We start from the raw sequence: 112,936 nt of genomic DNA, 5'->3' as shown, positions 1-112,936 counted from the left end.
GTCCGGCCGGCGCCGATCTCGTGGGCGACGGCAGCGGCGACCTCGGCGGCGAAGCGGATGCGGCCCTCGACGGAGCCGCCGTAGCGGTCGGTGCGTTCATTGGCGTTGGTGGACAGGAACTGGTGGACGAGGTAGCCGTTGGCGCCGTGGATCTCCACGCCGTCCGCGCCGGCCTCGACGGCGCCCGCGGCGGCACGGCGGAAGTCCTCGACCGTCGTGGCGATCTCACGGGTGGACAGGGCCCGGGGCCGGGGCATCTCCTTGGGCCCGGAGGCGGTGAACATCGTGCCGGCCGGGCGCACCGGGGAGGGCGCCACCGGCTGCCGCCCGTGCGGGGTGTTGTCGGGGTGCGCGATCCGCCCGACGTGCATCAGTTGCACCACGATGCGCCCGCCGGCCGCGTGCACGGCGTCGGTGACCTTGCGCCACCCGGCCACCTGCTCGGCGGTGTGGACGCCGGGTGTCAGCAGGTAGCCCTGCCCGTCGGCGGAGGGCTGGGTGCCCTCGGTGACGATGAGCGCCATCGACGCCCGCTGGGCGTAGTACTCGGCGTTCAGTTCGGTGGGCACGCCCTGAGCGGTGCTGCGGTTGCGTGTCATCGGGGCCATGGCGAGCCGGTGCGGCAGGTGGATGTCCCCGGCGCGGGCGGGCTGCCACAGGGCGTTCAGGTCGGTGGCGGACACGAGGGCCTTCCTTCGGTACGGAGCGGGACGCGGAGAGGGTCGTGCGGGTGCGGCAGGCCGGAAGAGGGCGAGCCTGCAGACCCGGCCCCGGTTCTGTGCGGCCCTGCGCGCGGAATCGGGGCGGGCCTGCAGGAGGATCGTCCGATGGTGGGCCGGCGGGTCAGCCGACGGTGAGGACGAGCTTTCCCCGGCTGTGGCCGGCGTCGCTGGCCTGCTGCGCCGTGGCCGCGTCGGCGAGCGGGTGGACCGCGCCGACCGTCGTCACCAGCTCGCCGGCGGCGGCCAGCCGGGCGAGTTCGGCCAGGCGGGCGGCAGAACGCCGCTGCGGGCCCTCGGCGAAGACGACGCCGAGTTCACCGGCCCGGAAGTCGGCGGTGGTGACGATCCGGTCGGTGCCGCCGCGCAGCGTGATGGAGTCCTCGAGCGCGCCCTTTCCCGCGGCGTCGAACACGGCGTCCACGCCCTCCGGTGCGACAGCGCGCACCCGCTCGACCAGACCCTCGCCGTAGACCAGTGCGGTGGCTCCGAGGGAGGTGACGTGATCCTGGTTGGCCGGTCCGGCGGTGCCGATGACGCGGGCGCCGCGGGCGACCGCCAGTTGCACGGCGATGGTGCCGAGCGCGCCGGAAGCGCCGTGGATCAGCAGCGTCTCGCCGGCCTTGACGTCGAGCAGGTCCAGGACCCGCTCGGCGCCGTCGCTCGCCACGGGCAGCGCGGCGGCGTGCGTCCAGTCGAGACCGGCCGGCTTGGGGGCGAGGACGGCCGCGGTGGCCAGCGCGTACTGGGCGTAGGCGCCGGTGTCCGACCAGCCCAGTACCTCGTCACCCACCTTGAGCCGGTCGACGCCCTCACCGAGGGCGTCGACGACCCCCGCGATCTCCCCGCCGGGGATGGCGGGCAGCGTGGTGGGGAAGATGGCCTCCATGATCCCGGAGCGGATCTTGCCGTCCACCGGGTTGACGCCGACCGCCCGGACGCGGACGCGAACCTGGCCGGGGCCCGGCTCGGGGATCTCGGCGTCCACCTCGTGCAGGACCTCGGTACCGCCGAACGTGTCGAAAACGATGGCCTTCATGACTGCTGTCTCCCTCGGTGAACCGATCCGACGACCCGTTATGTGGCCGACCACGTAAACGTAGCACGCATTAGGTGGCTAGCCAAGTATTGGAGTCGGGTGCGCCCGGCAGGGACACCCGGCCGACCCCGGCCGACCGTCGCCGCCCATGACTCCCGCATACACACAGGGGTCCCGGCCAATGAGGGCGACAGAGGCAGGGGGCGACAGCCGGGACTACGTCGCCGGCCGCCCCGCGGAGGCCGGCGACGCGTCCTTCATCCCGCGACTGCGGCCTCGTCGAGCAGGGCGGTGGCCATCGAGACCGCCAAGCCGTCCAGGGGGCGCCCCTGTACGACGCTGAAGGAGTTCGCCCCGTCGAAGACGACCGTGAGGCGCTGGGCCAGCGACGCGGGATCGGACGCTCCGCCGGCCTCGGCCTCACGCCGGAAGTAGGCGGTCAGCGCGTCCTTGTGACGGCGGGCGGCCCGGCTCGCCGGGTGATCGGGGGACTTGAGTTCCACGGCGGCGGCGACGAACGGGCAGCCGTGGAAGCCCACGCCCGCGGACAGCGCCTCAAGACGCCGGAAGACGTGGAGGATCCGCTCCCGGGGCGGCCGGCCGTCGTCGGCGTCCGGCAGCAGGGCCGCGCGGTGGGTGGCGGCCGAGCGCTCCAGACTCGCGGCGATGACTTCGTCCTTGGTCCCGAACAGCTGGTACATCGAACGCTTGGACACCCCCGCCGCGCGGCACAGCGCCTCGACTCCGGCGTGCACCCCTTCCCGGTAGAAGAGTTCCGCCGCGGCGTCGAGGAGCCGGTCACGAGTGGAAGGCACTGCCGCAGCCGCGGTGGGGGCGGGGGTCGCTTCGGTCATGCGCCCAGCCTACGGCTCCGTTTGCCACACGGAAAACGATCGGTTTACAGTTACTGGAAACCGATCGGTTTCCTCCAGCTCTCCAGAACGGTCTCCCGACATGACTGACATCAAGGACTCGGTGGCCCTCGTCACCGGCGGCAGCCGCGGCATCGGCAAGGAGCTGGTGGAACAGCTCTACGAGCGCGGCGCGAGCAAGGTCTACGCCACGGCCCGCGACCCGCGCACCGTGACCCACCCCGACGCCGTGCCGCTGGCACTGGAGGTCACCGACCCGGCTTCCGTGGCCGCCGCGGCCGAGCAGGCGCAGGACGTCACCATCCTGATCAACAATGCCGGTGCTTCGGTCGGCGGCTCGCTCCTGGAGACTCCCCTGGCGGACGTGCGTCGCGACTTCGAGATCAACTTCTTCGGTCCCCTCCTGGTCACCAGAGCCCTCGCACCAGCCATCGAGCGCAACGGCGGCGGCCACATCCTCAACATCCACTCCGTACTGTCCTGGATCGGTCTCACCGGCTCCTACAGCGCCTCCAAGGCCGCGCTGTGGCAGCAGAGCAACTCCCTGCGCCTTGAACTGCGGCCGCGAGGCATCACGGTCACCGGTCTGCACGTCGGCTACGTCGACACCGAACTGGCCGCGGACGTGGACGCACCGAAGACCAGCCCGCGCGATGTCGCCGTACAGGCGCTCGACGGTATCGAGCAGGGCGCCTTCGAGGTCCTCGCCGACGACATCACCCGACAGGTCAAGGCCGGACTGGCAGCGGACCCGGCCGAGCTGTACCGCCAGTTCATGGCGGCCTGACCGCCCCCGCAGGCGTCCGACCCCCGCCGCTGCCGCAGACCGCTTCCGGGAAACCGAGGTGCCCGGGCGGGTGCCGGCCGGGTAGCGTGCGGGCCATGTCGAGTCCTGAGTCGGACAGGGTGGGGGCTTTCGGTCACGCCGTCAGCCCCCTGAACCACTGAGTTCGTAGCCCCGCCGTCGCGCCGCGTTCCACGACCGGACGAGGGCGCCCTGGGGCTGGCCGCGGTGACGAGATGACCTTCTCGTGCTTCTCCTCACCTCGGAGCCACTCGATGCCTCTCTCCCTATACCTGCTTGCCGTGGCGGTCTTCGCCATGGGCACCTCGGAGTTCATGCTCGCCGGCCTCTTGCCGGACATCGCGTCAGATCTGCACGTCACGGTCGGGACAGCCGGCGCTCTCACGTCGGCCTTCGCGATCGGCATGGTGGCCGGGGCCCCGCTCATGGCGGTACTCGCCCGCCACTGGCCTGCCCGGTCGAGCCTGCTCGGGTTCGTCCTCGTGTTCCTGGCAGCCCACACCGCGGGCGCTGCCACGTCGAGCTTCGCGGTCCTGTCCGCGACCAGGGCCGTCGCAGCACTCGCGAACGCCGGATTCCTCGCCGTGGCCCTGACGACCGCCGCCGCGCTCGTCCCGCCCGGCAGGAAGGGACGGGCGCTGGCCGTGCTGCTGTCGGGTACCACGGTGGCCACGATCGCCGGGGTCCCGGGCGGAGCGGTCCTCGGCACGCTGCTCGGCTGGCGGGCCACGTTCTGGGCCGTCGCCGCCCTTTGCCTGCCCGCGGCCGTCGGCGTCCTCACTGGGATCCCAGCGTCTCGTGTGAAGCCGGACGATCGCGACGGGCCGACCTTGCGCACCGAGCTGGCACAGCTCAGGAGGCCGCGGCTGCTCCTGGTGATGCTGCTGGGCGCGCTGGTGAACGCGGCCACCTTCGCGAGCTTCACCTTCTTCGCACCCGTGGTGACCGGCACCGCCGGGCTGGGCGAGCTGTGGGTCTCCGTGGCTCTGGTCCTGTTCGGCGGCGGTTCGTTCGTCGGCATGAGCGCTGCCGGCCGGCTGTCCGACCAGCGCCCCGGACTGGTTCTGGTGGTCGGCGGCCCGCTGCTGCTCGCCGGCTGGCCGGCCCTGGCGCTGCTGGCCGACGAGCCGGTCGCTCTGCTTGCCCTGGTGTTCGTGCAGGGGGCCTTGTCGTTCGCGCTGGGCGGCACGCTGATCACGAGGGTCCTGTACGAGGCGGCGGACGCCCCCACGATGGCCGGCGCCTACGCGACCGCCGCACTCAACGTCGGCGCGGCCCTCGGACCACTCGTCGCCGCGACCACCCTGCGCACCGCCTTCGGGGACCTCGGGCCGCTCTGGACGAGCGGGCTCCTGGTCGCATTCGCACTGCTGGTCGCGTTCCCCCTGCGCACCGTGGTCGCGGACGGCCGGAGTACCGAGACGGTGCGGTGACACGCGTGCTGACGCGGGCACGCCCGGGACGCCTCCGCACTCAGGCCGGGTCGGCGGCCAGTGCGGAGTACGGGTGCACCTCGATGCGCATGGGCGGTCGGCGAGGAGTCCGATGATCTCGTCGCGCAACTCGTCCGCGGGAGGGCTGTTCTCGCAGGCGTCCTTGGCCTCGTGGCTGCGGACGGGCATCACGCGCAGCGCCCACATCGAGACCGTGGTGCAGGCGTGGAAGCAGTCGAGCGATGAGTTTCCGGACGGCCGGAAGTCTGTCGTCAGGAGACAGCATCACACCCGCGCCGGTTCGGAAGAGGCCCGCTGATGAGCGATCTGCACAACAGCCTGCGACGGCACGTCGACCACGGGACGGTTCCCGGGGCCGTGGGGCTGGTGGCACGGGGGGACGACGTCGAGGTGGTGGCCGTCGGGTCGGTGGACGCCGACGGCTCCGCGCCGATGACCCGTGAGTCCCTCTTCCGCATCGCCTCGATCACCAAGCCGATCGTCGCCGCCGCTCTGCTCACGCTGGTGGAGGACGGCGCCGTCGGCCTGGCCGATCCGGTGGCCGAGTGGCTGCCCGAACTGGAGAAACCGGTGGTGGTGCGCACGCCCGGCGGACCGGTGGACGACGTGGTCCCGGCCGTCCGCCCCATCACCGTCGAGGACGTGCTGAGCTCGCGGCCGGGCTGGGGCTTCCCCGCCGACTTCACGCTCCCCGCCGTCCGCGCGCTCTTCGAGGTGCAGAGGGACGGCCGCGCCCCGCAGTCCATGCCCGACCAGGACACCTGGCTGGCGGCCCTGTCCCGGGTCCCGCTGCTGCACCAGCCCGGAGAGGCCTGGCTGTACAACACGGCCTCCGACCTGCAGGGGGTGCTGATCGCCCGGGTCTCCGGCCGCCCCCTGCCCGACTACCTGACGGAACGGCTGCTGGAGCCGCTGGGGATGGCGGACACCGGCTTCATGGTGCCGCCGGAGAAGCGGGACCGCTTCACGTCCGCCTACCGCCCCGACGGCGCGGGCGCGCTGGTGCGGACGGACACCCCGGACGGCGTGTTCGCGAGCGCGCCGCGCTTCGCGTCCGGCGCGGGCGGACTGGTGTCCACGGCCGACGACTGGCTGGCGTTCGCCCGGATGCTGCTGAACGGCGGCGAGGCGAACGGCCGCCGTCTGCTCACGTCCGCCTCCGTGGACCGGATGACCACCGACCACCTCACCGCGGCCCAGCGCGACGCGGGCACGCTCTTCCTGGAGGGCCAGGGCTGGGGCTACGGCGGCCAGGTCGACGTCACATCCTCCGCGCCCTGGAACGTCCCCGGCCGCTACGGCTGGGTCGGCGGCACCGGCACGGCGGCCCATCTGATCCCTTCCACCGGGACGGTGACGATCCTGCTGACCCAGGTGGCCATGGAGAGCCCCACCCCGCCCCGGTTGATGCGGGACTTCTGGCGCTCCACGGCGGGGGCCTGAAGCGCCGCGGGTGCCGCAGGACAGGGGCCGCCGGCATCGCGAGCATCGGGGTGTTCTGACACACGGGCGTCCGGGTAGACGTGCGTGGCCTGCCGACGTGGTGAGCAAGCGGGGTCGACGCGACACCGGTCCGCTCGGGCGCGGCGCACCCCGGCCGGCCGGCATCTCGCGGTCCTCCAGGAATCCATCAGCCGATGGGGACCGTGGGGTTGGCAAACCCTGTTGATGCGTCAATCATCTTGTCATGAACCTGCGGTCTGTCGGACGGGTCGCGCCTGCAAGGCCGCGGGCGCTTTCAGCGCGGTACGACCAGGACCGGGGAAGCACGGAAAGGGACGTGGGATGGCGGGCATGAACGCAGCGGGCAGCACGGACGGCGGCATCGGGCGTCGCACCCTCCTGCGCGGCGCGGCAGGCTGGTCGGCGGCTGCCGGGATGGCACTCGCCGTCGGCGCGGGGACGGCGGGCACGGCGTCGGCGTACGGCTGGACGCGCACGCTCCAGCAGGGCATGAGCGGTGCCGACGTGACGGAACTGCAGGTGCGCGTCGGCGGCTGGGCCGCACCCAGCGCCCAGCAGACGTACGTCGCCTGGGACGGCGCCTTCGGACCGGGCACCGAGAGCGCGGTCCGACGGTTCCAGTCCGCGTACGGCCTGACGGCGGACGGTGTCGTCGGACCGCAGACGCAGAGCGTGCTGAACAGCCTGGAAAGCGGCGACGGTTCCTCCGCGCACTTCGACTGGAGCGAGTTCTACTCCAATGACGGCTCGGGGTTCAGCGGCGGCAAGGTGAGTGCCACGCAGGTCAAGGAGAACGTGCGCCGCCTGATGTACAAGCTGGAGGCGGTGCGCAAGAAGGCCGGCAACACCTCGATCACCATCAACTCCGGCTTCCGCAGCATCGCCCACAACTCATCGGTGGGCGGCGCCTCGAACAGCATGCACGTCTACGGGGTCGCCGCGGACATCGTGGTCGCGGGTCACACCACACTTCAGGTGTACAAGATCGCCGAGACCTGCGGCTTCTCCGGTCTGGAGGCCTACAGCCACTCGTGGCAGCACGTGGACAGCCGGGTGCAGTACTCCTCGTACGGCTCCGGCTCCTGGTGGTGGGAAAGCGGCGTCGTGTGACCCTTTCGCGGCCCCTGCGTCGACGAGCGCGCACAGGGCGTCAGGGGCCGGCCGCCACAGGCGCGATCGGCCTCTGGGCCGTCACGGGTTGCCGGTCGTCGCCCAGGCGACGAGCTGGAGGATCACGCCGTTCGGGTCGGTGACCTGGAAGAGGCGCTCACCCCACGGCTCCTCGCGCAGCGACATGGTGATGGGGACGCCTTCACCCCGCAGTCGCTCGTACTCGGAGTCAAGATCAGCCACGGTGAACGCGATGATCACGCCCGCCGCACGCTGGTCCCTGAATCCGTCGGGCAGGACCTCGGTGCCGCGCCGCAGAAAGATCACATTGACGGCGTCCTCTCGGACCAGGGAGGCGAAGCCTTCGGCGGCCGCGGCCTGCTGGAAACCGAAGTGCCTGGCCAGGAAAGCGGCGGAGGCAGGAACGTCGTCGACGGTGAGGGAGACGGCGGTGGACGCGATCTTCATGGATTCCCCTGAGTCAGAGATCTATCTCCGTACGCTGTACTATATACAGCGTACGGGGAAAAGGAGGCGTGCGGAACCACCCCGCAGCCGCCAGGGGAACGGACAGGGCGCATGGCGAAGGAACGAAGCGGAACGGACGACCCAGCCCGCACCCTGGAACTGCTGTGGCGCGAGCCCGGGCAAGGCGGCCCCCGGCGCGGCCCCAAGCAGGGCCTGACGGTCGACGCCGTCGTCCGGGCGGCCACCGAGCTCGCCGACTCCGGCGGGCTGGACGTCCTGACCATGCGCAGCGTCGCCCAGCGGCTGGGCGTCACGCCAATGACGCTGTACACGTACGTCCCGGGCAAGGCGGAGCTGCTCGACCTCATGCTGGACGCCGCCTATCTGCAGATGCCGCGCACCGATCACACGGCCGTGCCGTGGCGTACGAGGGTGGAGGCCGTCGCGCACGAGAACCGCGACCTGTACAGGCGCCACCCCTGGGTGGCGGCCCTGCCCACCACGCGCCCGCCGCTCGGTCCCGGGCTCATGACCAAGTACGAGCACGAACTGGCGGCGTTCGACGGCCTCGGACTCGACGATGTCGAGATGGACGCGGCCCTCACCTTCCTGCTCGGCTTCGTCCAGTCCGTCGCCCGTGCCGAGCTCGACGCCCGGGCCGCCCGCGACAGCCCCATGTCCGACGAGCAGTGGTGGGCCGTCAACGCGCCACTGCTGGCCAGGGTCTTCGATCCCACCCGGTTCCCCCTCGCAGCCCGGGTCGGGAGCGCCGCGGGGGCAGCCCACCAGAGCGTGTACAGCCCTGAACACGCCTTCGACTTCGGGCTGCAACGCGTCCTGGACGGCCTCACCCGCCTCATCGTGGACAGGTCCCGGTAGCGGCCTGCGCCGTCGCTGGGCGCTGTTCTCACCACCGGGTGCACGGGCCCGCCGGGGCGAAGCGCTCCTGAGGAGTTCCTCGGGCCGTACGGCGCGCCCGTGTTCGCAGGGAACCCGGTCAGCTCTCCCCCGGCACCGCCATCTCACCGAGGCGCGACCAGTCGTCCTGAGGGACGGTCACATTGACGATGCGGGGTGTCTCCGCGAGGTGGCGTGGCAGAGTCGCGCAGGCCGTGCGGAAGTGGTCGGAGCCGACGTGCGCCGCGCCGGCGTCGTCGTCGCGGAACGCCTCGATCAGCACGTATTCCGTCGGGTCGTCGACGCTGCGGGACCACTCGAACCACAGGCAGCCCGGTTCGGCGCGGGTGGCCCGGGTGAACTCCCCGGTGATCTCGGGCCAGGCGTCGGCGTGCTCGGGCAGGACACGGAACTTCGCGGTGATGAAGATCATCGGTTCTCCTCACAGACGGTGTGTGTGCCCGGTGGCCCGGGCTCTTGCGGGGGCGCCGTTCAGGGGACGAGGATCGCGCGGCCCCGGACCCGGCCCGCGTCCAGGTCGGCCAGGGCGTCCTGGAAGCGGTCGAGCGGATAGCGGGTGGTGTGCAGGCGGACCCGCCCCTGGGCGACGAGAACCATCAGCTCGCGCAGGTCGTTGTAGGAGCCGACGAGGTTGCCGATGAAGTTGATCTCGCTGGAGACGATGTCGATGGTCGGCACGTCGATGTTCTCGCCGTACCCGACGACGTGGTAGTCGCCCGCGCGGCGCAGCATGCGCACCCCGTCCCGGGTGGCGCCGCCCTCGCCGACGAAGTCGATCACCACTTCCGCTCCCCCGCCGCCGGTCAGCTCCAGCACCTGCTCCACGTGTCCCCCGTCGGCGACGACGCCGTGGTCGGCGCCGATGGAGCCGGCCAGCTTCACCGCGTCGGGGTTGCGGTCGACGACCACGGTCTCGGCGGCCGTCAGTGCTTTGAGCACCTGCACGCCGATGTGCCCGAGCCCGCCCGCGCCGATGACCACGCAGCGGTCGCCGGGCCGCAGCTTCCGGGCCGCCTTGGCCACGGCGTGGTACGCGGTGAGGCCGGCGTCGGCGAGGGCGGCGACGTCGGCCGGCTCCAGGGATTCGTCGATGCGGATCACGCTGCGCGCGGAGGTCTTCAGGTACTCGGCATAGCCGCCGTCCGTGTCGATGCCGGGAAAGAGGCTCTGCTCGCAGTGGACGTCGTCACCGGACCGGCACGCCCGGCACAGTCCGCAGGTGATCAGCGGGTGGACGATGACCTTGTCGCTCTCCGCGACGTTGGTGACCGCGCTGCCCACCGCGTGCACCCAGCCGGCGTTCTCGTGCCCGATCGTGTACGGCAGCGTCACCCCGGACTTCTGCGCCCACTGCCCTTCCAGGATGTGCAGGTCGGTCCGGCAGACGCCGGCGCCGCCGATCCTGACGACCACGTCGTACGGGCCGGTGACCGAGGGCTCCGGCACGTCGGTCATCTCGGGGTCGCGGCCGTAGCCGACGACCTGGACTGCTTTCACGAGGCCTTCTCCTTGGGCGGCGCGGCGGGCCGCGGATCCGTGGCCCGGGGGGACTGGTCGGCGGCGGACTGCGGATAGCGGGTCCGCAGCAGACCGCGGCAGAAGTGGGCGTTGCCGTCGAGCGAGATGCGGATCGCGCGGGCGAACCGCACTCGCAGCGGGATCTCGTCCGGGGCGAAGGGGCGCCCGTCGTCGTCGACGAGGAGGGGCTCCGCAGGCGCCGTGCCGAGACCGAGGGCCGCGCGCCGGCGCAGCAGCGCCCTGGTCGCCGAGGTGTCGGGCAGGTCGCCGAGCACCACCTCGGGCAGATGCTCCTCGGTGAGTGAGGGATCTTGCCGCAGAAGCACGGTGAGGGCCCGCTCCATCGCCGCGGCGTGGGCCTTGCGCCGGAAGACGAGCCGCAGCTCCTCCAGGCTCTCCTCGGCCTCGGCGCCGAACGTGCCCCGGTACCCGGCGTCGGCCGCCAGGCCGCGGTTGATCAGGTCGGAGTCGTGATGGTCGTCGAGCAGGACCGTGACCCGGCCGGCGTCCGGCAGGGCGGCCAGGACGTCCTTGGCGTCCGAGGCCATGAGGTAGGCGAAGTTCGGGGAGCAGAAGGACGTGGGCAGCCGCAGGTGCACCGTCAGCCCGCGGCCGGGGCCAGCCTCGACCGAGCGGACGAAGCCGAGGTCGGTGATCGGTTCGTCCAGTTCCGGGTCGAGGACCGCGTGCAGTGCCTTCCTGGCCCGCTGCTCCAGCGTGCCGGCGGGCATGTCACACCTCCGTGGGCTGCGCCGCGACGGAGGCGGCCCCGGCCGCACCGGCGGCCTCGCCGGCGGCCGGGCCCGGGGCGGTGGGCGCCGCTTCGGCCTCGGCGGGCACCGGGATGCCGTACATGGCCGCCGCGTTCAGGCCGAGGATCTTCTTCTTCTGTCCGACGGTGATCGGGGCGTACTCGTCCTGCATGTCCTCGGGTATCTGGAAGTCGACGAACCGTTCGATCAGCCACCGGGGTGTCCACAGCGCGTAGTCGCTCGAGAACTGGATGCGGTTCTCGTCCAGCCAGTACAGCAGCTCCCCGATGATCTGCGCGAAGTAGCGGCGGCGGGTGTGGATGAACGGCATGGCGACCGCGAGTCCGGCGTGCACGTTGGGCTCCTGGGTGGCGATCCAGCAGAAGTCCTCCAGCCGGGGCAGCCCGCAGTGCTCGACGACGAAGTTCAGCTCGGGGAAGTCCGTCGCGGCCTTGTCGACGTCCGCGACGTCGAAGGCGTCCCGGTCCAGCGGGCGGATCGTCGGCCCTTTGTGGAGGTGGATGTTCTTGATGCCCAGTTCCTGGGCCAGCTCCAGGTAGCGGTAGGACCACGGGTCGTCCAGCTTGTAGCCGCGTGAGTCGCCGTGCCACTCCGCGGTGTAGAGCTTGGCCCCCTTGAGCTGGAACCGGTCGGCATCGCGCCGCAGCTGATCGAGGCCCCGCTCCTCGTACCGGGGGTCCCAGCAGTGGTTGTAGGTCAGCTTGTCGGGGTGCTGCCGGGTCAGCGCGAAGGCCTCTTCCGTCTGCCCGAAGCCGGTGCGGTAGAAAGCGCTGAGCAAGGCGGGCTGGAAGATCGCGTGGTCCACGTACCCGTCGGCGAAGAGGTCCTTCATCAGCCGCTGCCCGCCGTAGTAGAGGTACTCCTCGTACGGCCACACCTCCGACTCGGGGCTCAGGTTGCGGTGGTAGTCGTAGAAGCAGTCGATGAACTGCTTGCCGTGGATGTTGAGCTGGTTCTCTGGGCGTGCGTCCCACAGCGCGATGTGCGCGTCCACGATGAAGTACTTCTCGCCGTCCTTGCTGTACACGCCGGCCTCCCGTCCCTCCGAATGCCTCGTGCCACAAAAACGACGTTAGGCACACCGCAGGCAGCCGGCGAGTCGTCGGGCGTCGCGCCCGGGTACGGCCGGCCGCGAGCCCTGCTCCACCTCACTTGCCGGGTCCCTCGGTCGGGCGGCGGGAGATCTCTCCCCGCACCCTGCGCCACCGTGACCGGGCCTGCTCGACCACGTTGTCCCACTGCCGGCGGACCTCGCGCTCGGAAGGACGGTGGCCTTCACGGATCCGGCCCAGCTCCTCCCGTACTTCGCGTCCCGTCGCCGCAGACGCGACCAGGCAGAGCATCCCTGCGAAGAGTGCGGAGATCATCGCGAAGACCGCACCGACCACCCCGTAGCGTGTCGCGGAGGAGTCGAAGAGACGCGGCATGTAGATGGTCGCGCCGACCGAATAGGCCGCCGTGAGAGCGGCGCCGGTGACGCCGAAGGGAAGCAGGTCCGTCCATCCGATCCGCTTCGCGGACAGGATCCAGCCGCTCCAGACGAGGAAGGCCGCGGTCACCGGTACTTCACACGCCAGGGCGACCAGCCCCAGGGCGTATCCGCCGAGGAGCGCGGAGAGCAGTGCCATGACCGCGGCGTAGCCGCCGAGGCTGAGGATCCACCACAAGCCGTTGCGTGTGTTGCGCACGCTGAGGGGCTTGAGCTCCCATGTCTGTTCGAAGAGCCGCTGCGCGGCGCGCGTGAAACTCAGCACCGAGATCATCAGGAAGACGACGCCGAAGACGCCGAAGCTCGCGCTGGGCTCCCCGGAGGAGGAGAAGAGCGAGCTGACCGCCGCGGCGCCTGCCCCGGTGAGGCCGTAGCGTTTGATGATCCGTTCGGCGGCGTCGTAGTGCACGAAGACGGTGCCGAGGAGGATGGACAGCGGGACCAGGGCCGTCAGGGCGCTGGACGCCAGGGCCATCGAGCGGTCGAAGCCGAGGATCTTCTGGAACCGGTTGACGATCCGCAGCGCGAACGCGGGGCGCAGCCAGAATGTCAGCGTTCTGACCAGGCGCTCCCGGTTGGCCTGTGTCGTCCTACCTTCCATGGGCCGGCACGGTGGTGGAGTCGCGGCCCTCGGCCGGGTGCCGTCGCCGGGTCGCCCCGGTGGACGGCTCGCACGGCTTCGCGTTCACCGCCTGGCGACGGCGCCGCGCCGCCCGGCCCGCCCGGGAAGGAGCCGGGAACGACTCGGTCACCGCCCACGGCTCATCAGTCAGCTCATGACGAAGCACCACGAACCGGTCAACGAACGACCGGCATCGAGGACACGACCCGGCGAATCTTCGGTGATCTCGCTCGCGGCGGTCAGCAGTAGGGAGGCTGGTCGGTCAGGGAGGCCGCCACTCGCATCCAAACGCCGAACAGCCGGTAGAGGCTTGGCACGGTGCCCTCCGACTGAACGGTCCGTGCGTCTGTCGACCGGCTCGGCCTGCCCGCGGGCCCGGTACGCCTGCCCCTGCTGCCCGCCGGCCGGGAGACGGCCGGCGGGCTGCGGGAGGTGTACGAGCGGCTCGTCGCGGCCTGAATCAGCGTTCGGCGAAGACAGGCGTCCAGGGCTGCCGGAACATCTCGGCGGGCTGCTCTCGGACGCCGCTGAGCGGTACGGCGTTGTCGCTGCCGATGGTGACCAGCACCAGCCGGGGCCGGTAGCTGGTCGAGCCGGGCACCCTCTCCCAGGCGATCAGCCGCTTGTCGTCGACCCAGGCGAGCAGCTCGGCGCCCCGCACCTCGGCCAGGCGCCTGCCGGTCAGGGGGTCGCGGATCGCGGAGTACGAGGCGCCGTGCCGCTCCCTCACCAACCCCCAGGCGGCGAGCCTGCCGTCCGGGGACAGCCGCGCGCCGACGTCCGACCGCAGGTACCGCTCGTTCGCGGGCGCGGCGGCCTCCCGGCCCCGGAGATCGTAGAACTGCTCCATCCCGTCCCTCCCACCCACGATCATCGCGAACACGAGGGCGCCGTCGCGACTGAAGGCGAAGTCCTCACGGGAGTTCTCGACGCGGTCCGCGGACACACCAGCCCAGGAGCCCTTGCCGGAGGCCACGTCCACGACCTCGAAGCCGGTCCGAATCCGGACGCCGGAACGCGGGAACCACGTGCTGGTGCCAGGTTTGGGGCCGACGCGCCATTCGTACTGGTCGGGGCTGTCGTCGTAAGTCGTGGCGACCAGCTTGCGGCCGTCACTCGAGAACGCGAGCCCTCCGACGCCCCGGTCCACCGGGATCCACCGCTCGACCTCCCCCGTCGCGAGGTCGAGCAGCCCGATCCGGGCGGCGGGCAGCGTACGCTCCAGCACGGCGGCGGTGCGCAGACCGGGGGCGACGGCGACGTACGACCACCGGGTGTCCTTCTCGTACCTGCCGGTGCCCGGGTTCAGCAGCCAGTAGGTGCGCAGGCCGACCGCCCGCTCCGCGCTCCGCCTGACGATCCCCGTCGTGTAGTAGGCGGCCAACGCGCTCCGTCCGGCCGCGATCAGGTCCCGCGGCGGCGACTGGTCCGGGTGGGCCTTCACATCACCGGAGTTGAGCACGCCCGCGGGCCGTACGTCGTGCTTGCCGCCCTCGTCCAGCAGCGGCACCCCGGCGACCACGGCGACCACGGCGGCGGCGACCACGGCGGCGGACACCAGCCGACGGGCCCGGCGGCGGCGCCGGACCGCCAGCACCCGGTCGGCGAACCCCGGTGCGGGCGGCCCCTGTTCTGCGGCCTGTTCGCGCAGTGCCTCGCGCACGAGTTCCTCGGCGTTCACGGCTGCACCTCCACGGTCGAGAAGTCAGGGGACAGCCCCTGGCCGGTGCCGCCGAGCGAGGCGAGTTCGGGCGCGAGGGCGCGCAGCCGGGCCAGGGAGCGGTGGGTGGTGGACCGCACGGTGCCGACGGAGCAGCCCAACAGCCGGGCCACGTCGGCCTCCGGCAGGTCCTCGAAGTAGCGCAGCACCAGAACGGTGCGCTGGCGCGGGGTAAGCCGGGACAGAGCGGTCCGCAGCACGAGCCGCAGCTCGGCGGCGCCCGGGCCGTCCGCGGCCGCACCGGCCTCCGGCGGCTCGGCGACCACTACCTCCCGCCGGCGCCACGCCGACCGCCAGCGGCTGATCTGCTGCCGGTACAGGACGCGCCGGACATAGGCCTCCGGTTCGTCGATACGCGACCACCGCCCGGCCGCCTTGACCAGCGCGGTCTGCAGCAGGTCCTCGGCGGCGTGGCGGTCCCCGCCGGTCAGCAGGACGGCCGTCCTCAGCAGCGCCGTCGACCGCCCCGCCACGAACTCCCGGAAGCTCTCCTCCGCCTGGGCATCCATCGTCACCTTCCCCGTCCCCCGGGGCCGACCCGCTGTCCGCCCCCCTGTCACCCAAGTGACGCCCGGAGAGGCGGCCCGCTATGCCTGCCGCCGGAAAAAAGTTGCCGTCGCCGGCCGATGGCCGCTGCGGTGCTCACGCACGAGCTCCCTCCCCGGACCGGCCCGGGGGCCGCGGAAGGGCGCTCGACGGTGATCGACGCCGCTCCAGGGGGGCACATGAGGCAGCTGCCCCGAGCAGGCCCTCGTCGACGCCGGCGAAGGCTGGGCCTGGGCACTTGGCCTCCCCAAGCGTTCGCCGGCGCCCCATCCCTGTTTGACCATCTTCTTGAGCGCAAGCCCGGGCGTTTACGCCTGGGTTAGCTCATCTTGAGCCCGGAGCCGCGCAGCGGCGGAGCACGCTTCGTTCCGATGGCTCGACGGCCGGTTGTCAGTGGTGGGCCGTAGCCTTCAACTTGCCTGGCAGTGCGCTGACCCGGATTGCGGCGATCGTCCGCTGCCGGGACCGTGGGCGTCGGAAATCGGTGAGGGGGTGTGGCGATGTCCAAGAACATTGAGGCGGAGAAGAAGGTTCCGCGGGCGGTTGCCGCACGCCTCGCGTCGATGAAAGCGCGGAAGGATTCCGGCCTTGTCGGCCGTACCGCGATAGTTCCTGTCTGGCTGAACCGGGCAGACCATCTGCGAGTCCACGCGGCGTGCCATGCTGCCGCTGGATTGTGGAATCGCTCAGTGGTGTGGCTGCGCGGGCAGTGGGAGGCAGGTGAAACCCCTGGCAAGGAGGACGTGCGCAGGTTCGTCACCTCACTCCCAGCCGAGGACCGGCCCTTCCACGCCCATACGGCGCAGGCCGTCGCATACGACCTGTGGGATGCGGTCGCGACGTCGCGAGCAAACCGTGCTCTGAGGTTGAACGCGCGGGCGCCCTGGCGGGAGAAGAAGTACCGGCCGTTGTCGTTCACCGCGGGTTTCGGCTGGCGGGTCACTCCCGAAGGCCGGCTTGCGCTTTCTTTCGGCCGTGGCCGCGGCCGGATCGTGCTGTCGCTGCCCGAGGTCACCTCCCGCAGCGGCCATCCGGTCCCACCGAAGAACTGGGGTGAGATACGCCTGTGCTGGGACCGAAACGCCAGGTCGTGGTCGCTGCACATCTCCTACTCTGCCCCAGGTGAGGTCCTGCCCGCGCCTGCGGAGGGAAGGCCCACCGTCACCATCGCCATCGACGAGGGCATCATCAACCCGATGACCCTCGCCGCGAAGATGCCCGACGGCAGGGTGCAGGTTAAGGTCCTCAACGGCCGGCAGGGGCGTTCGGCGAAGCGGTACCGCAACAAGGTCGTGGCCCGGCTGACCTCCCGCATGTCCCGGTGCAAGAACGGCTCTCGGAAGCACCGGCGCCTGGTCGCGGCGAAGAAGAAGGTCGAAGCAAAGACGGAACGCCGGCTGCACGACTTTGACCACCAGGTGTCCGCGAAAGCCGAGAAGTTCACCCGTGAAGTCCACGCAACGTGGACCGAGCATCACAAGAAGGAGTCCGGCCCGGACACCGTCGTCGGTGTGCGCCTCGTCGCCGGCGACGTCCGCGGCATCGAGAAGAACACGAACAAGAAGCGGCGGGCATCAAGGTCGACGCGGCAGCAGCTGTCGCAGTGGTCCCGCGGCCGGCAGGAAGACTACCTGCAGTACAAGACCGGGCTGAAGCTCGAGCACATCAACGAAGCCCACTCCTCGCAGACGTGTCCGGAGTGCAACACGCGGACGAAGGTCCGCGGCCGCGAATACATCTGCAAGAACACGCGTTGCGGGTTCCGGTGCCATCGGGACGCCGTGGGCGGCGTAAACATCCTTACGCTCGCCGACAACGACGGGACGTACGTCCCGGATCCAGACCTCCGTGTGGAGGTCACGTATCGCCGGTCCCAGACCAGCTGGAGTCCACTCCAGCGGTCACTGCACGCCTACCACCAGCAAGTCCTCGCACGCTCTGGTGCGCAAGCGTGCAGGGAAGAACGGCGTAGCGCCCAGAACCGGGCCACCCGCACACGCACCACTGTGTCGGGTGTAGCTGTCGACCGCGCTGCCATTTCAGACGACACCACCACCCGTCAGGGTGCTGGCAGGGCCCCCGCCCGCGTCGCCTGAAGCGCACAAGACAGAAGCCCCGGCCTTCAGGCCGGGGAGGTTCACAGGCCCTGCCGGACCAGGGCGGCGACCTGGCACTCCGGGGTCAGCTCGGTGGCGGTGGTGGCATCGCGGCGACGGGCGGTCTCCCCGGAGGCGCGCAGCTGCTGCGCGGCCCGCTCGGCCCAGGGGGTGGCGCCGAGGTCCTCGAAGAGCGCCAGCGCGGTGCGCAGGTGCTCGCGGGCGTCGACCCGGTGGCGGGAGCGCCGCAGGTGCTCGCCGAAGGCCAGGTGGGTGCGGGCCCGGTGGGGCAGCCGACGTGAATCGGCGTGCGCGGCGAGTGCCCGCTGGAAGTGCGTCTCGGGTCGCCGTCGTCGGCGAGCAGGGCGCGGCCGTGCTCGCCGACCGTGGTCGCGGCCCTGGAAGTGCCCAGCGGCAAGGTGATCGTTTCACTGCACCGGCGGCACCGGGCCACCGAGTTCTAGAAGTTCCTGACCAAGCTCGACAAGGAAGTACCCGCGAACCTCGATGTGCATCTGATCCTGGACAACTACGCCACCCACAAGACGCCCGCCATCAAGAAGTGGCTGCTGGCACACCCCCGCTTCCATCTGCACTTCACACCGACCGGCTCATCGTGGCTGAACCTGGTGGAGCGATGGTTCGGCGAACTGACCAGCAAGAAGCTCCGCCGTGGCGTCGACCGCTCCGTCCAAGCCCTCGAACGCGACATCCGAACCTGGCTCGCCGACTGGAACGAACACCCCAGACCCTTCGTCTGGACGAAGACCGCCGACGAGATCCTCGGCAAAGTCGCCACCCACTGCCGACGAATCTCTGACTCAGATCACTAGCGGGGCGCCCACCACGGGCTCAGTCACAGCCCGGCAGCAGCCAGCCCCCTCAATGCCCACCTCTGGGTCGTTCGGTCCGCTCACGCTGTCGCATCCGTGACGGTGGCGGTACGGCGCCCGACCCCGGCGACCTTTCACATCGTCCCTTCCCTCGCGCCGGACTGGCCTACACCTCGATCTGCGAGCCCATGATGACGGTGCGGTCGCGGGGAAGGCCGAAGTACTCGGCGGCGTCAGCCGTGATGTAGGAGGTGGCGATGAACAGCCGCTTGCGCCAGGGCGCCATCGTCGGTGCCTTCCCGCGCCGGAGCTCGATCTTCGACAGGAAGTAGGACGCCTGGTCGAGCTGCAACGGTCCTTCGGTCTCGGCCGGGGTGAGCATCGCCAGGATGCCAGGCACGTCCGGTCTCTCCATGTAGCCGAACCGCGCGGTGACGTGGATGATCCCATCGTCGGCATAGCCGAGGTCGTCGACGACGATCCGCTGGCCGGCCAGGACGCGGGGCACGGGCTCGGTCTCGATACACAAGATCACGACCTGGTCATGTCGCACGTGGTTGTGCTCGACGTTGGCCCGCATGGCCAGTGGCACGGTCTGCTTGCCCCGGTTGAGGAAAACGGCCGTGCCCGGGATCCGGAGCGTCGCCACCTTCCCCGTACGGAGGTCGTCGACGAACTCGGGCAGCGGGCCTTCCTGACGCGCTCGCTCCGCAGTGACAAGCTCACGACCGCGCTGCCAGGTCGTCATCACGGTGAATACGGTGAGGCCGATCAGCAGCGGCAGCCACGCGCCGTGGACGAACTTGGTCAGGTTGGCCGCCACGAACAGCAGGTCCACGGAGAGCAGCACGGTTGCGCCGATGGTGACCAGCCATACGGGCGTGCCCCATTTCGCGCGGGCGATGTAGAAGAACAGCAGGGTGCTGATGGTGATGGTGCCAGTGACCGCCATACCGAACGCGTAGGCCAGCGCCGTGGAGCTGCGGAAGGCGAAGACCAGGGTGAGGACCGAGACCATCAGCAGCCAGTTGATCCAGGGGACGTAGATCTGGCCGATGGTGGATTCGGAGGTGTGCGCGATCCGCAGCCTCGGCAGGTAGCCGAGCTTGGCGGCCTGGGAGGCGACCGAGTAGGCGCCGGTGATCACCGCCTGCGAGGCGATCACAGTGGCGGCCGTGGCCAGCAGGATCAACGGCCAGCGTCCCCAGTCGGGCACGAGCAGGAAGAACGGGCTGCTGATGTTGTGCGGATCGGCGAGGATCAGCGCGCCCTGGCCGAGGTAGCTCAGGATGCAGGCGGGGAAGACGAGGAACATCCAGGCGCGGGTGATGGCCCGGCGGCCGAAGTGCCCCATGTCGGCGTAGAGCGCCTCGGCGCCGGTGACCGCGAGCACGACCGCGGCCAGGGCGTAGAAGGCGGTGCCGAAATGGCCGGCCAGAAAGCCCACGGCGTAGGTCGGCGACAGAGCCCTGAGGATGCCCGGGTGGTCGGCGATGCCGGCGACGCCGCATGCGCCGATGGCCACGAACCAGGCAATCATGACCGGACCGAACACCCGACCCACTGCCGCTGTTCCTCTGCGCTGCACCAGGAACAACAGCACGATGATCACCGCGGTGATGGGCACGACGGCGCTGGCCAGTGACGGCTCGACGACCTTGAGCCCCTCGACCGAGGACAGGACCGAGATCGCCGGGGTGATCATGCTGTCGCCGAAGAACAGCGACGCCCCGAAGATGCCCAGCGCGGCCAGTACGGCGGCGGCCCGCCGACCGCGCTGTGAGCTCCAGCGCCGCAGCAGGGTGATCAGCGCCATGATGCCGCCCTCGCCTTCGTTGTCGACGCGCATCGCCAGCAGCACATAGGTGACCGTAACGATGATCATTACCGACCAGAACACCAGCGACACCACCCCGTACACGTTCTGCGTGCTTACCGGGACGGGGTGCGGGTCACTCGGGTTGAACACGGTCTGGAGGGTGTAGATCGGGCTGGTCCCGATGTCGCCGAAGACCACCCCGAGGGCGCCGATCACCAGCGCGAGGCGCACCGTGTCCTGCGCGCTCGCACGACGACCGTCCGGCGGCCGCGCTGCGAATCCTTCACCCGACGCGGCCCCCTGTCGGCGATCAGCCATGGTGACTCTCCTCCTCGCGGGCTGGTGTGCTGCAGGCCCGGTGCATCGGGGCGGACATTGCAAATCGTCGGCGCGATCACCAGTGGGTGAGCGCCGCCTAGTCTCGAACGGCGCCCCCATGCTGTCGACTGTGCGGCTCGGCGACGCGGATCGCTCGCCGCCCGGTTCGGCCTTCACCTCCCTGGCGGCCACTCCACCGGAGCCACCGGGGGTAAGCGACTTTAAGAACCACACCCCACTCTTCCGGACCGCCAAACACCTTACGGAGCGGCTTTGGGCTGGAGTTTCAATGGGCAAATCAAGCGTGGTTGGCTGCGATCAGTAGTCGAAGAAGTGAAGGACCGGTCCCTGACCTGCGGCTGTGTGATTGATCAACACCGCGACCTGCGACTAGCTGTCAATGGTTGTCAGCCTTGGTCGTCGTTGAGCACCCCCGGATGGCCCAGAGACGGCCCAGGCGAGGGTGTCGCAGTGTCAAGCTGAGCCCACTTCGAGGTCGTTTTCGCCCGTTGTTTCATCGCGTGACGCGGGTTGGTCTGTTGATGTCGGGTCGCGCCAGGAAATGGTGTTCTCGCCGATGAGTCGGCGGGCCATGAGGTCGGACATGGCGATGTGAATCATGGCTTCGGAGCGCGCGGACAGGGTCTCGTAGTCGCGGGCGAGACGTCGGTGGAGCATGAGCCAGCCGTAGGTCCGTTCGACCGCCCACCGTTTCGGGATCGGCGTGAATCCCGGCGTGCTCGACGAGGTGCTGGCGGTAGCCGCCGTCGACCCACACCGCGTTTGCTGCTTGATTGCTGGTTTTGAGAGGGCTCTGCGACGGCCACCTGCGGATTCGTGAGCAGCACCGGCGTGTTCGCAGAACTCTCGCAACTGGTCATTTGTGAGAATCACGCAGCACCCGGCCGTAGCCGCTGCGCTCGGGTACGCGGGCCGAGCTGTTCCATGTACAGAAGCCCCGGCCGCGCCTGGCGGTTCAACCAGTGAGGGTGTTGAGCCAGCCGGTCAACAGACGGTTGATCTCCTCGGGGCGTTCCTGCTGGATCCAGTGGCCGCAGCCCTCTACGAGGTGGGAGGCGGTCAGGCCGGGGAGGGTGGTGGGGAAGGCGTCGATAGCGTCGGACATCCAGGTGGTGGAGGCGTCCAGGGCGCCGCCGATGAACAGGGACGGCTGCTTGATCGGGGCGCCGCGGTGGGGGGCGAGGTCCTCCCAGTCGCGGTCCACGTTGCGGTAGCGGTTGAGGGCGCCCGTCAGACCCGTGCGCTCGAACTCTCCGGCGTAAACGTCGAGGTCGTCCTCGGCCAGCCAGGCCGGGAGGATGCCGGCGGGAAAACGGTCCCGCAGTCGGCCGCCGTGGGCGACGAAGTGGGGGTCGGGCTCGCCCTGGGCGGGCATGGTGTCGGCGGACAGGGCGGCGTAGAAGCCCGCGAGCCAGCCCCGCACGTCAGGCTCGATCTCCGTCTCGGCGCGGCCGGGCTCCTGGAAGTAGGAGACGTAGAACTCATGCTCGGGGCCCCCGATCTGGCCGAAGATGTCGGTGGGGCGGGGGCCGCCGGGTGGCGCGTACGGGACGCTCAGCAGGGCGACGGCCCGGAAGACCTCGGGGTGGAGCAGGGCGGAGGCGGCGGCGATGTTGGAGCCCCAGTCGTGGCCGACGACCACCGCGTTCTCCTCGCCGAGGGCGTGCACGATGGCGACGTTGTCCTCCACCAGGTCCAGCATCCGGTAGGCATCGGTCTCCGCAGGCTTGGAGGAGCGGCCGTAGCCGCGCACGTCGATCGCCACCGCCCGGTAGCCGGCTGCGGCGAGGGCCGGGAGCTGGCGGCGCCAGGAGTACCAGGACTCGGGGAAGCCGTGCACGAGCAGGACCAGCGGGCCGGTGCCCTGCTCGACCAGGTGAAGGCGCCCGGCCGGGGCCTCGACGGTGCGGTGGCGGAGTGCGGCGGACTGCTCAGGCGGCATGGGGGCTTCTCCTCGGTTCGCGGGTGGACGCAGGTACGCCTCGATCATGCGGCGCAGCGACCGTGCACCGCGATTACCCTTGCCAATCTGGCAAACTTGCAGGACAGGATGGTGGAGCGGCACGTCCAGAGGGGGCAGAGCGGGTGACAGGCGATGACGTGGCCGACATGCTGGCGGCCATGGGCCCCCGGCTGCGGGCCGCACGCGAACACCGCGGCTCCACGCTCACCGCCGTCAGCCGCGTGACCGGCATCTCCCCGAGCACGCTGTCGCGGATCGAGACCAGCCGACGCAAGCCCACCCTGGAAGTGGTGCTGCAGTTGGCGAAGGAGTACGGCGTCTCCCTGGACGAGCTGGCCGGCACCGCTCCCGCCGCCGAGCCCCGCACCTCCGCGCTCCAGCGTTTCGGCGACGACAAGGCGGTGCTGCCGCTGACCCGGTACGTCGGGGGCCTGCACGCCCACAAACACGTCCTACCCGCCGTCCAGGAGCCGCCCGCGCGGCCCCGGCAGGTCTCCCACGACGGCTGGGAATGGCTGTGCGTCCTGTACGGGCGGCTGTGGCTCGCACTCGGCGACCAGGACCTTCTCCTGAGCGCCGGGGACGTCGCCGAGTTCGACACCCGCAATCCCCATGGGATCGCGAACGCCGGCCCCGCCGGCCCGGTCGAGTACCTGATCATGTTCGGGCCGCAGGGAGAGCGCCTGCGACCGCGCACCCCGCCCGCCCCCGGCCCCAGGGCGCGGTAGCAAGCAGCGAACGAACGGCCTGACGTCCGGGATACGCCCAGGATGCCAGGCCTCTTCCTCGTCGTCCTCAGCGGCGTCGGGGGCGCGGAAGGGGCGCAGGCCCTGGCCGGGGCCGCTGGCCTTGATGTTGAACAGGTAGCGGTCCAGGAAGTTGATGTGCCGCTCCCTGAGCGGGTGGACCAGGGTGCGGTCTCAGCTGTCCACCCCGGCTTCCCACTTACGTCGGCGCAGCACGCGGTCGCTGAAGAGGTGTCGGCTCCGGTCGAGCAGTCTGGCGCCAGGAGCACACCGAGCGCGACATCGACCCCTACGGCGTGGTCTTCCACACCGGCCGCTGGTACGTCGTCGGCCACGACCATCTCCGCGACAGCCTGCGTACCTTCCGCATCGACCGCATCACCTCCGTCACCTCCCGAGCCGACAACTTCACCGCACCGGACGGCTTCGACCCTGTCGCCCACCTCACCTCGACCCTGGCCCAGGGGCCCTACCGCTGGCAGGTCGAGGTGACGATCCATGGCCCCCTCGATGAGATCGCCCGCCGCCTGCCGCGTTCCGCCGTGACCCTCACCGCCCAACCCGCCAGCGTCCTGATGCAGGCACGGGCAGAACGGCTGGACGGCATGGCGCACCTGCTCGCCTCCCTGGAATGGCCCTTCACCATCCACCAGCCCGACGAACTACGGCAGGCGCTCAAGAATCTGGCCGACCAGCTCGCGCAAGCCGCAGAACGAGCACCGGGAGCAATACTGCAGTGACGGCAGCCGACCGCCATCAGGGAAGAGTCTTGTCCGCCGGAGATCATTATGGAGCTGTTGCCACTGCTGCGATCCGGTCGGCATACGGGCGACACGCCTTGCGGCCAGCCGGAGCGGAGCCACCGTCGGCGAGTGCGGCGCAATACTTCAGCGCGACTTGGTGGAACGCGAGCGGGGCGCTGACGCGCACCGAGTAGTGCTGCCCGCGGCGACGTACGCCGCCGACCCGCACGCTTTCCAAGTCTGTTGGTGCTCGGCGGCGGCTCGTGCGGGGCCGTTCGCCTGGGTTCATCGCGCTCGCCCCGGCGGCTCGTTGTCCCGGCTGAACGCCCCTGGGCCGGCCTGATGGTGAGAACCAACAACACCCCGTCGGCCTCGGTACGGCCAAGGCAGCCCTGTGCACGTGCCGAGTAACGGGTGTGACCGGTCACTCGATGAGCGCCTGGCGGAGGGTTTCGTGGCAGTCGATGACGGTGTCGATGCCGACGAGGTGCAGAACGCGTTGCACGGATTCGCAGGGTCGGGCCAGGCGGAGCCAGCCACCGGTGTCGCTGAAAGCGCGGTGGGCGGTGATGAGGACGTTGATGCCGCTCGAGTCCATGAAGGTCACCTGCCCCAGCTCCACCACGACGCGGGGCCGGGGCGCGTCCGGGACTTCGAGGGCTTGGCGGAACGTGTCACCGGTCTCGTGATCGATCTCCCCGACGACGGTCAGCACATGGATACCGTCGGTGACAGAAATAGCGGTCGACAGCTCGCCCGCCTGCACGGCCTGTTCGGTATCCGCCACTCCTTTTTCAGCCATGTCGGTGATACTGGCACAGCCATGGCCTCGCGGGAATCGGTGCCCTGCACGGCACGAGGTGATGCCTGAGTGAGACGAAGACAACACGGGGCGCCAGGCGTCACCTTCTTTGGCGCGGGTAAACGCGCGCGGTGTGAACAAGATAGTGAAGGCGGCCGTCATGGAAGCAGCCCCTGTGGGCGAGGAAGGCACCACGCCTGGCGAACAGGCCATCCAGACCACAGTGGCCTTGGACGGGACCGGCACGGTCATCGCCGAGGCACGGCACCTGGCCGCCGACTTCCTCACCCGGGTCCAGGCCGACCACGGCCTGCCGGTCTCCCAGCGCGCCATGGACCTCACCCAACTGGTGGTGAGCGAGCTGGTCACCAACGCTCTCAAGTACGCTCCGGGGCCGCTGCTGCTGGATTTGCGGATCGCCGGTGACACGGTCGAGGTCGTCGTGTGGGACTCCGACCCGGTCTTGCCGATCGCCCGGGCCGCGGATGCCGGCCGGGTGGGCCAGCACGGCCTGGAGATCGTCATGGCCGTCGCCCAGGGCTTCGAAGCACAGCGGGAACCCGTCGGGAAACGCATCACCGCCCGCATCGCCCTGCTGGACGACCCGGGCGGTGCGGTCGCCGGACGACGCCCCCTTTAAGGGCACGGCGCCCACCTCCACAGATCTCTCACCCAAGCAGCCTGGCAGCGAACGGGTCCTCCAGCCTCCCTGGCGTTCCTCGCACGAGCTGCCATGCGTCTGGCACGACCTCTTCGTCCCGAGCTCCCGAGAGTAGGCAGATGGACACGGCGCCTCTGGTCCGCCATGCTGCCATCGCGATGATGAGCCACCACTGGCTGCATCGAGTGAGGGGGCGGGGATCGATGGAGCAATCGCAGGTCGCAGCTATGCCGCCGGCGCACATCCGGTACCGATTGACGCCCCTCCAGTGCTTGCTGTCCATGCTGCCCGGCATCATCATCGTGGCCTCCCAGGTCCTGTTCTGGTTGGACGGGGGACCGCATGGTCTCCATCTGGTCTCACTGCTCGTGTGGTGTGTTCTGCCGATCGCCTCCCGGCTCTTCGGGGTCACTCTGACGCCATCAGCGGCCATCGTGCACAACCTCCGCCGCCGGACCATCCCGTGGTCGAGCGTCCAAGCCATCCAGATCGAGTCTCTCTTCGGGAGCCGGACCGTCGTGATCTACGAAGCGGGCGGCCGCCGTACTCGCCTGCGGGCACCGATCACCGCGTTCCTCAACTGGGATCACAGCTTCGAGGAGAAGTTCCACACCATCGGTAGGTGGTGGCTGGATAACCGGGGCCCGGACTGGGTCCCTGTCCCGCCACCGGGGGCACGGTGGGGTGGCCCACCGGTGTCCAACGCGAACCCTTACGCCCCTCCCGCGTAGTCAGCAACTGATCCGTACCCTCCGAGCGGCACAGACTTGAAGATCTGGCCTCATCTTTATCAGTCGATCACGAGGAAGCCGCGAGGTCGGTCAACGGGCCGTAGCCTTCGGCTGCTCGTTCGCCGGAGTGCGGCGCAGACCGTCACCGTGCCGTAGCGCCCGGGCACCTCCCGCCAGGGCGTGCTGGTCCGCAAGCGCCACAGCACGCCGTTGATGACCTGCCGGTGGTTCCGCCACGGCCGCCCTGCCCGTCAACTCTCGGCAGCAAGGGCGCTATCCGCTCCCACACCATTTCCGTCAGCTCGCCCCGGCGGACTGCAGGATCACTCCGTCCTGCTCCTGGCAGGCGGCCTACGGTTCTGGGAGTGATGAGCCGAATCGGGATGCGCTGGTCTGCGGTGCAGTTGCATACTCACCGGATGGCCTTGCTCTCTGGTCGGTTCCGCGATCCGCGCAGTACCGAGTACGACTTCATCAGCTCGATCATTGTGCGATGCCCCAGTTGCGCGCAGGCCGCTCGGGTCGTTCTAGGGCGCGTATTTGGTTGTGATCAAGGGGTGGTTCGTGTGAGGTCCTTGATCCAGATCATCGAGGCGCGGAGGCCCGCAAGGTAGCTGTCCGGGGTCTTGTCGTATCGGGTGGCGGTGCCTCGCCATGCCTTGAGCTTGTTGATCAGGCGCTCGACTGTGTTCCTCTCCTTGTACAGGTCGGCGTCGTGCCTGGCAGGCCGGCCGCCGCCGCTGCCCTTCTTCTTCCGATTGGCGGCCTGGTCCTTCTTCTCCGGGATGACGGCCTTGATGCCGCGTTCGCCGCTGTCCCCTTTGACTTGGTCTTCTCCTCCTCAGCCGCGGCTTTCTCCAGGGCGGTGAGGACATCCTCGCCCAGGTGCATGCCGACGGCGTCGTGGTGGGCGCGCGCGGTGGTGGAGTCGACGCTGACCAGGGACAGGTCCACCGCACCCCGCTTCGCGGCTTCCGCGATCAGGCCCTCCAGCAGGGCCTCGAAGACGCCTGCGTCACGCCACTGCCGGAAGCGGTTGTGAACGGTCGGCCAGGCACCGAACTCCTGCGGCATCTCCCGCCACTGGCCGCCGGTCTTGAACCGCCAAATCACGCCCTCGTACTGCTGCCGCAGCCGCTCGGGGTAGGGGCCGTACCCGCCGATCGGCAGGTACGGCTCGATGAACTCCCATTCGACGTCCACCAGTTGCACTCGAGTCACGCAAGAAGATCTACCGGTTCGGGCCGCCGCGAGGACGAATCCCGCAGATTGATCACGATCCGATCTGCGCCCTGGAGCTGCCCGGATACTGCGACGACTACGTGATGTCCTTGTCGTCTGGAGTGGCTGATCCGGCACGGCCGGTTTCAGGCCCAAGCGATCTCGCCGTGGCGGGAGACGAACCGTCCGGTGCCGGCACTGGACGCCTCGGTGGCGAGGGCGACGATCGCGTCCGTGCCCTCGGTGACGGTTTGGGGGCCGCTGTGACCGTTGAGGTCGGTCGCGGTGTAGCCGGGGTCGGCGGCGTTGACGCGGATGCCTTTGAGTCCGTTGGCGTACTGCGTGGTCAACATCGTCAGTGCCGCTTTCGAGGAGGTGTACAGCGGCGCAACGATGTGCGACTCGGGCCGGCTGGGATCGTGGGTGAGGGCGAGGGAGCCCATACCGCTGCTGACGTTGACGATCACAGGGTCGTCCGAGCGGCGCAGCAACGGCAAGAACGCGGTCGTGGTGCGGACGACCCCGATGACGTTGACGTCGAGGACGGCGCGGGCGTCGGCGGCGGTGAGGTCGCTGGGATCGCCGACGGGGCCGTGCACACCAGCATTGTTGATCAGGACGTCGATCCTGCCCTCGTGTTCGGCGACGTCCGCGGCCGCGGCGGCCACGGACGCGTCGTCGGTCACGTCGATGGGGACGTAGCGTGCGCCGAGCGCGGCGGCAGCCTCCTCGCCCTGCTCGCGGTTGCGGGCTCCGACGAGCACAGTGTGGCCACACTCGATCAGGCGGCGGGCGGTCTCGCGGCCGAGACCCTTGTTGGCTCCGGTGATGAAGGTGATGGTCATGCGTTCGATACTGATCCCGACGAAGGAGGCGGACCAGGGACGCTTCGACGGTAGGAAGACAAGTACCACCCTCGCGTGCCCATGCACGTCCGGGGATGCAGGAGGATGGACGTCATGTCGACGACACCCGGTACCGGACTGGGCGTGATGATCCGCACGTGGCGGGACCGGCTGCCTCCGTCGGCCGCCGGGCTGCCGGTGGCCCGCGGGCGCCGGGCGGCCGGGCTGCGGCGTGAGGAATTGGCTGACCTGGCCGGAGTATCGGTCGACTACATCGTGCGCCTGGAACAGGGGCGGGCCACGACACCCTCAGCGTCGGTGGTGGCGTCCCTGGCGCGCGCCCTGCAGCTGTCCACCGCCGAGCGGGACCACCTGTACCGGCTGGCCCAGCTGGTACGGCCGGTGGACGGCGCGATCTCTGACCATCTCTCGCCCGGCGTCCAGCGGGTGCTCGCCCGCCTCGGGGACGTGGCAGTCGCTGTGTTCGCGGCGGACTGGCAACTGGTGTGGTGGAACCGTGGGTGGGCCGCGCTGCTGGGTGACCCCTCCGCCTCGCCGCCGCGGCTGCGCAACTTCGCCCGCGACAGGTTCCCGGTGCACGCCGGCCCCGCCCACCTCGCGCTGTGGCCGGTGACCGAGGCGGACCGCGACGCCACCGACGCCGCCGTCGTCTCCGACCTGCGACGCGCCACCGGCCGCTTCCCCCAGGACCGCCGCTTGGCCGCGCTGATCCGCGATCTGAACGCGGGCAACAGGAGGTTCGCCGAGCTATGGGCGACCGGAGAGGTGGCCGCGCACCGCGAGGACCACAAGACCATCGACCACCCGTCGGTGGGCACGGTCACGGTGGACTGCGACGTCCTGACCGACGGCGACTCCGAGCTCAAGATCGTCATCATGACCGCCGTGCCCGGCAGTGAGGACGAGACCAAGCTCCGGCTCACCGCCATCGCCGGCCCACCGGCCACGACGCACAACTGATCCGACCTAAGCGTCGATCGACCGGTTGCATGTGCGCGGCGAGCGCCGAACCACGATGCTGACCTCTACCAGGAGAGGCACACCGTCGAGGGCCTGATCAACAAGCTCAGGGCCTGGCGAGGCATCACCATCCGGTAGGACCCCAGACAGCTGCCTCGCCATATACCTGCGCGCCTTGATGATCTGGATCAAAGACCCTCACCCGGACCACTCATTGATCACTTGATCCGCCGCTTCGTCCAAGCGTCGCTGCGCGAACGAGCGCCCTGGTACGACACCGGACAGAAGATGACTTTGGTGGCTCGCCTCCCGGTATGGATCAAGCGCGCGAAGAACCGGGACGAGGTCCTGCGCGCCGTCAGTCGGATCCATGCCTCACTGGTTGCCGCCTGAGCTGCACAAAAAGGCGTCCGAGCGCCGCTCGAACTTGATCTCTGGTTATGCGGTTCAGCTGACTTGGGGGCGGCCTTCATCTGATCATGTGCTCTGACCAAGGTACACGTGACCGAGGCAAAGGCCGTGCGGTTGAGTCTGCGGTCTGTTGCTGTGCGGTGGGAGGCGTTCGCAGAGGCGTCACGCTTCCGGGAGGATTTCTACGAGTGTCTGACCGCTCGGCGCGATGAGTTGTTCGAGCTGGCGGACGCAGTGCTGTGCGCGGACGGCGCGGTGAAGTCCCCGGTGGACTTGACACTGTTGCCCGAACATCGGCGCGGGCACGGAGCAATGTACGGCGGCCTGAACCACGGCCGGATCGACGTCGGCCGGCTGCGGACGTTGCTGGCCGCCCTGCCGCTGCCGCGTTTCGACGGCGGCGCCTGGTCCTGGCAGTCGGCATGTCGCCATGGCTTCGCTCAGATGCGCCGTGCTCGGCAGAGCGCCTGTTCTGCCACGTCTACGGTCGGGGGAAGACCGCGTCGCAGTTCATTCCGGGCTGGCCCTACTCCCTCGTGGCCGTGCTGGAGCCGGGGGCCACGTCCTGGACCGCGATCCTGGACGCGGACCGGCTCGGCCCGGCAGACGACGCGACCGCGGTCACCGCCGCCCAGCTCCGAGGGGTCGTTGAACGGCTCATCACCGCTGGCCAGTGGCAGGCTGAGAACCCGGACATCGTGATCGTCAGCGATGCCGGCTACGACGTCACCCGCCTGGCCTGGGTCCTGCGCGACCTGCCGGTCGAGCTGGTCGGCCGGGTCCGCTCCTACCGCGTGATGCGGCTGCCGAAACCACCGAGATCGCCCGGTGTCAACGGCCGCCCAAGCACGGCCCGGAGTTCCGGTTCACCAAGCCGGAGACCTGGCTAGCGCCCCGGAGATGGGCCACGAGCCCGCGATCACCACGGTCACCACGGTCACCGACACCACCAACTACGGCAAGGCCGAGACACAGGCATGGGACCGGGTCCACCCCCGGCTCACCCATCGCTCCTCATGGCTCGACCACGACGGTGAACTTCGCTTGGTCGAGGGCACGTTGCTGCGGCTGAAGGTCGAGCACCTGTCTCGAAGGACCGGGATGCTCCACCACTGTGGTCATGGTCCTCCAAGACCGGTGCCACCCCGGACGATGTGGACCGCCTCTGGCAGGCATTCCTCCGCCGCTTCGACCTGGAGCACATCTTCCGCTTCGCGAAGCAGACCCTGGGCTGTACGACGCCGAAACTCCGCACTCCCGAGGCGGCGGACCGCTGGACCTGGATCTTGATCGTCGCCCACACCCAGCTCCGGCTCGCCCGACCCCTCGCCGTGGACCTCCGCCGGCCCTGGGAGAAACCGAGCACCTCCGACCGGCAGCTCAGGTACAGCGAGCAACCAAGCGAACGTCACGTGATCGCCCGGACAACGTTCAGCGGGGGCCGCCAAGGCTCCAAGGCCACCGGCGGTCGCGGCACCGATGCCCCCATACTGAGCGCGCACTCCATGGGGCGTTGGGTGTCTCAGCATGAGATAGTGAGCCGCCCGGAGGCCCTCGAGGTTCTGCAACGCCAGCCGACTCCTCCTCCCATGCCCGGGCGTACAGCCCTCAACATCGGCACGATCGGGCATCACGTCTATGAGGGCCCCGGCGCCTGCCGTGCCGGACCTGTTCGGCACGGCCTGTGGGGCACACCGAGACGAACATCAGTTGATACCCGGCGGCGAAGGTCAGGGCATCGCATCGATACCAGATGGGTGCACCCGGCAACCGGGGCCCTCGCCTACCGCACCGTTCGGCGTAGATCCGCTCTTCTGCCGAGCCGTGTCCGGGACACCCCGGCGTGACAGACGCGGTCCGCCGGAGGAGACCATCGCCTCTGCCGAGCCCAGTCGCCGCTTGCCCTGGCGGGTCGAACGCCTTCTATGGCATTGGTACCGCCGGGGGCATGCAGCGGACTGTCCGTGACCGCAACCTGGGACGACGGGCAAAAGTCCCGAATGCTCCAGCCGACGTGCGGGCGGAGGCACTATGGCATATATCGGCTCCCTACAACCGCTGACCGTCCCTCCCCAGGGACCGAATGCCGCGCCACCGGTACTCCCGGAAGCCCACGTCACCGGCGCCGCTCCGCTCCTGCTCAGCGGCACGGTCGGGCCCGCCCGGGCCGGCGAGCTGGACACCGCCTTCCACAAGGTAAGAGAAGCGCTCGCTGGCCGCCGGGTCATCGACGTGAACTCGACGATGAACGGTGGCGGTGTGGCCGAGATGCTGCACCGGCTGCAGCGATACTCCCGTGGTGCGGGGCTCGACGCCCATTGGTACACCATGCGGGGAGATCCCACCTTCTTCGCCCTGACCAAGCAGTTGCACCACTTCCTGCACGGGGCTGACGGCTCCGGCCCACCACTCGACCGAGCCGGAGCCGAGCATTACGCGGCAGTCTGCGAGGCCAATGCACGCGCCTTGCTGGGCGCGGTACGGCCGGGAGACGTGGTCACCCTCCACGATCCGCAGACCGCCGGCCTCGTCGCCCACCTGCGGCGGGCCGGGGCGAGGGTGGTCTGGCGGTGCCATGTCGGCACGGACGACCCCAATCGGTACACCGACCGGGCATGGGCGTTTCTGCGGCCCTGGCTGGAGACGGCGGATGCCTACGTGTTCTCGCGGGAGCAGTACGTTCCCGGGTGGCTCGCCGGGCGGCGGGTCGCCGTGATCCGGCCGTCGATCGATCCCCTGTCGGCCAAGAACCGGCCCCTGGCCCCCTCGGCGGCTGCGGCCATCCTGGGCCGGATCGGTCTGCGCGCGCCTGCGGACCGGGACGGGCCGGCGATCTACCGGCGAGGCGACGGTTCGGTGGGCCGGGTACGGCGGGATCCGACCTGCCTGTACAGCGCCTCGCCACCACCCGCTGACGCGCCGCTCATCGTGCAGGTCTCCCGCTGGGACCCGCTGAAGGACATGGCCGGCGTGCTGTCGTCGTTCGCCGAGGCCGGCGGCAGCCTGGACGGGGCCCACCTGGCCCTGGTGGGCCCGGATGTCACCGGTGTCACCGACGATCCCGAGGGCGGGCGGGTCTTCGCGGAATGCGCGGCGCTGTGGCACCGGCTGCCGGATCGGGTGCGCACTCGGGCGCACCTGGTATGCCTGTCGATGGCCGATATGGAGGAGAACGCGGTGATCGTCAACGCCCTGCAGTGCTCGGCGGCGGTGGTGACACAGAAGAGCCTGGCGGAGGGATTCGGCCTCACCGTCACGGAGGCCATGTGGAAGGGACGCCCGGTCGTCGCCAGTGCCGTCGGTGGCATCCGTGACCAGATCGAGCACGGAGTCCACGGCATTCTGCTCGATGATCCCAGCGACAGCGTGTCCTTCGCCGCGCAGACGGGCAGTCTGGTGGGTGATCGCTGCCTTGCGGCTGCGCTGGGGGCCGGTGCCCGGCGCCGGGTCCGGGAGAACTTCCTGGACGACCGTCAACTGCTGCAGCAGACCTCGCTCTATCGGAACGTGGCCCGCGTGTGACCCGGCCGGGCCGCACGCGGGCGCTCCCTGACGGATGGGTGCCCCGGGACCTCCTTCCCGGAACGAGAGCCGCGGGACCGGGGCGACAAGAACACCAGGAGACAGCTCATGGATTGCGAAGCCTTCATCGACACGGTGTCCCGGCGCTCCCACGTCCCCCGGGACAAGCCGGAGACCCTTGCCCGTGCGACGTTGGAAACCCTGGCCGAGCGGCTCACCAGGGGCGAGGCGGACGATCTCGTGGCGGAGCCGCCCAAGCCGCTGCAGACACCACTCGACGCCCCGACACCGGAGGCGGAGGGTCTTCGGACTGGAGGAGTTCGCCAACCGGGTGAGCCGGCGTTCCCGCCTGCGCCCGGACGAGACCCGCGAGGGAGTGCGTGCGGAACCGAGCACCCTGCGCGACGCGGTCAGCAGCGGCGAGTTCCGTCATGTACTGGCCCAGCTGCCCACGGAGTTCGGCGAGCTCGTCGACGCCAGGCCCTAGGGAGGCGACATGACCGATGAGGTCGGCGCGATCGTCGAGGAAAGCGAACCGGCCGTACTCACCCCGGCCACCGTCACCCTGGTCGAGGGGCCGACGTTCTGTGTCTCGAACGCCTCCGGCGACATGGCGGCCGATGTCCCGCAGGGTCTGTTCTTCCGGGACATGCGGGTCATCTCCGACTGGCGGGTGCGGGTGGACGGCGTCCGCCCGCACCATCTGACCGTCATGTCCCACGACCCCTACCGAACGACGTTCCTGGCCCGCGTGCCACCCCACGGCTCGCAGAGCGAACTGCTGGTGGAGCGCACACGCTATGTGGGAGAGGGGATGCGCGAGGACCTCAAGGTGCGCAACCTGAGCCCACGAGCGATGACCGTGGCGGTCTCCCTGGACATCGGTTCGGACTTCGCCGACCTCTTCGCTGTCAAGGAAAGCCGAGTACGCCCGCAGGGCGAGGTGACGGCCAGTCCCGACGGTTCGATCCTGGAGTTCGACCTCCGCTCCGGTGCAGCATGGCGCGGCGTACGGGTGGAGAGCGAGGGCGCCCGGGCCCGCCCGGACGGCCTGGACTTCCGGGCCGAGGTGCCGGCCCGCGGCCAGTGGTGCACCACGCTGCTGGTGCGGCCCAGCGTCGGCCAGGAGCACGCCATCGGCGTCTTTCCCGTGGGCGTGGAGCCGGCCGAGTTCGCTCCGGCGCGCCGCCTGCGTGCCTGGCGCGAGAACACTCCGCGCATCACGGAGATCGAGGACCCGGAACTGCACCGGACGGTGCGGCGCAGCCTGGAGGATCTGGGCGCGCTGCGCATCTTCGATCCGGCACACCCGGAGGACACGGCAGTGGCCGCAGGCGCACCCTGGTTCATGGCCCTGTTCGGCCGGGACTCTCTGCTGTCCTCCTACATGGCTCTGTCTCTGGATCAGAACCTGGCCCTGGGGACCCTGCAGACGCTGGCGCGGGCTCAGGGCCGGAAGGTCGACCCCGCCACCGAGGAACAGCCGGGACGCATACTGCACGAGACGCGCTTCGGCCTGGACTTTCCGCTGGCTCGCGGCAGCGGCAGTGTGTACTACGGGACTGCCGACGCCACACCGTTGTTCGTCATCGTCCTCGGCGAGTTGAGCCGCTGGGGCATAGCACCCGAGGCCGTCGAGGCCCTGCTGCCGCACGCCGATCGGGCGCTCGAGTGGGTCGAGAAGTACGGCGACCGAGACGGTGACGGCTTCGTCGAGTACCAGCGCATGACCGGCAACGGTCTGCTCAACCAGGGCTGGAAGGACTCCTACGACGGTGTCAACTTCGCCGACGGCAGCCTCGCCGAGACGCCGATCGCCCTGTGCGAGGTGCAGAGCTACGTCTACGCCGCCTATGTCGTCCGGTCGCACTTCGCTCACGAGGCCGGTGACCTCAAGGCCGTCGAGCACTGGTGCAGTCGGGCTGCCGCGCTGAAGGAAGCCTTCAACGAGAAGTTCTGGCTGCCCGACCGGGGCTGGTACGCCGTCGGTCTCGACCGTGACAAGCGCCCCATCGACGCGCTGGCCTCCAACATGGGCCATTGCCTGTGGACAGGGATCGCGGACCGCGACAAGGCCGAGCAGGTGGCCGAACGGCTGCTGTCCCCGGAGATGTTCACCGGCTGGGGGGTGCGCACCTTGGCCACGACGATGGGTGCGTACAACCCGATGAGTTACCACAACGGGTCGGTGTGGCCGCACGACAACGCGATCCTGGCCACCGGGCTGATGCGCTACGGTTTCGTCGACCAGGCCCAGCGGGTGGCCACCGGCATCCTCGATGCCGCCGAGACCTTCGGCGGCCGGCTGCCCGAGCTGTTCTGCGGCTTCGACCGCGGCGACTATGACGCGCCGGTGCCGTATCCCACCTCCTGCTCCCCGCAGGCCTGGGCTGCCGCCACCCCGGTCCAGTTGTTGCGAGCGCTGCTGCGCATCGATCCGTGGATGTCGCACGGCCAGGTATGGGTGGCGCCGGCGTGGCCCGCCCGCTACGGACAACTGTCCATTCACAACATCCCGCTGGCCGGTGGGCGCGTGGAAGTGGACGTCGACGGGGCGTCAACCCGCATCACCGGGCTGCCCGACGACGTGGAGATCGTCCACCAGCCTCGCCGTCCGCTTTCTGCCGCGCCCCACCACGAGCAACACCCCAGCCCGGACATGTCATCGGGCCCTGGATCACCCCGAGGGCGGACCCCATGAGACCGAAGCCATCGCTCGACATCACCATGATCACCACACCCTGGTTCGCCCTACCGCCCGTGGCCTACGGCGGGATCGAGGCGATGTGTGCCGAACTGGTCGACGGGCTGGTCGAACTGGGGCATCGGGTGACCGTCATCGGAGTGGGCCGTAACGGGACCAAGGGCCGCTTCATCGCCACTGACGACAGTCCCGCGGGTTCGCAGAGGCTGGGGAACTCCGGCCCGGAGGTCCTGCACGCCGCGCGTGCGGCGCGCGTGCTGCGTTCCCTCGACTCCGATGTGATCCACGACCACAGCACGGTGGGTCCGCTCCAAGCCGGGCAGCGCCAGGCGCCGACCGTGGTCACCGCGCACGGCCCCGTGAACGGGGAGACGGGCCGCTACTACCGGGCGCTCGGTGACACCGTGCACATGGTGGCGATCTCACGCGCGCAGCAGGCACAGGCTCCGGACATCCCTTGGTCCGGACAGGTGCACAATGCGCTGCGCACCGCCCACTATCCCTACCACGACCGCAAGGGTGACCACGTGCTGTTCCTCGGCCGGATCGCCGCGGACAAGGGCGTCCACCTGGCCATCGACGCGGCCCGGGAGGCAGGGCTGCCGCTCACCGTCGCCGGCTGCTGCAACGACCCCGCCGAGCAGCCCTACATCGAGGGGGAACTCCGACCCCGGATGGGCGATGACGTGCGCTGGGTCGGGGAGGCCGACCGGCGCACCAAGCTGGACCTCCTGGCGAGCGCCCGCTGCCTGCTGTTTCCGATCCAGTGGGAGGAACCCTTCGGGATGGTGATGATCGAGGCGATGGCCTGCGGCACGCCGGTCGTCGCACTCCGCCGTGGATCGGTGCCCGAGATCATCGAGGAAGGCGTCACCGGCTTCATCCGTGATCATCCCGCTGAACTGGCCCAGGCGATCGGCTCGGTGGACCGGCTGGATCCCCGCGCCTGCCGAGGACGAGTCCACCGTAACTTCGACACCGATCAGATGGCGGCCGCCTACGCCGCCCTCTACCAGCAGCTTTGCTGGGGGCACCCGCGCAGCGAACCGTCCGCCCACACGATCCCTCTGCTGCGCTAGGCACTGCCCGCCCTGGCGCACCTGCTACGGCTTCATGGCCCGCTGGGCCGCCCGCGGCGTGGTCGGGCAGATCAGCGACCGGCTGCGAAGGCGCGTCCGCCGGGAGCTGGGCCGGGCACCGGGAACGGTCACCACGGTGATCGACTCCCAGTCGGTCACCGTGGTGACCGTCGGGCGCGAGCGGCGAAGCGCGCCTGCACGCCGGGGATGTCAAGGAGTCTTGCCGGATAGCCAGGTCCGGTCCCGCACCGCGACATCTTGGTGGTGCAGTGGTTCGCCGCAGGAGGAGCGGACGACCTTGGCCTCGGGTGTCATGGCCGCAGGTGGTGTGGTGCATGACCACGGGGACGCCGTCGTCATCGGTCAGCCACCGGTCGCCCCAGGCGTTGATCGCGGCGAGGACGCCGAAGAAGTCCCGACCCTTGTCTGTCGGCAGGTACTCGTGACGGACCGGGTCGCTCTGGTAGGGGCGACGCTGCAGCAGCCCTCGGTTCCCACGCTTCCGTTCTCTTCCTCACCCTGGGCCACCCCGTGGCTGTATGGGGGCTGTTGGCGGGGAGGCTCCGCCGCCCCGTCGACGTCATCGGCTGGCAGGAGCCCGCCGCCCCGATGCCGCAGCGCGATCTCGCCCGCACCACGGGGATGGACGTCCCTGGAGTCGAGGGGCCGCCGACGATCTCCTGGCGTCCGACGACCCGCCGCGACCCCTCAGCCCGCAGCCCGCAGCCGAAAAGGAGTAGCCCATGCGTCTCATCCCGACCTCATGCGCGGAGATGGCCTCACCGGGGCGAGCGGAGAGGTGCAGCCGCTATGCAGGCCAGCCGAGCAACGCCGTGTCGACGATCTCATCGAGCTCAGCAGGACCGAGGCCGTTGGCGGCCTGCACTGCGATGCCGAAACCCATCGTCATGATGAACCGGGCAAGACGCCGAGGGTCGGCGTTGCGGGGAAGATCACCCTCGTTGACGGCGCGCCGGAAGCGCTCCTCGAGGCGAACCCCCGCGTCGTTGCGCCAGTCGACAAGAAGGTCGTGGACGGCCCGACTCTCGTCGCTCGACGCCAGCGCACCCTGCACGGTCAGGCACCCGGAGGGGCCGCCGGAAGGGGTCGTGGTGCGGACCGCTCCGCGGAGGAACGCCAAGGCCACGGCCCGTGCGGTGGGCTCCTCCAGGGCGCGCGTGGCGTAGGCGGCCGGCCCCGCGCCGTAGCGCTGGAGGGCCTTGCGGAACAACTGCTCCTTGTTGCCGAAGGCGGCGTACATGCTCGTCTTGGTGATCCCCATGGCGCCGGTCAGTTCAGCGAGGCTTGCACCTTCGTACCCGCGGGCCCAGAACACCTGCATCGCACGTTCCAGCGCCTGGTCGATGTCGAATTCTCGAGGCCGGCCCATGACGGCCCTACGGGAGTCACCCATGCCAGAAGCGTACCACTCGGTACAGATCCCCGCTGACCAGGAGTTTCATCCCCACAAGGCGGCGAAAACAGTTCAGTACCGATCGGTCTTGATGTGCTAGGGTTCTGCACCGACCGGTACTTAATTGATGGAAGGGAAGTCCGCGCCATGAAAACCGTTTCGCTCGGCAGCCTCGAGGTCTCGCGCATCGGTCTCGGAGCCATGGGAATGTCGGCGTTCTACACAGGCGCCGGCCAGTTCGACGACGAGTCGATCCGCACGATCCAGCGCGCTCTGGACCTCGGGGTCTCCCATATCGACACCGCTGAGGGGTACGGCCCTTTCATCAACGAGGGGCTGGTCGGCCGGGCCCTGCAGGGGCGCCGAGACGAGGTCGTGCTGGCGACCAAGTTCGGACTGATCTCTCACACAGGTGGCACGTCTCCGGACAGCACCCCGGCCAACATCCGCCTGGCCGTGGAGGGATCACTGAAGCGCCTGGGTACCGACTACATCGACCTCTACTACCAGCACCGGGTGGACCCCGGCACGCCCATCGAAGAGACCGTTGGCGCGCTGGCCGAACTGGTGGCCGAAGGCAAGATCCGCCACATCGGCCTGTCCGAGGCCAGCCCCGCCACGATCCGCCGCGCTCACGCCGTGCATCCGGTCACCGCGGTCCAATCCGAATACTCCCTGTGGACGCGCGACCCGGAGGCCGAGATCCTGCCTGTCCTGCGCGAACTGGGTATCGGCTTCGTGGCGTACTCCCCGCTCGGCCGCGGCTTCCTGACCGGCAGCATCCGCTCCCTGAACGATCTTGATCCCGACGACTGGCGCCGTACCAACCACCGCTTTGCCGACGGCAACCTGGAACGCAACCTGCGAATCGTCGACGAGGTCCGGGCCGTAGCCGCCGAGATCGACACCACGCCCGCGCAGGTCTCCTTGGCCTGGCTGCTCGCCCAGGGTGACGGCATCGCGCCCATCCCCGGCACCAAGCGAATCGCCCGGCTGGAGGAGAACGCCGCCGCCGACCACATCGAGCTCACTGCCAGCCACGTCGCCCGCCTGAACGACCTGCCCCGGGCCTCCGGCGAGCGCTACGACGCGGACAACATGGCCGCCATCAACCGCTGATCGAAGACGTACCCACCACGCACGCCGCGGGTCGGCATCCGGGCGAAGAGTGCCGCATTCCCAACGAGACTGTGCAACGCAGGTCACGCGTCTGGTGTGCGGGGTACTCTCGCTGGTCGTCGGCGGGTGTCCATGGTGAAGATCGTCTGACCTGTCGCCAGGGCCGTTGTCGGGTTCTGCTGCGCCGACCGCCGTGCCCCTCCTACGATCCCTGACCGGCCGGTGCCGGGAGAGCGTCAGGGAGGGCGTCGGGATGCTGGAGCTGGAGCGGATCACGGCTCGCCGGAATGGTCGCTCTGGGTCTCGGCGGCCCGGCCCGGACGGACCTCGGAGATCATCGCCTGTCGACACGACCAGCTCACCGCCGAGCTGCGAGCGGCCGGTCTCGGGGCGATCGCCGACCTGGGCTTCGCGGCCCCGACACCGGCCCCGCAGTGATCACCGGTTACAAGGCCGCCCGGAACCGGCCCCTGATACGAGGACAGAAGCTGTCGAACACCGCAGTGGCAGCGGTCCGGGCGCCGGTGGAGCACGGCTTCGCCCCCCTCAAAGACTGGCGCGTGCTCGGCAGAGTCCGCACCCTTGTGACGCCGGCGCCGCGGGGCGGTCCGACCTCCGGTGAGGGGTCCTCAGGAGCCGTACAGCGCTTCGATGTCCGCCGCGTACGCCTGCACGATCGCGGCGCGACGCAGCTTCAGCGACGGCGTCATGAGGCCGTTGGCCGTGCTGAACTCGTTCGGGATGATCCGGAACGCGCGGATCGCCTCCGCCTGGGAGACCGCCGCGTTCGCCATCGTCACGGCCCGCTGGATCTCGCCACGCAGTTCCTCGTTGATCGGCGCCTCCCCGGGCCGGGCGTGCTGCTGTGCGCGAAGCCGGCACCAGTGCTGGGACGCCTCGGGATCCAGGGTGATCAGCGCCGCGATGAAGGGACGGTCGTCGCCCACGACGAGGCACTGGGAGATCAGGGGATGTCTCAGCAGCCGCTCCTCGAGCACCCGGGGATTGACGCTCTTGCCGCCACTGGTGATGAGGATGTCCTTCTTGCGTCCGGTGATGACCAGGAAGCCGTCGTCGTCCAGCCGGCCCACGTCGCCCGTCGCGAACCACCCGTCGCGCAGCACCGACCCGGTGGCCGCCGGATCGCCGAGGTAGCCGGAGAAGACGACGTCGCCGCGTACCCAGATCTCCCCGTCCCGTGCCACGTGGACGGAGCAGCCGGGCAGGGGTCTGCCGACGGTCCCGAAGCGGGGCCGGCCCGGTGGCTGGCTGGTGACGGCGGCGGTCGTCTCGGTGAGCCCGTATCCGTCGTGGATGGTGACCCCGGCTCCGGCGAAGAACAGGCCGAGTTCCCGGTCGAGACTCGACCCGCCGGAGGTGGCGTACCGGACCCGGCCGCCGAGGACGGCCCGCAGCCGCCCGTACACCAGACGGTCGAAGACGGTGTGCGAGGCCTTCAGCAGCGGTCCGGGCCCCGAGCCCTCCCCCCTGTCCCGGCGCTCCAGTTCCTCGGCGTAGCGCACCGCGACGTCCACGGCCCGGTCGAAGAGCGCCTCCCGGCCGGCTGCTTCGGCCGAACGCCTGGCCGAATGGAAGATCTTCTCGAAGATGTACGGCACGGCGAAGACGTACGTCGGCCGGAACGACGCCAGGGCGGGCAGCAGCGCGGCGGGTGACAGGTCCGGCTGATGCCCCAGCCGGATGCCGCCGCGCATGCAGACGACCTGCACCATCAGACCGTAGATGTGGGAGAGGGGCAGGAAGGCCAGAACGGCCGGCTGCTCACCGGGCTCGGCGAGGACCTCCCGCCAGCCCGCGTTCAGGGTGTCGCATTCGGCCGCGAGACCGGCGTGGGTGATCAGGCAGCCCTTGGGGTGGGGGCCGGTGGTGCCGGAGGTGTAGGCGATGGTGGCGACCGAGCCCGGCTGCACTGCCCTGCGGTGCTGGTGCACCACGTCGTCGGGGATGCCCCAGCCCGCGTCCGCCAGCCACTGGACGCAGTTGGCGTCCAATTGCCATATCGCCCTCAGCAGCGGCAGCTGGTCGCACACCGCCCCCACGGTCATGGCATGGTCCTCGTGTTCCACCACGACGGCCACCACCTGCGCATCCGACAGGATCCAGCGGACCTGGTCCGCCGAGGAGGTGGGGTAGACGGGGACCACCTGGGCGCCGAGGGACCACAACGCGTAGCTGAAGAGCGTCCACTCGTAACGGGTGCGGGACATCACGGCGACGCGGTGACCGAACTGGATCCCGCCGGCCAGCAGCCCCTTGGCCAGCGCCAGGACCTCGTCGCGGAACTCGGCCGCGGTGACCGCACACCACCTCTGCTCGTCCAGGGGGTCGCGCCGCGCCAGCTGCTCCAGTTTCGGGTCGCGCTCCGCCACCTCGTACACCGAGTCCGCAAGGCCTCCCGCCGACAGGGTCTCCACCAGTGCCGGAAGGCTGAAGTCGCGCACGCTACCCCCATGATGAGCCGTTCACCGTGCCCGCCTCGCGGCGGGCAGGGGCGCAACATACCGGCCGTCGTCCTGGGAGCCTAGGTGCTGACCGCCAATTCTCGTTGCATCGGTGCGCGGTGTCCGGTGCCGGGGGTGCTCCCACGCCGTTCAGGCCGCGGGTGAGCGGTCGCAAGGCGGAGAGGCGCCCCCTCGCAAGGGGGTTTCGTGGGGCGTGCCCGGCAAGCGGCGAGGGGGGGTGCCGGCCCCGCAGGCTTAGCGGGTTCGTGACACGGGACGCGGGGGGGGACCCGCGCCGATCACGTTCGCAGTCCGCCCTGCCGTGGGGAGGTGCTCGCACGTGGCGGTGTCAGCCCTCCCGCGGGGCTCGCAGCTCGTCGGTACGGCGCGTGCCCGGCGGGCGAGGGCGAGCAGCCCGGCCATCGGGAACAGGGTCCACCGACGGCCGGCTGCTCGCCGTGCTCGGTGCGCATCCGCACCAGCGCCCAGCCCCGGCGGGACCGGCGTCCAGGGCGTCCGTGAAGTGCACGCTCAGTTCGGCGTCACCGAGACCGACAACGCCAAGTACCAGGCGGAGTGCAGCCACGACACCGAGAAGGCGAGCCCCGGCTCGTACGCGGTCACGCTGAAGACCGGCATCCGGGCCGAGCTCACCGCGACCGAGCGGCCAACGACCGGCTCGACTCCTTCTTCGCCTACGACCAGCTGGTGAAGGACCCCCGCGAAGACCGCCCGCGAGATCTGGGTGAACGGCCCGTACGACTACTACAACGCCGACAAGTACAACCCGCAGAACGAGCCCGGCCTCATCGCCCCGTACGCCTACCTCTCGACCGGGCAGCCCTGGAAGACCACCGACGTGGTGCACGCCGCCCTCACCCTGTTCACGGACACGCCGACCGGCATGACGGGCAACGACGACCTCGGCACCATGTCCGCCAGGAACGTACTGTCGTCGATCGGCGTCTTCCCGGTGCAGCCCGGCTACGACACCTGGGGCGTGTCCACGCCCGTCTTCGACCGTGTCGACCTCACCTTCGACCGCCGCTACTAGCCGCGCGGCTCGCTGACGGTGGCGGCGCCCGGCACCTCGGACGCACGCCGCTACATCCAGTCCGCCCGCGTCGACGGCTCCGCCTACGCACGGACGTACCTGACGACGGACGACCTGCGGAACACCCGCTCGCGCGCGTTCGCCGTCGGCGGCCGAGCCCTCCTCGTGGGGCACGGCCGCCGAGGCGGGGCCGCCCCCGCTGAACTGAACCGGCACCCGCCGCGACCCGGATCCGGCCGCTTCCGAGCGGCGGGATTCCGCCGGTCCGGGCCCCTGCCCCTGCCCCCCCGGCGCCGGCGTGGGCCGGGGGGCAGGGGTCCGGGCCGGCCTCAGCGGATCCCCGGCCGGCGGCGGACGCGGAGTACCATGCTGGGGTTGCTTCCGCGAACCACGCGTTCTGCATGGACGGCATCCCCATCGCCCCGCCCACCCCCCAAGGTCATGTCCCGCCGCACGTTCCCCCGTCCGTCGCCGGCCCGGGCCCGCCTGCGCGGCCGAGTGGAACGGCTGCCGCACGTGCTGTCCCCGCGGGGTGCGCTCTCGCTCCGCCGAGTGGACGGAGCCCTCCTCTTCGCCCTGCGCGCGGCGTTGGCCATGACCCTGCCGGTCCTGCCGCTGGTGCTGTCGGGGCGCCCCGCCCTGGCCGTCTTCCCCATGCTGGGCGCCTTCACCACGACATTCGGCCGCAACCTCCCCTATCCCCGCCGGGCGCGGGTGCTCGCCGTCGTCGCGCTCGCGATGACGGCCTGCGTCGGCGGCGGCTCCGCCGTCGCCGCGCTGACCGACGCGCAGACGAGTACCGCCGGTGCCATGACCGTGATCGTCGCGATGGCGGTGGTGGCCGGACTCGCGAAGTTCGCCTGCGACGCGACCGGCCTGGGCGGACTGGGCGCGGTGCTGCTGCTCCTGTCCTTCGCCGTCGCGGCCAACGGTTCGGACGTGGACCTCGGCGACGTCCTGCCCCACACGGCGCTGGCCGCGACGGGCGCCGTCGTCGCCTGGGCCCTGGCCCTGGCGGGCTGGCCGGTGCACCCCGACCGTCCGCAGCGCCTGGCGGTGGCCGCGGCCCTGCGCGACCTCGCCGGTCTCCTCGAAACGGGCGGGGGCGCGGACGGCGCCGGTCCGGCGCGGCACCGGGCGACCGCCGGCATCCTCCGCGCCTACCGGTCCCTCGGCCTGGCACCGTCGACGCCGGCGCGGCGCAACGCCGGGACGCCGGGGATCGAGGTGCGGCTGACCGACTGGGCCTGGACCCTGCTGATCACCTCCGTCCACCGGCGGTCGCCCGACGCCGCGACGGCGCGGCAGCTGCGCCGGCTGGCCCGCGCCCTCACGGCCCGGGGACGCCGTCCTCCCTTGTCGCTGCCCGTAGCCGTCCCGCGTTGTCCCGAGGCCGCCGCCACGGCCGCGCCGCCGGGCGGCGCACAGGGCGCCGCCCGTGCGTTCGAGCGTGTGGTGGCCGGGCCGGACAGCGGCCGGTCACCGGCGGAAACCGACGCCACCACCTGCCGTGCCGCCGAGCTGGCGGTGGGCACCCCGTCGGCCGGCCGGCACCGTCTCGCCGTCCACGTCGTGCCCGCCCTGCGCATGACGCTCGGCACGGGCGTGGCCGGCGCGGCGGCCGTCTTCCTCAGCTTCGGACACGGGTACTGGGCCGCTGTCTCCGCGGCCGCCGTGCTGCACTCGGTCAACATCCGCACCAGCGTCCAGCGTGCCGTCCAGCGCACGCTGGGCACCGTGACCGGGCTGCTCGTCTCGGCCGCGATCCTGGCCACGCATCCGGTGCCGACCGCCGCGGTGTTCCTCATCGTGCTCCTCGAGTTCCTCCTGGAATACGTCGTGGCGCGCAACTACGGCCTGGGCGTCGTCTTCATCACCCCGCTGGCGCTCCTGCTCAGCAACCTGACGTCCCCCACGTCCACCGGAACGCTCGTCTACGACCGCATGCTGGGCGGGGCCGTGGGCATCGCCATCGCCCTGGCGTGCGCACTGCTGGTGGTCCACGGCCGGGCGACGGAGCGGGTCCGCCGCGCCCTGGCGGCGTGCGCGCAGGCATCGGAACACGCCGAGCGAGCACTGGCCGGCCCCACCGAACCGCACCCGGAGGTACAGGCGCGGCTGGCCGCCGCGGTGGTGGAGCTTCGGGCGGCCGACGACGCCGCGGCAGGGGAGCTGCGCTCGGTGGGGATCGACCCCGCCGAGCTCGCGGAGGCCGAGCAGCGCGCCTACGGCCTCCTCCACCGCCTGCTGCGGCGCCACCCCCTGTGACACGGCGCCGGCTCCCCGGCCCGTCGTCCTCGCCGGTCGGCTCCGACGGCGTCGGTCCGCATCCTTGCTCGGACACGGCCCGGAGGCAAGGACCCGTAACGGCCCTCGCTTTTCGACCCCGGCCACCGCGACCGGGAACTGGACGAGATCGGCGCCGCCCGCGAACGCGCCGGTCAGGCCCTGGGCTTGTCCCACTGACCCGCAGGCCCACGGCGGTGGCGGCGCTGCATCTCAGAACCTCGGGCCGGGCCGGCTCGCCGCTCCCGCCGCCGCACCGCCGATTGCGTGCGCAGGATCGGGCGGGCGCTCGCCCCCCCGTCCCCGGCCGGCGGTGTCAGCCCACGTCCAGTGGTTCGGTCGGTCCGGCGTCGAGCTGGTGGTCGGCCCAGACACCCCGCCCCTCGGTGGTCGGGGTCAGGGCGTTGAGCACCGACTTGGGTGCCTTGTGGTCCTCAGGACCACAGTTTTCGTCCAGGTCCTTCAGCCGAAGTTGAAGTCGGGATCATTGGTCCAGCGGGTCAGGCGGATGAACGCGGTGACTTCACTGGTCGTCCTGGCCGCCGTCACGATGCAGCTGTCCGGTGATCTCAGACAACGCGCCATCACCGAGGCAGCCGAGATGACACGGAACACGTCGGCCGACTGATCGGGCCCGCCCCTGCGCTCTGCCCCCCGCACACGGGTCCCAGAATCTGCCGCCCACATCTGGCTCCCGATGGGTCCTTCGGGCCGGCCACCGACAGCGCGGTGCGTTCCCTCCGGTCGGCGCACGGGTTGTCCCCGGACGGCATCGTCGCGGCGCCCGCCGGTAGTCCGCACGGCGTGCCTTCGCCCTGGATGTCCCTAGCCGACCTCGAGGACCAGCTTGCCGCGAGTCTTACCGCTCTGACTCAGGCGGAACGCCTCAGCGGCCTCGGCCAGCGGCAGGGCACGGTCGATGTGGACCTTGAGCTTGCCCGCGTCGGCGAGTTCGGCGAGTTCGGCGAGGTCCGCGCTGTCGGGCCGCACCCAGACGTGGTGGCCGCCCCGCTGTGTCACGCCGGGGTCGACGATCGAGGCCAGTCGGCTGGGGTCCTTCAGCAGGTCCTGGGAGGCGGCGACCGCGTCACCGCCGACGTTGTCCACCGCGGCGTCGACGCCCTCCGGCGCGAGCTGCCGCACCCGGTCGATCAGGCGGTCGCCGTCCTCGTAGGTGACCGGTTCGGCGCCCAGGGAGCTCAGGTAGTCGTGATTGCGCTCGCTGGCAGTGCCGATCACGCGGGCTCCCATGGCCACGGCGATCTGCACGGCGAACGACCCCACACCGCCGGCTGCCGCGTGCACCAGGACCGTGTCGCCCTCGCTGACGCCCACCCGGCGCAGTGACTGCAAGGCCATCAGCCCCGCCAGAGGCACGCCGGCCGCCTGCCGCCAGTCCAGCGAGGCGGGCTTGCGCGCGAGGGTGCGCACCGGCGCGGCGACGAGCTCCGCGTAGGTGCCGTGCTGCACCTCGTCCTTGCGGACGTAGCCGAAGACCTCGTCGCCGACGGAGAACTCGGGGGTGTCCAGGCCGACGGCCTCCACGACGCCTGCGACGTCCCAGCCGGGCACGAGCGGGAAGTGGACGTACATGATCGGGTCGAGGTGCCCGGCGACGATCTTCCAGTCGACAGGGTTGACGCCGGCGGCCTTCACCCGGACGAGTACCTGGTCCGGGCTGACCTTGGGGTCATCGGTCTCCGCGAATTCAAGCGTTTCCGGACCGCCGTAGCGGTTGGTGATGATGGCTCGCATGACCGAAGTCAACAGGCCGGGGGCCGCGGTCCATCCACGGCTGGCCGCCCGGGCCGGTCCGTTCAACCCTGTTGGCGGCACCGCCGGCTGCGCTCCGGCCGACCGACCGCGTCTTCTCCGACCGACCCGCCCTGAGCTCCGTTGCCACCGCGCTCCCGGCAGACGCCGCCCAGGCCAGTGCCGGTCCAGACGCCACGGCAGGCTGCCTATGCCCCAACGGTGGCAAGGACACCGCCGCCCGAAGACGCCACCCGGCGCACCCGGCCCGTCCCGTCACGGGTACCGGCGTCCGGGCGGAGGACGCGCGCGAAGCGTGCCGCGGACATGGGTGTCCCCTTTCAGGGCGTGGTCTGTTCAATAGAGCGGGAAGGCCCAGCCGCCGGGGTACCAGGGTTCGCGTTCGCCGCGGAAGGCCGCCGAGGCTCGGGAAAGCGCACCACCCCGCAGTTCCTCGACGAGGCCAGCGGCCGCGAGGGCCGTCAGCGAAGTGCCGCCGAGGAAGACCGCGCCGAGTTCCGCCGCCCTCAGCCGCAGGTCGGCCGGAGCGGTCGTGGGCTCGCAGACGGCGTTCCCTGCTTCCGCCTGCAGCCGGTGGCGCCCGCTATTCCACGGGCAGAAGTCGTCCCACACGTCCAACACGAGGTCCAGCGGAAGGCTGTAACTCCGGCCGGCCAAGGCTCTGTCCACGTCGGCCAGCCGCAGCCACAGGCGGTCCACCGGCGCGGCCTGGACCGCCCGGGGTTCGACGAGCAGGTGGGGCAAGGGCTCGTCCACAGAGCCCTCGTAGTCGATCCGGCTCACCAGGTCGATGCCGGCGAGGAAGCGCCACAGCGCCGCATACGCCTGGCGCGAGCACGCCGCCAGTTCCACCACCTCCACCACTCCGGCACTGCCGCCGGACCCGTCCGGGGCGGAGCCGTGCCGGTACAACGCGTAGCCGGTGGCACGTCCGCCGTGGTCCTGGTGAACGGCGAACCGCAGCGAGGTCGCGCCGCCGCGCCGATGCGGATGGTCGGCGAGGCGCACTGCCCAGTGGGCCGTCCGCCGGTCAGGCCAGCCGACCGTAGTGGTGCGGACCCGGTCGTAGATCTCCTCAAGGAGGGGGCGGGCCTGGTCGGCGTGCTGCAGCCGGACGGTTCCGTCGCCGAAGTCGGTGTCCGGGCGGAACCCCATAGCGGGTCGGTCGCAGCGCATCCGGTTACCGACGGTCGCGGGGCCGTAGCCGTACCGTCCGTAGATGCCGGCCTCCGAGGGACGGAGCGCGGCGATCGCCTCTCGTCGCTGCTCGTGCAGGTCGGTCAGCTGGGCGCGCATCATCGAGGTGAGGATGCCGCGGCGGCGATGCGTCGGGGCCACGCCCACCGAGGCGATCCCCGCCACGGGCAGGACGCCACCGGGAACGGTCAGCATCCGGCTGTAGACGGAGGCCCCGCCAACCGGCTCGCCCTCGTCGAACACGGCCAGGGTGCGAGCGAGATCCGTTGCAGCTCGCTGATCAGCCAGCTCCTCCTCCGACCGATCCATGCCATAGGTGTCGGCAATCATGCGCGCCCAGGGAACGAACTCCTGCTCGCCAACGCAGCGAAGCTGGAACTGAGAAGTGGTCATCGGACATGTGTACAGCACATCTGACGGAGCTGATCGGCCTGGCTGCACGCAATTCGCCGTCGGTGCCGCCTGAACTCCTGCACAGTTCGATTCGTCCTCGGCGCCCCCGCCTCCGACATCGATGAACATCTGCTGTCCGTTCTCATGGACAAAGCCAGTGACGACCTTCCTCACGCGCGCACACGACGCCACCAGGAGGGTGGGACGAGGCTCGCACAGCGAGGACGCCGGCGGGCCTCTGAGGGCTTGACATCCTCGCCCGCCTAAAGGAGGGCGATTCCCGTCTGCCGCACCGTTGTCGGGTGCGGCTCCGGGCGGGTTCCCGCTTCGCCGCGCTGTGCGGGGACGGGTCCCCGTCCTACCTGCGCTCCACGGGCTGTCACGGCCAGTCCGGCCGCCGTGGCGACGTTGACCGCCGCGTTGATGTCCCGGTCCAGGACGGCCCCGCATGCACCGCAGATCCACTCTCGGACGTGGAGGGGCTTGGGGCCGTCCTTGACGCCGCACCGCGAGCACACCTGCGAGGTGGGCTCGAACCGGCCGATCTTCACGAAGGTGCGCCCGTACCGGGCGGCCTTGTACTCCAGCATGGTCACGAACGCCGACCATCCGGCGTCGTGCACGGACTTGGCCAGACGCGTGCGGGCGAGCCCTTTCACCGCCAGGTCCTCCACCGCGACCGCTTGGTTCTCGACGATCAGCTTGGTGGAGAGCCGGTGGTGGAACTCGCGGCGCGCGTCCGCGACCCGGACGTGTGCCCGGGCGACACGGATCCTGGCCTTGTCCCTGTTCTGGCTGCCTCTCTCCTTGCGGGACAGGGCCCGCTGCGCCTTCTTCAGGCGTTTCTCGGCCCGGCGCAGGAAGCGTGGGCTGTCGACCTTCCGGCCGTCCGAGAGGACCGCGAAGTGCCCGAGCCCCAGGTCGATGCCCAGTTCGGGCGTCGCCTTTGGCAGCACCTCTGATGTGCCGGTCTCGACGACGAAGCTCGCGAAGTACCGGCCCGCCGAGTCCTTGACCACGCTCACCGTGGACGGCGTCGAGGGCAGCGTCCGCGACCACTTCACCTTGAGATCGCCGATCTTCGGCAGGCGCAACTTCCCGCCCGCCGTGATCGACCAGCGGGCGTTCGCGGTGAACCGGACGGCCTGCCGGGTGTCCTTGCGGGACTTGTACCGGGGCGCGCCCACGCGCGGACGCTTGCCCTTCAGCGCGTCGAAGAAGTTCCGGTACGCCGCATCCAGGTCCCTCAGGGACTGCTGGAGTACGACCGCCGACACCTCGCCGAGCCACGCCCGCTCGGGCCGCTTCTTGGCCTCGGTGATCAGCGCCTTGGACAGGTCCCCGGTCTTCGGGAACGGCAGGCCCTGGCTGCGGGCGGTCTCCCGAGCCCTGAGAGCGTCGTTGTAGACCACCCGCGCACACCCGAACGCCCTCGCCAACGCCGTGCGCTGAGCGGTGTTCGGGTACAAGCGGAAGCTGTACCGAAGCTGCACGTGGCCCATGATATTCCCGCCCAAGGTCGCCGGTGTCCAGGCTGGTGAACTCCCTCAAGGGCGTGCCCTCCCGTAGGCTCCGCCAGGCGTTCCCCGATCTCGTCCGCCACTGCTGGCGGGCGCAACGCCCTTTGGTCCGGCCCGTACTTCGCCGGGTCGGTCGGCGGCGCGCCGCTCAGCATCCTGAAGCAGTACATCGAGCAGCAGAACCAGCCGCTCTGAGCTGGGCTGAGGTGACCAGCGCGCATCCGTGCCCGTAGCTGAGGTCAGAGCAGGCTAAAGATTCGCTTCACCACCGGGCTGAAGCCCGGTGCACTGCGAATAGACCCGGTAGCGGGTCAGGTGGTGGCGCTCTCCATGGCGGCCGCCGGGTAGGGCGCGACGCCGGAGCTCGAGGACCGGCCCAGCGCGCCCTGGGCGCGGTAGTTGGCGACGTCGTGGCTGAGCGAGCGGTTCAGCCGCGCGGGTCGTAGCGGCGGGTGGTGCGGGTGTCCTCGTGCCCTGGGGCGCTTCCTGGATCACGAAGCGGGGACCTCCGCTCTGAGCCTGGTGGAGATGATCGGTGCAGTTAGCCTGGCGGCATGTCCATCTCCTGGCGGTCCAGCGCCGCAGTGTTCGAGCAGATACTGGGTCGGCATGGCGTCGCTGCTGGTGCCTGCACCATGGAGGTGGCTTGGGCTGCCTTCGAGGAGTTCGTTCAGATGCCGGTCGAGGGCGTTGAAGGGTCCGAGGACGACGGGGACGGCTTCATCGTTGAGTGGGGCGTCTGGGACTGGACCGGCAACCGGCCCGCGCTGTCTCTTGGACGACTGCTGGCCATCAACGAGGACGGCGACCGGCAGGACCCGTACTGGCAGCCCCAGTACTGGAAGGTGGAGTTCCAGGCATGCTTCACCGAGGACCCCGCCTGGGCGGCCCTGCACAGCGGCGGTGGTGGAAACAGCGGCTTCGATCACGCTGCCATCGGCAAGCCCAGAGCCGACGCGCTCGCCGCCACACGCCGTTACATCGATCAGGACCCGCTTCTCAGCGCGATGTGGCGCTCCGCTCCGATCGACATCGAAGTCACACTCGACCCGGCAGAATAACTACACCTCCAGGTCACCTGACCGACCATACGAAGAAGCCGGCAACAGCAACTCCACCGGCCGCCGTTGCCGCGCTCGAACGAGACACTCCTCGAAGGCCTGGACGGCGAGCAACACCAGAACCACCCGCTCGTCGATGCCGCCCCGCCGACGGTGCGGGGGCCCTGGTCGTGTCCCACCGCGTCGACAGCGGCCGCCAGGAGCCGACGCGAGCCCCGGTGCCCCGGCCCCTCACCCGGGCGTGAGCGCGCACAGCGCGCGGTCCGGGGAGCGCAGCGCCCCGGGACACGCCCCGGCGGCGCGGCGGCCGGGCCGCGGCCCGCTGCTCCCAAGAGGGTTGGCTTTTCCGACCCTTGGTGTGGGGCTGCGCCCTGGCGCGCTCGTTGGCGCGGCGCCCGTGCTGCGCTGCTCCACGGGGCTGAGCCGCGCTCAAGCATCCCTTTCCGTGCCGGTGTCGTGCCGGGCAACACGGCTAGGCCGTGTCTCTTTGGTGGGCTCATCAGTTGATCGGACGTGCCTGTCCGGTTAGTGATCACTGATGCGATGTGGGATCGGATCGAGCCGCTGATGCCGGCCGATCCGGTTCGCGGACGGCGATGGGCCGATCACCGCCGCACGCTCGAGGCCATCGCGTGGAGGTACCGCACCAACTCGCCCTGGCGGGACCTCCCCGACAAGCTCGGCTCGTTCCAGACCGCTGGTGTGGTTATGGGTGGGGACTTTGCTGATGTCAGGTTGTGGGCGGGTAAACTGGACGCTGTGCATGAGCGGTTTCTGCACCGTTTCAGCAGGTCGGAGCCGCGGGAGTCGGCACTGGCTTATATGCGGGGCCTGATCGCTCCGCTGCAGCGGAAGAACGGCTGGACGCTGGCGGAGGAAGCCGGCCATGCGGGGCCGGACCGTATCCACCGGATGCTGAACCGGATCGAGTGGGACGCCGATGAGGTCCTCGAGGACGTGCGTGAGTACGTGGTCGACAACCTCGGCGACCCCGGTGCCATCCTGGTCGTGGACGACACGGGCTTCCACCAGGCGCGCTGCCCAACTTTCCCGATCACCGTCATGCCGACATGTTCGACTTGACGAACCGGTCAGCCGTCCGCTCCCAGTCGGCGGCGGAGGTGTTCCGGAAGCGGGTATGGGCGCTCGGCCGGCAACTGGCGCAGGGCGTCCTCCGTTCTTCCGTCGAGTACGGCGGAGTGAGTCGAGCGAGCCAATCCGGTGACGTCCGTCATGTCCACGATCCACTGGTCCACGTAACGGTCCACGGCCTCGCCGGACAGGCCGACCTGGATGGCACGCCACGGTTGCGCTTCCAGCTGGATCGACCGGTCCGGATCCCACTGCACCCGCACTGGGCAGCCGGCGACCTCCGCGCGCCACTGGTCCCGGTCCGCGTGCACACCGGAGCGGAAGTGACTCAGTGCCGCGTGCGCCAGCGCCCACTCGAACCCCACCCGGTCGATGTCGATGCGCAGGACGCGTTCCTGGTTGGGCTTCCGGGCCCAGCCGGAGCGGTACATCATCCACAGGAATGACGGTTTGATCCACGTCATGCGTTCGCGCTTGAACGGAGCCACGAACGTCCGAGTGCGCAGTGCTGGTTCGGTGATCTCCCGCGGATACGCCTGGTACACCGTGATCGTGGAATCGGTGTACGCCGCCCGCACGACCCGCCCCTGCTCCGCCTCTGTCATCGGCTGCCCGCCTCCGACGCCCAGGAGCCCGCCTTGTGGACCTCCGACCCCTCGACGTGTGCGGCGCCGGCCGTGTACAGCAGCCACAGCAGTTCCAGGGAGCCGAAGAAGGGCTCTCCCCAACTGTCCACCCAGACATGGACCCGCGCCGGGCCCACGGGGGTGACGTCCCAGAACTCCCAGCCGCGGGACTCCTCGTCCGTGTGGAACCGGTGGATCCAGTTCTGGAGGCGCCAGGGATTGGCTTTGCCGCTCTTGGCCAGGAAAGCGGCACGACCGTCCCGGGCGAATTCCTGCCGCGTCTCACCGTCCGGGGTGGAGATCTCCGTGAACCACTCCGGGAATTCACCCACCGGTAGGTCCTCGTCGTCGAACTCCGCCGTGCAGGCCAACTGGAGCACTACCGAAAGAACATCACGCACCCGCTGTGCATACGCCTCGGTGGAGCCTTCGGCGACATCGACGGTGAAGACGGCCAGAACCGGCGGAGCCGACTGGACCCCAGGCCGCTGCCGTACCCGCTCCAGTTCAGCGGTGACGCTCTCCTCGCTGTGGATCATGGTGCAATCCTACCCTTCCTGCACGACGCGGCCGGAGTTGCGGATGATCTCGGCACGCAGGCCGTCGAAGAGCTTGTTCGGGATTCCGTAGAGGTCCGGGCCCTTGGTCGGATCGGAGATCTCCGGGTATTCCTTGAGCAATTCCCTCCATTCCTGCCGGGTGAAGGCGTCACCGTCCGGGTGATCGTCCTTGTCCTGCGGCAGGGCGGATTCCCGGATCCAGTCCCGGTATTCCCTGGAAACGTCGAAGGAGACGATCTGGCCGCCGTCGCCCCGGTATTCGAGGGTGTGCCTGATGTCGTCGCTCATGTTTACATAAAGCTTGCTCTTGCCGGTAAGGGCCACCTCGCCGTTCTCACCGATGTGAATGCGCTGGCTCAGCGGGTGGTCGGTCTGCTTGCGGTAGACCGTGATCGCGTCCTCGTCGCAGGACGCGAGTCCCAGCGGGTCCATCCATGTGTGCGGATTGCGCACGTATGACGTGGGGTTGGGCGCGGGCGCCAGGCCCAGGGGGTCGGAGGTGAGGTAGCGGGCGGTTTCGGGGTCGTAGTGACGGAAGTAGTTGTAGTGCAGGCCGGTCTCGGGGTCGCTGTACTGGCCGGGGAAGCGGAGCGGGGTGTAGGTGGTGGCGTCGGTGTTCCAGGTGGTGGCGCCCCAGAGGGTGGTGCGGGTGCGCCAGGCGATGTCGCCGGGTTCGTCGACGAGTTCGCGGGGGGATCCGACGAGGTCGGTGACGATCGCGAAGAAGCGGGAGTCGGTCTCCGTCTGCGGGGTGTCGGCCGCGGTGATGCGCTCGGTCTGGGCGATGGGCTTCAGGCCCTGGTGGTCCCAGGTGAGGGTGACCGGGTTCGGCAGGCCGTCGGCCCGCGTCGTCTGCTCGCACAGCGTCGTGCCGTCCCAGGTGAAGTCGACGCGTTCGACGACCGTGTCGCCGTCGGGGCCGAGGCGGAGCTTCGCGGTGCGGCGGCCCAGCGGGTCATAGGTGTAGCGCCAGCGGGTGCCGTCCGGGGTGGTGACCTGGACGAGCCGGTCCTCCGTGTCCCACGCGTAGCGCCAGGTCTCCGGCTTGCGTGACAGCCGGGTCTTCTGGCGCAGGGTGATCCGGCCCAGAGCGTCGTGCTCGTAGCGGACGTGTCCGGCGCGGGTGATGCGAGTGCCGCTGTAGGTCCGGTCGCCGGTGGCCTCCTGGCCGGGGTGCGGGGCGGGCCAGGAGGCGTGCGTCTGGTTGCCGGCGGCGTCGTAGGCGTAGGTCTCGGTCCAGCCCTCGGCTGAACGGCGGTGACGCGGCCGACCGCGTCGAGGTCGAAGTGGCGCCGGCCGTTCAGCTGGTCGTCGAGGACGGCGAGATGGCCGTCGCCGCGGTAGGTGTAGGCGCGGCGCTGGAGGGTGCGGTCGTTCGGGCCGATGGCGGACTGGGTGACGAGTCGGCCCACGCGTCGTAGGTGCTGTTCAGGGTGAGGAAGTCGCCGATGTGCCGGGTGAGCTCGCGGCCCGCATCTTCGTATGCGATGTCGACGGTGCGACCGGAGGCGACCATGCGGCGGCCAGCCGCGTCGTCGACCATGTGGTCGTCGCGCCGGTGGGGGTCGTCCGTCGGTTGCGGCGACCCAACGCATCGTGAGTGCAGCTGAGTTGGCGGTCGTCCACGGTCTCTGAGCGGACGAGGCCGTACCGGTCGCGGTCGATGGCCAGACGGGTGCGGTCGGAGCCGGTGGCCTCGGTGAGCCGGCCGTTCCCGTCATAGGCGAAGGTGGCGATCCGGCCGGCGGCGTCCTTGCGGAGGATCTGGCCCAGCGAGTCCGCTGGACGTCACCACCGCGGCGTCGCACCAGCCTTCGGTGCAGCGGCGGGGCGCTTCGTCGTTCCTACGGGCAGTGCTCCTCGAACTTCACCGCGTCCAGCGTGACCGGCTGGCCGTTCAGCTTCGTCCCGGCCGCAGGCTTCTGCGTGCACACCTGCCAGTTGGACTCCATCAAGACCCACCGGCTGGCGCCCGTCGCGTCGTTCACGGTGATCGACGTGCTGCTGTCGAGGGTCTGGCGGGCGGCCTTCACGCTCTTGCCGCGGAAGTCGGGCATCGTCCCACCGGCCGCTGACGGCTCCTTCTGGTCGTGGGCGGGGCAGGTCTCGTCGAGCTTGACGGCGCCGAAGTCCAGCTCGGTGTCCGTCGGCACGACCTTCCCGGCCTTGATGTTCTGGCTGCAGACTTGCCAGTTGCGGTCGAACGCCTGGAAGCGGGCTCGGCCAGTCGCGTCGTGGGACTTCAAAACGTAGAAGCCCTGCTTCTGCGCGGCGTCCTGCGCGGACTGCAACCCCATGCCGACGAAGTTCGGCACGGACTTCTTCTCTCCGGCCGGTTTGCTGTCCTTCGTTGGCGCGGCACTCGCGCTTGTCGCCGACGGCGCGCTGCCGCTCGGCTTGGCCGCGTCCGCTGGCTGGCAGGCGACGACGCCTGCGCCGGCTGCGCAGAGCAGGACGGCGCTGATGATGTGGCTACGCATGGATCCCCCCATGGTGGTGCTGCTGCAGGCGGAACACGGTAAGCCAGATGTGGTTGTGGGGTGAACCTTGTTGCCGGGCTGTGACCAGAGCAGAGGGGCATCCCCCGACCCCCGGCCGCTGTCACGCCACCGGTCCAGCGGAGCGGCCACAACGGGGGTGTCAGCGGGCCACGGCTAAACCGGGGGGTGACCTGCACAGGGGACGCTCCTGGTCGCCCACGGCGTGCGGTCACACGGCCTGGACGCGGGCCAGCTGCCGCAGTTCAAAGCGCGCCGGGGACACCGAGGACGCTGACTCCCAGTAGGAATGCCACCACAGTCGTACGGACAGGAGCAGCATGTGGCGCTGCAGGACGGTGGTGTCGCGGGGGCGGGGCGCGGCAAGCGCGTCATGGGTGGGGTTCCACGCGGCTTGTATCTGCACCAGGTCTGCCCCCGCGAACGGCACCCAGTGTGACCGGCGGGCTCCGGTGATCGAGGCGTGCCGCCGATTCGACTTCTGTACAAGTGTCTGACTATTCTGGACACCTGTACAAGAATGACGAGGGGGGTCCGCTGATCATGGAGATCATGTCGGAGGTGCTGGTCGGCCTGGTGGCCGCGCTGCACGCGTACATCCTGGTACTGGAGATGTTCCTGTGGCAGGAGAAGCCGGGGCGAGGGCTGCACGGGTTCGGTCCGGAGCTGGCCCGGCAGACCGCCCCGATGGCCGCCAACCAGGGCCTGTACAACGGCTTCCTGGCGGCGGGCCTGGTGTGGGGGCTGGTCGCGGCGGACCCGACCGCGTTCGCGGCGCGGGTGTTCTTCCTGTCCTGTGTGGTGGTGGCGGGCGTGTTCGGCGCGGTCACGGCCAACCGGCGCATCCTGTTCGCCCAGGCGCTGCCGGGTGCGGTGGCCCTGGCCGCTGTCCTCGCCGCGCGATGAGCCGGGCGCCGCAGGCGGACCCGAGGGCGGCGCGCACCCGCGCCCGGCTGCGCGCGGCCCTGCTTGCGGAGTGCGCCGAACGCCCGCTGGAGGAGGTGGGCGTGGCGGCGCTGGTGCGCCGGGCGGGGGTCGCGCGCGCCACGTTCTACGGGCACTACGACGGCCTGGAGGCGCTGGCGGTCGACGCCTGCGCCGACGTCGTGCGACAGGCGGTCGACGCGCTGCACGCCTGGCGGGGCCGGCCCGACCCTGTGCACGCCCCGCCCGCCCTGCACGCGTTCTTCGCGGGCCTCGCCCCGCACGCGGCCCTGTACCGGTCGCTGCTCGCGCCGGGGGGCGGCGGTCCGCTCGGCCGGGTGTTGCACCGGGACCTGCGCGCCCGCAGCCTGGCCGAGCGGGAACTGGCGGGCGCGCCGGACGCCCCGCTGGTCGCCTCGGCGGTGGCGGCGACCTTCGCGGGCGTCCTGGCCGACTGGCTGCACGGCCTGCTGACGGCCTCCCCCGCCGAAGTGACCGACCAGGTCTGGCAGTTGCTCGTGGCCCTGCACCGCAGTCGCTGAGCGGCCGGCCGCAGCTGCCGTCGCACTTCGCGGCGATGCGGCGATGGCAGCCGGTGCCGCGGCCACCGCGAGCACGCGACGTCATTCCGATTTCCCGTCCTCGGCGGGCGTGCCGCACGCCTTGCAGAACCGGTTGCCCGTCTCGTTCTCGGTGTTTCAGCGTCATGGTTCTCCGCTACAGGGGTGGACAGTGACGGGTCCGGAGGACCCACGCCGTCGGCGCAGAAGCACCAGGTCCACTGGGAGGCGCCCGAGTTGGCGGCCGGGCTGCCTTCGCCCGCCTTATGGACACCCCTCATGGGGCCGTGCTCTCATGCTGGGTGCGTGATTTACATCGTTGGAAGAGTGCGCGGCTCGTTCTGACGAGGCCGCACGCTCTTGCCGCTTCTGCACCTCGCCCTCCGGGGAACAGACGCCCCTGCGCGGCGCCGTCGGCGTCACGGCGTGCGCGGGGCGGCCGAGCCCCCGGCCGACAGGAAGAACGGAGTCGCGTATGCCAGCCATATGGACGAGGCGTCGGCTGAGATCAGCACGGCGGCTTTTGGGAGGTGCCGTCGCCCTCGTCACGACCGCCGGGACGGCAGTGGCCCACACCGGTGCGGCGGCGGCCGAAGTCGCCGCGCGGGCACCCGTCCCGACCGTCTCGTCAGGGGACGCCCGTTTCCAGATTCTCTCGCCGACCCTGATCCGCACCGAGTACGCGGGAGACCGAAGGTTCACCGACGACCCGACGTTCAACGCCATCGGCCGTGAGAGCTTCGCGCCGGCGGCCTACACCGCCACCACGTCCGACGGCTGGCTCACGATCAGGACGAGCGCCATGAGGGTGCGCTACCGGGTGGGCTCCGGTGCGTTCGACGCCGAGAATCTGTCCGTCCAGCTCACAGCGGGCGGTACACCGGTGACCGCCACCCCGTGGCACCGCCTGACCTGCTCCGTCGGCGCGTTGTGCGAGGCCGAGAGCCTGCGGCTCAGCGGCGCCTCCGTGGCCTCCGACCACAGCGGCCACACCGGCACCGGCTTCGCGGCGGGCTTCGAGGGAACCGGCGCCTCGGTGTCCGCTGACATCGATGTCAAGCAGGCCGGCGCCTACCAGCTGGGCCTGAAGTACGCCAACTCGCGCGCCGGTGACGGCCAGACCAAGACCCGCACGCTGACGCTGAGCGTGGACGGCGGCGCGCGGCAGACGGTGAGCCTGCCGACCACGGCCGACTGGAACACCTGGGGCCTGGTCACCGAGAGTCTGCAACTCGGCGCGGGACACCACACCGTCGCACTGACCCGGACCACCGCGGACTCCGGTGACGTCAACCTGGACAGCCTGGCGCTCGTACGGCCCGGCGATGCCTACCCGCTGCCCTCGGCCACCGCGATCCCCGACTGCCGTTTCGGCGTGAGCTGTGAGGCGGAGGCCGCGCGGATCAGCGGCACGGCGGTCGGCGCCACGGACCACGCGGGGTTCGCGGGCACCGGGTTCGTCGCCGAACTCAACCAGGGAGCGAGTCTGTCGGCCCATGTGGTCGGTGTGCCCGCCGACGGCGTCTACACCCTCCGGGTGCGTTACGCCAACGGCGCCGGCGGCGACGGCCGGCACGAGAGCCGCACCGCCACCGTCAGGGCCAGCGGCGCCACCGGCACCCTGACCCTCCCGGCGACGAAGGACTGGGACGACTGGCAGACGGCGTCGGTGCCCGTGACTCTCAAGGCGGGCGCCGATGACATCACCCTCGGCTGCCCGGAAACGGCGAGCTGCCACGTCAACGCCGACACCCTTTCGGTGGCCGGCCCGGAGGCGGCCGCGCCCCCGCCGCACCTCGCGCTCGGCGGGTACCGCCGGGGCCTGGACGGAGTGAACGGCAACGCGCCCGTCGTGACCACACCCGGCCTGCTCAACAAGGACGGGTGGTATCTCCTGGACGACACGCCGTCAGCCCTGTACGACACAGCGCGGCGGAAGGTCACCCAGCGCCCCGAGCACGGCGGCGCCGCCTACCAGGACGGCTACGTCTTCGGGTTCGGACACGACTACAAGCGGGCGCTGGCGGACCTGGCCACCCTGACCGGACCGCCCGCGCTGCTGCCCCGATGGGCCTACGGCATCTGGTACTCCGAGTACATCGACCGCACCGCGGCCGACTACCGGGACAGGATCCTGCCCGCCTTCCGGTCCGAGGGCGTTCCGCTGGACGTCCTGGTCACCGACACGGACTTCAAAGCGGTGAACGACTGGAGCGGCTGGGAGATGGATCCCGCCCGGTTCCCCGATCCCAAGGGCTTCTTCGACTGGTCGTCCGCCCAGGGACTGCACAACTCGCTCAACGTGCATCCCAGCATCCTCGCCTCCGACCCCCAGTTCGCCCAGGCGCAGGCCACGGCCAAGGGCAAGCTGACGAAGGGGGGCTGTGCCTCGGGGGCCAGTGTCCAGGACAACTGCTACACCTTCGACTTCGGCGACCCCGACCAACTCAAGGCGTACATGGACCTGCACCGGACGATGGATCAGCAGGGCAACGACCTCTGGTGGCTGGACTGGTGCTGCGACGCGTCGCAGTCCTCGCTGCCGGGCGTGACCCCGGACGCCTGGATCAACCAGCAGTACGCGGCCGCCGGCCCCGGCGAGCGGGGCTTCGTCCTCTCCCGGGCCTACGGCTCGCTGCAGGCCGGCGGGTACAGCGGCCAGCAGGCGCTGCCGACCGGGCCGTGGGCGGACAAGCGCACGACCGTCCATTTCACCGGCGACACGGCCTCCACGTGGAGCGTCCTCAGGCAGGAGGTCGGTTACACGCCGGGCGAGTCCGCCGCGACCGGGATGGCCGCCATCACCCACGACATCGGCGGCCACAACGACACGACGGGACTGGCCGGTTCGGAGACCTACACGGACGGCGGCAGGCTCCGCACCACGTACAAGCTGCCCGACGACCTGTACGCGCGCTGGGTCCAGTTCGGCGCGTTCCAGCCGATCGACCGCCTGCACAGCAATCACAGCGACAGGCTGCCCTGGCAGTACGGGACGGCGGCCCGGCAGTCGGCCGACAAGTTCCTCAACCTCCGCGAGAGGCTGGTGCCCTACACCTACTCCCTCGCCGAGGAGGCGCACCGCACCGGCGTACCGATCGTCCGTCCCGCCTATCTCGAGTACCCGGACGAGCCGCAGGCGTACGCCGTGGCGAACAGCGAGTACTTCTACGGCCCCGACGTGCTGGTCGCCCCGGTGACGACGCCGGGTGAGTCCGCGACCACGCCGGTGTGGTTCCCGCCGGGCCGGTGGACCGACTACTTCACCGGCAGGACCTATGTCGGCGGAACCACTCACGACATCACCACCGGCCTCGACTCCATGCCGGTGTTCGTCAGGGCCGGCGGCATCCTGCCCACGCGCACGCACGACGTGGCCCACGACGACCGCAGCCCCCTGACCGACGTCACGCTGACCGTCTCCACCGGCGCCTCGGGCTCGTACCGCCTGTACGAGGACAACGGGACCAGCGCGCGCAAGAGCGCCACGACGACGATCCGGTACCGGGAGACCGGATCGCGCCACAGCGTGACGATCAGCCCGGTGAAGGGGTCGTTCCCGGGGCAGGTCGACAAGCGCCGGTGGACGCTGACGTTCCTGGGGGGCGAGGCGCCCGCCGGGGTGTCCGCCGACGGAATCGAGCTCTCCCCCGACGCCTACCACTGGGACGGCGGCAGAGGAGCGTTGACCATCACCCTGCCCCGGCACGACACGCACACCCCTGTCACCGTCACCTACCAGTAGGACGGCACGGACAGCCCCGACTGCGACCGCCCCGCGGACCGGCGCGCCTGCTGAAGTAGCGGCCGTCATACGCGGACTACCACCGGCCTCCGGACAGGGCGCAGCGTTGGCCCTGCTCGGAGGCGGTGACCGCTTCGGCCTTGAGGACCTCGGCACGGGTGTTGCAGCCGTCCTTGTCGGCGTCGATCCAGTGCTTGAACTGGGAGCGGTCGTAGCCGGTGCGGTCCTTCTCGCGCACCGGCAGCTGTGCGAGGGCGTCGCGCACGGGGAGGGTGACCGTCTCCCCCGGCGCGCGCACCTGCCGTGCGGCTGTCGCGGCACTGCGCGCGGCCGGTGTGTGGGCGGCGGTGGCCGCGTGGGCGGCGGTGGCCGCGTGGGCGGCGGTGGCCGCGTGGGCGGCGGTGGCCGCGTGGGCGGCGGTGGCCGCGTGGGCGGTGGTGGCCGCGTGGGCGGTGGTGGGGACGAGGAGGGCGGCGAAAGCGACGGCTGCGGTGCGGGCAAGGCGCATGGAGCGGCGGTCCCTTCGCAAATCCGCCTGCGGCCTCCGGCCGGGCGCCGGAATGCTGGTGGGCGGCTACCACGGCGCCTGGCTGCGCCCGTCGGACGCCGTCGACGCGCCGCTCCCCCGCGCCGGACTCGCCACCCTCGGCGCGGGCGGGATCGCCACGCTCCCCGACGACAGCTGCCCGCTCGGCGAGATCGCGCAGGTCGCGGCCTGGCCGGCGGCCGAGTCCGCCGGCCAGTGCGGCCCCTGCAGGCGCGGCCTGCCCCACGCGGCCGAGGCCCCGGCTCTGCTGGCCGGCGGTGCCGCGGTGATGGAGGACGCCCGGTCCGCGCTCGGCGCGGCACAGGCCGGCGGCGCCTGCTCGCACTCGGACGGCACGGCCCGCTTCCTGCTCACCGCGCTGGACGTCTTCGCCAAAAACGTCGAGGTCCACCTGACCGGCCCGGGCTGCGGCCGTCCCGCACGCGGGGTGCTGCCCCTCCCGCCCGCCGAGGGCGCCCGGCCGGAGGTGGACTGGTCCCGCTGCACCGGTCACGGTCTGTGCGCGGTGCTGGCCCCCGACCTCATACGCCTGGGCCCGCAAGCTACCCGACGTCCACCAGCGTCCCGATCGCCCCCTTGCAGGAGCGCGGCGCCCGCCGCCTCGTCAGCCCGGCCCTGGCGCGGCTCCAGCACCACGGGTGCCGTACTGCGGCACCCCACCGCGGTCCAGCAGGAGCAAGCCGCAGGCGAACACCACGTCGGCGGCGGTGAGGCCGCGTACCCGCAGCGCCGAACTCCCGGTGGACCAGCCGTCCTTCGCGGCCACCGTGCCCGCTCCCTCGGAAGCGCCCGCCCGATTCCGCCGGTTCCGTGCGACGGACCAGCCCTCCGGCCGCGTAGAGCAGACGACGGACTCGCCCACGGAGGGGACTGCACAGTGACAGCGCGTGCACTCAAAGGAGCACTGAAGGGTGCCAGAGGTACGGCGATAGCGGCGGCGGCGATGGCCGTGCTGACCGCGTCGCAGGCGCCGGGAGCGGTCTCGGCCGAGGCCGCGCAGCCCGCGCGGAGCACGGCACCGGCCGAGGACGGCCCCAGCGTGTCGGGGGACACCCCGTACCGCACCGGCCTGCCCCCGCTGCGGACGCGGAAGGAGGGCCGCCCGGCACAGGAGGCGACGGGCGGCGGCGGTGCCCTGCCCGCGAGCGTGTTCGCCGCGTACCGGCGCGCCGAGGCGGAGCTGGCACGCAGTGCGCCGGGCTGCCGGCTGCGCTGGCAACTGCTCGCCGCGATCGGCCAGGTGGAGTCCGGGCAGGCACGGGGCGGCCGGGTGACCGGGGACGGTACGACCGTGACGCCCATCCTCGGCCCGCGCCTGACTGGAGGCGCCTTCGCCGCCGTCGCGGACACCGACGGCGGGGCGTACGACGGGGACGCGGTGTACGACCGCGCGGTCGGCCCGATGCAGTTCATCCCGTCCACCTGGGCCCGCTGGGGAGCGGACGGCAACGGCGACGGACGCAGGGACCCGAACAACGTCTACGACGCGGCGCTCGCCGCCGGCCGCTACCTGTGCGCGGGCGGCCGGAACCTGTCGAACCCCGCCGACCTGGACCGGGCGATCCTCGGCTACAACCACTCGGACGCCTATCTGCACACCGTCAAGGCGTGGTACGCGTACTACCTGACCGGGCACCGCGTGGTGCCGGACGCGTCCGGATCCCCGTCGGACCGGCCGGAGCCGTCCGGCCCGAAGAAGCCGAAGCCCTCGCCGTCGAAGCCGTCGAAGCCCTCGAAGCCCTCGAAGCCGTCGGACGACCGGAAGCCGGCCCCTGATCCCTCGCGCACGCCGTCGGCGCCGCCCGCCCCACCCGCTCCCGGCCCCTCCCCCACGGCCGGTCTCCCGAAGGCGTCCGGGACGCCGCTGGTTCCGGTCCCCGTACCGACCCTCACGCTGCCCGGCGGCGGTGTCCTGCCCAGCGCGGGGCAGCTGACCACCGGCAACGGCTAGAACACGATGGACGCCGCCCCCTCCACAACTGCCACTACTCGGCGGTAATGTCGCCGCCGTCGGAAGTACAGGACCGACGGCTGGTGCGAAGGGGCCCTCATGGCGACGGACATGTCTGCGGACACAGCGGCCGCCGACGAGCGTTGGCAGCGCATGTGGAGCCATCGTGAGCAACTGCTCAAGGTGGCCCGGCGGCGATCCATGAGCCAGGAGGACGCCGAGGACGCCGTGCACGAGGCGATGCTGCGCGCCGCGGAGCGCCCGGACCTGGACGACGAGCGGCTCGGCGCCTGGCTGACGACGGTGACGATGCGGCTGTGCGTCGACCGGCACCGGCAGGTCAACCGCGAGGCCGAGGTGGGCAGTCGCCCCACACTCGTCGCGCCCGGCCCGGTGCCCGTCGAGGAGGCGGTGTGCGACCGGGCCGAGGCCAAGTGGCTCGCCGTGCGCAGCGGTGAGCTGCCGGCCCGCCAAGCGGAGGCGCTCCGGCTGAGGTCCGAGGGCCTGGACGTGAGTCAGGTCGCGGTGCGGATGGGGCTCAGCTACCGGACCGTCGAGTCGCTGCTCGCCCGGGCCCGGCGGACGCTGCGCGCCTCGCTGGCCGGGACGCTCGGGCTGGTGCTGTTCCTGGTCGGGCGCGGGCGGCTGCGCGGCGGCGGCCATGTGCAGGCGGTCGCGGTCACCTCGACGGCGGCGACCCTGGTGGTGGCGGGGTTCGTGCTGCCGTACGCGCTCGGCGGGGGCGGAGACGGGAACGGTCCGGCGCCGCGGCCGGCCGTGTCCGGCCACGCGCAGGTCCTGGACGGCGAGGCGGCGTCCCGGGGGCGCCCCCCCGGGACGCCCGCCATCTCCCCCTCGGCGCCGGGGGACCGGGGCCGGACGCCCTCACCCACCGGAGAAACGTCTCTGCTGCCGGGGGCCGAGGAACCGAGGATGCCGAAGGTGCCGTCCCTGCCCGACGTGTCCGCGTCCGCGCTCCCGAAGCTGTCGGTGCCGCGGGTTCCCCAGGTGCCCGAGGTGCCGGCCCTGACGGCCGCCGCGCCGGACCTGCCGACGAAGTCGGCCGTCCCGTCGCTCCCGTCGCTCCCGTCGCTCCCGTCGCTTCCCACGGCCCCCGTCCTGCCCGCCGCCCCGCTCTCCGTCCCCGCCCCGGGGACGCCTTCGCGCACGCCCTCGCCGACGCTGCCGTAGCACCCCGTACACACGGCCGCAAAAAAATCTCCGTCCGCAGCGACGGACGCCCCTTCCCTCCCCGTAGAGCAGATGTCGGAGCCGCTCCACGGGCGAAGGGTGTGACCGGATGGGTGTCGAGATCTGTGTGGAAGGGCTGACCAAGTCCTTCGGCCACCAGGTCATCTGGCAGGACGTCTCGCTGACCCTGCCCGCCGGGGAGGTCTCGGTGATGCTCGGCCCCTCGGGAACGGGCAAGTCGGTGTTCCTCAAGACGCTCGTGGGCCTGCTGAAGCCGGATCGGGGCTCCATCACGATCCAGGGCCGGGACATCACCAGGCTCCGCGAGCGCGACCTGTACGAGGTGCGGAAGCTGTTCGGCGTGCTGTTCCAGGACGGCGCGCTGTTCGGCTCGATGAACCTCTACGACAACATCGCCTTCCCGCTGCGCGAGCACACCCGCAAGTCCGAGAGCGAGATCAGGCGGATCGTCCTCGAGAAGATGGACATGGTCGGGCTGCTCGGCGCCGAGGGGAAGCTGCCCGGCGAGATCTCCGGCGGCATGCGCAAGCGGGCCGGGCTCGCCCGCGCCCTGGTCCTCGACCCGGAGATCATCCTGTTCGACGAGCCGGACTCGGGCTTGGACCCGGTCCGTGTGGCCTACCTCAACCAGCTCATCGTCGACCTCAACGCACAGATCGACGCGACCTTCCTGATCGTCACCCACGACATCGCCTCGGCCCGCCAGGTCCCGGACAACATCGGGCTGTTGTTCCGGCGTGAGCTGGTCATGTTCGGGCCCCGCGAGAAACTGCTGGCCAGCGACGAGCCCGTCGTACGGCAGTTCCTGAACGGCCGGATGCAGGGGCCGATCGGCATGGCGGAGGAGAAGGACGCGGCCCAGGTCGAGCAGGAGCTGGCCCAGATCGACGAGGACGGTCCGGCCGGCGCGCCGGCTCCCCGCCTGCTGCCCGGCCCCGGCATCACCCGCCCGCCCCGCTGGGAGGCGATCGCCAGACGCGAGGCGGAACTGCACGGGGCGGGGGTGACGAGCCCATGAGGCTCTCCCCGACGGGTGCCCTCCGCCAATCGGGCAACCTGTTCGCGATGGCGCTGGACGTCATCCGGTCCCTGCCCCGACGGCCGTTCCAGGCCCGCGAGTTCATCCAGCAGGCGTGGTTCGTCGCGAGCGTCACGATCCTGCCGACGGCGCTGGTCTCGATCCCCTTCGGGGCGGTCATAGCGCTGCAGATCGGCAGCCTGACCCGGCAGTTGGGCGCCCAGTCCTTCTCCGGGGCCGCGTCCGTGCTCGCCGTGCTGCGGGAGGCCTCGCCGATCGTCACCGCGCTGCTGATCGCGGGCGCGGGCGGCACTGCCATCTGCGCGGACCTCGGGGCACGCAAGATCCGGGACGAGATCGACGCGATGCAGGTGCTCGGCATCGACCCGATCCACCGGCTCGTCGTACCGCGGGTGCTGGCGTCGATGGTCGTGGCCGTACTGCTCAACGGCCTCGTGTCGGTGGTCGGTGTCGCGGGCGGCTACTTCTTCAACGTCGTCCTCCAGCACGGCACGCCCGGCGCCTACCTGGCGTCCTTCACCACCCTCGCCCAGCTGTCCGACCTGTGGGCGGCGGAGATCAAGGCGCTGGTGTTCGGGGCCATCGCGGCGATCGTCGCCTCGTACAAGGGGCTGACGGCGCAGGGCGGCCCGAAGGGCGTGGGCGACGCCGTCAACCAGTCCGTGGTGATCACCTTCATGTTGCTGTTCGTGACCAACTTCGTGATGACCGCCGTGTACTTCCAGGTCGTCCCGCAGAGGGGTTAGCCGATGAGACCGAGAGAACTCCTCGACCGCCCCTTGCGCTCCTTGGAGGAGCTGGGCGGGCAACTGTCCTTCTACGGGCGCTCGCTGGCCTGGACGGGCCGCACCCTGCGCCGCTACAAGAAGGAGATCCTGCGGCTGCTCGCCGAGGTGAGCTTCGGGCGCGGCGCGCTCGCCGTCGTCGGCGGCACGGTCGGCGTGATCGCGTTCCTGTCCTTCTTCACCGGCACCGAGGTCGGCCTCCAGGGTTACGCGGCCCTCAACCAGCTCGGCACCTCCAACTTCGTGGCGTTCCTGTCGGCGTACTTCAACACCCGGGAGATCGCCCCGCTGGTGGCCGGGCTCGCCCTGTCCGCGACCGTCGGCGCCGGGTTCACCGCGCAGCTCGGTGCGATGCGGATCAGCGAGGAGACCGACGCGCTGGAGGTGATGGGCGTCCCCTCGCTGCCGTTCCTGGTGACGACGCGGATGATCGCCGGCTTCGTGGCGGTGATCCCCCTGTACGTGGTCGGGCTGCTGTCCTCGTATCTGGCCGCCCGCACCATCACCACCGGCTACTACGGGCAGTCGACCGGCACCTACGACCACTACTTCCACCAGTACCTGCCGCCCGTCGACGTGTTCTGGTCCTTCGGCAAGGTGATCGTCTTCGCCGTGCTGATCATCCTGGTGCACTGCTACTACGGCTACCACGCGAGCGGCGGCCCGGCCGGCGTCGGCGTCGCGGTGGGCCGGGCGGTGCGGACCTCGATCGTCGCTGTCAACGTCCTGGACTTCTTCCTGAGCCTCGCGATCTGGGGCGCCAGCACGACCGTACGGATAGCGGGGTGACAGCGGTGCGCACACACAGGACCAGACTCAGGCTGTACGGCATCGCGTTCCTCACCGTGCTCGCGCTGCTGCTGTCGCTCGCGGTGGCCGTCTACCAGCAGGCGTTCACCTCCGTCGTGCCCATCACCCTGGAGGCCGGCACCCTCGGCAACCAGCTCGACCCGCGCGCCGACGTCAAGCTGCGCGGGCTGCTGGTCGGTGAGGTGCGCGCGGTGCACGCCGACGGCACGAAGGCGACCCTCGACATCGCGCTCAAGCCGCAGTACGTGTCGTACATCCCCTCGGACGTGCACGCGCGGCTGCTGCCCAAGACGCTGTTCGGCGAGAAGTACGTCGACCTGGTCGCTCCCGCCGGCGCCGTGCAGGCGGCCCGGCCCATCCGCGCGGGCGACGTCATCACCCAGGACCGCACCAAGGTCGGCATCGAGGTGCAGCAGCTGATGAACGACCTGCTGCCGCTGCTGCGCACGGTCCGGCCGGGCGAACTCAACGCCACCCTCTCGGCGTTCGCCACCGCGCTGGAGGGCCGCGGCGACCGGATCGGCGGCAACCTCACCCGGGTCGAGGGCTATCTGCGCCGCCTCAACCCGCACATGCCCTCCCTGAAGGAGGACATCACGCGGTTCGCGGACGTCGCCGAGGTGTACGGCGACGCCGCGCCCGACCTGATGCGGATCCTGCGCAACACGGTCACCACCAGCCGGACGATCACCGAGAAGAAGGACCAGTTGGCATCGGCCCTGCGCACGACCGCCACCGTGGCGGGCACGGCGAACGACTTCCTGTCCGAGAACGGCGACCGGCTGATCACCCTGGGCCGGGTCTCCCGCCCCACGCTGGAGCTGTTCGCCCGCTACTCCCCGGAGTACCCCTGCCTGTTCCAGGGCCTGGCCCGGCAGGAGAAGGCGTCCGAGGACGCGTTCCGGGGCGGCGAGATGCGGATCACCCTGGAGGTCGTCCGGCCGCAGGGCGCGTACCGGCCCGGTGAGGAACCGGTGTACGGCGAGCGGTCCGGCCCCGACTGCCGCGGCCTGCCCCATCCGCAGGTGCCCGGGACGAAGCCGCACCTCCGCGACGGAACGTCGGCCACAGGCTCCGGCGGCGCACAGCCCGGAGGCGACGGTGTGTCCGCCACCCGGGCCGAACAACGGGCCGTCGGCTCGCTCGTGGCCCCCGTCATGGGCGTCCCCGCGGACCGGGTGCCGCCCGTGGCGACCCTGCTGTTCGGGCCGCTCGCGCGCGGGACGGCGGTGAGTGTCGCATGAGCGGGTCGGGAGCCCGGCAGACCGCCGCCCCGCTGGTCAAGTTCAGCCTCTTCGCGCTGGTCACGATCGCGGCGACGGCGCTGCTCGCCGCCACCATCGTCAACGTCTCCTTCACCCCCAAGGAGACGTACCACGCGGTGTTCACCGACGTCACCGGGCTGGAGACCGGCGACGACGTCCGGGTGGCCGGAGTGCGGGTGGGAGAGGTCGAGGGCATCCGGATCAAGGACCGGACCCTGGCGGAGGTCACGTTCACCGTCAGCGCGGACCGGCCGCTGCTCGCCGGCACCCACGCGGTCGTCCGCTACCGCAACCTGGTCGGACAGCGGTACGTCGCGCTCACCGAGGGCGCCGGCGACGTCACCGCCCGGTTGCGGCCGGGCGGCACCATCCCGCTCTCGCGGACCCAGCCGGCGCTGGACCTCAACGCCCTGCTGAACGGCTTCAAGCCGCTGTTCGCCGCGCTCAGCCCGAGCGACGTCAACCAGCTCGCCACCGAGATCGTCCAGACCCTCCAGGGCGAGGGCGGCACGGTGAACAGCCTGCTCGCGCACACGGCCTCGCTCACCAGCACCCTCGCCGACCGGGACAAGCTCATCGGGTCGGTGATCGACAACCTCAACACCGTCCTGCGGACGCTCGACGAGCGCGGCTCCCGATTCTCGGGGCTGCTCACGCAGCTGCGCCGGGTGATCTCGGGGCTGTCCGCCGACCGCAAGCCCATCGGGGCGTCGCTGGTGAGCATCGGCGACCTCACGGACGTCACCGCGGGGCTGCTGAAGGACGCGCGTCCACCCCTGAAGGACGACATCGCCGGGCTCGGCGATCTCACCGGAACGCTGAACAAGAACGAGAACACCGTGGAGGGCGTCCTGAAGCGGCTGCCGAACAAGCTCGAGAAGCTGACGGGGACCGCCTCGTACGGTTCGTGGTTCAACTTCTACCTCTGCGACTTCGACGGCCGGATCGTGCTGCCGAAGACCAAGCAGGTGATCACCCCGGAGCTGCACGTGGCGCGGGCGAGGTGCGGCGGATGAGCACGCGCGTCAGGCGGCGCGACGCCCGCCGCCCCGAGCCGCTGGTGAAGGTGCGCGTCCTGCCGCCGAAGCTGCCGAAACTCCCCCGGCTGCTGCCGAGGCGCGCGCCCCGCCCCGAGCCGCTGGTGAAGGTGCGTGTGCTGCCCCCGCAGGTGCCGAAACTCCCCCGGCTGCTGCCGAGGCGCGCGCCCCGCCCCGAGCCCCTCGTCAAGGTGCGCGTCCTGCCGCCGAAGCTGCCCAGGATCCGGCTCCAGCGCCCGCGCCTGAAGCCCTTCCGTGAACGCAACCCGGTCGTCGTCGGCGCGGTCGGCCTCACCGTCCTCGCGCTGCTCACCGTCGCCGCCTTCAACGCCGACAGCCTGCCGCTGATCGGCGGCGGCGACACCTACAGCGCGGCGTTCTCCGAGGCCGGCGGGCTCAAGCCGGGCGACGAGGTACGGATCGCCGGGGTCAAGGTCGGCAAGGTCGAGGGCGTCGACCTGGACGGCGACCACGTCAAGGTGACCTTCAAGGTGAAGGACCGCCCGGCGTTCGGCACCGGCACGGGGGCGGCGATCCGGGTCAAGACGATCCTCGGCGCCAAGTACCTGGCCCTGTACCCGAAGGGGCCCGGCCAGTTGAAGCCCGGCAGTGAGATCCCGCTCCGGCGGACCGTGTCGGCGTACGACGTCGTCCAGGCGTTCAGCGACCTGACGACCACCACCGAGAAGGTCGACACGGACCGGCTCGCGAAGGCACTGGACACGATCTCCGTCACCTTCCAGGACTCCCCCGGGGAGGTGCGGGCGTCGATCAAGGGGCTCGCGCGGATCTCCCGGACCGTCGCCGCCCGCGACGAGGCGCTGCGCGGACTCCTCGACCACGCGAACGGAGTCACCAAGGTGCTGGCCGGACACACGAAGGACTTCTCCGCGCTGGTGAAGGACGGCGACGCCCTGTTCAAGGAGATCGACAGGCGGCGCGCGGCCATCCACAAGCTGCTCAAGAGCTCCGCGCTGCTCGGCATCGAGCTGTCCGGCCTGGTCGACGACAACAGCAAGGAGATCGGACCCGCGCTGAAGAACCTCGACACCTTCGTGACGATGCTCGAACGCAACCAGGCGAGCCTCGACCGCAGCGTCCGGCTGCTCGCCCCCTACGTACGGCTCTTCACCAACACCCTCGGCAACGGCCGCTGGTTCGACTCCTACATCCAGAACCTGGTCGCCGCCCCGGTCACGCCGCGGACGGGAGGCACCCGATGACCCGCAGACTCCTGGCCCTGTTCACCGCGCTGGCGCTCCTCGTCGGCCTGGCCGTCGTCCTGTGGCCGGGACCCGGCCCCGTCCGCGTCACGGCGTACTTCCCGCGCACCGTCGGCATCTACCCCGGCTCCGACGTCCGCGTCCTCGGCGTCCGCATCGGCGAGGTCAAGAAGATCACACCGGAGGGCGGGCGGGTGCGGGTCGAGCTGGAGTACGACCGGGGCCGCAAGGTCCCGGCCGGCGCACAGGCCGCCATCGTCAACTCCTCCGTCGTCAGCGACCGTTACCTGCAGCTGCTGCCGGTGTACCGCAAGGGCGCCGTGCTGCGGGACGGAGACGTCATCCCCGAGTCCCGGACGGCCGTCCCCGTCGAACTGGACCGGATCTTCGACAGCCTGCACACCACCGCCGACGCGCTCGGCCCGAACGGCGCCAACAAGAAGGGCTCGCTGTCCCGGCTGCTCGGGGTGAGCGCGGACAACCTCCAGGGGCAGGGCAAGGACCTCAACCAGACCGTGGAGGACCTGTCCCAGGCGGTCACCACGCTGTCCGACGGGCGCGGCGACCTGTTCGGGACCGTGCGGAACCTCCAGGTGTTCACGGCCGCGCTGGCGGCGGACGACGCCAGTGTGCGGTCGTTCAACACCGACCTCGCCGACGTGGCCGGGCAACTCGCCGGGGAGCGCAAGGACCTCGCGGCCGCGCTGAAGTACCTGGCCGCCGCGCTCGGCGACGTGTCCGGCTTCGTGAAGGGCAACAAGAAGGCGCTGACCTCGGACGTGCGGGGCCTGGCCAAGGTCACCAAGGTCCTCGTCACCCAACGGAAAGCTCTGGAGGAGCTGTTGACCGTCGCCCCCACGGGCCTGTCGAACCTGCAGAACGCCTACAACCCCGCCGCCGGCACCCTCGACACCCGAAACAACGCGCAGACCCCGCAGGATCCGTCGTCCCTCCTCTGCTCGATCCTGAAGACGACCGGCGAGGACCACGACAACTGCGCCGGCCTGAAGAAACTCCTCGACTCGCTCCCCGACATCCCGTCGGCGCCCGCGTCGACGGGCACGGTCGACAAGACCCTCGGCGGCATCCTGGGGGCATCGGCATGAGCGCGCGGCGCAAGGCGCGGACGGCCGCCTGGGCGGCGGTCGGCTCGCTGCTGCTGACCGGCTGCGAGTTCAACGGCTGGTACGACGTCCCGCTCCCCGGCGGCGCCGCCTCCGACGGCCACGCCTACCACGTCACCGTCGACTTCCGGGACGTCCTGGACCTCGTGCCGCAGTCGGCGGTCAAGGTCGACAACGTCACCGTCGGCGCGGTCGAGAAGGTGGAACTGGACGGCTGGCACGCCCGCGTGCGGCTCAGGATCGCCGACTCGGTGAAGCTGCCCGGCAACGCGGTCGCCGACCTGCGGCAGACCAGCATGCTCGGCGAGAAGTACGTCGCCCTGTCCCCGCCGGCCGGCACGCGGCCCGTCGGACGGCTCCGCGACGGCGACCGCATCCCGCTGTCCCGCAGCGGCCGCAACCCGGAGGTCGAGGAGGTGCTGTCGGCCCTCTCGGCGCTGCTCAACGGCGGCGGGGTGGCCCAGCTGAAGACGATCACCGTCGAGCTGAACAAGGCCCTCGGCGGCCGCGAGGACCGGGTCAGGTCCCTGCTGAAGCAGCTCGACACCTTCCTCGGCGGCCTCGACGACCAGCGGGCGGAGATCGTGCGCGCGCTGAAGGGCGTCGACCGGCTCGCCAAGCGGCTGAAGAAGGAGAAGAAGACGATCGCCCTGGCCGTCGACACCATGCCGCCCGCCCTGAAGGTCCTCGCCGACCAGCGCAAGGACCTGACGAAGATGCTCACCGCCCTCTCCGGGCTCGGCAGGACCGGCACCAGAGTGGTGAACGCCTCCCGCGACGACACCGTCGCCGACCTGAAGAAGCTCCAGCCCATCCTCCAGGAGCTGAACAAGGCGGGCGACGACCTGCCCGGCTCCCTGGAGATCCTCACCACCTACCCGTTCCCGCGCAACGCGACGGACGCCGTCAAGGGCGACTACGTCAACCTGAAGATCACCGCCGACCTCGACCTGGCGGACCTCTACGGCAACGTCACCGGCAAGCCCGGCAAGGGCGGGAAGCCCCCGGCCCCCGGGACACCGCACCTGCCCGGCGTCCCCACTCCCGTCCCCCTGCCGTCCCTGCCGTCCGTCCCGCCCCTGCCGTCGGCCCCGCCGCTGCCGTCCACCCCGCCCGTGCCCTCGGCGCCCGCGACGCCCTCCGCCGGCAGCTCCCTGCTGTGCCCGCCGGTGTGCACCGCCGCCTACGGCACCGGGAGCGGCTCGCGCCGCCTCCCGCCGGGCATCGACACCGGCCTCGCCGAGCTGATGCTGAAGGGGATGCTGCGGTGATCACACGTACGGTCAAGGCCCAGCTGCTCGCCTTCGCGACCGTCACCGCCCTCGGGGTGTCGTACGTCGGCGCCCGGTACACGGGCCTGGTGGACGACGTCCTGCACCGCGGGTACACCGTGCGCGCCGACTTCGCCGAGTCCGGGGGCATCTTCTCCGGCGCCGAGGTCACCTACCGGGGCGTGCCCGTGGGCCGCGTGGGCGACCTGCGGCTGACCCGGTCCGGGGTCTCGGTGGCGCTCAGGATCGAGGACGGCGCCCCGCGGATCCCGGCCGACACGCTCGCGGTGGTCGCCGACCGCTCGGCGGTGGGCGAGCAGTACGTCGACCTTCAGCCGCGGCGGTCCGGCGGGCCGTACCTCGAGGACGGCACCCCGATCCCGCGCAACCGCACCCGGACCCCGCTGCCGGTCACCGACCTGGTCCTCAGCCTCGACCGGCTGGTCAACTCGGTCGGCAAGGACGACCTCCGGGTCACCGTCGACGAACTGGGCAAGGCGTTCGCCGGCACCGGGCCGAACCTGAGCCGGCTGGTGGACTCCGGCGACGCGCTGGTCGAGTCGGCCTCCGAGTCGCTGCCCCAGACGGTCTCGCTGATCGAGGACTCCCGGAAGGTGCTCAAGACCCAGGCGGACAAGGGCTCGGCCATCAAGTCCTTCTCCCGCGACCTCGCCACCCTCACCGCGCAGTTGAAGTCGAGCGACGGCGACCTGCGCCGGCTGATCGGCAACACGCCGCCCGCCGCGCAGCAGGTCGACTCCCTGCTGAGGTCCACGCGGCCGCACGTGCCGGTCCTGCTGGCCAACCTCGTCAGCGGCGGGCAGGTCACCGTGGCCCGGCTGCCCGGCGTCGAACAGGCCCTGGTCACGCTGCCGCTCACGGTCGCGGGCAGCTACACGGTCATCCCCGGCGACGGCACCACCCACTTCGGGATGGTCGTGAACGCCGGCGACCCGCCCGCGTGTACCCAGGGCTACGGCACCCGGCGGCGCGACCCCGCCGACACCAGCACGCGCCCGGCGAACACCGACGCGCGCTGCACTGCACCGCGCGGCAGCAAGACCTCGGTGCGCGGAGCGCAGAACGCGCCCGGAGCGACGACCGGCCGGCACGGCGCCGACCGGGCCGCGTTCGTGGCCCCGTACGACCCGGAGACCGGCACCGCGACCGGCCCGGACGGAACGCCTGTCAAGATCGGCTCGACGGGCGGAGAACAGACCGTGTTCGGAAAGGAGTCGTGGCAATGGCTGCTCGTGGGACCGATGGCGGGAGAGGCGCACGCATGAGGCTGCTGTCGGCGGGGCTCGCCGCCGCGGCGGTGCTGGCGACCGTGCCCTGTGTCTGGCTGGGGGTGAAGCTGTCCGACCAGCACGCGGCGGAACAGCGCCGCCAGGACATCCTGGCGGCGGCCCGCCAGTCGGCACTGAACTTCACCTCGCTCGACTACCGGCACTACGACCGGGACAGCGGCAACGTACTGAAGGGCGCCACCGGTGAGTTCAAGAAGGAGTTCGCCGCGCAGACCGCGCAACTGACGAAGCTGGTCGCGCGGAACAAGTCGGTGTCCGAGGGCCAGGTCCTGGAAGCGGGCATCGTGCGGTCCGACGCGCGCACGGCCCGGGTCCTGGTCGTCGCCGACAGCAAGGTGACCAACTCCGCCGCGCCCCAGGGCCAGGCGCGCACCTACCGGCTCCAGCTCGACCTCGCGCGCGTGTCCGGCCGCTGGCTGACGTCCGACGTCGCGTTCGTGGGCTGACCCACCCGTGAGTCCATCGATGAGGAGAGACACCGTGGCGCATCAGACCGCCCGCACCCGCGGCACCGGCTCACCGGCCCGCCGCACCATGACCGCCGCCGCCCGCGCGGCGGCCAAGCGCACCGGGCGGTCCGCGCGCCCCGAGCGCGGCGCCCGCGTGGAGGAGCCGACGCCCTCCGGGCGCACCCTGCTCGTCGAGCCCCCGGCGAACGGCTGGGAGGACCCGCCGGAGCCCGAGTCGGTCGAGTCGCCCGAACCGCCTGAGTCCTTCGAGTCCTTCGAGTCGTTCGAGTCGTTCGAGTCGTTCGAGGAGGATCCGGAGGACGGTGCGCCCCCGCGCAGGACCGGGCGGCGCGTGCTCACCGCCGTGCTGGGCGCCGTCCTCGTGACGGCCCTGGCCGCGGCCGCCGTGCTCGGCTGGCAGTACCGGCAGGGGCGGCAGACGGAGCAGGCCCGCGGCGAGGCCGTCGCGGCCGCGCTGAAGGCTGCGCCGGTCGTGCTGTCGTACGACTACCGGCACCTGGACCGGGACTTCTCCCGGGGCCGCGCCCTGCTGACCGGGCACTTCCGCGACCAGTACGGCAAGACCACCAAGGCGGTGGTCGCGCCGACCGCGACGAAGTACCACGGCGTGGTGAAGGCGACCGTGGCCACCCCCGCCGACGGCGGCGCCCCGGCGGCCTCCGTCGTGTCGGCCGCACCGGACCGGGCCGTCGTCCTGCTCTTCGTCAACCAGGTCACCCGGAGCACCCAGGTCCCGCAGCCCCGGCTGGACCTGAACCGGGTGCGCATGACGCTCACCCGCACCTCCGACGGCTGGAAGGTGAGCGGCGTGGACGCCCTCTGACCCCCTCTGACCACGTCGGCAAGCGCCCTAGCGGTGCCTGCGGAGGCACCGCAGGCACCCCCTCACCGCCGCACACCACCACCCTCCGTCCGACTCGCGAAAGTCGAGGTACCTGTGGCCCTCCTGTCCGCACTCCGTCGCCACCACCCCCCGCGGTCGCTGGGGCGTCTCACCGTCGGGCTCCTGACGCTCGTCGCCGGAACCCTGCCGAGCGTGGCCGCCGACGCCGCCACCCCGTCCTCCGGATCGGTCAGCGACACCGCGCCCACGACCACCTGGAGCGCCGGCCCCTTCGCCCTCCCCAACGTCTCCGGCACCGCCGGGGCGGTGAGCTGCGGGGCCGCGCAACCCTGCGACGACTACGCCCTGAAGGTGTCGGTCCCCGCGGGCTACGACGCCGGTCACAGCCTGCGCGTCGACGTCCGATGGCCGGACTCCGCCGCCGACTTCGACCTGTACGTCCTCGACGCGAACGGCAGAGAGGTGACTGCCTCGGCGTCCTCCAGCGACCCCGAGACCGTGCTGCTCCCGGCGGTGCCGGCGTCGTACACCGTGCGCGTGGTGCCCTACGCGCCGCTCGGCGACAGCTTCACCGGCACCGCGAGCCTGATCACCCCGCCGGCCGACCCGCCGCCGAGCACGGCCACACCGCCGGCGTACGCGAACTCCTCGGCTCCCGAGGGCATCACGGACGCGCACAACGCCGGTGAACCCTCGATCGGCGTCGACCGGGCGAGCGGCGCCGCGATGTTCCAGGCGAACACGTCGACGCTCAAGGTCACCTATGACGGTTCCGGTGCCGCCACCTGGCAGGACAAGAGCGCGAGCGCGGCCAACGGCTGCCCCCAGGGCAGCACCACAAGCCTCGACCCGATCCTCTTCACCGACCCGGCCACCCACCGCACCTTCGAGTCGCAGCTCGCCGGCAAGACCGCGCTGACCTGCTACACCGACGACGACGGCGAGACGTGGACGCCGACGGGCGGCTCTGGCATCAACTCCGGCGTGGACCACCAGACCATCGGCGGCGGCCCCTTCGCCGCGGGCGCACCAGGCGGCCTCACCGCGTACCCGCACGCCGTCTACTACTGCTCCCAGGACATCGCCGACGCCTCCTGCGCGGTCAGCCGGGACGGCGGACTGACGTACGGGCCCGCAGTTCCGATGTACTCGCTGCTGGACTGCGGCGGCCTGCACGGGCATGTGAAGGTCGCTCAGGACGGCACGGTGTACGTGCCCAACAAGGGCTGCGGCGGCCATCAGGCCGTGGCCGTCTCGGAGGACGACGGGCTGACCTGGACCGTCCGCCACAACCCGTCCAGCACCCCCGGTGACTCGGACCCGAGCGTCGGCGTCGGGGCCGGCGGGACCGTCTACATGGGCTACCAGAACAGCGACGGCACGCCCCGCATCGCCGTCAGCCACGACAAGGGCAGGTCGTGGCTGCACGACCAGAACGTCGGCGCCGCCCTCGGCATCAAGAACGTAGTCTTCCCGGCCGTCACCGCGGGCGACGACGACCGCGCCGCCTTCGCCTTCCTCGGCACCACCACGGGCGGCAATTACCAGGACCCGGCCTTCCAGGGCGTGTGGCACCTGTACGTGGCCACCACCTACGACGGCGGCCAGTCCTGGGTCACCGCCGACGCCACCCCCACCGACCCCGTCCAGAGGGGGTCGATCTGCACCGGCGGCACCACCTGCGGCAAGGACCGCAACCTCTTGGACTTCATCGACGTCACCACCGACGCCCAGGGCCGCGTGCTCGCCGCCTACGCCGACGGCTGCACCGGCACCTGCGCGACCGGAGGTGCGCAGAACTACGACGCGCTGGCCTCCATCGCCCGCCAGTCCTCCGGCGGCACGCTGTACGGCGCGTACGACGCCGTGGCCGCCGGCAAGCGCAAGAAGTCCGGAGGAAGCCACTAGATGAAGCCGTCGCCCTCGGCTGCCGTACTGGCGGGAGCCGTCCTAGGCCTGGCCGCGGTCACCGGGTGCTCGGCGGCGGGCACGCACGCCGAGCACCCGGGAGCGACGCCGTACGCGGCGGAGCGGGCGACCGCTCCGCCGGCCGGGCGCGCGGCCGGCCCCGCGCCCGGCGGCTGCCCCACCGCCGTCTCACCGCCGCTCCCGCTCCCCAAGGAGTTCCCGGCGGACCTGCCGGTGCCGCACGGCGCGATCGTGACCTCGGTGGAGCACCGCACCGGTGGCCGGCTCGTCGTCGCCACCGTCGTACGCGACGGCTTCGGCACCACCCTGGCCTTCCTGCACAAGCGGCTCCCCGAGGCCGGCTACACCCCCGAGGAGGGCGAAGTGGAGGAGGACGACGCCGAGTCGGACTTCTCCTCCGCCACCGTCCGGGGCCGCTGGACCCTGCGAAAGGCGTCCGACTGCAGAGGAGGGGTGTACCTCACGTACCTGACGTCCGAGCGCCGAAGATCCGATGAACCCTCACACCGTTCACCGTGAGGTCATATCCAACCTGAATAGCCGTCATGAAAAGGCCGGAAGGTGCTGGCTTCGGCGAAGAATTCCGGCAACGCTCCCGGAAGTCGAGCGAGACGGCCGCCGGCGGCCTGCGCCGCGGCGACGGCCGGGTACGCCGGCGGGTCGGTGGGCGGTGGTGGCGGGGCGGTGCGGGGGTCGCGGACAGCTTGGCGGACCACGGCGCGCACCGTGGGGTTGTCGGGGGCCCGGAGGCCGCCGTGGGCGAGCGCGGCGAGTCGGCGGGTGATCAAGCTCTGGGACGGCGTCCGTACGGCCGGAGAGGTCGATCAGGGCGCGCTGGGACAGGCCGTAGTTGAGCGCGACCGCGGCGGCCGGGTCGGTGTCTCGCACGTCAGACCGGCCGAGGCGGCGGTGACCGTGTCATGGATCGCCGCTAGGGCGCGGGCGACGTCGAGGAGCCGGTATGCCTGGCGGGGGGTCGGCCTCCGCCAACTCGATCACCAACACCGGTCCACTCATGGCTGGGAGCCTAACCAGCCAGAGCCGTCCTTCCCATCGGGCGGCTAGTCTCACGCCGGGGTGGCTGCGGGTGCGGGCGTGGTGCGGGCGGAGAGCAGCAGTGCGCAGCCGGCGGCGGCCATGAGTGGAACGCTGAAGTGGCCGTTGAGGGGGCCGGCGAGGGCTGTGCCGCCAGCCAGGCCGAGGCGGATCGCGCTGGACATCCAGCCGACCGCTTCGGTTGACGTGCCCGCAACCGCGCCGGGGCGTCCCGCTGGTCGCCGTCGCCGAAGACGACGTAGAGCCGGTTCACGCGGGCGCTGCGGGTCAGCTGGACGTAGACGCCTTCGCGGGTGGAGCGGGCGGAGGCCAGCGCGTGGGAGGTGTCGACCGTCATGCCCTGGGCGCGGTGGACGGTCGAGGCGTAGCCGAGCTCGCACTGGGCGGCCAGGTAGTCGGCGGGCAGCCGATCCGGCCGCGGTGCCGGGTGTGGCGGGCGATGACGTCGCCATCGGGCAGGATCTTGGTGACGGTCCAGGTGTCGCCGTTCTTGACGAAGTCGCGGCCGCCGCGCACGAGCATACGGCGCCGGTTGAGACGGGTGATGATCACGTCCCCTACGTGCGCATGCTGGCTGGCGCGCAGCGCGGCGGCCTGGCGGGTGTCGACGGTGCCGGCGGCGATGTGCCAGGCCTGGGCGCGCGCGTTGAGGGCGGTCACGGTCGCCGTGTCGGCGGCCGTCACCAACGAGGACAGTCCCTTGGCGAGGTCGCTGGCCCAGGCGGCGAAGACGGCATCCGACATCACGTCCTGGTTTCCGGCGACGATCCGGCCCTTGTCCCCGTACCAGGCGAACGCGGCTCGAGGGTCGTCACCGTCGCGCAAGGTCAGAGAAGCGTCGGCCTCGCCGGGGACGCGGAAGCGTGCAGCTGGTCGAGTTCGACCGCCGGGCCCGCACGGGAGATCAGCCGGAGCGCTCCCCCGGCCTCGACAGCCGCGAACGGGTGCGGGTCGCCGAGCAGGCGCACCACCGCACCGGCTGACGCGGCGTCGGTGAGGACCCGATCGAGCAGGAGGGTGCCCGCCATGCCCGCCTCGTCGACCAGGACGACGTCGCCCGGGCGCAGCCGGAAGGCCTCCCCGCCCTGTTTCCCGTCGGGTAGGCGGGTGCGCTGGTGGAGCCAGGAGTGCAGGTGCGGGCGCGCAGCTGGAGGTCGTCGCCGAGGACTGTCGCCGCGCGGGAGGACGGGGCGAGGGGGCTCAGGCGTCCGCCAGAGGCGGTTCCCGGCGGCCCGCAAGGAGCGCGTAGTGAAGGTAGCTGAGCCAATGGGCCGGTAAATGCTGGTGCCGTCCGCACGCTGCAGGTCGGGGTGGGGTGGATTGATCTCGGGCCGTAGCCGCCGGCGCCAAAGGGCGGACCGGGCCGCCCGACCTACCACCCCTGCTGCGCGGGCTGCCTGGCGCTGCTGACGTCGCCCGCGCATAGGGTCACCCGGCGTAGCAGCGGGAGGTGCGCCGCCCTCGCGGAATCTCCGTCGCGTTCCCCAGACCGTGTTTACGAGGGTCTGCCGAGGCTAGTCGATTCGTGTGCTGCTGCCCGTTTCCGGCCGATCGGAGGCGACAGCCGTGTGACGGGTTCCTACCACCTGAGACCGCAAGGAGGCGTGAAGACCGTTCCCGAGGAGAACCGACCGAAGACCGAATCGACGGACGAGGTCCTCACCGAGAAGGACACCACCGAGGCACAGGCGCACGAGGCGAGTGGCACCGGACGAACCGTCCCCCACCACGGAGTGAACACCCGCAGGAAGAGAAGTGGCCATGACGAAGAACCAAGAAGACCCCCGCTCCGAGCGGCAGGCGACCGCGGAGGAGGCCCGCAAGGCGGAAGAGGAACGCGCTGCGGCACAGCCGTTCAGCTACCCCTACCCCGAGCGTCACGCGAACGTCCGGGCCACCCGTCACATCACACGGGAGGAGGCGGACGCGGACATGCCCGCGGGAGTCGTGGGCGGTTATGGCACGACCGGGGGCGGACAGCCCGGTGGCAGCGCCGGTATCAACCCCGACCGCGAGGGCACACTGGACCCGTCCGCGTACGCGGACACGATCGGCGCTGGAGAAGTCGCCAGCGACGACGAACAGGAATGATCGCCTGCCTGCGCCGCTCGGAGAGCGTGCCGCGTACGACGTTCGACGGCTCAGGCTCTGGCTCAGCGGTCGCGGATCGTGTTGGAGTGTGCCGAAGGGAACTCGATCATGGAGGTGTCGCGTCGGCTGCGGATCGCCCCGGACACGGTCCGCACCTGGCGGCGACGCTTCATCGAGCGGGGCTTGGACGGTTTGTGTGACGAGCTGCGGCCCGGCGTCCCCCGGAAGATCACCGATGCCGACGTCGAGCGGGTCATCGTCAAGACGCTCGAGGAGACGCCGAAGAACGCCACCCACTGGTCGACGAGGCGATGGCCGAGGCCACGGGCATGTCACAGTCGACCATCTCGCGGATCTGGCGGGCGTTCGCCCTGACCCCGCACCGGTCGCAGACGTTCAAGCTGTCCACCGACCCGCCGTTCATCGACGAGGTTCGCGACGTCACCGGTCTGTATCTCGATCCGCCCGAGAAGGCCCTGGTGCTGTGTGTGGACGAGAAGTCGCAGACCCAGGCACTGGACCGATCTCAGCCGGTCCTGCGGAAGTTCCTCGCGAAGCCCGACAGGGGAAGTCCCGGCTGATCTGCAGGTCATCTGATCCTCGACAACTACGCGACCCACAAGACACCTGACATCAAACGGTGGCTGCTGGCCCACCCGCGGTTCCACCTGGACTTCACGCCGACCAGCGCATCCTGGCTGAACCTGGTCGAGCGGTGGTTCACCGAGCTGACCCAGAAGAAGCTCAAGCGCGGCGTCCACCGCTCGGTCCAAGCCCTCGAACGCGACATCCGGGCCTGGGTCGCCGACCGGAACGAACAACCCAGACCGTTCGTCTGGACGAAGTCCGCCGACGAGATCCTCGACGAAGTCGCCGCCTACTGCCAACGAATCTCCGACTCAGGTTGCTAGAAGCGCGACTTCGGGAAGCCACCACAGCCAACTCCGGCCCTCGGGACTGATGGGCTCGCATGTTGAGGTGTCGCGTATTCGTAGCTGACGTCGGCAGCCCCATAACGCTGAGTGAGCGGTCAGGGGGCGATCGATCAGGGTGGGATGATCGCGCGGTGAGTGATGCGAGGGTGGTGTTGGCCGCGGAGGCCGTTGAGTCACATGTCCGGGCGTTCTTCGAAGGGCACTCCGTGGAAGTCGTCGACTACGACCTTGGGCCGGAACGGCGAGAGGTGGTGCCCGCTCTGCGAGTTCTCGTTGTGGGGCCCGGTCCCCGCAGCGACAGCTGGGCCTATGTGACCGCAGGGTGCTGGGCCGTGATGGAGAAGGACGGTCACGGCCTTGAGTTCGTCATGACCGCCCACGTCCGCGACCAGCGGTTCATCGAGCTCATGGCGGTGATCGCCTACTACCACTGCGGAGGACATCAGCTCGACCTGGAGCACAGCATGCCGATCGGTGAACCGTGGGTGCCAGGGTCATCCTGCGATCACCTGCTGGTCAGCCTGCCCTATCTCCACGGACCAGACCTTGAACACTGCACCGTTCCCGGGGGCCACGCCCGCGTCCTGTGGACTCTGCCCGTAACGACAGCCGAGATCGAGTTCCGCAGGCGTCACGGGCACGAGGCGTTGGAGCAGCTCTTCGACAAGGCAGAGATCATCCCCACCGATCCTTTCAGGGCGTCGGTTGCCTGAGTTTCCGTCCTCCGACCGGTCACCGATTGGGGTCGCCAGGGGCGTATCGGCTCCAGGTTCCGCCAGCCTCGATGACCAGCCGGGTGGCGGTCTTGTCGTGATGGCCGAGTGCCTTCGCGATGACGAGGGCCGGGGCCTGCAGGACGAGCTGGCGGATCGCGGAGGCTCTGCCGCGCTGTGGCGGGACGCCGATCTCACGCAGACGGGCTTGGAGGCCGACCGGGTTCACCGGCTGTCCGGGAGTCGTCGTTGAGGACCCGTCGGAGCATGGCAAGTGGGCGGTGGTGGTGCAGTGACGCCTGGTCCTGCGTGATGGCCTGGCGCGGAAGAGTGAGGCGGGGCCTGCGGCCCGTCTTCATGCACCAGCGGAGGAAGGTCTGGGCTGGGCGCCGCGTGGCGGGGTTCTCGGTATGCCAGGCGTCTAGGTCGGCCTGCCGATAGTGCTTGACGGTGCGGCCTCGGCCAGGAAGCCAGGTAAGGAAGGCGCCGGCCTGGGTGGTCTCCTGCTTGGCCTGGTGCGTCCGAGAGCGTCCCAGCGGCCCCTTCTCCGCCGTTGCCCGTAGTCGGCGCATCTGGTGCCAGTTGACATCCTCGCCCGCCTAAAGGAGGGCGATTCCCGTCTGCCGCACCGTTGTCGGGTGCAGTTCCGGGCGGGTTCCCGCTTCGCCGCGCTGTGCGGGGACGGGTCCCCGTCCTACCTGCGCTCCACGGGCTGACACGGCCAGTCCGGCCGCCTTGGCGACGTTGACCGCCGCGTTGATATCTCTGTCCAGGACGGCCCCGCATGCACCACACGTCCACACACGCACGTGTAGAGGCTTGGGGCCGTCCTTGACGCCGCAGGCCGAGCAGACCTGCGAGGTCGGCTCGAACCGGCCGATGCGCACGAAGGTGCGCCCGTACCGGCTGGCCTTATACTCCAGCATGGTCACGAACGCCGACCATCCGGCGTCGTGGACGGACTTGGCCAGACGTGTGCGGGCGAGCCCTTTCACCGCCAGGTCCTCCACCGCGACCGCTTGGCTCTCGCGGATCAGCTTCGTGGAGAGCCGGTGGTGGAACTCCCGGCGCGCGTCCGCGACCCGGGCATGCGCCCGGGCGACGCGGATCCTGGCCTTGTTCCGGTTGCTGGAGCCCTTGACCTTGCGGGACAGGTCCCGCTGCGCCTTCTTCAGGCGCTTCTCGGCCCGGCGCAGGAACCGCGGACTGTCGACTTTCCGGCCGTCGGAGAGGACCGCGAAGTGCCCGAGCCCGAGGTCGATGCCCAGCTCGGGCGTCGTCTCCGGCAGGATTTCCTCCGGGCCGGTCTCGACGACGAAGCTCGCGAAGTACCGGCCGGCCGAGTCCTTGACCACCGTCACCGTGGACGGCGTCGAGGGCAGCGTCCGCGACCACTTCACCTTGAGGTCGCCGATCTTCGGCAGGCGCAACTTCTGCCCGGGAGTGATCGACCAGCGGGCGTTCGCGGTGAACCGGACGGCCTGCCGGGTGTCCTTGCGGGACTTGTACCGGGGCGCGCCCACGCGCGGACGCTTGCCCTTCAGCGCGTCGAAGAAGTTCCGGTACGCCGCATCCAGGTCCCTCAGGGACTGCTGCAGGACGACCGCCGACACCTCGCCGAGCCACGCCCGCCCGGGCGTCTGCTTGGCGTCGGTGATGAGCTGCTTCGAAAGATCCCCGGTCTTCGGGAACGCCAGCCCCTCGCTGCGGGCGGCCTCCCGAGCCCTGAGGGCATCGTTGTAGACCACCCGCGCACACCCGAACGCCTTCGCCAACGCCATACGCTGACCGGCACTGGGGTACAAGCGGAAGCTGTACCGAAGCTGCACGCGGATCATGATACGTACTGGCAGGTGCAACGCCTGTGGTCCGGCTCGTACTTCGTCGGGTGGGTCGGCGGTGCGCCGCTCAGCACCGTGAAGCAGTACGTGGAGCAGCAGAACCGGCCGCTTGGACGCTGGCCGAGGTGACCAGTGCGGATCCGTGCCCATAGCTGAGGTCAGAGCAGGCTAAAGATTCGCTTCACCACCGGGCTGAAGCCCGGTGCACTGCGAATAGACCCGGTAGCGAAGTGCCGGACGAGCCGGTCGTGTTCGGGGTCCTCGATGGTGGCGAGCCGTTCGGTCAGCCAGCGCTGGTGGAGCAGGAGTTGACGGTCGACGCGTAGGAGGACTGCTGTCCATCAGCAGATCGCGCAGATGGGTAACGGTTCGCCAGGGTGCTTCCCGGTGCAGTCCATTGTGGGTGAGCGGGGTGCTGCCGGTGGCCAGGCCCCGCAGGAGACGGACGACGTTGTGGCGGTGTCGCGGTCCCGGGCCCGGGCGGGGGCGACGGCCCGGACGGCCGCGGTCCCGGCTCCGGAGCAGACGGAGGCAGGGGAACCGCGGCCCGGCCGGACACCCGGCTCAGTGTGAGCGGGCCCGGTCCGCGAGGACCTTGATGGAGACCAGGGCGATCAGCGACAGTCCGATGATGTAGCCGGAGACGGCCATCGAGCTGCCCGTCGCCTCCAGCAGCAGCACCATGACGAACGGTGCCAGCCCGCCGCCGGCGACAGCGGCGATCTGGTAGCCGAGGGAGGCTCCGGTGTAGCGCATCTCCGGGGTGAACAGCTCGGCGAACAGCGCCGCCTGGGGACCGTACATGATGCTGAGGAAGCAGCTCGCGACGAACGTGCTGACCGCGAGCCACAGCAGCGACCCGGTGTCGATCAGCAGGAACATCGGCACGGCCCACAGCGCGATGCCGACCGCGCCGATCGCGTAGATCCTGATCCGGCCGAGCCGGTCGGACAGGGCGGCGGAGGCGGGGATCAGCACCAGTTGGGTGAGGCTGACGCACAGGGAGACGGTGAGGACAGCGCCCTTGTCCATGCCCAGTTCACGGGTCGTGTAGTCCAGGACGCCGGTGATGATGATGTAGAACGTCGCGGTGTTCACCGCGAAGGAGCCGCCGGCCAGCAGCACGGTGCCGAGGTGACCGCGCAGGATGGTGCGCAGGGGTGAGTTCTGCTCGCCCTTCTCCTTCTCGGCCAGCGCCCGCTCGGCCTCCCGGAACTCCGGGGTCTCCTCCACCCGGGTGTGGATGTACCAGGCAAGGGCGAGTACGAGCAGCCCGACCAGGAAGGGCACGCGCCAGCCCCAGGAGGCGAACGCGCTGTCCGAGGTGAAGGCGCCGGCCAGCAGGAACACGCTGTTGGCGGTCACCACGCCGATGGGGACGCCGAGCTGGACGACGCTGCCGTAGACGCCGCGCTTGCCCTCGGGGGCGTACTCGGTGGCCAGCAGCATCGCGCCGCCCCACTGAGCGCCGACGGCGACGCCCTGCACGATGCGGAGCAGGACGAGCAGGATCGGGGCGGCGACCCCGATCGTGTCGTACGTCGGGAGCAAGCCGATGCCGATGGTGGCCACGCCCATCAGGGTGAGCGCGAGCACCAGCATGGGCTTGCGGCCGCGCTTGTCGCCGAGCTGACCGGCGATGATGCCGCCGAGCGGACGGGCGAGGAAGCCGACGGCGAAGGTGGCGAAGGACGCGAGGACCCCGGCGGTGGGGCTCCCGGCCGGGAAGTAGAGATCGCCGAGGACCAGGGCCGCGGCGATGCCGAAGACGAAGTAGTCGTACCACTCGACGGCCGAGGCCAGGGCGGCTGCCGTGGCGACCCGGCGGCGGTTGGGGGCCGCGGGAGTGGTGGAGGTGAGCGGCTGGGCGGAAGGTGCGGTGTCCATGCGGGTGCGCGCTCCGATGGGTGCGGGGACGGAACAGGCGGAACGGGGCGAATCAGAGGGAACGGTGAAACGGTGGCCCGGGTTCCGGGGAACGTACTGACCGGACGGTATGGACGTCAACGGGTTGAGCGCCGCGAGTTTTACCTGCACAGGGCACGGGGCTGTGCGCCCCCAGTTGAGCTCCGGTCCTTCGACGAGCTGAAGTCGACCGTGCTGACGGGCGAAGTCGTGGCTGCCCCTGCCGAACCAGCCCACGCCTTGCAGTCATTGCGGTTCCCGGCGAGCGGTCGGCCGACCACGACGACAAGGCGGGTGTCGGCGTCGATGACGACCTGGTGGTTGGTGGCGTACCGGTAGTTCTTCGACTCCTCGGCGATGATGTGGTCGCGGGCGGGGACCAGGGTGCCGTCCACGATGAGCACGGGGTCCTTGGCGAACGCTTGCGGGACTGGAGAGCGAGCATCGGTCCGAAGTCGTCGATGATCCGGTCCGCCGCCGACTCGGACACCCCGAACAGCGGGGCGGGCTGCCGCATCGTGAGGTTCGTTCGCCAGTACGCCGCGACCAGCAGTGCCCGCGGAAGACTCCACGGCCGGCCCTTGCGGGCCGCGTCCGCACCCTGCGTCGCAGCACCGAGACCAACTTGCCGAATTACCGCGGGCTGAGCCCGGTGAACGGGGCTATCCAGACACCTCAGGGTCCTGATTCGATCGGGTAGGCGGGTCGGTTCTCCCGGCCCGCCCCCCACACCACCGGACATGCGGGCCCGCATCCGGCGGTTCGTTCAGCTGATCTCAGGCGGTCCTGAGACGCTGCCACAGGCCCTGAAAGGACTTGTAGCCCTGGGCGTCCCAGTAGGCGTTGTCCAGGGCGATGGACATGCCGCGGGATCTTGACGCCTTCCATTTGTGGCGCCCGGCGATGATCCGGGCGCCGTCGGGCATCAGGTAGCCAAGTCGCCGAACCATGCGGTTGCGGTTGTTGGCGTTGGCCCACTCGATCCATCTGACCTGGCGAAGCCTCCGTCGGGTCCACTCGTCAAGCTGCTTGAACGTCCATGAGGAGTCCGCGAGCTTAAAGTAGGCGACCCATCCGGTCGTGAACCTTCCCAGCTTCTCCAATCGGTGTTCCATCGAGACTCCCCAGGACCTGGAGGTGAGCCTGCGGACCTCCCGTTTCAGGCGCTTTACCGCCTTCCGGTCGATCCGGATGCTCACCGGGCCTTTGCCGCCGGGACGGTAGTAGCCGAACCCGAGGAGGGAGACCTTGAACGCCGAGGAGACTTTGGACTTCTCCCGGTTCACTTTCAGCTTCAGCCGTGTCTCGATGAAGGTCGTGATCGACCCGAGGACACGGCTTGCCGCCCGTTCCGAGCGCACGAAGACCATGACATCGTCCGCGTAGCGCACGAAACGGTGGCCGCGCTTGAAGAGTTCGCGGTCGAGGTCGTCCAACATGATGTTGGACAGCAGCGGGGAGAGCGGAGAGCCCTGAGGCGTGCCCTCTTCCGATGCCAGGACCGTCCCGTCAGCCATGATGCCGGCCTCGAGGTAACGACGAATCAGCTTCAGGACCCGCTTGTCCTCGACCCGGCGTGTCACCCGCGCCATGAGCGCGTCGTGGTTCACCCGGTCGAAGAACTTGTCCAGGTCCAGGTCCACCGCCCAGCAGTTTCCGTCCTCGATTGCCCGGCGACCGACCTTGACGGCCTGGTGTGCCGAGCGCCCCGGACGAAATCCGAACGACGCCCCGGAGAAGTGGGGGTCGAATACGGGCGTGAGGGCCTGCGCAATAGCCTGCTGAATCAGCCGATCCAGCACACGTGGGACACCCAGTATCCGCTCCCCGCCATTCGGCTTAGGGATGGTCACCCGACGGACGGGAGCGGGTCTGTATGTCCCCGCGTCGAGCTCAGCCCAGATCCTGGGCCAGTTCTGGGCGATCCACGGACGCAATTCCTCCGTGGTCATCCCGTCAACGCCGGGAGCTCCCCGGTTGGCTTCGACGCGCCTGAGCGCCGCGAGCAGGTTCTCTTTGGCGAAGATCGCGTCCCAGAGATCCGGCTCGCGGTGATTGTCGGTCGGATGGTGCGCCGCCGTGTCACTACGCCCCGCCGAGGAGACAGCCGTATGCACCGGCGTCTGTCCCTGCGGGTCTGCCGAGGCAGGCTTCCAGCGGTCACCGTGCTCCGGTCGAGCAGACATCTTCCCCCCAATCCACTAAACGTTCGGTCCTTCCCGAGCCCTCGTCGGCCTGCTGCCTACCCATCTCGGTACTACGACCTCTGCTGACTTCTGCTCGGCAAATCGGGCCATTGCTGGCTCCGATCGTCACGATCTCCGCCATCACACGGTTACAGGTGACACCCGAACAGACCTCCCGGAATAAGTACGGCCGCTTTCCCCGGATCGCCGCCGCGTCTACGTGATGGCCTTCTTGGTGAGAGCGGGCATCGGCGTATTGAGCCGCCTTACCCAGTCCATCCCGCCTCTACGCGGTTCTTGTACATCGGTACCCGGTTTTGCCTCGGGCTTCCTCCGGACCCCACCTCGCGGTGACGCCCTTGCCTTTGGCTAGCGAGTTAGTCTCACCTCTCCTCGTAGGGACTTTCACCCATTAGCGACCGGACATGTCCGGCGTACTCAAGCTGCGGCCCTCAAGCCGCTGTGTAGCCTGTCGGTCTGTTCGAACGTGATGAGGGTGGGACGTTGAGACATTGGTGGAGGGGGTCGTCGCGGAGGCACTTCATGACGGGGGCGCCGAGGCGATCCGCCTGTGCGTCGCCGCCTGCGCCCGCCCGCATGGCGCCACTGTTCGTGGGCCTGCGGGCGGGCGCACATGGGCGGGAAGCCGACCTGGACTTCTATGCGGGTCTTCGCCGCTGACCTGCCGCAGAGCACGACGAGGCTGATGGCAGCCACCCAACGGCCCGAGGGCGGCCACGTTCTCCGAGAAGGCCAAGGCGGCAGCCTGGCGGTCCATTCCGTCCTGAGGCTCTTGTCGCGAAGCAGGACAAGAGCATCAACCCGGACCTGGAACGCTTTGAGGCGAGGCGCGCCGGTTTCTCACACGGTGGAGATCGACTCCTCCCACGTGGCCATGATCTCCCATCCCGACGCGGTCACCGACCTCGTCCTCCGGGCCGCCACGGCCGCCGGCAGCCTCGGGACCCGCCCGTTGACGTGCACGCCATGATGCGGCTCACCTGCACGGCCGTGGCGCTCACGAATGCCGGTGCGGGAACCCTCGTCCCCGGCCGCCGCCTGCGGCACCGGTCGAACCGACAGCAGGCCGTGGCGGTGCTGGCCTCTCCCCCGCATTCTCGGGTCGAGCAGCCGAGTGCCCCTTCCATGGCCAGCGGCTCCGCAGGAAGTCAAGCGGTCCCCGCTGCACGCATTGCCGTGTTCGGCGGTTCATGGCCGGTGCTGCCCGTTATCCGATGCCCTCGGCCGCTTTCAGAAGAAGGTGGTTGTCATCGACAGGCGGACTTTCAACGCGATGGTCACCGCGGGCCTGGCCGCCTGGGTGCGCCTGTCGGCGTGGGGCGTCACGGCGCCGGAGGCGTACACGGCGCCCTTGTCCGTGGCCGCCCTTCTGACGGGCGCGCTGCGTCGGCGCCGGGATCCGCGGGCGTCGTCCTGGGTGGCGTACGGCCCCGGTCTGGCCGTCACGCTCGTCCCGAGCCTCGCGGCTGCCTGGACCGACGCGTACGCCATCCGGCCGTGGCTGCTGGGCGCGGCGGCGTTGCTGGTCACCCTGGTGGGCGCCCGGTACCGGCTGCGGGCACCGCTGCTGCTGGGCGGCGGGGTGCTCGTGCTGGACGCGCTGCACGAACTGGCCCCCTACCTGGTGCAGCTCGCCGGTCTCCTCCCCCGCTGGGTGCCTCCCGCACTCGCCGGCCTGCTGCTGCTCGCCGTCGGCGCGACGTACGAACAGCGACTGGGGAACGTACGGCGGGCGCGGGACGTGCTGGGCCGGATGAGCTAGCTGATCGGTCTCGGGAGGGCGGTGCGGCCGCGCGGACGCGGCGGTGCGGGTCAGCCGCGGACATCCGGGCAGGCGCCGCCGGTTCCGCATGATCGATTAGGGTGGTCCGATGTTCGAAGGCAAGCTGGTCAGACTGCGCGCGCTGCGTTCCGAAGACGCTGAGCATCATTTCCGGTGGCGCAACGACCCGGAGGTGGTGCGCTGGGCCGCGGCCGGCGACCCGGGTTTCGGCCCGGTCACCGCGGAGGCGATCGGGCTCGGCTTCGAGACCATGCTGCGGCTGAGCCCGAGGGAGTCGGCCGTGTTCACGGTCGAGGACCTGGCAGGCGGGAACGTGATAGGCATGGCCGACTACCGGGACCTCGACCCCTACGCCGGCGTGGCCACGCTGGGAGTCACCATCGGCGAGCGGGAGTTCTGGGGCCGCGGCCACGGCAGTGACGCGGTGCGGCTGCTCGTGGACCACTTGTTCGGTGCGTACTCCCTGAGCAGGCTGGAGCTGGACACCTGGAGCGGCAACGAACGCGCCGTGCGCGCCTTCGCCAGGCTGGGCTTCCGTGAGGAGGGCCGCCGTCGGTCGGCTGTGCTGGTGGGAGGGGAGCGCTACGACCGAGTGCTCTTCGGAATGCTGCGCGACGAGTGGGCGACCCCCCGGTCCTAGACTCGGGGCCATGGACAGGATCGACCGCGCCGGCCGGTTCATTGCGGCACCGCCGGCAACCGTCTACGGCGCTCTCCTCGACCGGGAGTCGCTGGAGGCCTGGCTGCCGCCGGACGGCATGCGCGGACGCATCGAGCGGTGGGACCCCCGCCCGGGTGGCGGGTTCCGGATGGTCCTCACGTACCTGGACCCGCTCGGCGGCCCCGGCAAGACGTCTCATGAGACGGATGTCGTCGACGTCGGGTTCGCGGAGCTGGTGCCGGCGGAACGGGTGGTGCAGAGCGCGGTGTTCGCGGCCGAAGACCCCTCGTACGCGGGCACCATGACGATGACCTGGCAGCTGGCCGCCTCCGGTGACGGAACCGAGGTGAGCGTGACGGCCACGGACGTGCCACCTGGCATCGACCAGGCGGCGCACGAGGCCGGTATCGCGTCCTCGCTGGCCAATCTCGCCTCGTACGTCGAAGCGAGCGACTGACCGAGGGCCGGCGCGGTCCGTGTGCTGAGCGCCACCGACCGGCCACGAAGACTTTGGCGGGCGTGACCGCCGGACCGTCGGCACCTCAGGGCACCTCGGGGCGTCGCAGGGGGGCGACGCTCGCCGCCTTGCGGGGAGATCCGGCCCCCGGCTAGCCTCCGCCGGTGCCTTCCCTCGTCCCCTCGCTGCCGGCCGGCTACCGTTCCCGGCCCTCGACCGCCGCTGACGTCCAGGCGATCCACGCTCTGGTCACGGACTGCGAGCGACAGGTGTACGGGCGAGTGCAGAGCGACGTCGGAGCCGTAGTCGCCGACCTCACGCGTCCGGGCCTGGCGCCGGAGTCGGACACCGTCCTCGTCCACGACCCGGCCGGTCGCCTCGTCGCCCGCGCCTGGGTCGACCGGCGTTCCGCGGTGGACGTCCACCCGGAGCACCGGGGCCGCGGCCTGGGCACCGCGCTCCTCGCCTGGACACTGGCGCGGGCACGGCAGGCCGGCACCGCCCGCGTCGTGCAGACCGTGCCGGACGCGGACACCGACGCCGTGGCACTGCTGCGCGCGCACGGCTACGAGCCACTGGTGACCGCCTGGCTGCTGGAGTTCGCCATGCCGGACGAGCCCGCGGTGCCCGCCTCGCGGGCGGGCATCACCGTACGGCCCTTCCGCCCCGGCGACGGGCCGGCCACGCACGTCCTCGTCCAGGACGCGTTCGACGAGTGGCAGGAACGACGGCAGGCCTACGAGGAGTGGGCCGCCCACATCGTCGACCGGCCCACCTTCGCCCCTGAGCGGTCGGCCCTGGCCTTCGCCGGTGACCACCTGGTGGGAGCGGCACTTGCGCTGGACGCGCCCGGCACGAACGAGGGCTACCTCGAACAGGTCGCCGTACGGCGCGACCACCGCGGCCGCGGCATCGCCCGGCTCCTCCTGCGCCACTCCTTCCGCGCCTTCCACCGCGCCGGATCGCGCTCCTGCACCCTGTGGACCCACTCGGACACCGGAGCCCTCGACCTCTACCTGAGAGTCGGCATGACGGTCCGGCACAGCTCGACGGTCTTCCGAAAGGACCTGTGAGGCCCCGGCGGTTGCCCGGAGCCGTCGTCCTGCCGCCAGGGACAAGGGAAGTCCTGCGGTGCGGTTCCCGGCCGTGCCCCGGTGGCCGGTTCGTCGTTGAAGGTTGCTGGTGATGTGCACTGGATCGCGGACTGTCGCAGGAGGCTCGGTGACCGAGGTGAGTCCTCCGCCGGCCGTGGTGCTGCGCGTGCGCGGGGTGCGCAAGGCATTCGGGGCCCGTCGCGTGCTGCGCGGGGCCGACTTCACGGCACGGGCCGGGCAGGTGGTTGGGGTGGTCGGTGAGAACGGCGCCGGCAAGACCACGCTGCTGCGCGTCCTCAGCGGCGACCTGCCGCCGGACGACGGTCGCGTCGACCTGGTGGGCCGATACGGCTACTGCCCCCAGCAGCCGGTCCTCGACGGGGAGCTGACCGTGCGCCAGCACCTGCGTCTGTTCCAGATCGCCTACCGTCTGCCCCACCTCATGCGCGCCGACCGGCTTCTTCAGACCCTGTCGCTCGCCCCCTACCGCGACGAGCCGGTGAAGGTCCTCAGCGGGGGCACGCAGCAGAAGCTGAACCTCGTCCTGGCCTTGATGCACGATCCGGAGGTACTGCTGCTCGACGAGCCCTATCAGGGCTTCGACTGGGAGACGTACCTGCGGTTCTGGGAGATCACCGAAGATCTCAAGGACCGTGGCCGCAGCGTGGTCATCGTCTCCCACCTCGCCCACGACACCGCCCGCCTCGACGTGGTCTACCGCCTCCGCGACGGTCTCCTGCACGCCGGGCCGGCGGCGGCCGCCGCCGAGTGAACGCCTACCTCACCGCCGGCCGCTACGGCCTGCTGGCCATGGCGAAGAACCGGCTGGCGGCCGTGCTGCTCGTCGTGTTCATCCCGCTGTGGATCACCGTGGCCAAGACCGTCACCACCCCCAAGACGTTCCCCTTCCGGCTGCGCGCCACCGGCGCCTGGCTGCACGCCGGCGGCGACGAGATCACCATGATCAGCGGTTCGCTGAACGCCGTCTCCCTGCTGGTGGGCTTCCTCATGTTCAGCACCGCCCGCCGCACGCGGGCGTTCGACCGCCGACTGGCCGCGGCCGGTTACCCCCGCATCGCTCTCATCGCGGCCAAACTCACCGCTCTGCTCACCGCCGCCGTCCTCGTCAGCGCCTACGCCACCGGCTGGATGCTGCTGTTCTGGTCCCCCGCCCAACCCGTACTGCTCGGCGTCGCCGTCCTCGTCGTCGCCCTCGTGTACGGAGCCATGGGCACGTGTCTGGCCCTCTTCCTGCCCGGCGAGGTCGAAGGGCTGGTCACCATCATCATGGTCAGCATCATCGATCTCGCCCCGCAGAACCCCGTCGCCGCCACCACCGCCGACAACCCCCTGGTCGGACTGCTCCCCAGCTACGGCTCCCTCCAGACCAGCCTCGCCGCCGGCTACACCCACCAGGTGACCCTCTCCCCGCTCACGCACAGCGCCGTGTGGCTGACCGCCCTGGCCGCCACCAGCGTCGCCGCCTTCGTCCACCGCACCCGCACGTACGCGTCCTCCCGCTTCCGCTGACGGGTGGTCGACAGGCCGGTCAGCCGCTGCGTCACTCCGACACGGGCACGCACTCGGTGAGCAGGTCGACGACGTCGCGCCAGGCTCGCTGCGCGTGCCGTGGGTGGTGGCCGACGCCGGGGACCACGGGATGGTCGACCGGCGGGTGGTGGAAGGCGTGCAGGGCGCCGCCGTAGACCACGAGGCGCCAGTCGACGCCCGCGGCCTGCATGTCGGCGGCGAACTCCTCCCGTTGCGCGGGCGGCATGACGGGGTCTTCCGATCCGACCCCGGCCCACACCGGGCAGCGGATGCGCGCCGTCTCGCCCGGCCGTCCCGTGGTCAGCCCGTTGAGGGTCGCGATCGCGCGCAGGTCGGCGCCGTCGCGCCCGAGTTCCAGCCCGATGATGCCTCCGGTGCCGTAGCCTACGGCGGCGATCCGGTCGGGGTCGGTCCGCGGCTCCGCGCGCAGCACGTCCAGGGCCGCGTGACCGAGGCCCCGCATCCGGTCGGGGTCGGCGAGCAGCGGCGTGCACCGGGCCAGCATCTCGTCGGGGTCGCCCAAGTAGCGGCCGCCGTGGAGGTCGAAGGCCAGCACCACGTATCCCAGCCCGGCCAGCGCATCGGCCCGGCCGCGCTCGACGTCACTGAGCCCCATGCCCTCCGGTCCGAGCAGCACCGCGGGCCGGCGGCCGACGCCGGCCGGCAGCGCCAGGTGCCCGATCATCGTCAGACCGTCGGCCTGGTACTCCACCTCGCGCTTTGTCACACTCGTCATGCGGTTGGACTGTAGTGATTGCCGTGCCGGGACAGGCCGGCGTTCTGCTGCCGGCAGAGCAGACCCGTGTGCCGGAACGTCCGGGGGGAGGCGTGGTGTCACCGGTCCCGCAGCCTGACGGTGATCACGCTCTGAACCTCAGCTTTAGGGTTAGAGTCGAGCCGGCCGGCCCGCGGAGGGCGGCGGCCGGCGACCGGGCGCTCCGCCTCTGGGCCCGTCCGTGCGGTCGGGGTTCACATCTCGGCCTCGCCCCACTCCTGCACGGCCACCTCGTCGCCGACGGAGAGTTTTCCTGGCCGCACGACGGAGAACTTCGCACCGAACACCACACCCCCGCTGGCCGTGCGACGGTAGCGTGCGAGCGTACGCAGCGGTTCCCGCCCCTGGCGGGCACCGGCTTCCTGGTCGACCAGCGTGACCGCGCAGCGCACCGCGAGCTTGGCGTAGCCCAGTTCGGCCGCGCCGATGCGTATGCGGCGGGCGCGGTCCTCGGCATGGGGAACGGCCGCCCAGTCGGCGCCGTCACGGTGCTCGCCCCGGCCGCCGTCGACGACGATGTTCGGCCGGAAGCGGTCCATGGGCAGGGGCGGGGCGCCGTGTTCGGCGGCCATCCGCCGGTTGAGGGAAGTGAGGGAAGACCGGGTCAGCAGGTGTACGGCGCTGCTGTCGGCGTAGCCGGAGGTACCTGGAGTCCAGCCGTCGGTGATCCGGTCGTGGTCCGGCGGCACGCGTACCAGGCGGCTGGCGGCGCCGAGGAACTCCGAGAGCCAGGCGGCGGCTTCGTCGCCCTGGTCGATGCCCTGGAAGGCGGCGCCGAACAGGTCGACGTCGCGGCGCGGCGCGGAGGTGGTGACGTCGACGTGCAGCGTGCCGTGACCGCTCGCCGAGTCGGCCGAGTCGAGTGTCAGCCGGCTGCCGTCGTGGCTGACGGCCGGCTGGACGAGGGCGAGCCGGGGGTGGCGGCGCTGGGTACGGTGGAGCCCCTCCTCGCTGACGACCATGAAGCCGCGGTCGTGCGCGAGGCCCGCCGGCGTGAGCACCGCCTCGCTCATGGAGGTGCCCCTGCAGCCCTTGACGGGGTAGCTGATCAGGTCTGCGACGTGGGCCATGCGCCGCCTCCGTCCGCGGCGGGCTCCGGCTCGTCGGCGAGGTAGGGCGGGGCGGGCTCGTACTGGATGTAACGGCGCACGGCGCGGGCGTGATCGCGGCCGTGCAGCCGGCCGATCAGCCACAGGGCCATGTCGATCCCGGCGGACACGCCCTGGCTGGTGACCAGGTCGCCGTCGACCACGTAGCGCGCGTCACGGACCACGGTGACGTCTCCGCGTGCCTCGAGGGTGTCCTCGAAGGCGTGGTGGGTGGCCACGCGGCGGCCGCGGGCCGGGCCGGCCTCGTGCAGCAGCAGGGCTCCGGTGCACACACCGGTGGTCCAGGCGGTCCGGGCGGAGGTCTCGCGGATCCACTCGACGAGTACGGGGTTGGACACCTGGGTCCGGGTGCCGTTTCCGCCGGGCACGAGCAGCACGTCGAGCGGTGGGTGATCGTCGAAGGTGTGGTCGGGCAGTACCCGCATGCCCTTGTTGCAGCGGACGGCGCCCGGCCGTTCGGCGATCAGTACGGTGGTGTCCCGTCCCTCGCGGAGCATGGCCGAGGAGGTGAACACCTCCCAGGGGCCGACGAAGTCCAGTTCCTCGGCCCCCTCGAACAACAGCAGCCCATAGGCCGTCATGCGTACTCCTCGATGGATCGGAATCTGTCCCGGTACTCGGACGGCGCGACGCCGACGCGCCTGTGGAAGGAGCGCCGCAGCGTCTCCGCGGTACCGAAGCCGCAGCGGCGGGCGATGACCTCGACGGGGTCGTCGCCTTCGACCAGGGCCCGGCGGGCCGCCTCCACGCGCACCCGCTCCACATAGGCCGCCGGCGGAGTGCCCAGTTCGGCGGTGAACCTGCGCTGCAGGTGACGCGGACTCAGGCCCGCGTGCGCGGCCAGCTCGGCGACACCGTGCCGGGCTCGGGGGTCGGCATGGATCGCCGACACCGCTGCCCGGATCGGATCGGTGGACGGCTGGCGCGACCACAGCGGCACGCTGAACTGCGACTGGCTGCCCGGCCGGCGCAGGAAGAGCACCAGCTCCTGGGCGACGGCATGGGCGACGTCCCGGCCGAGGTCGTCCTCGACCAGGGCGAGGGCGAGGTCCATGCCCGCGGTCACGCCCGCCGAGGTCCACACCCTCCCGTCCCTGAGGAAGATCGGGTCGCAGTCCACCCGGAGTCCGGGATGCTGCCGGGCGAGTTGCTCCGCTCGGGACCAGTGGGTGGTCACGCGCCTGCCCTCGACAAGTCCAGCGGCCGCCAGCAGGAACACTCCGCTGCACACCGAGGTGACGCGGCGGGCGGTTGCGCCGGCCGCGGCGATCCACCCGGTGACCGCGCCGTCCTTGGCCGCTTCGTCGACGCCTTTGCCGCCCACCGCCACCAGGGTGTCGATTCCGTGCGGGTCCAGGTCGGCCACACCGTGTCCGGCCTGCAGGGGCAGGCCGCTGCTCGACCGTACGGGGCCGGCGACAGCTGCCAGGACCTGGCAGTCGTACGCTCCCGCGGGCGTCCGCGCATGCTGGAACACCTCGTGCGGACCGACCAGGTCCAGGGCCTGGAAGCCGTCGAAGACCACGAACACGATGCGACGTCGTTGCACGTCTCGAGCCTGCGGGTTCCGGCGGACCGGCGTCAACGACGTCCGTCCCACGATTCGCGCCATCGGTGGCGCGTCGCGTCACCGCCCACTGGACCGCCGAACTGTGCGGGGTTCGCTGTTCAGGGATGCCGCGGTTCCGCGCAGGTGCGGATGACGTTGAGAAGGCTTCGGCGCAACTGCTCGGGGGTGAGCCGGTGTGGGGCCACCGCCGTGAGCTGATTGAGCAGTGTGCCGTCCAGGACGCCACGAAGGCGTTGGCGTTCGCCGTGGGGTCAGGTGCGCCGGCCGCGGCGAGCAGGTTCGCGGCCAAGGCGCGACGGCGGCTGCCCGCGGCGTGCAGGGCCGCACGGAGCTCGGGACGACGCGGTGCTTCCAGAGCGAGGAGGCCGAGCACGACAGCGGCGTCGCGCAGGCCGAACTGCTGGTAGGCGCCGAAGGGATCGGCTCCACCGTGCGGCAGGCGTTGTGACCGCAGGCTCCGGCACCGAGGTGTGCCGGGTACACCGCATGGCGATTCGTCGTCGACACGGGTGAGCGGCCGCCGGCCGGGGGCGAGAGCTGGGGACGTGGTGAGCGCGTGGGGTTCGCGCCGCTCACGGACGGCCGCACATACGTGTTCTGCGTCGCCAACGCTCCCGAAGGGCAGCGCGGCCCGTGTGGTGAACCGGCCGAACCGCGCCGGCGCTTCGGCGCTGGCCCGACCCGGTCCCCCGATTGCTCGCGGGCGCCGAGGAGGCGACGGTGATGCGCCACGGCATCTACCCCCTGCCGCCCTTGGCCGGTTTCGTCACGGGCCGCGCGGCGCTGCTCGGCGACGCCGCGCACGCCATGACCCCGAACCTGGGCCAGGGCGCCGACCAGGCGCTGGAGGACGCGGTGACGCTGGCCGGGCTCCTGGACGCACATCCGGATGTGGAGTCCGCGCTGGCCGCCTACGACGGGTGCCGGCGCCCGCGCACCCGGATGATCGCCCGTCGCTGCGAGCGGATCGGCGCCGCCGCACAGTGGCACTCCGCTCCCGCCACCGCCTCGCGCGACCTGATGCTCCGTATGACACCGGCCTCGGCTCTCGTCGACGCGCTCACCCCGATCCTCGACTGGCAGCCGCCCGGCCGCGACGACCTCACCGTCCAGGCCGTCTGAGGGAGGAGGCACGGCCGCGGGGTGTTAAGCCGGCCTGCCGGGCAACCCGGCTATGCGCAAGCGCGATTCCACGGACCACCCAGCGGGGGACGACATGCCTGTCAGGGCCCGATACGCACTCACCATCGCCGCGGCGGCGCTCACCGGCAGCTGCGTGAGCGTAGGCGCCGTCCACTGGTGGGCACGCCGCGCCTCGGAGCGAGCGCGGCCCTGGCCGACGGCTTCTCGGCAGGCCCCCGGTCCGGCGACGCCCCAAGAGACACTGCGCGGTTACTGGGACACCCTGCAGCCGCTGGACCTGACCTCCTAGCCGTCGAGTGGCGGGCCTCTGGCATCCGGCGAGGCCGCCGGGTCGCGCCTGAGGCAGTGACGCGGGCGACATGCGGACCGGACCGGGTAAGCCGATCAGCGCCCGTTCGCCGTCTCTCGCCCATGCCCGGCATCCCGCAGCCGGAGCCTTGGGAAGACCTGTGCCCGGTGTCCTGCGCGCCGTAGTATCGGTGATCTCTGGGGAGGTGGTCATGGGCAGGCGGCAGCCGGGCGCTCCGACACTCGAGGAGGTGGCCGCCCGCGCCGGGGTGGGCCGGGGCACCGTCTCCCGGGTCGTCAACAACGCGGCGGGCGTCAAGGAGTCCACGCGGAGAGCCGTTCAGCGAGCGATCGCGGAACTCGGCTACGTGCCCAATCTGGCGGCGCGTTCGCTCGCCGGGCAGCGGGCCGACGCCGTCGCGCTCGTGATGACCGAGCCCAGATGGCGGCAGTTCGCCGAGCCGTTCTTCTCCGAGATCGTGCACGCGATCGGCGACGCGCTGGCCGGCACCGGACCGCAGCTGCTGCTCACCCTGGTCCGCTCGGACGCCGAGCGGCGGCGTTTCCTCGAGTACGCCCGGGGCGGGCGGGTCGACGGCGTCCTGCTGATGTCCGTCCACGCCGACGATCCGCTGCCCGACATGCTCGCCGAGGCCCGGATGCCGACCGTGCTGATGGGACGCCGCTCGGGCGACGAGCGTGTCAGTTACGTCGACGCGGACAACGCGGGCGGCGCGCGCAGCGCGGTCGCCCACCTGCTGGCCACCGGGCGGCGGACGATCGCCACGATCACCGGGCCGCTCGACATGTACGTCGCCCAGTGCCGGCTGCGCGGCTACCGGGAAGCCCTCTCGCTGGGCGGCCTGGACGTCCCGCCGTCCTGGATCGAGGAGGGCGACTTCACCGAGGAAGGCGGTTGCCGGGCCATGGCCCGGCTCCTCGAACGGCATCCGGAGACCGACGGCGTCCTCGCCGCTTCGGACACCACGGCCGAAGGCGCCCTGGCCGCGCTGCGGGCGGCAGGACGCCGCGTGCCGCAGGACGTCGCCGTCATCGGCTTCGACGACTTCCCACTGGCGGAGCGGACGGCGCCACGACTGACGACGGTGCGTCAGCCGCTCGGGGAGATCGGCCGGACGATGGTCCGGCTCCTCCTCCAGGAGATCGAGGAGCCGTCCGTGGCCTGGCGCCACGTCATCCTCCGGACGGAACTGGTGCTGCGCGACTCGGCTTGAGCGGCGGCGCCGGCCGATCGGCGGCTGCGGTGCTCGGGTGCACGGTGGTGCGGTGTGCGGGACGGGTTCGGGAGCGCTCCCAGGCAGGGGGCCGGTTAGCCGCCGCACCGGCCTGACTTCGCCGGCCTGCGGCTTCGGAGTTTCGACGGGATCCTGCGCAGCGTCTTGTCAGGGTCACGACGCTTCCCTACAGTCCCCCGAAACGGCGGAGATGGGAGCGCTCCCAATCGTGTCTGGGTTCGGGCGCTCCCGTGATGTCCCCACCCCTCCGAGAGGACCCCCATGCGCACCTCACGGCACCCCCACCGCACCAGGACGCACGCCCTGTTAGGCGCCCTGCTCGCCTCGCTCGCCACGTTGGCGGCGCTGCTCGGCACCGCCCCGGCGGCCCACGCCGACACCTCTATCTGCGAACAGTTCGGAACGACCACGATCCAGGGCCGCTACGTCGTCCAGAACAACCGCTGGGGCACCAGCCAGACCCAGTGCATCACCGCCACCGACTCGGGATTCAGGATCACCCAGGCCGACGGCTCGGTCCCGACGAACGGCGCCCCGAAGTCCTACCCGTCCCTCTTCAACGGCTGCCACTACACCAACTGCTCGCCGGGCACCCGCCTTCCGGCGCAGCTCAGCGCCATCTCCAGCGCACCGACCGGTATCTCGTACAGCTACGTGAGCGACGCCGTGTACGACGCCGCGTACGACATCTGGCTCGACCCCACGCCCCGCACCGACGGGGTCAACCGGACGGAGATCATGGTCTGGTTCAACAAGGTCGGTTCCATCCAGCCCGTCGGCTCGCAGGTGGGCTCGGCCACCGTGGCGGGGCGCCAGTGGCAGGTGTGGTCCGGCAACAACGGCTCCAACGACGTGCTGTCCTTCGTCGCCCCGTCGGCGATCGCGAGCTGGAACTTCGACGTCATGGACTTCGTCCGGCAGGCCGTCTCCCGCGGGCTGGCGCAGAACAACTGGTACCTGACCAGCGTGCAGGCGGGCTTCGAGCCCTGGCAGAACGGCACCGGTCTCGCGGTCACCTCGTTCTCCTCCGCGGTCAACACCGGCGGCGACTCCGGAAACCCCGGAACTCCCGCGGCCTGCACCGTGTCGTACGCGACGAACGTGTGGCAGGGCGGCTTCACCGCCGACGTCACCCTCACCAACACCGGCTCCTCCCCCGTCAACGACTGGAAGCTGGGCTTCACGCTGCCGGCCGGGCAGCAGATCACCAGTGCCTGGAACGCCGGTCTGAGCCCGTCGTCCGGAACCGTCACGGCGAGCGGCGTGGCCTACAACGCGCAGATCCCGGCGGGCGGCAAGGTCTCCTTCGGTTTCCAGGGCACGTACGGCGGCAACTTCGCCAAGCCTGCGGCCTTCAGCCTCAACGGGGCTGCCTGCGGCATCGCGTGAACCATCCTGCGCGGCTGCGCGTACTGCGGGCAGGAGTCTTCCGCCTGCCGTAGGGCGCGGCGTGCCGACCCCGTCAGCCGTCTCCGGGTTCCCCTCGGCCGGGCGTGCCAGGACCCGTTCCGCGAACGGGTCCTGCGGGGAGCAGGCGTGGCGCCGGACGAGCTGTCTACGCGTCGCTGCCGTGATCGGCCTCGGCCGGCTGGGACGCCCGTGCGCCGGCTGTCTCCCACAGCCGCAGCGCGGGCGCGTTGATGGCCTGGGGCGTCCCCTGGTAGTCGTACCGGAACAGGGCGATGCCGTGCCGCGAGGCCCATTCGACGGCCGGCGGGGTGTATCCGGCCAGTGAGAAGAACAAGGCTTCCTTCCCCTTGGCGGTGGCGACGCCGTGGAGTTGCTGGACGGTCGGGCGGGTGGTGGGGCTGCCCTCCATCTTCACCTGGGCCAGGCCCCGCTCGGAGATGACGTCGATTCCCTCGTCGGCGCCGACGGGCGTGGCCACCGCATCGGTGAAGCCCAGGTGACGCATCCAGTCGACGGCGACGAGTTCGGAGTCCCGCGCGGTGCGGATCAACCGGGGCTCGGGGCGGCCCGCCGGGGACGCGGCCGGCGCGGGGAGGGCCGCGGCCTCCTGCCGGGCCGCGAGGGCGGCGCGCAGCCGGGGATTGTCGAGGAAGGAGAAGTGCAGGTCTCCGACCTGCAATCCCCAGCCTTCGGTCACATCGTCGGGATCGGGGTCGTACCGGTAGGACGTGCCTCTGTCCGACACGGCCGCCGCGCGGTCGGTGAGGATCAGCAGCGCCGGGCGCCTGCCGGACCCGCTGGTCGCCGACAGGGCGATGCACAGGATGCGCTCGTCCACGGCGACATGGCGTCGCGCGAGCCGCTCAGCCTCGGCCTTGACGCGTGGGTCGCGCGCCGCGCTGGTCCCCGACAGGCAGTGGGCGATCGCCTCTTCCTGCGGCGCTCCGCGCTCGGGCAGTCCGTCGAGCAGCTGACGTGCCGCGCGCCGCAGTGCCTGGGCCGCCGCGGCCGCCTCGCGTGCCAGAGCATCCTGCCGCTCCTGCTCGCGCTTCTGCTCGGCGCGTGCGGCCTCCCGCTCGCGGGCCCCGGCCAGTCGTGCCGCCGCAGCGTCGTTGCGGGCGGTGTTGCGCCGGCCCGCCGGGGTGGCGTTCAGCACCCACAGGGCGATTCCCGCGACAGCGACGACAGCCAGTGCGAACAGCGGGACGACCTCGGAGAAGAACAGCCCGACGAGGGCGACGAGGAGCCCCACGACACACAGGGCGCTGAGCGACAGCTGAACGGCCTCCACCCGGGTATCCACGGGCGGACGCCGTGTCGGGTTCTTGTCCCCGCCCGCGGCTGGGGCGTTGACGTCCGCGGGGGGCCGCACCCCGGCCGCCCGGCCGGATCCCGGACAGGCCTGCCCTTCCACCTTGTGGGAGACGAGCATCCCCTTGGACAGAGGCAACTGCAGCCGACAGACCGAGCATATGCCGAGTTGCACAACTTCCCCCCGTACCCCTTGCTTCGAAGTGAGCAGACTGTAACTGATCAGGACAGCGCCGGCTGATACAGGACCTGCCCGACCAGCCCCCGCGACCGCAGCCGGGCTCTGCCCCCGCACGGTGAGCGCGCTCGGACACGGCTTAGTCCCAGGCCTCGTGGCACAGGCCCGCGATGTCGGGGGCTGCCACCCCGTCGGCGCTGCGGCACAGTTGCCGCATTTGACGGGGGTAGGGCCCGGTCCGGGGCAGCGGGTAAACGCGGGGTGTGCGCACGGCGGGGTGCCGCTTCCTCGGGCCCGTGTGTCGCGTCCTCGCGTGCGGGTGCGGCCGTCGCCGCGGGGCCGGGTGGACGCGTGGTGCCGGCGGCGTCCGGACAACGGTTGTATGGGGCCACCGGGTTGGAGTCACGGGAGCCGGGGGCTGTTGCCGGTGCGTGCGACCGGCCTTCGGGGTGTGCCGCGTCCGGTCGGGTCCGGTCCGTACCAGGGCGGACCGCGCCGGAAGCGGTGTCGCGGGCACCGGCGCCTTCGGTTCGTCCGGAGCGAGCGGAGCCCTTACACCCGGGGTGGGGCCGTCGGCCGGCGGTGAGTCGGCCGTCATCACGGTGGTGCAGCCCGTGACGCCCAGCAGCACCAGGAGGAGCACGGTCAGGGAGCGAGGAGACACCGGCCCACTGTGCTGCACCACGGACTTCCGGCGGGCGGGACCACGCGGTCCTTCACCGCAAGGTGGGACGGGGCGGGGAGCGGCTGACGTCGCGGTGTGCCACCGCGGCCGGTTGCGTGGCGATGGCTGGCGCCGGTTCGCCGGGGCGGCGGGGGTCGGCTCTGCCGGATGCGGCCCGGGCGGTAACGGCCAGGACGGGATCGTCCGTCCTCGTCGTCACCGGCCGCCTGCCTCCGCGGGCCGGATTCGGACACTTGGCCGCCGGGCCCTGTACCGTCGCTACGTCGTTCCTTTCCCTACGCGCGAGACAGGAAGGCGATCTCGTGGCCGAATTGCGCCTGGGACCACTGCTGAGGTGCACCGAGGGCTCGTCCGCCACGGTGTGGGTCGAGACCGGCGAGCCCTGCACGGTGGAGGTGCGCTGCTCCGACGGGGCGGGTGGCACGGCCCCCACCTTCCAGGTGGCCGGACACCATTACGCGCTCGTCACGGTGAGCGGACTGCGCCCCGGCGGCTCCCCCAGCTACGAGGTGTTGCTGGACGACTCCCGGGTGTGGCCCCCTTCCGATCCCCGCTTTCCGCCCTCCGTCATCCGCTCACCGGGCACCGGCGACGCCGTGCGGGTCACCTTCGGATCGTGCCGCTGGGCCGCACCTCCGGCCGACGGCAAGGATCCGATCGGCCCCGACGCCCTCGACACCCTCGCCGCCCGTCTGATGGCCGACCCCGAGGCCGAACGCCCGGACGTGCTGCTCCTGCTGGGCGACCAGATCTACGCGGACGAGACCTCCGCGCGTACCCGGCGCTGGCTGGCCGGCCGCCGCGATCTCGACAAGCCACCCGGCGGTCAGGTCGCGGACTACGAGGAGTACTGCCACCTCTACTACGAATCCTGGCTCGACCCGGAGGTCCGCTGGCTGCTGTCCACCGTGCCCAGCTTCATGATCTTCGACGACCACGACATCGTGGACGACTGGAACACCTCCGCCGCCTGGCTCGCGGACATGCGCACCACCGACTGGTGGCAGGAGCGGCTGGTGAGCGGCCTGATGTCCTACTGGGTCCACCAGCACCTGGGCAACCTCGCCCCGGCCGAACTGGCCGAGGACCCCACCTGGGCCGCCGTGCACGCCGCGCCGGACGGCACCACCGCGGTGCGGGCCCTGGCCGAGCGGGCCGACGCCGATTCCGCCTCGGTCCGCTTCAGCTACCGCCGCGACTTCGGCCGGGTCAGGGTCGTGATGGTGGACTCCCGGGCCGCGAGGGTCCTCGCCGAGGACCGCCGGGCCATGCTCGACCCGGGTGAGGACGCCTGGCTGCGCGAGCAGATACAGGCCGACGAGGGGGCGTACGACCACCTGCTGATCGGCACCTCGCTGCCCTGGCTCCTGCCGCACCTGGTGCACGACACCGAAAGCTGGGACGCGGCCCTGTGCGCCGGAGAACGCGGACAGCGCTGGGCGCGCTTCGGCGAATGGCTGCGCCGCGGAGCCGACCTGGAGCACTGGGCGGCCTTCCCCCGATCCTTCGCCGGTCTCGCCGACCTGATCGCCGAGACCGGGGCCGCACCGGCTGCCCCGGCGACCGTGTGCGTGCTGTCCGGCGACGTCCACCACGGCTATCTCGCCGAGGCGTCCTGGCCGTCCGGCGGCCCGCGTCCTCCCGTTTTCCAGCTCACCTGCTCGCCCGTGCACAATTCGGTGTCCCTGATGATGCGGCTGGGGTTCCGCTTCGGCTGGAGCGCCCCGGCCCGCCTGCTGGGCCGCATGCTCGCCCGGCACGGCCGCTCTCCCCGGCCGCCGGTCAACTGGCGCAAGCAGGGCGGCCCCTGGTTCGGCAACCAGCTCATGACCCTGACCCTGCGCGGCCGCTCGGCCCGCCTCCGTCTGGAGCGCACCACCTCGGACGCGACGCTGCGGACCGTGCACGAGTCCGCCCTGACCGACCGTTAGCCCCCTGCGAGGTCCGCGCTGTCCTCGTCCCGCCCGGTCACCGCTCCCGCGCGTCACCCACGGCAGGCTCCGTGGAGGACGGGGTGTTGACGCCGAGCACGGCACCGGCGGCGTTCAGGTGCCGGACGACCGGGCCGAAGGAGATCAGGCCGCTGCCGGCGCCGGCGGACTCGGCTGCTGCGGCGGCGAGTTCGTCGCGGGCCCGGCGCAGGACCGGCAGGTGCCGAACGGAGGCCGCCGCGCGGGCGAGAACGCACCACAGTGCCTCCTGGAGGTGGTCGTGCGGTGGGCGTGGGGCCTTCGTGAGCGCCCGGCGGGCCTGGTCGGTGGCGCCGGAGGCGGCCAGGAGCAGGGGGTCGAGCCAGGGCCGGTAGGGGCCGGCGTCGAGGTGGGCGAAGTCGTCGGGATCGGGCAGGGCGTCGCCCCGCATGGCCGGGACCAGCGCGACGAGGGCGGCCGCGCCCCGGGTGAACCCGGGCATGCCGCAGCCGGCGGTCTCCGCGAGGACCCGCTCGTACGTGGCGCGGGCGGCCTGCCAGCCGTCGGATTCGCAGCGTCGCAGGGCCCGGTACCAGGCGGTGAACACCGCCGCGAGCGGCCGTTCGTTGCGGTGGGCGAGCCGGTCGATCTCCTCGGCCTGCGCGTCCCCGGCGGCGAGGTCGCCGAGTCCGGCGAGGGCCTGGGGACGGATCAGGCGTCCCAGTACCTCGTGGCCGGGGAGTTGGTGGTCGACGGCCAGCCGGGTCAGTTCGGCGCCGAGGGTGTCGCGGCGGGCGGCCGATCCGCAGGCGTCGAAGGACTGCATGAAGGCGCCGTTGAGGCCGAACGCGAGCAGCGCGGGGTCCTGGAGGCGGCGGGCGAGGCGGACGGCCTCCTCGGCGGCGTGCCGGGCACGCGCCCGCCACCGTTCGGCGGCGGGCGCCTGGGCTGCCCGGGGAACGGGCGCGTCCGCGGTGGCGTCGCCGCGTGACTCGACCGCGACGACCGACAGCAGCCGGGCGCGCAGGGCCGGCGGTCCGTCCGGGCCGAGCCGGGCGGCGGCCCGGGCTGCGGCGCGGGCCAGCTCGGCGGCGCCCGCGGGGTCGTCGGCGCGGGTCCACAACGCTGGGACGTCGTAGGCGCCGATGATCCTGGCGGCCAGCTCGTCGTCCCCGGTCGTCTCGGCCGCCGCGACCAGGTCCCGGCGGTGTTCGCGTGCCTCTTCCAGGCCTCCACTCGGCTGGTACGCCCCCTGTGTCGGGCCACGGCGTCGCAGCGGGCGGCCCGCACCCGGTGAGTGCCACGTAAGCCCTGCCCCATGCCTACCGCCCCGGTCGTGCGATGAGCGCTGCACGCACCGGGAGGAACGGCGGGCAGCCGCGCTGAAGTGTGAGGCGCAAAGCGTGCCCCTTCGAGTCGCACGGTCTGCGAACTGCCCTATCGGGCCGTCACCCGCAAGGCCTCGGCGCTGGGATCGGCGGCGTCAGGGATGAGCATGCCGGCGGTCACGCCGCGATCTTGCCACGCCCGGTGCGCGGGCTGCCCAGCCCATCAAAATGCTTGTCCGCTCCAAGCCCGGCGGCCTTCCCGGTCACAGCACTGGACGGACGGCGGGCCCCGCTGCTGTCAGCGGGGCCCGCCGGGGAGCGGCGTCGTCGGTTTCGGTCAGACGGGTGCCGGCCGGGACCGGTCGCCCGTGGGGTCGAGGCGGACGACGATGCCCTTCGACGTGGGCTGGTTGCTCACGTCGGCGACGCTGTCGAGCGGCACCAGGACGTTCGTCTCGGGGTAGTAGGCGGCGGCCGAACCCTTGGCCGCCGGGTAGGACACGACCTCGAAGTTCTCGGCCCGGCGCTCGGTGCCGTCCTCCCAGACGCTCACCAGGTCCACGCGATCGCCCTGGGCGAGGCCGAGTTCGGACAGGTCGGCCGGGTTGACGAGGACCACGTGGCGGCTGCCGTGGATGCCTCGGTAGCGGTCGTTGTTGGTGTACGGGACGGTGTTCCACTGGTCGTGCGAGCGCAAGGTCTGCAGCAGCAGGTGACCCTCGGGGGCCCGGGGGACCACCCGCTCGTTGCAGGTGAACCGGGCCTTGCCGGTCTCGGTCCTGAACACGCCCTCGTTGACCGGGTTGGGTAGCTGGAAGCCCCCCGGACGGGTCACCCGGGCGTTGAAGTCGTGGAAGCCCGGCACGATCCGGGAGATGCTGTCGCGGATGGTGTTGTAGTCGCCCTCGAACTTGGCCCAGGGGATGTCCCCCTCGCCGTCGAGGCTCCGCCGGGCGAGCCGGCACAGGATGGCGACCTCGCTCAGCAGCACGCGCGAGGCCGGTTCGAGTCGTCCCTGGGAGGTGTGCACCTGGCTCATGGAGTTCTCGACGGTGACGAACTGCTCGCCGTCGGCCTGGACATCACGCTCGGTGCGCCCCAGCGTCGGCAGGATCAGGGCGGTGTCGCCGCAGACAGTGTGGGAGCGGTTGAGCTTGGTGGAGATGTGGGCGGTCAGCCGGCATGAACGCATCGCCTTCTCGGTGACTTCGCTGTCGGGCGCTGCGCGCACGAAGTTCCCGGCCAGGGCGAGGAAGACCTTGACGCGGCCCTCCAGCATCGCCTTGATCGAGTTCACCGAGTCCAAGCCGTGCGGGCGCGGCGGATCGAAGCCGAACTCCTCCTGAAGGGCGTCCAGGAAGGTGTCCGGCATCTGCTCCCAGATGCCCATGGTGCGGTCGCCCTGGACGTTGCTGTGGCCGCGCACCGGGCAGGCGCCCGTGCCGGCGCGCCCCAGATTGCCCCGCAGCATCAGGAAGTTGACGATCTCCCGGATGGTGGGTACGCCGTGCTTGTGCTGGGTGATGCCCATCGCCCAGCACACGATGACGCGTTCGCTCCGCAGGACCTCGTCGCGGACCTTCTCGATCTCCTCGCGGGTCAGTCCCGTCGCCGCGCGCACGTCGTCCCAGTCGACGGTGCGGGCGTGCCGGGCGAACTCCTCGAAACCGGAGGTGTGGGCTTTGATGAAGTCGTGGTCCAGGACGGTGCCGGGACGCGCGTCCTCCGCCTCCAGCAACAGCAGGTTCAGTGCCTGGAACAGGGCGAGGTCCCCGCCCGGCTTGATGTGCAGGAAGCGGTCGGCGATCTGGGTGCCCCGCCCCACGACCCCACGCGGCTTCTGCGGGTTCTTGAAGCGTCGCAGCCCCGCCTCCGGCAACGGGTTAACCGCTACGATGCGGCCGCCGTTGCGCTTGGCCTCCTCCAGGGCCGAAAGCTGCCGCGGGTGATTGCTGCCCGGGTTCTGCCCCACCAGGAAGATCAGGTCCGCGTGGTGGAGGTCGTCGAGACTGACGGTGCCCTTGCCGACGCCCAGCGTCTCGTTCAGGGCGAAGCCGCTGGACTCGTGGCACATGTTGCTGCAGTCGGGCAGGTTGTTGGTGCCGTAGGCGCGGGCGAAGAGCTGGAAGACGAAGGCGGCCTCGTTGCTGGCCCGGCCGGAGGTGTAGAAGACCGCCTCGTCGGGCGAGTCCAGCCCCTTCAGTTCCTGCGCGAGGACGCCCAGGGCGTCGTTCCAGCCGATGGGCTCGTAGTGGTCCGATCCGGGCCGTTTGATCATCGGCTCGGTGAGCCGGCCCTGCTGGTTGAGCCACATGTCGGAACGGGCGGCGAGATCGGACACGCTGTGCTCGCGGAAGAAGTCGGCGGTGATCCGGCGCGTCGTGGCTTCGTCGTTGATGTGCTTGGCGCCGTTCTCGCAGTACTCATTGCGATGGCGCCGGCCCGGGGCGGGGTCCGCCCACGCGCAGCCGGGGCAGTCGACCCCGCCCACCTGGTTCATGGTGAGCAGGTCGACCCCGGTCTTGCGCGGGGAGGTCTGTTCCAGGGAGTACTCCAGCGCGTGCGCGACGGCGGGAACCCCGGCCGCCCACTTTTTGGGCGGTGTCACGGAGAGGGAGGTCTCCGGCTCCTCACCGGGCGGGTTATGCATCGCTTGGCCTTTCTCTTGCCGTGTGCGGTACGCGGGTCAGCCGACGGGCCACTGGGCGACACGGCTCCTGGGCGGTTCCGGGGTGTCGTGCTGAACGCGGCCGTTGCGGATGGTGCCTCGCCAGGCGCCGCCCTCCTGGCCGAGCCCTTCGATGAAGTGCTTGAAGTTGACCAGTTCCCCGCGCACCAGGCGGGCGGTCAGCCCCGTGACCGTGGAGGAGCGGGTGAGAGCCTTCGCGGCCCCGTGCGGCTGGAGGAGCATCCGTACCGTGATCGCGGTGCCGCCGGACTCGGTCGGCCGGAACTCGACCTCCCCCTCGTGGGTGGGGTGCTGCTCCAGGCCACGCCAGGCCAGGTACGCGTCGGGGTCCTGTTCCACGATCTCGACCGCGAAACGGTGGCGCAGGGGGCCGTAGCCGATGGTCCACGCGGTGACGGTAGGCCTGATCTGCTCGACGTCGCGCACCACGGTCGAGAAGCGCGGGAACGTCTTGAACTGCGTCCACTGGTTGTAGGCCGTGCGGACCGGCACCGCGACCTCGACCGTCTCATCGACGTGCCGCTCGCGCAGCGGACGGCGGCGTGTGACGCCGTCGCCGTCGGAGCGCATGCCCGGGGTGTTCGGCACGGCCTGCCCACCGTCGTCTTCGTGCGCCATCATGGTCCTTCTTCCGGTGAGGGAGCCGGGCGTCGGGAGACCCGGCCCTCCCCTTATGGGTCAGGGCATCCCTTCCAGTTCCCCGATCCCGGGTTTCAAGTCACACGATCGCGTAGGCGTCCCGGGCGGCGCCGAGCGTGAGAAGGGGCCGGGCCCGGCTCGCAGGGGGGCGCCGAGTCCTTGCGCCGTCAACAGGCACAACTGTCGCAGGATCGGCTGACACGGCCGGCCGGTCCTTCAGGGCGCACACGCAGCCGCCGGCCCCGCCGGGGGAAGAAGACGGATGTCGGGGCGAGGCCGTGGGGCCGCATCATGGCCGTATGCGTCCTGATGACTGGCATCTGACCGACGATCCACGGGAGTTCAGGGAATGGGCGGGTGGCTTCCTGGCGTCCCGGCCGGCTCTGCACACGGTTCTGCTGACGGTGCTGGATGCTCTGTGCGGTCGGGGGCGGCAGCTGTACAGCGACGAGGTTCCCCTGTTCGGGGTGTTGCGCGGTGAAAACGGGCGGGTCGGTGCCGCATTTCTTCACACGCCGCCGCACCCGCTCCATCTCAGTCCTGTCGGTGTGGAGGGGGCCGAGGGGCTGGTGGCTCGTCTGGCCGGTGTCGGTCATGGGCTCGGCGGGGTGTCCGGTGAACACAGTACGGCGGCGGGTCTCGCCGTCTCCTGGCAGCGGCGGACCGGTGCGGCGGCCCGGCTGGTGCAGCGTAAGCGGCTGTACGCGCTGGGTGAGTTGAGTGTTCCTGAGCCGTCTCCTGAGGGGCGGGCGCGGGTGGCCGGGTTCGGGGACCGGGAGTTGTTGATGCGCTGGTACGACGCGTTCAAGGAGGCGGTCGGGCAGAGTGCCGGTCAGGGGGCCGGGCCGTGGGCCGAAGCCCGCATCACCCAGGGCGGCGTCACCCTCTGGGAGACCGCCGACGGTGAGCCGGTATCCATGGCCGGGGTGAGCCCGGAGTCGGCGGGTCAGGTGCGGGTGGCTCCGGTCTACACGCCCGCGCACCTGCGCGGCCGCGGCTACGCGGGTGCGGTGACGGCGGAGGTGAGCCGCACCGCCGTGGCGGGCGGGGCGGCACATGTGCTCCTGTTCACCGATCTTGCCAATCCCACGAGCAACGCCCTGTACCAGCGGATCGGTTACCGCAAGGTGACGGATTTCGCGGTGTGGGGGTTCGGGGACTGAGCCACGCCTGCTGGTCTCACCCGGCGGTGCGTGCGGCGATGGTGGGCGAGCAGGGGCAAGGGCGTAAGCGGGGAGTCGGGCGACGAGCGGCGGTCAGCCCCACCAGGGAACCAGCTGCCGTCCCCACTGCCCGAACCGGATGAAACCCACCCACGTCCGCGCGGTCATCGCGCAGGCGCCCGGCCTGCATCGATGCTCGGCATACGGTGCCCCGGCCGTCGCCTTTTTGCCGAGGCACGACAGTTGTCACCGGCAGAGCCCAAAAGGCTGGCAGAAGCGCCGGCGGGAAGCAGCCTGGTTGTCACCTGGAAGGCAGGCTACTCGTCACAGACGCTCGGCGCCTTTCGATCCCTCACCCCGTGGTCCCCGTCGGCGGCTCGGGCTCCTTGGCTCATCTTGCGCTGCGCCGCTCATCTTGCCCTGTGCCGGTGCACTCCCGGCCGAGCCGCTACAGCGGAACGGGGCATGCGCGCGCGCCGCGCGTCCCATCTGGTTCCCTCCGCCCCGTGCCTCACGCACCGCGGTACCGCCTGGTCAACCGCGGTGGGCGGGCCTGGGTCAGGGTGTGTCGCCGGAGTAGTAGAAGTGGCAGGCCACCCCTCGGCCTGGTGTGCGCGGCTCGTCGGCTCCGGGGTCGTACAGGGCGCGGCCGCCGGGCCACCGCGACAGCTCGGTGGCCAGGGCGACGCCACCGTCCACTTCCTCCGCCGTCCAGCCGGTGATGTCCAGCAGCAGACCGTCCAAGGGGCCACCGACAAGCGCCGCGTAGGTCCGTGCGGGGAGCGGGCCGGGGTTGGGGGCGTCGTGGTCGCAGCCATAGACCCGGCCGCGCAGCAACTGCTCATCGCCGTTCATACCGACCAGGGTCCCAGCCACCACTGACAACGAGCTCTCCGTCCGCTGTCGGGGCCCGGGAACCCCACACGCGGTACACGGCAGGACCGCTCTGTCCGTGGGGGCGCTTGACATCCTCGCCCATCTAAAGGAGGGCGATTCCCGTCTGCCGCACCGTTGTCGGGTGCGGTTCCGGGCGGGTTCCCGCTTCGCCGCGCTGTGCGGGGACGGGTCCCCGTC

The 112,936-nt window shown here is 70.9% G+C and carries 92 protein-coding genes and 18 pseudogenes (1 of these 110 cut by a window edge); 62 read left to right on the top strand and 48 right to left on the bottom strand.

What is annotated here, in order from left to right:
• The 3 genes from ACFQ9Z_RS33300 to ACFQ9Z_RS33290 form a co-directional block, all read right to left on the bottom strand.
• On the bottom strand, positions 1-668 hold the 5' portion of the coding sequence (locus ACFQ9Z_RS33300) for an alkene reductase (protein WP_383028495.1). It extends 394 nt beyond the left edge of the window; only the first 668 of its 1,062 coding nucleotides appear in the window; the start codon lies at positions 666-668; its stop codon lies off the left edge, out of view.
• A gap of 175 nt (positions 669-843) precedes the next feature.
• Complete coding sequence (locus ACFQ9Z_RS33295; RefSeq protein WP_383028380.1) at positions 844-1,758, bottom strand: NADP-dependent oxidoreductase; 915 nt, start codon at positions 1,756-1,758, stop codon at positions 844-846.
• A gap of 257 nt (positions 1,759-2,015) precedes the next feature.
• Entirely contained in the window at positions 2,016-2,612 is a 597-nt protein-coding gene (locus ACFQ9Z_RS33290) for a TetR/AcrR family transcriptional regulator (protein WP_383028377.1), read from the bottom strand.
• A gap of 100 nt (positions 2,613-2,712) precedes the next feature.
• On the opposite strand from ACFQ9Z_RS33290, the gene ACFQ9Z_RS33285 reads away from it, so the two are divergent.
• The 5 genes from ACFQ9Z_RS33285 to ACFQ9Z_RS33265 all read left to right on the top strand — a co-directional run bounded on the left by ACFQ9Z_RS33285 (position 2,713) and on the right by ACFQ9Z_RS33265 (position 7,463).
• Complete coding sequence (locus ACFQ9Z_RS33285) at positions 2,713-3,417, top strand: SDR family oxidoreductase (RefSeq protein WP_383028374.1); 705 nt, start codon at positions 2,713-2,715, stop codon at positions 3,415-3,417.
• A gap of 272 nt (positions 3,418-3,689) precedes the next feature.
• On the top strand, positions 3,690-4,868 hold the full coding sequence (locus tag ACFQ9Z_RS33280; RefSeq protein WP_383028371.1) for a Cmx/CmrA family chloramphenicol efflux MFS transporter: 1,179 nt from the start codon (positions 3,690-3,692) through the stop codon (positions 4,866-4,868).
• A gap of 112 nt (positions 4,869-4,980) precedes the next feature.
• On the top strand, positions 4,981-5,187 hold the full coding sequence (locus tag ACFQ9Z_RS33275) for a hypothetical protein (protein ID WP_383028368.1): 207 nt from the start codon (positions 4,981-4,983) through the stop codon (positions 5,185-5,187).
• On the top strand, positions 5,187-6,332 hold the full coding sequence (locus ACFQ9Z_RS33270) for a serine hydrolase domain-containing protein (RefSeq protein ID WP_383028365.1): 1,146 nt from the start codon (positions 5,187-5,189) through the stop codon (positions 6,330-6,332). The genes ACFQ9Z_RS33275 and ACFQ9Z_RS33270 overlap by 1 nt, the downstream gene beginning before the upstream one ends.
• Before the next feature lie 351 nt (positions 6,333-6,683).
• Positions 6,684-7,463 (top strand): D-Ala-D-Ala carboxypeptidase family metallohydrolase, encoded by a 780-nt coding sequence (locus tag ACFQ9Z_RS33265; RefSeq protein ID WP_383028362.1) that lies wholly within the window; start codon positions 6,684-6,686, stop codon positions 7,461-7,463.
• Between the two features lie 81 nt (positions 7,464-7,544).
• Here the strand turns inward: ACFQ9Z_RS33265 and ACFQ9Z_RS33260 are convergent, their stop codons facing one another.
• Positions 7,545-7,931, bottom strand: coding sequence for a VOC family protein (locus ACFQ9Z_RS33260; RefSeq protein ID WP_383028357.1), 387 nt, complete (start codon positions 7,929-7,931; stop codon positions 7,545-7,547).
• A 111-nt stretch (positions 7,932-8,042) separates the two neighbouring features.
• Between ACFQ9Z_RS33260 and ACFQ9Z_RS33255 the strand changes: the two genes are divergently transcribed.
• Positions 8,043-8,810, top strand: coding sequence for a TetR/AcrR family transcriptional regulator (locus ACFQ9Z_RS33255; RefSeq protein WP_383028351.1), 768 nt, complete (start codon positions 8,043-8,045; stop codon positions 8,808-8,810).
• A 118-nt stretch (positions 8,811-8,928) separates the two neighbouring features.
• On the opposite strand, the gene ACFQ9Z_RS33250 is transcribed toward ACFQ9Z_RS33255, so the two are convergent.
• The 7 genes from ACFQ9Z_RS33250 to ACFQ9Z_RS33220 all read right to left on the bottom strand — a co-directional run bounded on the left by ACFQ9Z_RS33250 (position 8,929) and on the right by ACFQ9Z_RS33220 (position 15,480).
• Positions 8,929-9,261 (bottom strand): putative quinol monooxygenase, encoded by a 333-nt coding sequence (locus tag ACFQ9Z_RS33250; RefSeq protein ID WP_383028345.1) that lies wholly within the window; start codon positions 9,259-9,261, stop codon positions 8,929-8,931.
• Between the two features lie 59 nt (positions 9,262-9,320).
• A complete protein-coding gene (locus ACFQ9Z_RS33245) occupies positions 9,321-10,346 on the bottom strand; it encodes an NAD(P)-dependent alcohol dehydrogenase (RefSeq protein WP_383028341.1) in 1,026 nt (341 codons plus the stop codon).
• A complete protein-coding gene (locus ACFQ9Z_RS33240; protein WP_383028330.1) occupies positions 10,343-11,098 on the bottom strand; it encodes an iron-sulfur cluster assembly protein in 756 nt (251 codons plus the stop codon). Before ACFQ9Z_RS33240 ends, ACFQ9Z_RS33245 begins: the two co-directional genes overlap by 4 nt.
• A 1-nt stretch (position 11,099) precedes the next feature.
• Positions 11,100-12,167 carry an amidohydrolase family protein gene (locus ACFQ9Z_RS33235; protein ID WP_383028322.1) on the bottom strand — a complete coding sequence of 356 codons (1,068 nt, stop codon included), beginning with the start codon at positions 12,165-12,167 and terminating at the stop codon, positions 11,100-11,102.
• 121 nt (positions 12,168-12,288) lie between these two features.
• A complete protein-coding gene (locus ACFQ9Z_RS33230) occupies positions 12,289-13,230 on the bottom strand; it encodes a hypothetical protein (RefSeq protein WP_383028319.1) in 942 nt (313 codons plus the stop codon).
• A gap of 481 nt (positions 13,231-13,711) precedes the next feature.
• The gene (locus ACFQ9Z_RS33225) at positions 13,712-14,932 is read right to left on the bottom strand and encodes a WD40 repeat domain-containing protein (protein ID WP_383028316.1); all 1,221 of its coding nucleotides are present in this window, start codon (positions 14,930-14,932) and stop codon (positions 13,712-13,714) included.
• Complete coding sequence (locus ACFQ9Z_RS33220; protein WP_383028311.1) at positions 14,929-15,480, bottom strand: SigE family RNA polymerase sigma factor; 552 nt, start codon at positions 15,478-15,480, stop codon at positions 14,929-14,931. The genes ACFQ9Z_RS33225 and ACFQ9Z_RS33220 overlap by 4 nt, the downstream gene beginning before the upstream one ends.
• A 537-nt stretch (positions 15,481-16,017) precedes the next feature.
• Between ACFQ9Z_RS33220 and ACFQ9Z_RS33215 the strand changes: the two genes are divergently transcribed.
• Together ACFQ9Z_RS33215 and ACFQ9Z_RS33210 are read left to right on the top strand one after the other, a co-directional pair.
• The gene (locus tag ACFQ9Z_RS33215; protein ID WP_383028307.1) at positions 16,018-17,613 is read left to right on the top strand and encodes a zinc ribbon domain-containing protein; all 1,596 of its coding nucleotides are present in this window, start codon (positions 16,018-16,020) and stop codon (positions 17,611-17,613) included.
• 341 nt (positions 17,614-17,954) lie between these two features.
• Positions 17,955-18,446, top strand: a pseudogene (locus tag ACFQ9Z_RS33210) (IS630 family transposase); the annotation flags it as partial.
• Between the two features lie 166 nt (positions 18,447-18,612).
• Here ACFQ9Z_RS33210 and ACFQ9Z_RS33205 read toward each other — a convergent pair.
• The 3 genes and pseudogenes from ACFQ9Z_RS33205 to ACFQ9Z_RS33195 form a co-directional block, all read right to left on the bottom strand.
• Complete coding sequence (locus ACFQ9Z_RS33205) at positions 18,613-20,760, bottom strand: potassium transporter Kup (RefSeq protein WP_383028304.1); 2,148 nt, start codon at positions 20,758-20,760, stop codon at positions 18,613-18,615.
• Positions 20,761-21,057: 297 nt separating this feature from the next.
• Positions 21,058-21,315, bottom strand: a pseudogene (locus ACFQ9Z_RS33200) (transposase); the annotation flags it as partial.
• A 244-nt stretch (positions 21,316-21,559) separates the two neighbouring features.
• Complete coding sequence (locus ACFQ9Z_RS33195) at positions 21,560-22,546, bottom strand: alpha/beta fold hydrolase (protein WP_383028299.1); 987 nt, start codon at positions 22,544-22,546, stop codon at positions 21,560-21,562.
• Positions 22,547-22,689: 143 nt separating this feature from the next.
• Here ACFQ9Z_RS33195 and ACFQ9Z_RS33190 point away from each other — a divergent pair, with 143 nt between their 5' ends.
• Positions 22,690-23,295 carry a helix-turn-helix domain-containing protein gene (locus tag ACFQ9Z_RS33190; protein WP_383028294.1) on the top strand — a complete coding sequence of 202 codons (606 nt, stop codon included), beginning with the start codon at positions 22,690-22,692 and terminating at the stop codon, positions 23,293-23,295.
• Positions 23,296-23,609: 314 nt separating this feature from the next.
• The gene (locus tag ACFQ9Z_RS33185) at positions 23,610-24,053 is read left to right on the top strand and encodes a helix-turn-helix transcriptional regulator (protein WP_383028289.1); all 444 of its coding nucleotides are present in this window, start codon (positions 23,610-23,612) and stop codon (positions 24,051-24,053) included.
• 427 nt (positions 24,054-24,480) lie between these two features.
• On the opposite strand, the gene ACFQ9Z_RS33180 is transcribed toward ACFQ9Z_RS33185, so the two are convergent.
• Positions 24,481-25,020, bottom strand: coding sequence for an STAS domain-containing protein (locus ACFQ9Z_RS33180; RefSeq protein ID WP_383028284.1), 540 nt, complete (start codon positions 25,018-25,020; stop codon positions 24,481-24,483).
• Here ACFQ9Z_RS33180 and ACFQ9Z_RS33175 point away from each other — a divergent pair.
• Positions 25,019-25,498, top strand: coding sequence for an ATP-binding protein (locus tag ACFQ9Z_RS33175; RefSeq protein WP_383028281.1), 480 nt, complete (start codon positions 25,019-25,021; stop codon positions 25,496-25,498). The two genes, ACFQ9Z_RS33180 and ACFQ9Z_RS33175, sit on opposite strands and share 2 nt — an antisense overlap.
• 140 nt (positions 25,499-25,638) lie before the next feature.
• Positions 25,639-26,250: a hypothetical protein gene (locus ACFQ9Z_RS33170; protein ID WP_383028278.1), complete on the top strand. Its 612-nt coding sequence runs from the start codon at positions 25,639-25,641 to the stop codon at positions 26,248-26,250.
• A 149-nt stretch (positions 26,251-26,399) separates the two neighbouring features.
• On the opposite strand, the pseudogene ACFQ9Z_RS33165 reads toward ACFQ9Z_RS33170, so the two are convergent.
• The 3 genes and pseudogenes from ACFQ9Z_RS33165 to ACFQ9Z_RS33155 form a co-directional block, all read right to left on the bottom strand.
• Positions 26,400-26,542, bottom strand: a pseudogene (locus ACFQ9Z_RS33165) (transposase); the annotation flags it as partial.
• 258 nt (positions 26,543-26,800) lie between these two features.
• Positions 26,801-27,471: pseudogene (locus tag ACFQ9Z_RS33160) on the bottom strand (transposase).
• Between the two features lie 146 nt (positions 27,472-27,617).
• Entirely contained in the window at positions 27,618-28,316 is a 699-nt protein-coding gene (locus ACFQ9Z_RS33155) for an SDR family NAD(P)-dependent oxidoreductase (protein WP_383028275.1), read from the bottom strand.
• Positions 28,317-28,430: 114 nt separating this feature from the next.
• On the opposite strand from ACFQ9Z_RS33155, the gene ACFQ9Z_RS33150 reads away from it, so the two are divergent.
• The 8 genes and pseudogenes from ACFQ9Z_RS33150 to ACFQ9Z_RS33115 all read left to right on the top strand — a co-directional run bounded on the left by ACFQ9Z_RS33150 (position 28,431) and on the right by ACFQ9Z_RS33115 (position 37,013).
• Positions 28,431-29,297 carry a helix-turn-helix domain-containing protein gene (locus ACFQ9Z_RS33150; RefSeq protein WP_383028270.1) on the top strand — a complete coding sequence of 289 codons (867 nt, stop codon included), beginning with the start codon at positions 28,431-28,433 and terminating at the stop codon, positions 29,295-29,297.
• 39 nt (positions 29,298-29,336) lie between these two features.
• A pseudogene (locus ACFQ9Z_RS33145) lies at positions 29,337-29,523 on the top strand (hypothetical protein); the annotation flags it as partial.
• Positions 29,511-29,690 (top strand): annotated as a pseudogene (locus tag ACFQ9Z_RS33140) (hypothetical protein); the annotation flags it as partial. The pseudogenes ACFQ9Z_RS33145 and ACFQ9Z_RS33140, both read left to right, overlap by 13 nt.
• 132 nt (positions 29,691-29,822) lie before the next feature.
• A pseudogene (locus ACFQ9Z_RS33135) lies at positions 29,823-31,084 on the top strand (NF041680 family putative transposase); the annotation flags it as partial.
• A gap of 856 nt (positions 31,085-31,940) precedes the next feature.
• Positions 31,941-33,230: a glycosyltransferase gene (locus ACFQ9Z_RS33130; RefSeq protein ID WP_383028265.1), complete on the top strand. Its 1,290-nt coding sequence runs from the start codon at positions 31,941-31,943 to the stop codon at positions 33,228-33,230.
• Positions 33,231-33,338: 108 nt separating this feature from the next.
• Positions 33,339-33,717: pseudogene (locus tag ACFQ9Z_RS33125) on the top strand (DUF2267 domain-containing protein).
• 9 nt (positions 33,718-33,726) lie between these two features.
• Positions 33,727-35,931 (top strand): glycogen debranching N-terminal domain-containing protein, encoded by a 2,205-nt coding sequence (locus tag ACFQ9Z_RS33120; RefSeq protein ID WP_383028262.1) that lies wholly within the window; start codon positions 33,727-33,729, stop codon positions 35,929-35,931.
• Complete coding sequence (locus ACFQ9Z_RS33115; RefSeq protein WP_383028256.1) at positions 35,928-37,013, top strand: glycosyltransferase family 4 protein; 1,086 nt, start codon at positions 35,928-35,930, stop codon at positions 37,011-37,013. Before ACFQ9Z_RS33120 ends, ACFQ9Z_RS33115 begins: the two co-directional genes overlap by 4 nt.
• An 808-nt stretch (positions 37,014-37,821) precedes the next feature.
• Here the strand turns inward: ACFQ9Z_RS33115 and ACFQ9Z_RS33110 are convergent.
• Complete coding sequence (locus ACFQ9Z_RS33110; protein ID WP_383028252.1) at positions 37,822-38,427, bottom strand: TetR/AcrR family transcriptional regulator; 606 nt, start codon at positions 38,425-38,427, stop codon at positions 37,822-37,824.
• A gap of 147 nt (positions 38,428-38,574) precedes the next feature.
• Between ACFQ9Z_RS33110 and ACFQ9Z_RS33105 the strand changes: the two genes are divergently transcribed.
• Complete coding sequence (locus ACFQ9Z_RS33105) at positions 38,575-39,546, top strand: aldo/keto reductase (protein WP_383028248.1); 972 nt, start codon at positions 38,575-38,577, stop codon at positions 39,544-39,546.
• A 629-nt stretch (positions 39,547-40,175) separates the two neighbouring features.
• Here the strand turns inward: ACFQ9Z_RS33105 and ACFQ9Z_RS33100 are convergent.
• Positions 40,176-42,008, bottom strand: coding sequence for an AMP-dependent synthetase/ligase (locus ACFQ9Z_RS33100; RefSeq protein ID WP_383028241.1), 1,833 nt, complete (start codon positions 42,006-42,008; stop codon positions 40,176-40,178).
• A 322-nt stretch (positions 42,009-42,330) separates the two neighbouring features.
• Here ACFQ9Z_RS33100 and ACFQ9Z_RS33095 point away from each other — a divergent pair, with 322 nt between their 5' ends.
• The 3 genes and pseudogenes from ACFQ9Z_RS33095 (at position 42,331) to ACFQ9Z_RS33085 (ending at position 45,330) form a co-directional block, all read left to right on the top strand.
• Positions 42,331-42,720, top strand: coding sequence for a hypothetical protein (locus ACFQ9Z_RS33095; protein WP_383028238.1), 390 nt, complete (start codon positions 42,331-42,333; stop codon positions 42,718-42,720).
• Positions 42,672-43,270 (top strand): annotated as a pseudogene (locus ACFQ9Z_RS33090) (glycoside hydrolase domain-containing protein); the annotation flags it as partial. The gene ACFQ9Z_RS33095 and the pseudogene ACFQ9Z_RS33090, both read left to right, overlap by 49 nt.
• Before the next feature lie 233 nt (positions 43,271-43,503).
• Positions 43,504-45,330, top strand: a complete 1,827-nt coding sequence (locus ACFQ9Z_RS33085) for an FUSC family protein (protein ID WP_383028235.1) — start codon at positions 43,504-43,506, stop codon at positions 45,328-45,330.
• A 480-nt stretch (positions 45,331-45,810) separates the two neighbouring features.
• Here the strand turns inward: ACFQ9Z_RS33085 and ACFQ9Z_RS33080 are convergent, their stop codons facing one another.
• Entirely contained in the window at positions 45,811-45,963 is a 153-nt protein-coding gene (locus tag ACFQ9Z_RS33080) for a hypothetical protein (protein ID WP_383028230.1), read from the bottom strand.
• A 9-nt stretch (positions 45,964-45,972) separates the two neighbouring features.
• Here ACFQ9Z_RS33080 and ACFQ9Z_RS33075 point away from each other — a divergent pair.
• Positions 45,973-46,113, top strand: a pseudogene (locus tag ACFQ9Z_RS33075) (peptidoglycan-binding protein); the annotation flags it as partial.
• Positions 46,114-46,173: 60 nt separating this feature from the next.
• Here ACFQ9Z_RS33075 and ACFQ9Z_RS33070 read toward each other — a convergent pair.
• The 3 genes from ACFQ9Z_RS33070 to ACFQ9Z_RS33060 form a co-directional block, all read right to left on the bottom strand.
• Complete coding sequence (locus ACFQ9Z_RS33070; protein WP_383028227.1) at positions 46,174-47,103, bottom strand: NADP-dependent oxidoreductase; 930 nt, start codon at positions 47,101-47,103, stop codon at positions 46,174-46,176.
• A 354-nt stretch (positions 47,104-47,457) separates the two neighbouring features.
• The gene (locus ACFQ9Z_RS33065) at positions 47,458-48,885 is read right to left on the bottom strand and encodes a GNAT family N-acetyltransferase (RefSeq protein WP_383028223.1); all 1,428 of its coding nucleotides are present in this window, start codon (positions 48,883-48,885) and stop codon (positions 47,458-47,460) included.
• 89 nt (positions 48,886-48,974) lie between these two features.
• Positions 48,975-50,204 (bottom strand): RNA-guided endonuclease InsQ/TnpB family protein, encoded by a 1,230-nt coding sequence (locus ACFQ9Z_RS33060; protein ID WP_383028220.1) that lies wholly within the window; start codon positions 50,202-50,204, stop codon positions 48,975-48,977.
• Positions 50,205-50,239: 35 nt separating this feature from the next.
• Between ACFQ9Z_RS33060 and ACFQ9Z_RS33055 the strand changes: the two are divergent.
• The 4 genes and pseudogenes from ACFQ9Z_RS33055 to ACFQ9Z_RS33040 all read left to right on the top strand — a co-directional run.
• A pseudogene (locus tag ACFQ9Z_RS33055) lies at positions 50,240-50,426 on the top strand (transposase); the annotation flags it as partial.
• Between the two features lie 359 nt (positions 50,427-50,785).
• Positions 50,786-51,292, top strand: coding sequence for a hypothetical protein (locus tag ACFQ9Z_RS33050; protein ID WP_383028215.1), 507 nt, complete (start codon positions 50,786-50,788; stop codon positions 51,290-51,292).
• Between the two features lie 543 nt (positions 51,293-51,835).
• Positions 51,836-51,979: pseudogene (locus tag ACFQ9Z_RS33045) on the top strand (transposase); the annotation flags it as partial.
• 21 nt (positions 51,980-52,000) lie between these two features.
• Positions 52,001-52,318 (top strand): annotated as a pseudogene (locus tag ACFQ9Z_RS33040) (transposase); the annotation flags it as partial.
• 65 nt (positions 52,319-52,383) lie between these two features.
• Here the strand turns inward: ACFQ9Z_RS33040 and ACFQ9Z_RS33035 are convergent.
• From ACFQ9Z_RS33035 to ACFQ9Z_RS33015, 5 genes and pseudogenes are all read right to left on the bottom strand, one after another.
• The gene (locus ACFQ9Z_RS33035) at positions 52,384-52,989 is read right to left on the bottom strand and encodes a DUF4291 domain-containing protein (RefSeq protein ID WP_383028212.1); all 606 of its coding nucleotides are present in this window, start codon (positions 52,987-52,989) and stop codon (positions 52,384-52,386) included.
• Entirely contained in the window at positions 52,986-53,549 is a 564-nt protein-coding gene (locus ACFQ9Z_RS33030; protein ID WP_383028209.1) for a hypothetical protein, read from the bottom strand. Before ACFQ9Z_RS33030 ends, ACFQ9Z_RS33035 begins: the two co-directional genes overlap by 4 nt.
• Before the next feature lie 9 nt (positions 53,550-53,558).
• Positions 53,559-55,349 (bottom strand): annotated as a pseudogene (locus ACFQ9Z_RS33025) (RHS repeat domain-containing protein); the annotation flags it as partial.
• 65 nt (positions 55,350-55,414) lie between these two features.
• Entirely contained in the window at positions 55,415-56,062 is a 648-nt protein-coding gene (locus ACFQ9Z_RS33020) for a PASTA domain-containing protein (RefSeq protein ID WP_383028202.1), read from the bottom strand.
• 217 nt (positions 56,063-56,279) lie between these two features.
• Complete coding sequence (locus ACFQ9Z_RS33015; protein ID WP_383028199.1) at positions 56,280-56,474, bottom strand: hypothetical protein; 195 nt, start codon at positions 56,472-56,474, stop codon at positions 56,280-56,282.
• 137 nt (positions 56,475-56,611) lie between these two features.
• On the opposite strand from ACFQ9Z_RS33015, the gene ACFQ9Z_RS33010 reads away from it, so the two are divergent.
• From ACFQ9Z_RS33010 to ACFQ9Z_RS33000, 3 genes are all read left to right on the top strand, one after another.
• On the top strand, positions 56,612-56,974 hold the full coding sequence (locus tag ACFQ9Z_RS33010; RefSeq protein ID WP_383028492.1) for a DUF1304 domain-containing protein: 363 nt from the start codon (positions 56,612-56,614) through the stop codon (positions 56,972-56,974).
• On the top strand, positions 56,971-57,534 hold the full coding sequence (locus ACFQ9Z_RS33005) for a TetR/AcrR family transcriptional regulator (protein WP_383028195.1): 564 nt from the start codon (positions 56,971-56,973) through the stop codon (positions 57,532-57,534). The genes ACFQ9Z_RS33010 and ACFQ9Z_RS33005 overlap by 4 nt, the downstream gene beginning before the upstream one ends.
• A 493-nt stretch (positions 57,535-58,027) precedes the next feature.
• A complete protein-coding gene (locus ACFQ9Z_RS33000) occupies positions 58,028-61,297 on the top strand; it encodes a TIM-barrel domain-containing protein (protein ID WP_383028190.1) in 3,270 nt (1,089 codons plus the stop codon).
• 76 nt (positions 61,298-61,373) lie between these two features.
• Here ACFQ9Z_RS33000 and ACFQ9Z_RS32995 read toward each other — a convergent pair whose 3' ends face one another.
• Positions 61,374-61,805: a hypothetical protein gene (locus ACFQ9Z_RS32995; protein ID WP_383028185.1), complete on the bottom strand. Its 432-nt coding sequence runs from the start codon at positions 61,803-61,805 to the stop codon at positions 61,374-61,376.
• A 58-nt stretch (positions 61,806-61,863) separates the two neighbouring features.
• Between ACFQ9Z_RS32995 and ACFQ9Z_RS32990 the strand changes: the two genes are divergently transcribed.
• The 15 genes from ACFQ9Z_RS32990 (at position 61,864) to ACFQ9Z_RS32920 (ending at position 78,633) form a co-directional block, all read left to right on the top strand.
• A complete protein-coding gene (locus ACFQ9Z_RS32990; protein WP_383028180.1) occupies positions 61,864-63,795 on the top strand; it encodes an NADH-ubiquinone oxidoreductase-F iron-sulfur binding region domain-containing protein in 1,932 nt (643 codons plus the stop codon).
• Between the two features lie 111 nt (positions 63,796-63,906).
• Positions 63,907-64,986, top strand: a complete 1,080-nt coding sequence (locus tag ACFQ9Z_RS32985; RefSeq protein WP_383028173.1) for a sigma-70 family RNA polymerase sigma factor — start codon at positions 63,907-63,909, stop codon at positions 64,984-64,986.
• A gap of 109 nt (positions 64,987-65,095) precedes the next feature.
• Positions 65,096-66,025: an ABC transporter ATP-binding protein gene (locus tag ACFQ9Z_RS32980; protein WP_383028170.1), complete on the top strand. Its 930-nt coding sequence runs from the start codon at positions 65,096-65,098 to the stop codon at positions 66,023-66,025.
• Positions 66,022-66,792: an MlaE family ABC transporter permease gene (locus tag ACFQ9Z_RS32975; RefSeq protein ID WP_383028166.1), complete on the top strand. Its 771-nt coding sequence runs from the start codon at positions 66,022-66,024 to the stop codon at positions 66,790-66,792. Before ACFQ9Z_RS32980 ends, ACFQ9Z_RS32975 begins: the two co-directional genes overlap by 4 nt.
• A gap of 3 nt (positions 66,793-66,795) precedes the next feature.
• Positions 66,796-67,620: an MlaE family ABC transporter permease gene (locus ACFQ9Z_RS32970; RefSeq protein WP_383028158.1), complete on the top strand. Its 825-nt coding sequence runs from the start codon at positions 66,796-66,798 to the stop codon at positions 67,618-67,620.
• Between the two features lie 5 nt (positions 67,621-67,625).
• On the top strand, positions 67,626-68,885 hold the full coding sequence (locus ACFQ9Z_RS32965) for an MCE family protein (protein ID WP_383028154.1): 1,260 nt from the start codon (positions 67,626-67,628) through the stop codon (positions 68,883-68,885).
• Positions 68,882-69,922 carry an MCE family protein gene (locus ACFQ9Z_RS32960; RefSeq protein ID WP_383028150.1) on the top strand — a complete coding sequence of 347 codons (1,041 nt, stop codon included), beginning with the start codon at positions 68,882-68,884 and terminating at the stop codon, positions 69,920-69,922. Before ACFQ9Z_RS32965 ends, ACFQ9Z_RS32960 begins: the two co-directional genes overlap by 4 nt.
• A 263-nt stretch (positions 69,923-70,185) precedes the next feature.
• Entirely contained in the window at positions 70,186-71,166 is a 981-nt protein-coding gene (locus tag ACFQ9Z_RS32955; protein WP_383028488.1) for an MCE family protein, read from the top strand.
• Complete coding sequence (locus ACFQ9Z_RS32950; protein ID WP_383028146.1) at positions 71,163-72,272, top strand: MCE family protein; 1,110 nt, start codon at positions 71,163-71,165, stop codon at positions 72,270-72,272. Before ACFQ9Z_RS32955 ends, ACFQ9Z_RS32950 begins: the two co-directional genes overlap by 4 nt.
• Positions 72,269-73,561 carry an MCE family protein gene (locus ACFQ9Z_RS32945; protein ID WP_383028143.1) on the top strand — a complete coding sequence of 431 codons (1,293 nt, stop codon included), beginning with the start codon at positions 72,269-72,271 and terminating at the stop codon, positions 73,559-73,561. Before ACFQ9Z_RS32950 ends, ACFQ9Z_RS32945 begins: the two co-directional genes overlap by 4 nt.
• Positions 73,558-74,847, top strand: coding sequence for an MCE family protein (locus tag ACFQ9Z_RS32940; RefSeq protein WP_383028140.1), 1,290 nt, complete (start codon positions 73,558-73,560; stop codon positions 74,845-74,847). The genes ACFQ9Z_RS32945 and ACFQ9Z_RS32940 overlap by 4 nt, the downstream gene beginning before the upstream one ends.
• Positions 74,844-75,317, top strand: coding sequence for a hypothetical protein (locus ACFQ9Z_RS32935; protein ID WP_383028135.1), 474 nt, complete (start codon positions 74,844-74,846; stop codon positions 75,315-75,317). The genes ACFQ9Z_RS32940 and ACFQ9Z_RS32935 overlap by 4 nt, the downstream gene beginning before the upstream one ends.
• A 34-nt stretch (positions 75,318-75,351) precedes the next feature.
• A complete protein-coding gene (locus tag ACFQ9Z_RS32930; RefSeq protein ID WP_383028131.1) occupies positions 75,352-76,164 on the top strand; it encodes a hypothetical protein in 813 nt (270 codons plus the stop codon).
• 213 nt (positions 76,165-76,377) lie between these two features.
• Positions 76,378-78,093, top strand: coding sequence for a hypothetical protein (locus ACFQ9Z_RS32925; RefSeq protein WP_383028128.1), 1,716 nt, complete (start codon positions 76,378-76,380; stop codon positions 78,091-78,093).
• The gene (locus tag ACFQ9Z_RS32920) at positions 78,094-78,633 is read left to right on the top strand and encodes a hypothetical protein (protein ID WP_383028125.1); all 540 of its coding nucleotides are present in this window, start codon (positions 78,094-78,096) and stop codon (positions 78,631-78,633) included.
• Positions 78,634-79,181: 548 nt separating this feature from the next.
• Here ACFQ9Z_RS32920 and ACFQ9Z_RS32915 read toward each other — a convergent pair.
• The 3 genes from ACFQ9Z_RS32915 to ACFQ9Z_RS32905 all read right to left on the bottom strand — a co-directional run bounded on the left by ACFQ9Z_RS32915 (position 79,182) and on the right by ACFQ9Z_RS32905 (position 80,594).
• A complete protein-coding gene (locus tag ACFQ9Z_RS32915) occupies positions 79,182-79,334 on the bottom strand; it encodes a hypothetical protein (protein WP_383028122.1) in 153 nt (50 codons plus the stop codon).
• A gap of 169 nt (positions 79,335-79,503) precedes the next feature.
• Entirely contained in the window at positions 79,504-79,995 is a 492-nt protein-coding gene (locus ACFQ9Z_RS32910) for a hypothetical protein (RefSeq protein ID WP_383028119.1), read from the bottom strand.
• Between the two features lie 2 nt (positions 79,996-79,997).
• A complete protein-coding gene (locus tag ACFQ9Z_RS32905) occupies positions 79,998-80,594 on the bottom strand; it encodes an AAA family ATPase (protein ID WP_383028116.1) in 597 nt (198 codons plus the stop codon).
• 337 nt (positions 80,595-80,931) lie between these two features.
• Here ACFQ9Z_RS32905 and ACFQ9Z_RS32900 point away from each other — a divergent pair, with 337 nt between their 5' ends.
• From ACFQ9Z_RS32900 to ACFQ9Z_RS32890, 3 genes and pseudogenes are all read left to right on the top strand, one after another.
• On the top strand, positions 80,932-81,261 hold the full coding sequence (locus ACFQ9Z_RS32900) for a hypothetical protein (protein ID WP_383028113.1): 330 nt from the start codon (positions 80,932-80,934) through the stop codon (positions 81,259-81,261).
• A 36-nt stretch (positions 81,262-81,297) separates the two neighbouring features.
• Positions 81,298-82,172 (top strand): annotated as a pseudogene (locus tag ACFQ9Z_RS32895) (IS630 family transposase); the annotation flags it as partial.
• 155 nt (positions 82,173-82,327) lie between these two features.
• Positions 82,328-82,909 (top strand): suppressor of fused domain protein, encoded by a 582-nt coding sequence (locus tag ACFQ9Z_RS32890; RefSeq protein ID WP_383028106.1) that lies wholly within the window; start codon positions 82,328-82,330, stop codon positions 82,907-82,909.
• 19 nt (positions 82,910-82,928) lie between these two features.
• On the opposite strand, the gene ACFQ9Z_RS32885 is transcribed toward ACFQ9Z_RS32890, so the two are convergent.
• The gene (locus tag ACFQ9Z_RS32885) at positions 82,929-83,138 is read right to left on the bottom strand and encodes a hypothetical protein (RefSeq protein ID WP_383028103.1); all 210 of its coding nucleotides are present in this window, start codon (positions 83,136-83,138) and stop codon (positions 82,929-82,931) included.
• A 370-nt stretch (positions 83,139-83,508) separates the two neighbouring features.
• Positions 83,509-84,738, bottom strand: coding sequence for an RNA-guided endonuclease InsQ/TnpB family protein (locus ACFQ9Z_RS32880; RefSeq protein ID WP_383028100.1), 1,230 nt, complete (start codon positions 84,736-84,738; stop codon positions 83,509-83,511).
• 24 nt (positions 84,739-84,762) lie between these two features.
• On the opposite strand from ACFQ9Z_RS32880, the gene ACFQ9Z_RS32875 reads away from it, so the two are divergent.
• The gene (locus ACFQ9Z_RS32875; protein ID WP_383028097.1) at positions 84,763-84,879 is read left to right on the top strand and encodes a transposase; all 117 of its coding nucleotides are present in this window, start codon (positions 84,763-84,765) and stop codon (positions 84,877-84,879) included.
• 435 nt (positions 84,880-85,314) lie between these two features.
• On the opposite strand, the gene ACFQ9Z_RS32870 is transcribed toward ACFQ9Z_RS32875, so the two are convergent.
• The 3 genes and pseudogenes from ACFQ9Z_RS32870 to ltrA form a co-directional block, all read right to left on the bottom strand.
• Entirely contained in the window at positions 85,315-86,637 is a 1,323-nt protein-coding gene (locus ACFQ9Z_RS32870; protein WP_383028090.1) for an MFS transporter, read from the bottom strand.
• 206 nt (positions 86,638-86,843) lie between these two features.
• A pseudogene (locus ACFQ9Z_RS32865) lies at positions 86,844-87,321 on the bottom strand (transposase family protein); the annotation flags it as partial.
• Between the two features lie 110 nt (positions 87,322-87,431).
• The gene (ltrA, locus tag ACFQ9Z_RS32860) at positions 87,432-88,841 is read right to left on the bottom strand and encodes a group II intron reverse transcriptase/maturase (protein WP_383028087.1); all 1,410 of its coding nucleotides are present in this window, start codon (positions 88,839-88,841) and stop codon (positions 87,432-87,434) included.
• A gap of 1,273 nt (positions 88,842-90,114) precedes the next feature.
• Here ltrA and ACFQ9Z_RS32855 point away from each other — a divergent pair.
• From ACFQ9Z_RS32855 to ACFQ9Z_RS32830, 6 genes and pseudogenes are all read left to right on the top strand, one after another.
• Positions 90,115-90,624 (top strand): annotated as a pseudogene (locus ACFQ9Z_RS32855) (SCO7613 C-terminal domain-containing membrane protein); the annotation flags it as partial.
• Positions 90,625-90,733: 109 nt separating this feature from the next.
• Complete coding sequence (locus ACFQ9Z_RS32850) at positions 90,734-91,285, top strand: GNAT family N-acetyltransferase (protein WP_383028083.1); 552 nt, start codon at positions 90,734-90,736, stop codon at positions 91,283-91,285.
• 10 nt (positions 91,286-91,295) lie between these two features.
• A complete protein-coding gene (locus ACFQ9Z_RS32845) occupies positions 91,296-91,763 on the top strand; it encodes an SRPBCC family protein (protein WP_383028076.1) in 468 nt (155 codons plus the stop codon).
• Between the two features lie 164 nt (positions 91,764-91,927).
• On the top strand, positions 91,928-92,836 hold the full coding sequence (locus tag ACFQ9Z_RS32840) for a GNAT family N-acetyltransferase (RefSeq protein WP_383028073.1): 909 nt from the start codon (positions 91,928-91,930) through the stop codon (positions 92,834-92,836).
• Between the two features lie 175 nt (positions 92,837-93,011).
• Entirely contained in the window at positions 93,012-93,629 is a 618-nt protein-coding gene (locus ACFQ9Z_RS32835) for an ABC transporter ATP-binding protein (protein WP_383028485.1), read from the top strand.
• The gene (locus tag ACFQ9Z_RS32830) at positions 93,626-94,387 is read left to right on the top strand and encodes a hypothetical protein (protein WP_383028070.1); all 762 of its coding nucleotides are present in this window, start codon (positions 93,626-93,628) and stop codon (positions 94,385-94,387) included. Before ACFQ9Z_RS32835 ends, ACFQ9Z_RS32830 begins: the two co-directional genes overlap by 4 nt.
• 31 nt (positions 94,388-94,418) lie before the next feature.
• On the opposite strand, the gene ACFQ9Z_RS32825 is transcribed toward ACFQ9Z_RS32830, so the two are convergent.
• The 5 genes and pseudogenes from ACFQ9Z_RS32825 to ACFQ9Z_RS32805 all read right to left on the bottom strand — a co-directional run.
• Entirely contained in the window at positions 94,419-95,144 is a 726-nt protein-coding gene (locus ACFQ9Z_RS32825) for a dienelactone hydrolase family protein (protein ID WP_383028067.1), read from the bottom strand.
• A gap of 233 nt (positions 95,145-95,377) precedes the next feature.
• Positions 95,378-96,253, bottom strand: a complete 876-nt coding sequence (locus ACFQ9Z_RS32820) for an MOSC domain-containing protein (RefSeq protein WP_383028064.1) — start codon at positions 96,251-96,253, stop codon at positions 95,378-95,380.
• Positions 96,232-96,873, bottom strand: a complete 642-nt coding sequence (locus ACFQ9Z_RS32815; protein WP_383028481.1) for a DJ-1/PfpI family protein — start codon at positions 96,871-96,873, stop codon at positions 96,232-96,234. Before ACFQ9Z_RS32815 ends, ACFQ9Z_RS32820 begins: the two co-directional genes overlap by 22 nt.
• Positions 96,870-97,841 carry a GlxA family transcriptional regulator gene (locus tag ACFQ9Z_RS32810; RefSeq protein ID WP_383028060.1) on the bottom strand — a complete coding sequence of 324 codons (972 nt, stop codon included), beginning with the start codon at positions 97,839-97,841 and terminating at the stop codon, positions 96,870-96,872. Before ACFQ9Z_RS32810 ends, ACFQ9Z_RS32815 begins: the two co-directional genes overlap by 4 nt.
• 301 nt (positions 97,842-98,142) lie before the next feature.
• Positions 98,143-98,235, bottom strand: a pseudogene (locus tag ACFQ9Z_RS32805) (hypothetical protein); the annotation flags it as partial.
• A gap of 350 nt (positions 98,236-98,585) precedes the next feature.
• Here ACFQ9Z_RS32805 and ACFQ9Z_RS32800 point away from each other — a divergent pair.
• From ACFQ9Z_RS32800 to ACFQ9Z_RS32790, 3 genes are all read left to right on the top strand, one after another.
• The gene (locus ACFQ9Z_RS32800; protein WP_383028055.1) at positions 98,586-98,984 is read left to right on the top strand and encodes an FAD-dependent monooxygenase; all 399 of its coding nucleotides are present in this window, start codon (positions 98,586-98,588) and stop codon (positions 98,982-98,984) included.
• A 521-nt stretch (positions 98,985-99,505) separates the two neighbouring features.
• A complete protein-coding gene (locus ACFQ9Z_RS32795) occupies positions 99,506-100,528 on the top strand; it encodes a LacI family DNA-binding transcriptional regulator (RefSeq protein WP_383028052.1) in 1,023 nt (340 codons plus the stop codon).
• A gap of 282 nt (positions 100,529-100,810) precedes the next feature.
• On the top strand, positions 100,811-101,938 hold the full coding sequence (locus tag ACFQ9Z_RS32790; RefSeq protein ID WP_383028049.1) for a cellulose binding domain-containing protein: 1,128 nt from the start codon (positions 100,811-100,813) through the stop codon (positions 101,936-101,938).
• 166 nt (positions 101,939-102,104) lie between these two features.
• On the opposite strand, the gene ACFQ9Z_RS32785 is transcribed toward ACFQ9Z_RS32790, so the two are convergent.
• Positions 102,105-103,250 (bottom strand): restriction endonuclease, encoded by a 1,146-nt coding sequence (locus tag ACFQ9Z_RS32785; RefSeq protein ID WP_383028045.1) that lies wholly within the window; start codon positions 103,248-103,250, stop codon positions 102,105-102,107.
• A gap of 1,185 nt (positions 103,251-104,435) precedes the next feature.
• Between ACFQ9Z_RS32785 and ACFQ9Z_RS32780 the strand changes: the two genes are divergently transcribed.
• The gene (locus ACFQ9Z_RS32780; RefSeq protein WP_383028041.1) at positions 104,436-106,064 is read left to right on the top strand and encodes an alkaline phosphatase D family protein; all 1,629 of its coding nucleotides are present in this window, start codon (positions 104,436-104,438) and stop codon (positions 106,062-106,064) included.
• Positions 106,065-106,101: 37 nt separating this feature from the next.
• Here ACFQ9Z_RS32780 and ACFQ9Z_RS32775 read toward each other — a convergent pair whose 3' ends face one another.
• The 3 genes from ACFQ9Z_RS32775 to ACFQ9Z_RS32765 form a co-directional block, all read right to left on the bottom strand.
• On the bottom strand, positions 106,102-107,397 hold the full coding sequence (locus tag ACFQ9Z_RS32775; protein ID WP_383028037.1) for a hypothetical protein: 1,296 nt from the start codon (positions 107,395-107,397) through the stop codon (positions 106,102-106,104).
• A 311-nt stretch (positions 107,398-107,708) separates the two neighbouring features.
• On the bottom strand, positions 107,709-110,021 hold the full coding sequence (locus ACFQ9Z_RS32770) for an FdhF/YdeP family oxidoreductase (RefSeq protein WP_383028034.1): 2,313 nt from the start codon (positions 110,019-110,021) through the stop codon (positions 107,709-107,711).
• 36 nt (positions 110,022-110,057) lie between these two features.
• The gene (locus ACFQ9Z_RS32765) at positions 110,058-110,678 is read right to left on the bottom strand and encodes an SRPBCC family protein (protein WP_383028477.1); all 621 of its coding nucleotides are present in this window, start codon (positions 110,676-110,678) and stop codon (positions 110,058-110,060) included.
• Positions 110,679-111,307: 629 nt separating this feature from the next.
• On the opposite strand from ACFQ9Z_RS32765, the gene ACFQ9Z_RS32760 reads away from it, so the two are divergent.
• Positions 111,308-111,862 carry a GNAT family N-acetyltransferase gene (locus ACFQ9Z_RS32760; RefSeq protein ID WP_383028027.1) on the top strand — a complete coding sequence of 185 codons (555 nt, stop codon included), beginning with the start codon at positions 111,308-111,310 and terminating at the stop codon, positions 111,860-111,862.
• A 558-nt stretch (positions 111,863-112,420) separates the two neighbouring features.
• Here ACFQ9Z_RS32760 and ACFQ9Z_RS32755 read toward each other — a convergent pair.
• Complete coding sequence (locus tag ACFQ9Z_RS32755; RefSeq protein WP_383028023.1) at positions 112,421-112,717, bottom strand: hypothetical protein; 297 nt, start codon at positions 112,715-112,717, stop codon at positions 112,421-112,423.
• Positions 112,718-112,936: the final 219 nt, after the last annotated feature.

Source organism: Streptomyces sp. NPDC056580 (assembly GCF_042793175.1).
Classification (GTDB): domain Bacteria; phylum Actinomycetota; class Actinomycetes; order Streptomycetales; family Streptomycetaceae; genus Streptomyces.
The sequence above is the reverse complement of the archived record's forward strand: the minus strand, read 5'-3'. Positions and strand labels throughout refer to the sequence as shown.

Excerpts from the sequence above, each read along its gene's own strand:
- ACFQ9Z_RS32960 (WP_383028150.1), top strand. The coding sequence starts at position 68,882 with ATGAGCGGGTCGGGAGCCCGGCAGACCGCCGCCCCGCTGGTCAAGTTC.
- ACFQ9Z_RS33030 (WP_383028209.1), bottom strand. The coding sequence starts at position 53,549 with ATGATCCACAGCGAGGAGAGCGTCACCGCTGAACTGGAGCGGGTACGG.
- ACFQ9Z_RS33280 (WP_383028371.1), top strand. The coding sequence starts at position 3,690 with ATGCCTCTCTCCCTATACCTGCTTGCCGTGGCGGTCTTCGCCATGGGC.
- ACFQ9Z_RS32845 (WP_383028076.1), top strand. The coding sequence starts at position 91,296 with ATGGACAGGATCGACCGCGCCGGCCGGTTCATTGCGGCACCGCCGGCA.
- ACFQ9Z_RS33250 (WP_383028345.1), bottom strand. The coding sequence starts at position 9,261 with ATGATCTTCATCACCGCGAAGTTCCGTGTCCTGCCCGAGCACGCCGAC.
- ACFQ9Z_RS32815 (WP_383028481.1), bottom strand. The coding sequence starts at position 96,873 with ATGACGGCCTATGGGCTGCTGTTGTTCGAGGGGGCCGAGGAACTGGAC.
- ACFQ9Z_RS33230 (WP_383028319.1), bottom strand. The coding sequence starts at position 13,230 with ATGGAAGGTAGGACGACACAGGCCAACCGGGAGCGCCTGGTCAGAACG.
- ACFQ9Z_RS33070 (WP_383028227.1), bottom strand. The coding sequence starts at position 47,103 with ATGCGAGCCATCATCACCAACCGCTACGGCGGTCCGGAAACGCTTGAA.
- ACFQ9Z_RS32905 (WP_383028116.1), bottom strand. The coding sequence starts at position 80,594 with ATGCGCGGGCGACGTCAGCAGCGCCAGGCAGCCCGCGCAGCAGGGGTG.
- ACFQ9Z_RS33020 (WP_383028202.1), bottom strand. The coding sequence starts at position 56,062 with ATGGGGGGATCCATGCGTAGCCACATCATCAGCGCCGTCCTGCTCTGC.
- ltrA (WP_383028087.1), bottom strand. The coding sequence starts at position 88,841 with ATGTCTGCTCGACCGGAGCACGGTGACCGCTGGAAGCCTGCCTCGGCA.
- ACFQ9Z_RS33050 (WP_383028215.1), top strand. The coding sequence starts at position 50,786 with ATGTCCATCTCCTGGCGGTCCAGCGCCGCAGTGTTCGAGCAGATACTG.
- ACFQ9Z_RS33255 (WP_383028351.1), top strand. The coding sequence starts at position 8,043 with ATGGCGAAGGAACGAAGCGGAACGGACGACCCAGCCCGCACCCTGGAA.
- ACFQ9Z_RS32870 (WP_383028090.1), bottom strand. The coding sequence starts at position 86,637 with ATGGACACCGCACCTTCCGCCCAGCCGCTCACCTCCACCACTCCCGCG.
- ACFQ9Z_RS33105 (WP_383028248.1), top strand. The coding sequence starts at position 38,575 with ATGAAAACCGTTTCGCTCGGCAGCCTCGAGGTCTCGCGCATCGGTCTC.
- ACFQ9Z_RS32850 (WP_383028083.1), top strand. The coding sequence starts at position 90,734 with ATGTTCGAAGGCAAGCTGGTCAGACTGCGCGCGCTGCGTTCCGAAGAC.
- ACFQ9Z_RS32820 (WP_383028064.1), bottom strand. The coding sequence starts at position 96,253 with ATGGCCCACGTCGCAGACCTGATCAGCTACCCCGTCAAGGGCTGCAGG.
- ACFQ9Z_RS32800 (WP_383028055.1), top strand. The coding sequence starts at position 98,586 with ATGCGCCACGGCATCTACCCCCTGCCGCCCTTGGCCGGTTTCGTCACG.
- ACFQ9Z_RS32755 (WP_383028023.1), bottom strand. The coding sequence starts at position 112,717 with ATGAACGGCGATGAGCAGTTGCTGCGCGGCCGGGTCTATGGCTGCGAC.
- ACFQ9Z_RS33175 (WP_383028281.1), top strand. The coding sequence starts at position 25,019 with ATGGAAGCAGCCCCTGTGGGCGAGGAAGGCACCACGCCTGGCGAACAG.
- ACFQ9Z_RS33180 (WP_383028284.1), bottom strand. The coding sequence starts at position 25,020 with ATGACGGCCGCCTTCACTATCTTGTTCACACCGCGCGCGTTTACCCGC.
- ACFQ9Z_RS33170 (WP_383028278.1), top strand. The coding sequence starts at position 25,639 with ATGGACACGGCGCCTCTGGTCCGCCATGCTGCCATCGCGATGATGAGC.
- ACFQ9Z_RS33150 (WP_383028270.1), top strand. The coding sequence starts at position 28,431 with ATGTCGACGACACCCGGTACCGGACTGGGCGTGATGATCCGCACGTGG.
- ACFQ9Z_RS32970 (WP_383028158.1), top strand. The coding sequence starts at position 66,796 with ATGAGACCGAGAGAACTCCTCGACCGCCCCTTGCGCTCCTTGGAGGAG.
- ACFQ9Z_RS33295 (WP_383028380.1), bottom strand. The coding sequence starts at position 1,758 with ATGAAGGCCATCGTTTTCGACACGTTCGGCGGTACCGAGGTCCTGCAC.
- ACFQ9Z_RS33035 (WP_383028212.1), bottom strand. The coding sequence starts at position 52,989 with ATGACAGAGGCGGAGCAGGGGCGGGTCGTGCGGGCGGCGTACACCGAT.
- ACFQ9Z_RS33085 (WP_383028235.1), top strand. The coding sequence starts at position 43,504 with ATGTCCCGCCGCACGTTCCCCCGTCCGTCGCCGGCCCGGGCCCGCCTG.
- ACFQ9Z_RS33240 (WP_383028330.1), bottom strand. The coding sequence starts at position 11,098 with ATGCCCGCCGGCACGCTGGAGCAGCGGGCCAGGAAGGCACTGCACGCG.
- ACFQ9Z_RS33195 (WP_383028299.1), bottom strand. The coding sequence starts at position 22,546 with ATGCCGCCTGAGCAGTCCGCCGCACTCCGCCACCGCACCGTCGAGGCC.
- ACFQ9Z_RS32795 (WP_383028052.1), top strand. The coding sequence starts at position 99,506 with ATGGGCAGGCGGCAGCCGGGCGCTCCGACACTCGAGGAGGTGGCCGCC.
- ACFQ9Z_RS32790 (WP_383028049.1), top strand. The coding sequence starts at position 100,811 with ATGCGCACCTCACGGCACCCCCACCGCACCAGGACGCACGCCCTGTTA.
- ACFQ9Z_RS32995 (WP_383028185.1), bottom strand. The coding sequence starts at position 61,805 with ATGCGCCTTGCCCGCACCGCAGCCGTCGCTTTCGCCGCCCTCCTCGTC.
- ACFQ9Z_RS33275 (WP_383028368.1), top strand. The coding sequence starts at position 4,981 with ATGATCTCGTCGCGCAACTCGTCCGCGGGAGGGCTGTTCTCGCAGGCG.
- ACFQ9Z_RS33115 (WP_383028256.1), top strand. The coding sequence starts at position 35,928 with ATGAGACCGAAGCCATCGCTCGACATCACCATGATCACCACACCCTGG.
- ACFQ9Z_RS33270 (WP_383028365.1), top strand. The coding sequence starts at position 5,187 with ATGAGCGATCTGCACAACAGCCTGCGACGGCACGTCGACCACGGGACG.
- ACFQ9Z_RS32975 (WP_383028166.1), top strand. The coding sequence starts at position 66,022 with ATGAGGCTCTCCCCGACGGGTGCCCTCCGCCAATCGGGCAACCTGTTC.
- ACFQ9Z_RS32770 (WP_383028034.1), bottom strand. The coding sequence starts at position 110,021 with ATGCATAACCCGCCCGGTGAGGAGCCGGAGACCTCCCTCTCCGTGACA.
- ACFQ9Z_RS33155 (WP_383028275.1), bottom strand. The coding sequence starts at position 28,316 with ATGACCATCACCTTCATCACCGGAGCCAACAAGGGTCTCGGCCGCGAG.
- ACFQ9Z_RS32920 (WP_383028125.1), top strand. The coding sequence starts at position 78,094 with ATGAAGCCGTCGCCCTCGGCTGCCGTACTGGCGGGAGCCGTCCTAGGC.
- ACFQ9Z_RS33220 (WP_383028311.1), bottom strand. The coding sequence starts at position 15,480 with ATGGATGCCCAGGCGGAGGAGAGCTTCCGGGAGTTCGTGGCGGGGCGG.
- ACFQ9Z_RS32985 (WP_383028173.1), top strand. The coding sequence starts at position 63,907 with ATGTCTGCGGACACAGCGGCCGCCGACGAGCGTTGGCAGCGCATGTGG.
- ACFQ9Z_RS33260 (WP_383028357.1), bottom strand. The coding sequence starts at position 7,931 with ATGAAGATCGCGTCCACCGCCGTCTCCCTCACCGTCGACGACGTTCCT.
- ACFQ9Z_RS32915 (WP_383028122.1), bottom strand. The coding sequence starts at position 79,334 with ATGTCCAGCGCGATCCGCCTCGGCCTGGCTGGCGGCACAGCCCTCGCC.
- ACFQ9Z_RS33265 (WP_383028362.1), top strand. The coding sequence starts at position 6,684 with ATGAACGCAGCGGGCAGCACGGACGGCGGCATCGGGCGTCGCACCCTC.
- ACFQ9Z_RS33110 (WP_383028252.1), bottom strand. The coding sequence starts at position 38,427 with ATGGGTGACTCCCGTAGGGCCGTCATGGGCCGGCCTCGAGAATTCGAC.
- ACFQ9Z_RS32765 (WP_383028477.1), bottom strand. The coding sequence starts at position 110,678 with ATGGCGCACGAAGACGACGGTGGGCAGGCCGTGCCGAACACCCCGGGC.
- ACFQ9Z_RS33120 (WP_383028262.1), top strand. The coding sequence starts at position 33,727 with ATGACCGATGAGGTCGGCGCGATCGTCGAGGAAAGCGAACCGGCCGTA.
- ACFQ9Z_RS33215 (WP_383028307.1), top strand. The coding sequence starts at position 16,018 with ATGTCCAAGAACATTGAGGCGGAGAAGAAGGTTCCGCGGGCGGTTGCC.
- ACFQ9Z_RS33000 (WP_383028190.1), top strand. The coding sequence starts at position 58,028 with ATGCCAGCCATATGGACGAGGCGTCGGCTGAGATCAGCACGGCGGCTT.
- ACFQ9Z_RS32935 (WP_383028135.1), top strand. The coding sequence starts at position 74,844 with ATGAGGCTGCTGTCGGCGGGGCTCGCCGCCGCGGCGGTGCTGGCGACC.
- ACFQ9Z_RS32825 (WP_383028067.1), bottom strand. The coding sequence starts at position 95,144 with ATGACGAGTGTGACAAAGCGCGAGGTGGAGTACCAGGCCGACGGTCTG.
- ACFQ9Z_RS32945 (WP_383028143.1), top strand. The coding sequence starts at position 72,269 with ATGAGCGCGCGGCGCAAGGCGCGGACGGCCGCCTGGGCGGCGGTCGGC.
- ACFQ9Z_RS33285 (WP_383028374.1), top strand. The coding sequence starts at position 2,713 with ATGACTGACATCAAGGACTCGGTGGCCCTCGTCACCGGCGGCAGCCGC.
- ACFQ9Z_RS32980 (WP_383028170.1), top strand. The coding sequence starts at position 65,096 with ATGGGTGTCGAGATCTGTGTGGAAGGGCTGACCAAGTCCTTCGGCCAC.
- ACFQ9Z_RS32950 (WP_383028146.1), top strand. The coding sequence starts at position 71,163 with ATGACCCGCAGACTCCTGGCCCTGTTCACCGCGCTGGCGCTCCTCGTC.
- ACFQ9Z_RS33010 (WP_383028492.1), top strand. The coding sequence starts at position 56,612 with ATGGAGATCATGTCGGAGGTGCTGGTCGGCCTGGTGGCCGCGCTGCAC.
- ACFQ9Z_RS33290 (WP_383028377.1), bottom strand. The coding sequence starts at position 2,612 with ATGACCGAAGCGACCCCCGCCCCCACCGCGGCTGCGGCAGTGCCTTCC.
- ACFQ9Z_RS33005 (WP_383028195.1), top strand. The coding sequence starts at position 56,971 with ATGAGCCGGGCGCCGCAGGCGGACCCGAGGGCGGCGCGCACCCGCGCC.
- ACFQ9Z_RS32900 (WP_383028113.1), top strand. The coding sequence starts at position 80,932 with ATGACGAAGAACCAAGAAGACCCCCGCTCCGAGCGGCAGGCGACCGCG.